Raw genomic sequence first — 115343 nt, forward strand, 5'->3', positions numbered from 1 at the left:
CTTTATTCTTAAAGCAGCCTCATTTTCATGGATTATGCCCTCTTTCTTTTCCCATACATATATATGATCCTTTCCCAACGCTAAAAGATTTGGTATATCTTCTTCTCTTATTACATGCCCCTTTTTAAAACCAATTCCTTTAAACTCTCCTGGAATTATCTTTGTAATATCATGACATAAAATTGAACCTACAGCCTCTTCAACTCTAATTTTTTTCATATTTATCCCTCTATTCATAAATATTGCTCTTCTTTAATAATCTATTTGATACTGCTATAAATATAAAACTTACACTTATTGTAATAAAAACTAATAAATTTCCGTTTTTCAAATCTCCACTTTCTACCGCGTAGTATATGGCCATGGGGATTGTTTGAGTTTTTCCTGGAATATTTCCTGCTACCATGAGAGTGGCCCCAAATTCCCCAAAGGCCCTTCCAAAAGAAAGTATAAGTCCACTTATGATTCCTCTTATGGACAGTGGCAAAGTGATATTTTTAAATATAGTCCATTCATCCGCTCCCATAACTCTAGCTGAATCTGCATAATCTGAACTTAAACTAGTAAAAGTAGCCTTTGCGCTTTGATACATTATTGGTAATGATACTATAAAGGCTGCTATAGCAGCTCCCATCCATGTAAATACAAGTCGTATCCCAAAAGTATTATATAGAGCACTTCCAATAATTCCATTTCTTCCAACGACTATTAACAATAAATAGCCTATTACTGATGGTGGCAAAAACATTGGGCAAAGTATGATAGTTTCAATAATTCCTTTAAACCTCCAATTACCCTTTATAATGGAGTGAGCTAATATTATACCAAAGATAAAACTAAAAAATGTAGCTACAGAAGCCACTTTTAAAGAAATTAAAATCGCATCTAATATCATATTTTAATTCAACACCTTAAATTTATACTTAATAAAAATTTCATCACTTTGGGAATTTGTAATATATTTAATAAACTCATTTACTTCTTCTTTTTTATTGCTACCCTTTATCTTGCCAATAGGATAAATTATTTCCTCATGGGTACTCTCAGGTATAGTCTGCACTATATAGCTATTCTTAAGATTTATAGCATCGCTTTTATATACTATTCCAGCCTGGGCTTCTCCCTTTTCCACATATTCTAGCACTTGCTTTACATCCTTTGCATATACTATTTTACTTTGCAACAAATTCCAAACTTCTAGTTTCTCTAAGCTCTGTTTCCCATAAATACCCGCAGGTACAGTTTTAGTTTCACCTAGAGCAAAAATTATGTTTTTATTTATTAAACCTGCTATAGAATCTATCTTTTCATTTGAGTTATGTGCTATTATTACCAGGGAGTTTCCTAGAAGATTCATTATAGAGTTTTCTTCTATGAGGCCTTTATTATCTAGTTTTTTCATGTTTTCATAGGCTGCAGATATAAATAAATCTACCTCTGCCCCTTCTTCAATTTGTTTTTGAAGTGTTCCTGAGCCACCCAAATTCAAATTAACTTTTATTCCTCTATCCTTTTCAAAGGTTTTTATTATTTCGTTTAATGGTTCCTTTAAACTAGCTGCTACACTAATAGTTATTTCTTTTTTAATCTCTGGGCTTTTTTTGCAGCCGCTAAGAGTAAGAACGAAAATAAGTATTATTAACAAAACAGTTGAAGTAATCACTCTTGCTCTATTCATACTTTAAAATCCTCTCCAATTCCTTATTTTTCAGAAATAATATAGCTTCCAATACTCCACCAGCTATAGCTCTAGCTTTGTCAGATATAGTGAAACAGTTGTCTAATTCGCTAAGCCTTGGATCTATATCTGCAATCTTTAATCCTTCCCATACATTAAATCCATCTCTTATAATGCCTCTTAAAACTCCGTCTATAGTCCCCCTTACTTCCTTATCTCCTACAAGGGCTATAACCTGATCCTTTGAAACTACCGAGCCTATGTCTTTTATAACCTTTATAGTCCCCTTTGATGGGCTGTATATGACTCTTTCCTTAGAAAAGCCTTTAATCTCCCCAGGAACCCCTGTGTTTTCCATAGCACAACCTTTATAAATAACTTTGCCAAGATTATGACCCCTCATAGTTTCAATAACTGCATGCACATCTTTCCCTGCCTCAAAGCCTGGCCCCAAGGCAACTGTAATGGATGCTTTATCTATAGTCATACCTAGATTTTTTTTTGCAAGTATACAATCTACCACCGCTAAGGGTTTAATTTTTTCTATATAGTCTCCTTTTGGATCTATAATTACAGGAACATTCTCCTCATTCCAAATCTCCTCAATATGCTCTAGGCTACTTGCTTTAATAGCTGTAATCCCCTCTATTGTAACCTGTCCTTCGTAAACAGCTTCCCCATAGCAGACCTTTCTTCTTATAGCCGTAGGCGCTGGCACCTCCAATACAAGAAGGTGAAATCCACATTTAGAAAGCTTATTAATAATTCCTGAAGCTATGTCTCCTCCACCTCTTACAACTATTTTATCTTTACTCATTAAACTCACCTACTAACCTTTCATATTCTTCTGGTGTGTCGATGTCCATAAGTATTTTACCATCCTCTATTTGCACAAAAATTATTTCTTCTAAATTTGATTTCATTATACTTCGCCCTCCTTCATCTCCTTGAAGGTTTAATAACGCTTCCCTATATATGGATGGGAATATTACAGGACTTCCTCTTTCACCTTTATACATGGGACATATAATTTTATCTTTATTTTCATAATGCTCCCCTAATAGTAGGTTAATGGTTCTATTATCTATAAAGGGCTGATCACCCGTGAAAAACATATAACCTTCTGAGTTTTTATTGGCGTTTTCTACTCCAAGCTTTATAGACTGGCTTTGACCCTTATAAGCCTCATGATTTTCCACTATACTAATTCCTTTATCAAAGCCCAGATCTAGTACCTCCTTGTCTCTTCCCACTAATATTATTTCATTAAAATCACATCTTTTTATGCTATTTATAACATGTTCTAAGACAGGCTTCCCTTTTAGTGGCATTAAAAGTTTGTTTTGTCCCATTCTTTTTCCATACCCCGATGCCATAATCACTGCACTTACCATAAATTTAAACTCCTTAATGTAAAACTTCGAACATACCGCTCTTCACGCTACCTGCCACTATCCTATGCAAGTAGTTAGGATTAATTTCTTTAATTCTTTTGTTTAATCTATGTGCTTGAAGTTTATCTTCATTACTTTCTACTTTATTAATAAACAGTATTTTCTCTCCTTTAGAATCCTTGAAAAGTCCCTCCTCATGAAGTATCAAATTTACTCCATGTTCTACGGTAATTTCCTCCTCAAGATCCCCTCCTGTTATATTCAAAAATTTATCCATTCTATGAATTAATTTATTCTCTATATAATTGCCTATTGTACTTATATCAAAAACTCCAATGGTTTTATCTGTGTCACTACATATTACAGGCTCCTGTTCTCCCCAACCCTTTAAAGGCTTCATCTTAGAGCCATCACTTTCAATTATGACATAATCAAAACTCTCTATAATTTTATTAAGCTCTTCCCCTTGAAAACCTATAATTTTATTTTCACTATTTATTTTCTTTCCATAAATATATATACCTTTGTGTTTAATATTCCTAGTGGAATATGCATCTTCACCTATAAACATAAAATCATATTGATTATTACGGGGTACGAATATTTTAGTTGTGGTAGTAATCATCACTCTAAATTCTTTTCTCAACTCTTCCCCTAGTGCAAACATAAGACTTGTCTTTCCACCAGCTCCTACAATGGATATAACATCTTTTTCACTTAAATTAAATATTCTCCTCATATATCACCTTAAACTTTTGGCGCTGTGCAAAAACACAGCGCCCTTTATTATTTTTCTTGCATTGCCATAAACACCTTTTCAGGGGTTATTGGCAAACTTCTTATATTAACTCCTACTGCATTATAAATAGCAGCTGCTATGGCAGGAGGTGGCGTATTTATAACTACCTCACCCACAGATTTTGCTCCAAAAGGTCCTGTAGGTTCATGACTTTCTTCAAAGTCTACTCTTACACTTTTTATATCTTTTCTACAAGGTATTTTATACTGCATAAAGGAATCTGTATCCATCTTTCCCCTATTATTATATCTTACCTCTTCATACATTGCCATTCCGATTCCTTGAACTATTCCACCTTCAACTTGAATTCTTGCTAAATTTGGATTTATAACAGTTCCGCAATCTACTACAGCAACATAATCTAGAAGATCAACCTTTCCAGTTTCCTTATCTACTTCCACCTCTGCAAAACCTGCAATAAAAGGTGGTGGTGAAGTATGACTTCCATAAGTTCCATTTCCCACTAATTGTTTATAATTTGGTCCAACTAAAACACTCTGGGCAATGCTTCTTATAGTAATCTCTCTCTTTTCATCATTACTTTTCAATACTTGTCCTTCAAATTCAATTTCATCCACTGAAACTTCAAGCATTTTTGCTCCAGTTTCTTTTATCTTTCCTAAAAGCTCTTCACAAGCTTTTACTACTGCCATTCCTGTAACATAGGTAGTGCTTGAAGCATAAGATCCTGGATCATAAGGAGATACATCGGTATCTGCCGCAATAACTGTTATATTTTCAAGTTCTGTATCTAATACTTCTGCAGCCATTTGTGAAAGTATAGTATCACTACCTGTCCCCATATCTGTAGAACCTATAAGTAAAGTATAGCTTCCATCATCATTTAGCCTTACTTCTGCAGAAGCTGTATCAATATTTGCTATTCCTGAACCCTGCATGGTTACTGCCATGCCCACTGCTCTTACCTTATTTGGAGCAACTTCTATGGAAGGAAATTTTTCCTTCCATCCTATCATATCTTTACCCTTTTCTATACATTTATCAAGGGTTGAGCTGTAGAAAGTTTTTCCACCAAAAGCTATTGAAGTTTCTCCTTCCTTCATAAGATTTTTCAACCTTATTTCTGTAGGATCCATATCAAGTTTATGAGCCAACTGATTCACAGCTGATTCAAGAGCAAAGGTTCCTTGTGTTGCTCCATAGCCTCTAAGAGCTCCAGCTGGCATCTTATTTGTATATACTACGTTTCCACCAAATCTTACCGCAGTAGTTTTATTATAAAGTGGCAATGTCTTTTCACCTACAACCCAGAAAGTAGTAGGCGCATGTTCTCCATAAGCTCCTGTGTCTGATAGACCCTCTATATCCACAACTTTAATAAAGCCTTCTTTATCCGCTCCCAGTCTTACCTTTAATCTCATAGCATGTCTACTACTAGTGCAACTAAAGGTTTCTTTTCTATCATAAATTATTTTTGATGGTTTACCAGTTTTCCATGTAACTAATGCTGTAAATATTTCAACAGCAGCAGTTTGCTTTCCACCAAAGCCTCCGCCTATTCTTGGCTTCACAACCCTTATCTTACTTGAAGGTATGCCTAACGCTCTTGATAAATGCCTTCTTACATGAAAAGGTATTTGAGTGGAGGACACTGTTACCAGTCTTCCTGTATGATCTATATAGCTAAAAGATCTATAGGTTTCCATCATTCCGTGGGCCTGTGCTTGAGAGTAGTAAGTCTCTTCTATCACTAAATCACATTTTTTTATTTCTTCTTCCACGTTACCAAACTCTACATTATGTTCTACAACTATATTTCTATCTTTATTCATGCCTAAATCTATATTAAGATGCATATCTTCTTCAGGATGCACTACAGATTTATGATCTATAGCCTTTTCAAAATCTAACACTGGCTCAAAAACTTCGTACTCCACCTTTATAAGCTTCATAGCTTTAAGTGCTGTTCTCTCATCTATTGCGGCTACTATTGCTACCTCATCTCCTACGTATCTTACAATAGGATCTAATATAAGTCTGTCATAAGGAGATGGCTCAGGATAAGATTGTCCAGCTAAGGTAAATCTATTATTAGGTGCATCTTTATAAGTTAAAACGCACTCAACCCCTTCAATCTTCTCCGCTCTTGACGTATCAATAGACTTTATTCTTGCAAAAGCATGAGGGCTTCTCAATATTTTAATTACAAGGGCTTCTTTCATAACAAGATCATCGGTATACACTGGTTTTCCAGTAGCAATAGTCATACCATCAATCTTTGCATAACCTTTTCCTACAACCTTCATTATACTTCTACCCCCAAATACTTTTTAATAGCTCTCATTTGTCCCATATATCCAGTACATCTACATAGGTTTCCAGCTAAATAATGTTTTATTTCTTCATCATTTAGATTATTAAGCTCTTTTTTCATGGCTATAACTGTAAGTACAAAGCCTGGACTACAAAAACCACACTGTTCTGCCCCTTCAGCGGTAAAAATCCTTGCAAACTCCTCTGCTTCCGTTTGTACACCTTCAATAGTTGTTATGGTTTTTCCATTTGCCTTTACTGAAAGAGTGGAACAAGAAAGAGTTGGCTTTCCATCTATCCAAACAGTACATAATCCACAGTTTGTAGTATCACAACCTCTTTTTACACTTAAATATCCAGCTTCTCTTAAAGTGTCTAGTAAAAACTCATCTGCATTAACATCTAAGCTATGCTTCTTTCCATTTATGATAAGCTCTATTTGCATGATACCACCTCCATTAATGTCCTTTTGATAAGAACCTTGCATATAGCCCTTCTATACTCAGCAGAACCTCTCATATTACTTCCAAAATTTAATTCTTCTACAGCCTTTTGAGCTACTTCTTCAATAAGAGCTTCATTTAGCTGTCCCTTTGAAATAAGCTCTGAAGCCTCAAGTGCTATCCTTGCAGTCGCTGGTCTTGCCCCTACTACAATCTTCCACTGATTCTCTAGTTTTGAAACAGTAAGATTTAATATAGGATAGTCCGTTGAAGAATTTCTAAAACAGTTATAAACTGCCTTTCTAGCATTCTTTTTTATAAATATCCTTGTTAAAATATCTCTTTCATATGGTCTTTGTAAAAATTCCTCCAAAGACATTCTACCACCTTTATAAAGCTCTACTTCTGTATCTAAAGCAAGTAGCGCTGTGATTACATCAGAAAAACCATATTTTGAAAACACAGTGGCTCCAATATTTACTACATTTCTAAATTGAATTCCAATGATATCTCCTACAGCTCTTACCAAGACACCACTGAAATAATTCTTTAAAAGAGAACTTGTCTCTATATCTCTAAGGGTGGTTGAAGCCCCCACTTCTATATAACCTTCAGTTTCTTTAATGTAGTTTAAATCTAATTTTGATAACTCAATAGCAGTTCCAATTCTTTTAGAACCCATCTTTAAAAATGCACATCCACCAAGAACCGTATTATTCTTCCTTGATACAAGAATATTATAGGCCTCCTCTAGAGTCTGTGGCTGAACTAAATCAATTACAGTAAACACTACATTTCCTCCTTTTATGCAGATAACTCTTCTAATTTATCTGCTACTACTTTTTTATCTTCTTCATCCGCTGGTAATACTATGTTTAAAAATATAGCTACTATAGTGGCTATAGCTACTCCTGAGCCTTCAAATATCATCTTAATTAAATGAGGGAAATTCTTTGAAGCTTCTGGCACCATACTAAATCCAACTCCTAAACCTAAGGAAACTGCAAGAATCATAGCGTTTCTACCTTTTAGTGGCGTTTCTGTAACCTGATTAATACCACTAACCACCATCATACTAAACATTACTACCGCCGCTCCTCCTAAAACACTTGGAGGCATTAATGCAATAATAGCCCCTACTTTAGGAAATAGCCCTGTTATTATTAGAAACATAGCTCCAGTAGCTACTGCAAATCTATTCACAATCTTTGTCATGGTTATAATACCAACATTTTGTCCAAAGGAAGTATTAGGTAGCACACCGAATAATGATGCAAAAGCTGTTCCTAATCCATCTGCTATAACTGCTCCTGAAACTTCTCTATCCGTCGCTTGTCTTCCAGCTCCCCCAGAAGTTATGCCACATGTATTACCTACAGTTTCCACTGTTGAAATAACAAACATTATCAACATAGATATTATAGCATCTAAATGAAACTCTATGCCAAACTTTAATGGCATAGGAAAGGAAAACCAACTAGCACTAGCTACAGAGGCAAAATTTATCTTGCCCATTGGAATTGCTACAAAATATCCAACAACTAAAGCTATAAGTACCGCCGACATGCTAGTTATGCCTTTAGTAAACTGTTTAAATGTTAATACAGTAATTAGAACTATAGAACCTAACATTAAATTTTGTAGTGATCCAAAGTCCTTTGCACCTACACCGCCCGCAAAGTACTTCATACCTGTTCCAACTAAAGATAATCCTATGGAAAGTAATACTATTCCTGTTATAAGCGGTGGAAAATATTTTCTTATATGCTTTAGAAAAAATCCTACAATTATTTGAAAAATACCACCTATCAATGCTGCTCCTAACACTCCTGGTAGACCATATTTTGCTGATATAGCAAGACATGAAGGTAAAAAGCCAAAGCTTGTACCCATAATAATTGGTAGCCTTGCTCCTACAGGCCCTATAGGGTAACATTGAATTAGAGATACAATCCCTGCAACAAGCATGGCACATTGAATTAAAAATGCCTTTTGTTCTACTGGTAACTTTAATGCATTGGAAATTATTATTATTGGCGTTACATTGCCTACGAACATTGCTAATACATGCTGTAATCCTAAAGGTATAGCTGTTCCTAATGGCGGAACTCCATCAAAACTATAAATAAGTTCTTTTTTATCTTCTTTCATTATTTATATTCCTCCAAATCTTTAAAATAATGTTGATTATTTTTTATAATTTCATATTAATTATATCATGCGATATGAAAAATGTCGAATCTTATTTTATAATAAGTTTTTAATGTTTGTACTGTAGCGAATATATGCAATTATTGTAAATGCAAATACGAAAACCGCATATCTATGATATGCGGTTATATTATCTAAAATATTTTTTATGCTGCTATTTTTAAGAACTCTTCCATAGTCATGGAATACTGCACTTCCTTTGGTAGCTCCTTATCCTTTGTAAATCCTATTTTTTTAAATACTCCTCTGGATCTTTCATTTTTAAAATTAATCTTTGCAATTACCTCATCTACTCTCCACTCAAAAAATGCTTGTTTTAACCCTTTAAGAATGGCATTAGTTCCTAATCCCTTGCCCCACTTTTCCCTATCACCAATTACCACTACCATTTCTGCCCCTTTTCCTTTAGGTACAAGTCTTAAAAAACCAACAGGTTCTCCCTGTTTTGTTGTTATCATAAAAAAACTTCCATCTTGATTAAACAAGTGAGTAAGGATAGGCATATTAACCCTATACATTACTTGTTTTATACTGTCGCTAACATTTTGTCTTTCATTTAGATACGCTGTAACTTGGTTATCTTCTAACCAATCTATGATTTTCCATGCATCTGAGGAGAAAATTTCTCGACGCAATTCTACATTACTATCCATAATCAGTACTAATCCCCCTTAAAATGATAAAAACCCTATCATGGGCGCTTTTGGCGTCGAATAATAGGTTTTAACGTACACTGATATGGTACCATCCCCACCCATTTACGTCAAATGCTGTAAATGGGTTTACATGGCGTTACTATAGTTTAAATAGATATATTGACTAAACGGAGAGTATTCCTCGCTTATTCTCCATAATCACTTCTATAAATAATTCAACAATATCTGGATCGAATTGAGTACCACTACATCTCCTTAACTCTTCAATAGCTTCATCGTAGCTTTTTCTTCTATTATACGGTCTGTTAGAAGTCATCGCATCAAAACTATCTACTACCGTTAATACTCTAGCTAGGAAAGGTATATCTTCTCCTTTAAGGTTATCTGGATATCCCTTGCCATCATATCTTTCATGATGATGCAATATTAAATCTGAAATTTTTTCAAGAGACTTAACGGGCTTTATTATTTCTACTCCATTTAGTGGGTGACCCTTAAGTATTTCCCATTCTTCATCCGTTAATGGCATTCTTTTATTCAGTATTTCTCTTGAAATATTTATTTTCCCAATATCATGTATATAAGCTCCATATATAAGGTCTTTTTTTTCTTCCTCACTTATCTGAAGCTTATCTGCTAATAATCTGCTATAAGCTACCACTCTTTCAATGTGTCCATATGTATATCTGTCTTTAGCGTTAATAACACTTATTAATGTTTTTATTGATGTAACTAAATCTATATGCTTTTCATCAATATCATTTTTTAAATCATCTAAAATAGATGAATATATTTCAACTCTATTCTTATTAAAAAACTTAGCTCTATAGAGAGCATCATCAGCGCTTTTAATAAGCTCTACATCATTTTTAGCTTTGTCAGGATACACAGATATTCCTATTGAAACCGTTAATTTGCCATTAGGTTGATTTTCCTCTCCCTCAAAATAAGTAGATTCTACTTTACTTCTTATATTTTCAGCTATTTTAACGGCATCTTTTTCAGAAGTATTTGGCAGTATTACTGCAAATTCTTCACCGCCATATCTAGCTACTATATCTTCTTTTCCAACATTACTCTTTAACATGCATCCTATAGTTCTAAGTACGTCATCTCCCTTTTGGTGTCCATAAAGATCGTTATAGTATTTAAAATAATCTATATCAATAAATATCATAGAAACAGGACTTTTTTCCTCTTCACATGATCGTATTTTCTCACTTAAAGCCTCATGAAAAAATCTATGGTTATACACACAGGTAAGGCCATCCTCATTAACTAAATTTTCCAGTTTTTTAATATGATTACTTTCTATCCTCACATAGAATCCTAAAGGCCATGCTGTAAGAAAGAAAATACCAGCTAATATTAAGTCATTTTCAAAATATTGGTTAATAGGTGTTTTAGGGGCACATAAGATATCCATGGCTAAAATAATAGCTGACGAAATGGTAGCTACTATCATGCCTTGCTTCATGCCCGATTGTATTGTGGCAGTTATAATAATAAACAAAAACAAAAATTTATATTCACTAGCGTGAGCACCAGATATGAGTATTACACCAAAAAATATCGAAATAAAAATAAAATTTTCAATTAATTGTATGAGTTTCATATGTTTTGAATTAAACTTTCTGGTTGTTGAAAATGCCCACAAGCCATATATTAAAGATAGAGTTAGAATAGCAATACTTATCATGTACATGCCAAACATATTATCTACTACTTTATCACCATTATTAAAAAAACGTTTAAATATGCATATTCCTGAAAATAGTAGTGAAGATAATTTTACTACCGATACTATATTATTTATTTGATTACGTTTATTATGTTCTATATTAGTCATATTTCATTACCTCATAATGTAATTTTCAAGGAATAAAGATCGGTTAAACCGACCTTTACCCTATTCTTCTCTTAGGCATCCCGGTTCTTCTGGTTGATAGTTTAACCAAAAACATGCTGATGAAGCCACTGTAGATGCTAAAAGAGTTGTCACTGTAGCAATTAACATTAATACTTTTTTGTTTAATTTTTTCATACCCTTTCACCCCTTATATTTGATATATACTTTAAAAAAGCATCTATTTTGTACAATATTAAGTGTCCCTTTTCTGTAAGAGTAAAAATCTGCCAAGCTGTACCTCCGTATATGGAAAGTATATAGATAAGCAAGCTTCTCTCTCCTATTTTTCTATATATCATTAAAATAAATAGAATAATAATTAAATAAACACTTAAAATTATAATAGACCCTTTCTTTAACCTAGTTCTTTTTTCTTTTTTCTTTATAGGCTTAGCAGCACTATCTACTGGAGCTAATTTGTAAATTATATAATATGACCATATAAAAACTAGTAACCCCAATAGTAAGACCATATTTAAACTTATATTGGGACTTATAATAAATTTAAACACTAATGCTTGTACAATACATATAACAGTTCCGATTAAGGCACATCTCCCTGGAGAACCTGCATGGGCACCTCCTGAATATTTTCTTAATATACTTCCTACGAAGGATATTATTAACGCCTCAACTCCCACTTGAAATATATATCCAAATATAGCTACAAGAGCTATAGAATAAATCATTTGTAATAAGGCAAAGGCTCCGTAAGCAATTACTTCTCTTTTATCCTTGTCAAAATTTAATTCGGATGCTATTTTAGTAGCAATATTATTAGATATACTGTCTATATTAAACATAATTTAATTCTTTCTTTTTTAATAATACAAAATAACAAAATCCAGCTATTACTCCAAATACTACCAGAGACGGTATACCATACAATGTTTTTAACATAGAATCATTGAATATGTGACTAATGTCTGCTTTAAATATATATTGTATAATAAAAACATTGATTCCTTCACATATAAATTGAAGAATTATTAAAATTATAGCTGCTTGAATTGACTTAATTACGTCTATTTTATTTATGTTAACACTTAAAAGGATTATAGAAATAATGCTTAATATAGTATGCACACCATAATGAATTGGAAGCTTTCTTATTGTAATACCTATAAATGACATTAATATACTAGAGATTAAATAGTCTCTTTTATTTATAGCAGTTTTTGAAAATGCATATGATGCAAAAATAAATAAAAAACCTTCTGGAATAGCTCGCCCAAAAAATTCTACTAATGATAATTCAAACATATTTTATTTCCCTTCTATGAACTTTGTAAGTATTTATGTAGTTTTTATAATTATATCATTAACACTATACAAATAAAATATTATTATACATAACATTTCCTAATCATACATATATTCTCTTCTATTCATGTGTTTTATAGTATTAAAAATAATAATAAAAACAAATACTCTTATAAATATATCTCCAATACTCAGAATGCTATAACCCACATCAATTATATCCGTTAAAAATTTTAATTTCGTTGAGGAATTTCCCAAAACATGTATGTCATCTACCTTAGAAAAAGCATCTGGGGTGGCATAACCTGTTAAATATGATAAAGTTGGAAATACAGGCATGGTACCTCCATTTGCCCCTATGGCAATTTTATTAAAAAAAGTACCAATAAATATAAATATTGATCCTATAATAGCGCTTATGTACTGTTCATATTTTAGAATTAAAAATAAATACGAGGAAAGGTATAGAGTTTCTAAAATATTCGCATACTTTAGAAAATTGTAATTCCCTCGAAAGATATTAATTTGTAAAATGAGATATATTGATTCAAATATTAGTACAGGATATATTTGCCAAGTCCTAAACAAGGATTTTAGCTTGTACCCTTTTATTTTCGCAACTATTAGTGCTAATATTACTGTTTCCCACATAAATTGTCCTCACATATTTTAAATTATAACTATAGATTTATTGTACTATCTTTTTCTACTTAATACCATAGTTTTCATCATTTACATAATAAAAGCCGATTGTATATTTCCATAACAATCGACTATTAATGAACATATAATTATTAATTATTATAGTAAAGACTTGATGAAGGATATTCTGCATCACAAGTTAAATCTATCCCAAGCTTTCCAAGTGTCTGTTCATCATTTCTGCTTAAAATAGTAGTGGAGTGAGCCTGACATCCCTTCAACATTGATAACTTTTCCATGACTGCTTGAGCCATAGGATTAGTAGCGGCACAAATGCTTAGTGCAATTAATATCTCCTCACAGTCTAAAGCTGTACATTTACTTCCTAGAGTTTTTGTTTTTAAATTTATAATAGGTTCTAGTATAACTGGTGAAATAAGATGAATTTCGTCGTTTATATTGGCAAGGTATTTAACAGCATTTAAAATTACAGCTGCCGTTGCATCCATTACATTAGAACCCTTTCCAGTAATTATGGTTCCATCTTGAAGTTCCAAAGCTAAGGCTGGGCAAGCTTCATTTTTATTAGACACTTGCTTTAATTTAGCAGATCTCTCTCTTGCAGGCATAACAACCTTTCTATCTTCTACTTTTAAATTTAGCCCTTCCATTATAAGTTTTATTCTTTGGAATACTTCTTTATCTATATAACCTTTTTTATATTCGCATCCAGTTTTAAAGTATCTTCTAATTATTTCTTGTTTAGAGGCTTCTTTTATAACTTCATCATCGATTATACCAAAGCCTACTCTGTTAACTCCCATATCTGTTGGAGATTTATAAACAGATTCTTGTCCTGTTATTTTTTCTATAATTCTTTTAAGTACAGGGAACATTTCAATGTCACGATTATAGTTTACCGCCATTTCATTATAAGCTTCTATATGAAAAGAATCTATCATATTAACATCCTTAAGGTCTACCGTAGCAGCTTCATATGCTATATTTAAAGGATGTTTTAAAGGAACATTCCACACAGGGAAGGTTTCAAATTTTGAATATCCTGCTGCTTTACCCCTTCTATATTCATGATAAAGCTGGCTAAGACAAGTAGATAGTTTTCCACTACCTGGTCCTGGAGCTGTTACAACAACGATAGGCTTTGTGGTTTCAATGTAAGGATTTTTTCCGTATCCTTCATCGCTTACAATTGTATCTACATCTGTAGGGTATCCCTTAGTGAATCTATGTTTATATACCTTAATTCCTCTACGTTCAAGTTTATTTATAAAAACATTTGTAGCAGGTTGTTCATCATATCTTGTTATTACAACGCTATTTACATCAAGTTCATAAGATCTTAAATCATCAATAAGTCTTAAAACATCCATATCATAGGTGATACCAAAATCTCCTCTTATTTTGTTTCTCTCAATATCACCAGCGTATACACAAATAACTACTTCAACCTTTTCTTTTAATTTATGTAGTAGCTTAATCTTTGCATTTTCATCAAACCCTGGTAAAACTCTCTTTGCGTGAAGGTCAAACAATAACTTACCTCCAAACTCCAAGTATAGTTTATCGTAATTATTAACTCTCTCCAGAATATATTTAGATTGCTCTTCAAGATATTTTTTGTGGTCAAATCCTATTTTCATTTTAATACCTCCCTACATAAAGTTATCTATATTTCTACGACTCTTTATTATTACACAATTCTCGTTCAATGTAAATGGAATAACTTTACATATCATTTGTAATACTCTATAATTGTGTCTTCATTTATCTTATAACATTGCTTCATAAAATAAGGCATGCTATTCCAATTGCTTACATTATATCCGTATGTAGTTGGCGAAGCTTTTTTCAACTTTAATATACTCTTATTCTCACTTTTGTGATATTCCTCAATAGCTTTTAAGTTAAAATTTTGAACATAAGAAGCTCCCTTGTATCCATTATAATTTTGATGAAACACCGTTAAAGACATACATAGTGGTAAAACAAATAATATTCCTAACCTATTACTAAAAAATTTAAGAAAGGAATATACAATAAATATGCTCATGAGCAAAAGTGAAGGAAACATTATCTTATAAGTTCCTGCAAATCTTGAATCTGCAGCGATGAGCATTATTTGCGCTCCTATAGAATTTATAGTGCAAAACATTAAAAATGGATAGTCTTCCTTTAATGCAACTAAAAAAGAAACATATAAAAGACTTATTAGATATAATAGAGCAAAACCAATAATATAAAATCTCAATCCATTTTCCACATTGTATTTTCTATATAATATAATATAAGCATAGCCAAAAACTCCTAAAGATAATAAAATTATTAAAGATATATTTATAAATTTATTGCTATCTAAAGCATAATGATGAAGCCACAATATACAACATAAGCATAAAATTATTACATAGATTGATATTGGTATGGAAAAAATATTGGTTTTTAATAATTTTACCACTGTGGCAGATATATTCATTTCATTGCCAACGCTTTTTTCAAATAACATTCTTTTTATTGAACCATAAAGTATAAAAGCATATCCAGTAAAAACCCCAAGATAATATGGAATAATACCCCTTTGAAGTTTCTCTTTTTTATAGATTTTAAAATACAAAGTAATCATTACAGTAAAACCTATTCCTATCATACCCGCTTGTTGCGTAGATGATCCCGATAAAAATGCAAGAAGTATAATGCTCCATTTTGATTTATATTTGCTACTATTTAATCTGTAATCTTCATAAAACATATACGCATACAATATTGTAATAGCAGTTGGATAAAGATAATTTAAAGAGCAAGCCGCATAGTAAATAGTAGTATGAGCTATCTCTATAGGCAAAGAAATAAAAAACACTCCGGCACAGCTTGTAGCAATTAAAATTTTTTTATCTGTAGAGCTTTTTCCCATAGCAACCCTACCTATTAAAAGCGCAGTAAGAGTAATTATAATGGGATTAATTATTCTAAACAAAAATATATCATATCTCAAAATACAAAATAGCAACACATGAACCCATACTCTTCCGTTAATATTTAATTGTTTCAAAGCAAACTCCTTTAAATAACCTAACCCTATATTAGCGTCTCTCCTATAATATAAATCATCTGCATAGAGAAATATATTTTTATGAATTAAAAGCATAAGTAATAATAATATCATAAGACCAATATATTTTTTTCCTTTAAGCCTTTTCTTCATTTCCATCTCCTCCTAAAAATATTAACTTCCTCCACTCTGAATACACCTTAGCTTTATTGTAAATAATTAAGCTAATATGATTTTATTTTCATAAGAACAAGGAGGATTATTTTGATTTCAATAATTACGCCCGTATATAATGAAGGGGAACAAATATACTCTAATGTGGTAAAAATAATGTCAATTTTGTTAAAAAATAATATAGAACATGACTTTATCATAGTGAATGACGGTTCTTCTGATAATTCTTGGCAAGAAATGCAAAGATTATGCAAGAACTACAATAATATATCAATTATAAATTTAAGTCGTAATTTTGGTAAAGAAGCTGCCTTGTGCGCAGCCTTAGAAAATACATATTCTGATGCTTGCATAATAATTGATTCTGATTTACAACATCCACCGGAATTAATTCCTAAAATGGTAGAGCTTTGGAAGGAAGAAGGATATGATGTTATAGAGGGGATTAAATTATCCAGAGGTAAAGAATCTTTATTTGAGAAAATTGCTGCCTTGACATTTTATGGACTATTTTATAAATCATCGGGAATAAACTTGAATAGCGCCTCAGACTTTAAATTATTGGATAAAAAAGTTATAGATGCTTGGAAGTCCATGAAGGAGTCTATAACATTTTTCCGTGGTATGTCAGCCTGGATAGGATATAGACGCATTCAAATCCCCTTTGAGGTTCAGGATAGGGCTCAGGGAGTATCAAAATGGTCCTTTAAAAGTCTAACTAAACTAGCCATTCAATCTATTACCTCTTATACATCTGCACCACTTTACATGATTATTTGGTTAGGCATATTTACACTATTCTTTGACTTTATTTTATTTATACAAACAATGTTTATGAAATTCTCTGGTAAAGCATTGACTGGCTTTACTACCGTTATAATCTTAATATTAGGAATAGGTAGCTGCATCATGATTAGTCTAGGAATCATCGGAATTTATATATCAAAAATTTATGATGAAGTTAAAAGAAGACCTAGGTATTTAATTTCTAGTAAAGAAGGAAAAGGATTTTCAAATGATTAATAAAAAGATACAAAAACAATTTATTAAATATTTATTTATTGGAGGAGCTACTGCCATTTTTGAACTTATATTATATACTTTCCTAAGAAAAATAGTTTATTTAAACCTATCCTTATCTAATGTTATTGCTGTGGTTATGGCTACTCTACTTAATTTTACCTTTAATAGAGGCCTAGCCTTTAAAGCAGCTTCTAGCTTTATTCGAAGTTTTATATTATATATAATTTTATTTGCACTAAACACAACTTTTAGTACCTATGCAATTTCTCTAATGGTTCAATGGGAAATTGGGGATGTAATCGCAAAACTCATCACTATGGGTATGATAACTCTATGGAATTTTCTACTTTATAGAAAGGTAATTTTTAAATAAGTTAAAGCCGTATACAATGTCTGCATACAGCTTTAACTTATTTATACCCTAAATCCCGAAGTAAGTTCTTTTAATTTATTTGCCATTTCCGATAACTGTTCTGTAGTATTCTCTATTTCAGTCATTGTTCTAAGTTGATTTTCTATACTTGAGCTTATATTTTCAGTACCTTCTGCTACTTCACTTGAAACAGAGGCCATGTTGCTCATAGCTTCTCCCATATCTTTAGTACTTTGGGCCTGCTTTTCATTGGCATCGTCGATTTGCTCTATTTGACTTACTATAATTTCAATATTATCAATAATATTTCCTATAGCTTTTCCTACTTCCGATGCTTTATCAACTCCAAGGGATACTTTCTCTTCAACTAAGTTAACAGAATTTACAGTGGAGGCTGATTTTAATTGATTTTCTTTAACTAAGCTAGAGATTTCCTTAGCTGCATTATTGCTTTCATCAGCAAGTTTTCTAATTTCATCAGCAACTACATTAAACCCTCTACCTGCTTCTCCCGCACGGGCAGCTTCAATAGCAGCATTTAAAGCTAATAGGTTTGTTTGCTCTGATATTGAAGTTATTATTTCAATGATATCTCCTATTTTTCTTGAAGATTCATCTAATTCCTTTATCATTGAAGACACTTCCTTTGATGAAGAAGCTATATCTGTTATGGAAGATACAACTTGAGATATTTTTTCTCTTCCATCTTCTGCCGCTTCCTTAGCTGTCTTGCTGTTAATAGCAGTATTTCTACTGGCACTTGAGGTAGCTTCAGAGAATTTTGCTATTTCTACAAGGGTTGAGTTAGTTTCCTGGGCCACCGCCGCTCCCTGGGAAGTATTTGAAGCTATGTGAATAATAGTACTGGATATCTCTTCTAAAGATTGAGTGGTTCCACTGGTTGCTGAACTTAACTGCAAACTTGAAGAAGCTATGGTTTCAGCTGAAATAGCCACTTCCTTAATAATTCCTTGAAGCTTGTCTACAAACAAATCGAAGCCGTTACTTAACTCTCCAATCTCGTCTTTGCTTTCATATCCAATCCTTTGTGTTAAATCTCCGCCCGAATTAGATATTTCTTTTAATCTTGATGTAACTGTTTTAATTGGGTTAGTAATTGATTTTATAATTACTATAGATAGCAATAATGTTACAATTGCACAAATTAGGACTAGTACACATATTTCTATAATTGTATTTTTATAAACAACCTTGCTCACATCATAGGTTTCCTTGGCATCTGCAACTTGCGCATTTATAATATCATCAAAAGACGAAATTACATCTCTTCTTGCATTATCATAATTCACAATATATGCATCTACTTGCGCTCGAGAAGCACTCGTAATTCCATCTGGAATTACTGCTGCATTACTTACTGCACCATTATTTTTAAAGAATTCATCCTTAGCTTCTATAAATTTATTATACTTTTCCATTAATATTTTGTATTCTTCTCTATCTTTATATTCCGATAGCTTTTCCATTGCTGAAACCGCTGTAGTTTCAATATTTTGCTCTATAATTTCCCTTATACTATCATCATGATTGGAATCAAATAATTGATTTGACTGAGAACGTATATATTCTATGTCAGATTTTATACTTTGAAGCTTCACAATAGGAAGCAATCTATCATCATTTAACTCCATAATCATAGAATTAACATTAGATATTTGCTTAATAGAAGAAACTCCTATTATTCCAAGAAAAACAAAAAAACTTAGTGACATTAATGCAATTTTAAATGAAAGTTTAATGTTTTTAAAAAAATTCATGCAATCCTCCCCTCCTTATGAAATATTTGTAAGTTAATTATATATTAACAAGGGGATATTTTAATGTCAATTCTTTAATTCCATTACTTCTTTCTCCGTAAGATAACGCCATCTACCAATATTTATATTATAAATCTTTATATTAACGATTCTAACACGTTCCAAACGTATTACCGTATACCCAAATGCTTTTGTCATTCTTCTAATTTGTTTATTAAGTCCCTGTGTGAGTATGATACGAAAAGTATCTTCGCTAACCCTCGTAACAATGCAAGGCCTAGTCTTAACTCCAAAGATTTCAACACCTTCAGCCATTCCCTGTAAAAAATTACTGTCAAAGGGCTTATGGACAGTTACTATATACTCTTTTTCATGCTGATTTTCCGACTCTAATATTTTATTTGCCAATTCACCATCATTAGTCAGTAATATTAACCCTTGAGATTCCTTGTCTAATCTACCTACTGGGAAAATATATTCTGGATAATTTATAAAGTCAATTATATTATTTTCTACTTCTTTTGCCGCAGTACAAGTAACTCCTACTGGCTTATTTAAAGCAATATAAATTTTGTCTTTTACGGGAATAGGTTTATTATCAATTAATATAAGGTCATCTTCTTCTACCCACTGACCAGGACTGCAAAGCTCTCCATTTACAGTTATTCTATTTTCCTCAATAAGTCTATTGGTTTCTCTTCTCGAGCAAAACCCTAGATTACTAAGAAGTTTATTTATCCTCATTATCTATAACTCACCATACTTTGATTCCCAGTCCTTCCTAATTAAATTAATAAGATATTATTCATTATATCTTATTCTGTCTAAGCTGACCACAACCCCCTTTAATATCGCTACCAAAATTATGGAATATTTCACAATCTATCTTATCTTTAAGTTTATTATAGAAATTCATCACATCATTTTTATCAGGAGCAGTTAGACCTTGTATGTTATTGTCATTATATGATGATATAATTAATTTCAGTGGTTTACCACTTAGCAAAGCTTCTAATCTCTCTACATCGGCGTCCGTATCATTTATTCCTTTAAATATCATATATCTTATTCTTGTTTTCACTTTGAATATTTCTGCATATTCAACCCCTACATCAACTATGGATTTTATGTCATATTTTGAATTGACTGGCATTATAGACATACGTGTTTTATTTGATGATGCATGCAGAGATAGGTTAAGTCTTATATTAATATTAGTATTCTTAAAATCCTTAATCAACTTATGAATTCCTGGTGTTAACCCTACTGTTGCAATTTCAAAATTACTTATTTTGTATTTATTATATACGCCTATTATACCATTTCTAACATTTTCATAATTCATAAAAGGTTCCCCCATTCCCGCAAAAACAACTGCATCTATTGGAGTTAGGTTCATCTCTTTACAATAGTCCATGCAAATGCCTACCTGCTCAATTATTTCAAGGTCAGTAAGATTTCTTACAAATCCTTGCTTTCCTGTGGCGCAGAAAAAGCATTTTTGGCTACAACCCACTTGAGAAGATACACATACTGTGCTATGGTAGGTAAGTTTTAGTTCACGGTCATGCATATATAAAGTCTCAACAGTATTACCATCCTTCATTTTTAATAAATATTTTACAGAATCATCTTCGCTTATAAGTTTTTCAATTATTTCCATAACTCTCACTCCATTTAATAAATTTTTTTACAAAAAACAAAAAATTCTTGAACACAAATAATTGTATTCAAGAATTTTACCATCATTCTTATTACAGCCTCTTAATCCTAAGACGCAATAATGAAAAAGGCAGGTCTCCTGGCTTACGGACTAGCGATACTTTTTCCTTCCCAGTGTTACCCAGTGGATTATAAAAGTTCTACCGTTTACAGTGGTGGGACCGCTGAGGCTTTTACCTCATTCCCTATTCTCCCTTTCGGGCACCTTTTCCCATATTTTAAATTAATACTTATACAAAATTGATTATACTATATAATTTTTTATTTTACAATTATCTAGATAAAGGTAAAAATTGCATTTTTCTCTTATCAGTTCTGATTTATACCTTCTTTAATAAAGCTTTTATTATAAAAAATACTAATACCTAATACAATTAATAATAATCCAGTGATAATCATAAGCCTCTCTATTTTAATAATATCAGCTAATGGTCCAAATACAATCATACCAAGGGGCATTAAGCCTGAGGACACAATTTGGACAAAACTAAATACTCTACCTTGCATATCAGTTTCTACTTTCTCTTGAAGCAGAACCATGCTTGGTGAATTAAAAAGTGGTATAGTCATACCTGTTAAAACCATAATAGCTATATAAACGTAGAATACTTTTGCAATTCCAACAGCAACGGTTAGAGCACCAAAGGCACAACAACCAACTGCAATAGTTATAACACGATTTTTAAAACCACCCCAGGTTGCCATAATAATTCCTCCAACCATTGAACCAGCGAAAAAGCTCATTTCATTAGCAGTAAGCCTCCAATACTCATTGCCAAATGTACGTGTTACCATTAGAACATTAAGGAAAGCGGCTGGTACAATTAAAATCGTAAATATAGCATAAAAAATGATTAAGTTTTTAATAAATGAATTATTTAAAGAATATTTAATTCCTTCTTTTAAATCATAAAAATAATCCGTATCTTGCTTTTCGGCGGCTTTTTTATGAACAGCAACTCTTAAAGTAAGTAATATTGAGATTGCTATTATAGCTGTAATAACATCAAGAAACAATATAGATTCAAGTTTACCATAAGTAAGTATTGTACCGCTAACAGCAGGTGACACAAGCAATATTAAAGATTGAATAGTTCCATTAATACCATTTACTCTCATAAGCTTCTCTTCAGGAACTATTTGGGGAATTAATGCATTTACAGCAGGAGTTTGTATCCCCGATCCAAATGAACGTATTCCCGAAACCAAAAATAATATCCACATATTGTTATAACCTGATAAAAGTATTATAGCTAAAATTAAAGTGGCAGTGGCAATTAATCCATCTGATAAAACTATTAGAAGTTTACGATTGTATCTATCCGCCCAAACCCCAGCAAATAATGATATAAACAATTGTGGTAAGAATGAGCATATAGTGGATATGGTTACCATCATACCTGAATCAGTAGCTCTAGCTATATACCAAATAATTGCAAATTGCACTAAAGACGATCCAAATAAAGATATTGTTTGACTAGATAAAAATAAAGTAGTTTGTACTTTCCAATTTGAAAATTTACTATTGCTTATGATGTATCCACCTCTTTCTTCTCAATAATACGAGTTATAATCATTAGCGCTATAATAATACCATATTCTTAAATTTACATCAATTGGAATAACAAACTCTTATTTAAAAGCAGAGTTCCTCACCCTGCTTTATTTACCCATATATTTTATTGTATATTTTTACCTTGCTTATAAAGTCCAGCTATCTTATATTAAAAATCGCGCTTCATCATCATAGAACAGTGAGGTTTCATAAAGTACCATGGATACTTTATCATATACCACTTTACCATCATTGGACATGGTCTCATAGGTTTCATCATTTGCCATGGCATCATTGGTTGATATTTCACCATAGGCTTCATCATTGGTTGTTGCATCATTATTGGTTGTATATTTAATTGCATTTTTGTTGGTTCCATTATAGGTTCTATTTTTAATTGTAACTTTATTGGTTCAGTTATTACCGTTCCCATTTTAGGTTCTATATTCAATTCCATATTACTTGGTTCCATTTTAGGCTGTATATCTAATTGCATTTTTGTTGGTTCCATCTTAGGTTGCAGATTTAATTCCATATTTTGAGGTTCTATTTTAGGTTGTATATTTAACTCCATTTTTGTTGGTTCTAATTTGGGCTGTATTTTTACTTCTTGTGTAGTTTGTGGTATATACTGTTGTATTGGCTGTGGCATAGGTTGTGGTTTAGGCTGCTGAATAGTCTGGGATTGCTGTGCAGGAATTTTCCTTCCTACCTCTGGTTCATCCATTCTATACATCATCATTTCATACATAGGGCATTGCCAAGGTGAAAATTCTGTCATTTTATAATTTTTGTTCATAAATATCCTCCAATTAATTATCACATCGTTTCATTATATGTACATTTTTTCCATTATGTTCATAACTATAATGCAAAAATCAAGTAGTAGGAGGGCTTTAAAATTATTAGAAAAGGCAAAAACCCTATACACATTTTGTGCATATTAAAAAGCAGAGCTTTCACTCTACTTTCTTTATCAATATATTTTATTGAATTATTGTCTCTCCCTTATTTTTTGTTTTTTGATAGGCTAATTCTAAATCTCCCTCCCACATTGCATTTTCCATACCAGGTAAATTTAAAATTTCATCAAGAAAACTTATGTCTTCAAGTTTAGGTGGTAACGTAACCTTAAACCTAATTTCCATCATACCATCTTCAATTTCTTCATTATTTTCTTCATTATTAACCTTAATATCCTTAATACTGATATTATTTTTCTCTAATACATGCCCTATGTCACTTATTAGCCCAATCCGCTCTTTACACTGGACTATTAATAATTTATTTGGGCTTGTATATTTCTTCTTTTGTAAAAAACCAAGATTTCTTAAGACAATCATAACTATTACAGTAGTTGCAAGTCCTCCTAGATAGTAACCGTTTCCTATAGCTAATCCTATGCACCCACAAACCCAAATACTTGCAGCAGTGGTTAAGCCTCGAATATTATTTCCTGTTCTCAAAATGGTTCCTGCTCCTAAAAATCCGATTCCACTAACCACTTGTGCTGCTAATCTAGCTGGATCCCCACCACTATTATTTGCACCGAGTCCCTGAAAACCATACATTGATATTAGCATAATAAGGGTAGATCCCAGCGTAACTAATATATGGGTTCTAAGTCCAGCTGGACGATGGCTGGCCTCTCTTTCCATGCCAACTATACCTCCTACTACAGCTGATAAAACCAATCTTATAACAACCTCCCAATCACTTATCAATAATCCCACCCTCCCATATATTGCTTGTTCCTAAAGAATTTCTCCTTGAACTAAATAGTCTTTAACTTACAGCCTAAAGGGCAAACGATACAAACCATATTTCTAACTTCCATGATCAATCCTCCTCTTTAACAACTTCTATATAAATTTCATCACTGACATCTATGGTAAATTTACTTAAGTCCAGTTTAATAGTTTCAATTTCTCCCTTATAAAATCTTAAAGCAAATATATTACTGACCACATAAAAAGAGCCGTGAATACAAAACCTATCATAAATAGATTTAATTACACGGCTCTCCTATTCTCAACCTTAAATATTTTTTTGTAATCAAATTATCATAAACAGGTTACTATAGTTCCCATAAATCTTTTTTACTGGTGGATGCTCCTACTGCTCCTGCCTTCAAAATCTCCATTATATCCTGTTTGCTGCTTATTAACCCTCCTGCTATAACGGGTATAGACAGTTGTCTGATAATACGATGTATTACCCTAGGCATAACCCCCGGCATAATTTCAATCATATCCGGTTTTATAGTTTTCACACTTTTTGCAGTCATTTCGTAGGATTTGTTATCAATCAAAAAGAATCTTTGAATTGTAAACATTCCCTTTTCCTTTGCAATCTTAATATGATTACTTTTTGTGCTAATTACACCATCTGGTTGAATAACCTGGATAATGTAATCAATCGCTTTAGCGTCTTTTCCTATTCCTTCGAGAAAATCAATGTGTATAAATGCACTTTTATCAGCATTTTTGATTTTATCAACTAGCGATTTAGCATTAAATATATCAGCACAAAGTATGAATATAGTTTTTACTTGGGAGTTGATTGCAATTTCCAAGTCTTCTACATTCTGAACAGCTGCAATAACTGGATTTAATTCAACTCTATCAATTATTACTTCTTTCATACTATCATTCCTTCATTTTTTTGTAATTTCACTTTTATATATAATCTATCATGTCTTTTACAGAATTAAACACATAATCTGCTCTAATTTCACTATCTCTATAATCTTCTTCTTTAGTTTCACCTGAATATACTAGCACAGAAACTATACCTGCATTTTCTCCAGTTTTAATATCTGTATATAATCGATCTCCTACCATCACCATATCTTCTTTGCTTAAACCATATTTTGAAGAAATACTTTCTACTACTTCCTTATTTGGTTTTCCTATTACCTTTGGAGTCTTTCGGGTAGAAGCTTCTATAAATGCAGCCATTGCACCTGTATCAGGCATAAATTTATCATTAGCCAAAGGACAGTTGAAGTCTGGATGTGTAGCTATATATTCTACCCCTTCAGATATATACTCACAGGCTGCCCATAATTTTTCATAGGTTAATGTGGTATCAAACCCTAATACTACATAATCTATGTCCTTATGTCTTTCCTTTTCTACTATAAAGCCTTCCCTTTCAAATTCTTCTTCTAAAGCCTTAGTTCCTAACAAATAAACTTTAGCCCCTGCTTTTTCCTTTTTCAAGTAAATAGTAGTAGCCTCTCCTGAAGTGAATACTTCCTCTTCTGAAGCTTGTATCCCTAAATTATTGAGCTTTTGTACATATGTTTTTTTATTCTTTGATGAATTATTTGTAAGGAAAATATATCTTTTTCCCCTCTTTTTTATAGCCTCCAGAAACTTTTTTGATCCATCAATCAATTCATCTCCAAGGTAGATAGTCCCATCCATATCTAACAAGTAAATATTCTTTTCTTTTAAATTATCCAATTTACTCCCCCCATTAACTTGCTAAACTTATCTAAATAAGTTTAGAGAAAATAGTGCGATACGTTCAGAATAAGTAATGATAAAAAGTACTACTACTAATGATACTATAAAAGGCCAAACTTCTTTTAAGAATTCTTCCAACTTTACATCTAATATAGAACATACTGTAAACATCATGGATCCAAATGGCGGAGTTAATCCTCCAATCATAATATTTACTATAAATATCATTCCAAAATGTACAGGATCTACACCAAGGGCCTTTACTGCTGGAACCAATAATGGAGCTAGTATTACTAGTGCTGCTCCCCCTTCAATAAACATTCCTACAATTAATAGCATTACGTTTATTACCATTAATAACACGAAAGGATTACTTGTCATATTCATAAGTGCTGTAGTTATCATTTGGGGAATTCTTTCTAATGTAAGATAAAAACCGAATACTTTGGCACTTGCAATTATAATTATTACTGCTCCTGTCCCCTTAACTGTGTCCATTAATATTATAGGTAAATGTTTTATTTCTAATTTTTTATATATGAAAAATCCTACTATTAAAGAAAATAATACTGCTATTCCTCCTGCTTCTGTAGGAGTGAATACACCAAATCTCATTCCAAGAATTATTGCAAAAGGAATTAATAATGCCCATATAGACTTTACAAACTCAACAAAAATTTCATAAAAAGATGCTCTTTTTTCTCTACTTGGTTTATAATCTCTTTTTCTTGAAATAATTGCAACAGTAATTGCCATAGCTATAGTCATTAATATACCTGGAGTATATGCAGCCAAGAACATTTCCCCTACCGTAACATTGGCAATTATTGCATATAGTATAAGGTTTGTTCCTGGTGGAATTACTGGACTTACTGTAGATGAAGCAGCAGTTACAGCCGCTGAAAACGGCTTTGAAAATCCTTTCTTTACCATTTCAGGTACTAATATTTTAGATTGCATAGCCGCATCTGCGTTTGCAGAACCTGAAATCCCTCCCATTAATGCACTTAGTAATACATTAACCTGGGCTAGACCTCCTCTAAGATGTCCAACTAAAACGTTTGCAAAGTTCATCAATGCTTCACTTATTCCCGAATAATTCATTACAGAACCCAACATAATAAAAAATGGTACTGCTAAATAAGGGAAGGATTCTACTGCGGTAACAAACTGCTGAATTACCATTTCCATAGGCATTGAAGTGTTAATGAATATAAAATAAAATAAAGAAGCACCTATTAGTGCAAATGCTATGGGTATATTTAGAAAGAATAAACCGAATAGAACTATAATTGGTAAGATAGTGAACATTTATTATCCCCCCCTAATTTTCAATATTTTCTTTTAAAAATATCTTCTTAAAGCTTTGTACAGAAAAATAACTTGAATATAAGGTAACAAGTGTAAAAGCCACTAATATAGATGTATATATATATTTGTAGGATATCTCTAATGCTGCAGTAATCTTGGTTGAACCTAATACATATTTACAGCTAAAGTAAAGCATAGCACTAGACAAAATAGTTACAATCAAGGAAGTGAAGAATTCCAACACAACTCTTCCCTTTTTAGGTAGCAGTTTTACTAAAAACTCTACACCTATTAAATCATTAGTTTTATAGGCACTGGCAAATCCTAAAAATATAGTCCATACAAAACAACTTACAGCAATTTCTTCTGACCAGTGAAAGGTAAACCTTAAAAAATACCTGGTGAACACGTTCATGATTACTATAACTGTAGTTAAGGATAAAAAAATACTCCCTATATAAAGCTCAAAATCTTTTCCAAATCCCTTTAAAAACTTTCTCATTTTTACCTCCCCTAAGATTAACACCTACAGGCCGTCGCCTGGGGTTGAGTTCTTTCTTTAAAACACTTTTATATGATTACTCTTGAAAATTTTTCTTCTTCTGCCCTGGTAAGAAGTAAAGGTTATATTGTGTAAAGTTGAAAGGAGACTGACTCCTTCCAACTTCTAAGTTACTTCTTCTTTATCTTGTCTAGCTCTTTCACTATTTCGTCATAGATACCTGGAGTCCATTTATCAAACTTAGTATATACTGGAGCAGCCGCTTTAAGGAAAGCGTCAGCATCTACTGTGTTGAAATTTACACCTAGTTCTTTTAACTTAGTTTCATAATCCTTTTCAAGCTTAATAGTTTCAGCTAAGTTGTCTTCCATACCCTTTTGGAACTCCTCTGTTAAAATAGTTTGTTGTTCTTTACTTAGCTTGTCCCAAACTTTAGGTGAAATTACAACAGCAGAAACTCCTAGTAAGTGGTTTGTTATAGAGTATTCCTTAACATTTTCGTATTGTTTAGTTCCATAATAAGTCATTATTGAACCTTCTACTCCATCTATAACACCTTGCTGAAGTGCTGCATAGGTATCTGGATAAGGCATAGCAATAGGGTTACCACCCATAGCTTCTATAGTATAGGTGTATAATTGGCTGGTTGGGACTCTTATATTTAATCCTTTCATATCAGCTGGAGACTTTATTGGCTTTTTAGTCATCATACTTCTAAAGCCAAATACCCAGTCCAGAGAAATTACTTTTATACCTTTTTCCTCTGCTTGTTTATTCAGATTTTGAACTAACGGAGTTTTCATCATAGCAAAATATTCATCAAATGTTTGATATAAAAATGGTCCAGTTACAGCATTATAGTCTGGCACATAATCTCCTAAGAAGTTTACACCATCTACTAGTATCCAATCAGAACCTTGTACAACTTGTTCCATACCGTCTTTACCTATTGGCAATATACCACCTGTAAATAATTGTAATTCTAGTGAGCCATTACTTCTTTTATTCACGGCTTCAACTACCTTTTTCAATGATATAGCTGTTTGCTCATCATCAACAAATTTTGTACTAACTTTAATGACTTTCTTTTCCACCTTAGCAGGCGCATCAGTACCAGTTGATTTACTACCGCATGCTACTATGGACAAAGTCATAACTAGCACTAGTAAAACTGATAAAAACTTTTTCATGAGACTTCCCCCTTTATTTTTACTATATATTTTAAATATCCACTAACATATTATAATCTGACTTTTCACTTAAAAATCCAAGCAAATTATTGATAGTGTCAATTTAAAAAACCTTTTAACTAGGGCTTTATACAGCCCAATAAATCCATTTAGAATCTCCTCATTATCTCTTTTAGACAATCCACAATAATCCATTAATCGTTTTAATGAAAAATGGTACAAAAAAACAACAATCAAACATCACATATTAAAAACGTGTTATTTGTTGTTGACACTCCAGTTCTCCTGTCACAACTATTATTTTTTTAATTTAACTACTCAAACTTCTAAATATTTTATGTTAATTGTATGTTAATTAATTTCCTCATTAATATATTACCATGTTTTACATATATTGTAAAGGATTTCTATGTACAATATTTAATATAGCAATCATTTTTGTTGTATTGTTCAACTGAAAAATTCCCATGATTTCAATGCTCATAACAGTTAAATCTCCCTGACCATTTTTTGTTGTAAAAATAGGCTCCTCATATCTTAAGCAGTAATAAATATACCCTTATCTTATATTAGAGGACAAAAAGAAAAGAGCTGAATTAATTATTAATGAGTATAAAAAAGTAACTCCTAGAAATGGTAGATACTCTAAAGAAATGTTAAAAGCTAAAAATGACTTTTACGAAAAGTTTATAAACATAAGGTAAAAGCCGCATGCAATTTCTTGCATACGGCTTTTTTCTTGGTGGAGGCGAGGGGAATCGAACCCCTGTCCGAAAGCAGCAACCCCTGAGCATCTCCGAGTGCAGTCCTTATTTTAACATTCCCTCTACCAGACGCCTAAGGACAGGCTTCTAGTTTCAGTAGCTTCATAATTTCCGTTCCTAGGTCAAAGCTTTGCTAGGCTCGGTACCCCACTGTCGACGCCAGACCCTAAGTCGTGGGACTCTTAGGCTGACGAGCTGCTAACTAGGCAGCTAATGCAAAATTATCGTTTGCGTTTACATTTAAATCCCAGTTTTTTAACGCGGGCCCAGGACCCCTCGACTCGCTTCCCAGAGGCAACTTACCCCCGTCGAAACCATGTACGCCCCCATGTTAAAAATTTTCTATAAACTTCGCATTACGTCGTTATAAAGCTCTCTGCGGTACTCATTTACCGTAGTAAACTCCGCTCCTCGTTCACTTTATGCCTAGTACTGCTCGTTTCTAGTAATTTTATTATAATATGAGATAAACTACAATTTGCATTTCTGTTATATTAAATTTACATCGTCTTGATGACAATATAATAATATATCAATTTAAACTATTTATCAATAGTAATTATTAGCTTACTTGCTAAACTTAAGGACTAATATCTACTTCTTTCCTTTAACTGTCTTTCAATATCACGCTTTGCTGCCTTTTCTAGCATATCATCTCTCTTATCATATAGCTTTTTACCTTTAGCTACTGCTAAGCTAACCTTTACTCTGCCGTTCTTAAGATAAAGAGATAAAGGAACTAAAGTATATCCTTGTTGGGCTGTAAAGCCTGCTAGTTTATATATTTCACTTTTATGAAGTAATAATCTTCTTTCTCTTAAAGGATCTTTATTAAAAATATTACCTTGCTCATAGGGACTTACATGCATATTACATATATATATTTCCCCATTTTTTATATCTGCATAACTATCCTTTAAGTTGGCTTTTCCACCTCTTATGGATTTTACTTCTGTGCCAACCAATTCTATACCAGCTTCATAAACTTCTTCTATGAAGTAGTCATGTCTTGCTTTTCTATTTTCAGCTAAAGTTTTATTTTTTGATTCCTTCCCCATAGAAACACCTGCTTTATCATATAATTAGTAGTATTTTATTATAACACATTATAATAAAAATTTCAAAGGTAGGAAGAAATTCCCCTAGAGGAATCCCCTCCTAAACTAATACGCTAAAAACTATTGTTCCGAGCTTCTATAACCTGATATAGGAATAGTTATTTCCATCTCTCCCTCTTCTAGGTTTCTTTCCTCAGAGGTTTTTTCTTCACTGTCTTCAACCTCTTCTTCTAAGAATTCGAAGTAAATTTCATGAGTATTTAAATCAACTTTATCAACTCTAATTTTCACTTCATCGCCAAGCCTATATATCTTTTTACTTTTTTCTCCAATAAGGCAAATATGCTTTTCATCATATATATAGTAATCATCTGACAATGCACTTATATGAACTAGCCCTTCTATGGTGTTAGGTAATTCTATGAATAATCCAAAAGAAGTTACTGAAGAAATTATACCATCATATACTTCTCCTATTCTTTCACTCATGTACTCAGCTTTCTTTAAATCATCAACTTCTCTTTCCACTTCGTCTGCAAGTCTTTCCATATCTGAAGATTGAAGAGATGCATACTCTACTTCCGAAACTAATTTTTGCATTCTCTTTTCATTCATTTTTCCATTTATAAATTCTTTTATTATTCTATGAATTATTAAGTCTGGATATCTTCTGATTGGGGATGTAAAGTGACAATAATATCTTGCTGCCAATCCAAAGTGCCCTACGCATTCTGGTGAATATCTAGCCTTTTGCAGTGAACGAAGTAGCAATGTATTAACTACAGTTTCTTCCTTTTTACCCCTAGCCTTTTCTACTATTTGTTGAAGAGATTTAGGATGAATTTCTTTAGTTAATTTAAGCACATATCCTAAGTTATGAACAAACTCGTTGAAATGGTTTAGTTTTTCTAAATCTGGCTCCTCATGAACTCTATATACAAAAGGTGCATTTGCCCAGAACATATGCTCAGCTACAGTTTCATTACAAACCAGCATGAACTCTTCAATTATTCTATTGGCAACAGCTCTTTCATAAGGTTTTATATCAACAGGTTTACCTAGCTCATTTAATATTATTTTACATTCTTCAAAATCAAAGTCTATGGCACCTCTATGTATTCTCTTTTTATAAAGAATTTCATATAGCTCTTCCATAGCCTTAAATTCACCTAAGAGATAATCATATCTTTTCATTAATTCTTCGTCCTTATCTCTTAGTATTTTAGTTACATCTGTATAGGTCATTCTCTCGCTAGTTTTTATTACGCTCTCCACAATCTCATAATCTACTACCTTACCATCGTGGTTTATTTCCATAAAACAAGTAAGGGTTAATCTATCCACTCTAGGATTTAAGCTACATATTCCGTTGGAAAGCTTTTTAGGAAGCATTGGGACAACTCTATCAATTAAATAAACTGAAGTCCCCCTCTTTAAGGCTTCCTTATCCAATGGGTTTTTCTCTTTAACATAATGAGATACGTCTGCTATATGCACACCTAGATAGTAGTTTCCATTAGCTAGCTTTTCTATAGATATTGCATCATCCAAATCCTTAGCATCTTCACCATCTATCGTTACTATTTTCAGATTTCTCAAATCCGTTCTTTTTTCGTATTCTTCTTCCTTAATTTCTTCAGGAATACCCTCTGCATAACTTTCAACCTTTGCTGGAAACTCTTCAGGTAGTTTATACTTCTTCATAATAGTTAAAATATCTAAACCTTTATCACCTTTGTTTCCTAGAACTTCAACAATTTTTCCTTCGGGGTTTCTTCTTCCATCTGGCCATTTTGTTATTTCTACAATAACTACTTGGCCTGATTTTACACCTTTTGCATCTCCCTTAGATACGAATACATCTTGATATATTCTTTTTTCTTCTGGAACTACAAATCCAAAATTTTTGCTATCCTCATAAATTCCTATTATAGTTTTATTAGCTCTATCTAATATTCTAATTATTTCCCCTTCACACTTTTTGCCTTCATTTTCTTCTCTCAATATTTTAACAACTACTCTATCGCCATGCATAGCTCCGTTCATATTAGATATAGGAATGAATATATCTGGTCTTTCTGTTTCCGCAATCAAAAATCCAAAACCCTTTTGATGTCCTTGGAGTTTACCTACTACAAGCCCCATTCTTTCTGGCACTCCATAGTGCTCAGTACGAGTTTTTATTATGATTCCATCCTTCTCCATAAAGTTTAACACCTTAAGGAAATCTTGAAATTCATCTGCCTTTATTTTAAAAGCTTTCGACAGTTCAGATGCATTCATTGGTTTATAAGCTTGTTCTTTCATAAATTCAATTATTTTATCTTGTATATTCATTTTTACACCTCCTATTTATATTTAGTTTAAGTTATATGTATGAAAATTATTCAACTTAGAAAATTAGGACTCATCATTACGATGAGTCCTATCAGTTAGTTTTATTTTATTTAAGTATATTTAATAATATTCCACCGTATTGAACAATAACTGGTGCGAATACAAGGGAAACAATAGTCATAAGCTTTATAAGGATGTTCATTGATGGTCCTGATGTATCCTTGAATGGGTCACCAACTGTATCACCAACTACTGCAGCTTTATGAGCATAGCTTCCTTTTCCACCGTGAGTACCACCTTCAATGTACTTCTTAGCGTTATCCCAAGCTCCACCAGCATTGGACATAAATATAGCAACTAAAACTCCAGTAACAACAGCCCCACCTATAAGTCCTCCAAGAGCTTCTTTACCTAAAAGTAACCCTATTAAAAGAGGCACTACTATAGCTAAAACCCCAGGAAGAACCATTTCCTTAATAGCTGCTGCTGTAGAAATATCTACACATTTCTTATAGTCAGGCTTTCCTGTTCCTTCCATAAGACCTGGTATTTCCTTAAACTGTCTTCTAACTTCTTCGATCATTTCATTTGCTGCCTTACCAACGGATTCCATAGTTAAAGCACCAAATAGGAATGGTAACATACCACCTATAAATACACCAACTAATGTAATTGGATTTAATATATCTATAGATTTCATATCAACTGCTTGTGCATAGGATGCAAATAATCCTAACGCAGTAAGTGCTGCTGAACCTATAGCGAAACCTTTACCAATAGCTGCTGTTGTATTTCCAACAGCGTCAAGTTTATCAGTAACCTGTCTTACTTCCTTTGGAAGTCCTGCCATTTCAGCAATACCACCAGCATTATCTGATATTGGTCCGTAAGCATCAACTGCAACTGTAATTCCTGTAGTTGAAAGCATACCTACTGCTGATAGAGCTATACCGTAAAGTCCCATAGAAACGTTAGAAGCTCCATCCATTACGAAGAAAGCAACAATTACACCAACACAAATTAAAACAATTGGCCATAATGTTGAATACATACCAACTGCAAGCCCTGAAATAACAGTTGTTGCAGGTCCTGTTTCAGATTGATTTGCAATCTTCTTAACTGAATCATATTCATCTGAAGTATACATTTCAGTAATTTTACCTATTGCCATACCAACTACTAATCCAGCTGCTATAGCAAAGAATGCTTTTAAATTTCCAAATATTACATTACTTAATATGGCAGCAGCAATAATAACAATAACTCCGCCCATATATGTACCAGAGTTTAAAGCTTTTTGTGGATTTTCTGATTTACTATTTCTTGCAAACATAACACCGATTATTGATGCAATTATTCCTATTGCTGAAAGTAAGAAAGGATACATAATTCCTTCTTTGTTTGCAAAAATAACAGATCCTAAAGTTAAAGCTGATATTATAGCTCCAACATAAGATTCAAAAAGGTCAGCTCCCATACCAGCAACGTCACCAACGTTATCACCAACGTTATCTGCTATAACTGCTGGATTTCTTGGGTCATCTTCTGGTATTCCTGCTTCTACCTTACCAACTAGGTCAGCTCCAACGTCCGCAGCTTTAGTATAAATACCTCCGCCTACACGTGCAAATAAAGCTATTGAGCTGGCTCCAAGTCCAAATCCTGTTATAAACTCAATATTTCCACCAAAAACGTAATAAGCAACTCCTAATCCAACGATACCTAAACCAACAACGGACAATCCCATAACTGCTCCACCTGAGAAAGCAATTTTTAATGCTTTGCTTTGACCGTGTTTTGCAGCCTCTGCTGTTCTTACGTTAGCCTTTGTAGCTACGTTCATTCCAAAGTATCCAGCAAGTATTGAGAATAATGCTCCAAATATAAAGCATACTGATGTTTGCCAGCTTACTAGGAATCCTAATACCGCAGCAACTACTGCAACGAATATTCCTAAATATTTATATTCAGTATTTAAGAAAGCCATAGCTCCGTCATGGATATGACCAGCTATTTCAGCCATCTTTCCATCTCCAGCGCTTTCTTTTGCGATAGAACTACTTAATACAAATGCAAATATAAGTGCTAATAGTCCTGCCAAAACAGTGTAAATTAAATAAGCGTTCATGTTGATCCCCCTACTATAAGATTTTATTATGTATATAAATTTTATATAAAAATATATAAAAATATATAAATATTAACTACTAGTTACACTAAATTAAGTGCTAAAGTTATTGCACCTAATAATAATGCACATACCACGGTTAATTTTGACATTGCAGACTCAAAAGTTCTGCTCTTATTCTTTGAATAAAAACTCTCGCTAGTCCCACCTGTCATTAAGTTAAAACCAGAAGTTTTAGCTGGTTGAGCAAGAATTGAACCAATTAAAACGAAACATACTATTATCTGCATAGATATTAAAAAAGTTTTCATTATCAAAACCTCCAAATTTATAATCCACCATATTAGTTTTTCAACACATTATATTTTAACACAAGTTTTCTTATAGAACAACGAATTTGTGAATTATATAGTAAAGTTTTTATTAAACCTAAGGAGAAGTGCATTTTTTGTATTATTGACACTTCTCCATAAATATATAACAGTTTATTTATTATTTTTTAATATTATAGAAAGTATTCATTCCTCTATACTCAGCTGCATCTCCTAATTCTTGCTCAATTCTTAATAATTGATTGTACTTAGCAACTCTTTCACTTCTAGCAGGTGCCCCTGTTTTTATTTGTCCTGCGTTAACTGCTACAACTAAATCAGCTATAGTTGTATCTTCAGTTTCTCCTGATCTATGAGAAACAACTGCAGTATATCCTGCTCTTTCTGCCATTTCTATAGCATTCAAAGTTTCTGTTAATGTTCCTATTTGATTTAATTTTATAAGTATTGAGTTAGCAACTTTTCTTTCAATACCCATTTTTAATCTATCAGTGTTAGTAACAAATAAGTCGTCTCCAACTATTTGAATTTTGCTTCCAAGTCTGTCAGTCATTAGCTTCCAGCCTTCCCAATCTTCTTCTGCCATACCATCTTCTATGGAGATTATTGGATACTTTTCTACTAAGTTAGCATAGTACTCTACCATCTCTGCAGGAGTTAGTACTTTTCCTTCTCCTTCTAAATGATATTTTCCATCTTTAAATATTTCTGATGATGCTGGGTCAAGAGCTATAAATATTTCTTTTCCTGGTGTGTAGCCAGCTTTTTCTATAGCTTCAACAATAACTTGAATAGCTTCTTCATTAGAGCTTAAGTTTGGTGCAAAACCGCCTTCATCACCTACGCCTGTGTCATAGCCTTTAGACTTTAGAAGAGATTTTAAAGTATGATATACTTCTGCGCTCATTCTTAAAGCTTCACTAAAACTTGGCGCTCCTACTGGCATAATCATAAATTCTTGAAGGTCTACGTTATTGTCTGCGTGTTTTCCTCCATTTATTATGTTCATCATTGGTAGTGGAAGAACCTTTGCATTTACTCCTCCTATGTATTGATATAGGCTTAATCCTAAAGCCTCAGCTGCTGCTCTTGCACATGCAAGGGATACTCCCAGCATAGCATTGGCCCCAAGTTTTCCTTTATTATCAGTTCCATCAAGAGCTATCATAGTTTTGTCTATTATAACTTGGTCAAAAACATTTAATCCTATTAACTCTGAAGCTATTAAAGTGTTAACATTATCAACAGCCTTTAATACACCCTTACCATTATATTTTGCTTTGTCCCCATCTCTTAATTCTACCGCTTCAAATATTCCAGTGGATGCCCCTGATGGTACCGCTGCTCTTCCTACTGTTCCATCTTCTAATACTACATCTACTTCAATTGTTGGAAAGCATCTTGAATCCAACACCTGTCTTCCTACAACATCAACAATTTCCAAATAATTTCTCATTATAAAATCCTCCTTTATTATTTGCCTATAAGGCTTTTTCCTGTCATTTCCTTTGGAACTTCTAGTCCCATTTCATTTAATATAGTTGGAGCAATATCTGCTAGTATTCCTCCGTATCTTAATCCCTTTTCTTTAGAGTGGTTACTAATATATATAAATGGCACCTCATTTGTAGTATGAGCAGTCATTGGCTGTCCTGTAGAGAAATCTATCATTTGCTCTGAGTTTCCATGGTCTGCAGTTAAGAAAACTGTACCATTCTTTTCTAGTATTTTATTCACTATTTTTCCCATACAAATATCTACCGTTTCTACAGCAGTTTTTGCCGCTTCAAAGACCCCTGTATGACCTACCATATCTGGGTTAGCAAAGTTTAATATAATTAAGCTGTATTCATCTTTGTCAATTCTTTTTAAAACTTCTTCTGTTACTTCGTAAGCACTCATCTCTGGCTTTAAATCATAAGTTGCCACCTTTGGAGAAGGTATTAATGCTCTATCTTCTCCTTCATTAGCCTTTTCTATTCCTCCGTTAAAGAAGAAGGTAACATGAGCATATTTTTCCGTTTCAGCTATTCTAAGCTGCTTGAGTCCTAAGCTACTTACATATTCCCCTAAGGTATTTGAATATGTCTCTGGCTCATAGGCAACCTTAACATTTTCTATGGTTACATCGTATTGTGTCATGGTAACAAAGTTTAAATTTAAACTTTCCCTTTTGAATCCATCAAAAACTCTGTCATTTATAGCTCTAGTTAATTGTCTTCCCCTATCCGGCCTAAAGTTAAAGAATATAACTGAATCTCCATTTTTTATAGTAGCAACAGGTCTTTCATCCCTTACAATCACCGTAGGTAAAACAAATTCATCCGTTTTATTGTCATTATAAGACAGGTCTACAGCTTCCACGGCGAAATTAGCTTTTTCTCCTTCTCCTAACACTATAGCATTATAAGCTAAGTTAGTTCTTTCCCATCTCTTATCTCTATCCATAGCATAATATCTACCGGATATTGTAGCTACTTCTCCAACACCTACTTCTTTCATAAAGTTTTCTATATCTAGTATATATTCCTTTGCAGAAGATGGCGGAACATCTCTTCCATCTAAAAACCCATGAAGGTATACCTTATTTAAGCCCTTTTTCTTAGCTAAGGTTAAAAGAGCTTTTACATGGTATATGTGTGAATGAACTCCACCGTCGGAAAGTAGTCCTAAAAGATGAAGAGCGCCATTACTTTCTAAGGCTTTATCCATGGCTTCATTTATAGCTTTATTTTCGTAAAAATCACCGTCATCTATAGCTTTAGTAATTCTAGTTAATTCTTGATATATAATCCTACCTGCTCCAATATTTAAGTGCCCTACTTCTGAGTTTCCCATTTGTCCCTCTGGAAGCCCCACACTCAAAGCACTTGCTTTTAAATGAGTATTAGGATAATTATTAACTATGCTATCGTAGTTTGGCTTGTTAGCAGCTAAAATAGCATTACCGTCTACCTTATTGCTTATACCAAATCCGTCTAAAATCATTAGCATTACTGGCTTAACCATATTTTACCCCCTGTTGTAGTTTACAATGGCTCCAAATTCTTCTGCCTTTAGACTTGCTCCTCCAACTAAAGCTCCATCAATATGAGGCATTGACATTTGCTCTTTAATAGTAGAAGGTTTAACTGAACCACCATACTGTATTCTTACTTTTTCACTAACTTCTTTTCCATATAAGCTTTCTATTATACTTCTAATGTAGCCTATAGTTTCATTTGCTTCTTCTGAAGTGGCAGTTTTACCAGTACCTATTGCCCAAATAGGCTCATAGGCAATAACTAAAGCTTCTACTTCTTTTTCTATTAAACCTAATAAAGCAAGCTTCATTTGACTTCCTATAACTTCCTTGGTTATTCCGCTTTCTTTTTCTTCTAAGCTTTCACCAACACAAAGAATTGGCATTATATCATGCTTTAAAGCTGCTTTTATTTTTTTATTTACAATTTCATCTGTTTCATTAAAATATTGTCTTCTTTCACTATGTCCAATAATAACATAATCTACCCCTAGGGACTTAAGCATACCTGGGGATATCTCTCCCGTGAAAGCTCCCTTTTCTTCAAAATATATATTTTGAGCGCCAAGTTTTATATTTGACCCTATTATAGTCTTTTTAACTTCTGAAAGACAAACAAAGGTTGGACAAACCACTACTTCACAATGGGCACCTTCCACTAAAGGCTTTAATTCCTCTACTAGTTTAACCGCTTCTTCAATAGTATTATGCATCTTCCAGTTACCTGCTATTATAGCTTTACGCAATTCAAAATCCCCCTCTTTACTTATCATTCAAAGCTGCAATTCCTGGCAATTCTATTCCTTCTAAGAACTCCAAGGAAGCTCCTCCGCCTGTGGATATATGAGTCATTTCCTCTCCAAATCCTAACTGATTAACAGCTGCAGCACTGTCTCCTCCACCTATAACTGTAGTAGCTTCTGATTCTGCCATTGCCTTTGCCACTTCAATTGTTCCACTAGCAAAATTATCAAATTCAAATACTCCCATTGGTCCATTCCAAATTACAGTTTTAGCTTTTTTAACTTCTTCAGCATAAATTGTAGCTGTTTTTGGTCCTATGTCTAATCCCATGTAGCCTTCTTTAATATTTTGGTTTTCTGTTATAATAGGATTAGCATCTGCTGCAAACTTATCAGCAACCACATTATCAATAGGTAAAAGTAATTTTACTCCCTTAGCTTTTGCTTTTTCTATCATTTCTTTAGCATACTCTACCTTATCTTCCTCAACTAATGAGTTTCCAATAGTAAAGCCCTGAGATTTTAAGAATGTGTAACTCATTCCCCCCCCAATAATTAATGTATCTACTTTTTCCAGCAAGTTATTTATAACATTAATCTTATCTGATACCTTTGCTCCTCCTAGTATTGCAACAAAAGGTCTTACTGGGTTTTCAACTGCTTCTCCTAAAAATTTTAATTCCTTTTGAATTAAATATCCACATACTGAAACAGGTAAAAACTCTGTAACCCCTACTGTAGAGCAATGTGCTCTGTGAGCAGTTCCAAAGGCGTCATTTACAAAGATATCTGCAAGAGATGCTAATTCTTTAGAAAAGTTTTCTTCATTTTTAGTTTCTTCTTTTCTAAACCTAGTATTCTCTAAAAGAAGTATGTCTCCATCCTTCATTTTTTCCACTGATGCCTTAGCCTTTTCTCCAACTACATTATCATCCGCCGCAAAAACTACTTCTTTTCCTAATAGTTCAGATAACCTTTTAGCTACAGGCGCTAAGGATAATTCAGGTTTTACTTCTCCCTTTGGTTTCCCCATGTGTGAACATAAAATTACTTTCGCACCTTTTCCCATTAAATATTTAATTGTAGGAATAGCTCCTATTAATCTATTTTCATCTGTTATTTTTCCATCCTTTAAAGGCACATTAAAATCGCATCTTACCAAAGCTTTCTTGCCCTTTAACTCTATATCTTCTATGGTATTTTTATTTAAACTCATAATATCACCCTTTCTTTATAATGAATAACGTAAGTAAAAGGGGCTTGCCTTATAGCCCTAACTACAAACAAAACCCCTTTTAGCTAATATTAATTATAAGCTATTATAATCTATCCGCAACGTATTTAGTTAAATCTGCTAATCTTTGTGAGTAACCCCATTCATTATCGTACCAGGAGATAACTTTAACCATTCTTTCTCCTATCTTCATAGTTGAAAGTCCGTCAACTATTGAAGATCTTTCATCTCCTCTGTAATCTATGGAAACTAGCGGTTCTTCACTATATCCTAATATTCCCTTCATATCTGTTTCTGATGCTTTTTTGAAAGCTGCATTTATTTCTTCTACAGAAGCATCCTTTCCTAATGTACAAACTAGGTCCGTTACTGAAACTGTTGGGGTTGGTACCCTTATAGCTAAACCATTTAATTTCCCTTTTAATTGTGGTAAAACTAAAGCCACTGCTTTAGCTGCACCAGTTGTTGTTGGAATCATAGCTTCTGCTGCTGCTCTTGCTCTTCTTAAATCTTTGTGTGGAGCATCTAAAATCTGTTGGTCATTTGTATAGGAGTGAATTGTTGTCATAAGTCCTTCTACTATACCAAATTCTCTATCTAAAACCTTAGCAAATGGTGCTAAGCAGTTAGTTGTACAAGATGCATTAGATATAATATTATGCTCTGCTGGATTGTATTTTTCTTCATTAACCCCTAAAACTATAGTGATATCTTCATCTTTAGCTGGTGCTGATATAATTACCTTTTTAACTCCTGCTTCAATATGTGCCTTAGCCTTATCTGCATTAGTAAATAATCCTGTACACTCTAATACTATATCAGCTCCTAATTCTCCCCATGGTATGTTTTTAGGATCTCTTTCTGCGTATATTCTAATTTCTTTTCCATTTACTATTATTGAATTTTCTGTAGCTTCTACCGTTCCATCAAATTTTCCATAAAGTGAGTCATATTTTAATAAATGCTTCAATGTAGATGGAACTGTTAAATCATTAATCCCAACTACTTCTAATTCTCCATTGTATTTTTTCACTAAAGCCTTAAATACATTTCTACCTATTCTTCCAAAACCATTAATACCAACTTTAATCATAAAAATACCCTCCTTAATATTGTAAAACTTATATTACCCTTATTAAATTTGGTAATATATTTAAATTTACTAATTTAATTTTCATTAAAAAGTCTTACCATTTTCCTTGCAGCACCTTCATCGGTTATCAAAATTCCATTTTTATTATTTAATTCAGTGGCAATTATAGCTTCAGCCTTGCTTTCTCCACCCGACACTGCAATTATATGTTCAACATTTCCTATATGTTCATTTTTTATTCCCATAGTAGGATTGGAATATACTATTTTTCCTTCTCTATCAAAATAATAACCAAAGGCTTCTCCTACAGCTTTCTTTAAGTTTAACATTTCCATTTCTTCTTCAGATAGCCCTCTTCGTCTAGCCATTTCATCAGCTCTTCCTATGCCATAAATTAATATATTAGCACTATATATTACATCTAAAATATCTTTAACAGACTTTTCTTTAACCATGGCATTTACTGCTTCACTACTTAAGTTATCAGGAACATGCAAAAGCTTGTAATTGCAGTTTAATTTATTAGCAAGATTTGATACTAGAGTGTTAGCTTGAGTTTCTAAATTTCTACCCATACCTCCCCTTGCAGGCACAACAATCATATTATTTAAATTATTAATTTTAGGCATGCTTTCCACTACATCTTTTACTGTAGTTCCTCCAGTTATAGCAATAATACTGCTATCGCTTAAAATACTCTTTAAATAATTTGCAGCAACTTTTCCCAACTCTTTCATTACATTTAAATCTTCATCTAAATTTCCTGGAACTATTATAACATCTCTAATTCCTAGCGCTTGCCGAATTATGTTTTCTAAATCATTTAATCCTTTAGTTTGGTGTATGTAATTCTTAAGCTTATCTATAACTTCTTCTCCCTGAGGCGTAATTACCATTCCTGGAAGAGTTATCTCTATAAAGTTTTGTTCTTTTAAAAAATTGATTTCTGTTCTAACAATTCTTTCACTTAACTCTAAGTTTCTAGAAAGCATTCTTCTTCCAATAGGTTGACTGTAATAAATATTTCTTAATATATTATACCTTTTTTCCATTAATTCTATCATCTCAGGTATAATTTTCTGCTGTATTTTTAATACTTCTTCCAATCGAAGCACCTCACTGGTCAATATTTGTCCCGCTAATTATTTTTTAGTCCCACTTATATTATAAACCAATTCTATAAATTTTCCAATAGAAAATATTAATTAAAAATAAAATTTAAATAGAGAAAGAGAGACAATTAATATCTCTTTCTCCCTTTAGAAGATTTTATTCCTAATTCTTCTCTGTATTTTGCCACAGTCCTTCTAGAAATATTCACGCCTTTTTCCTTTAGCATATCCGCTATAGCTTGGTCAGATAGGGGGCTTCTTTTATCTTCTTCATTAATCAATTTTTCTATTTTATTCTTAGCTTCTACTGTAGAAAAACAATCCTCTATTCCTTTAAACGAAAGACCTGTTGTGAATAAATCCTTTATCTTCAAAGTTCCTTTATCCGTGTAAATATATTTATCTCTAATGGCTCTACTAACTGTAGATTCATGTATTTCTAAACTATCTGCAATTTCTTTTAAAGTCATTGGCTTTAAATATTTTTCTCCATGTTCAAAATAGTCCTTTTGAATTTGAAGAATTTTTTCCAAAACTTTATATATAGTACTCTTTCTTTGTTCTATGCTTTTTATCAAAAAAGTAGCACTATCTAGTCTACTTTTTACATATTCAATAGCTTTCTTATCTTCATCTTTATTCAAAATGCCCTTATACAAGTTATTTATAGAAAGCCTCGGTGCTAATTCTTCGTTCATTACTATATGGTGTTCACCATCTATTTTTCTTATATAAGCATCAGGCATAATATATTTTACTTCTTCTCCTGTATAAAACCCACTAGAAGGCTTAGGTTGAAGGGTCTTTATAAAATCTCCATAACCTTGAGCCTTTTTTACATCTATATTTAATGTCTTAGCAATAACATTATATTTATTTTCTGCTATATCCTCTAAGTGACTATTGATGATTTCATGTAATATAGAATCATTTAACCCTTTTTTGTAACACTGTATTTGCAGACATTCTTTTAAATCCCTAGCTCCAATTCCATCTGGTTCTAAGCTTTGAATAACTTCTAAAGCATCTTCTGCAAGTTCTAATGATATTTTAAGAGTTTTTGCCACACTCTCTAAGCTTTCACCTAAATATCCTCTCTCATCAATGCCTTCTATAATGTATCCGCATACTAATTTAATGCAATCCTTTTCATTTAAATATCTAACCTGCTCTATTAAATGCTCTTTCAGTGATTTCTTCTCGCTAATGAACATAAAAGGAGAAACTTCTTCATCCTCACTTTTATAATTAACACGATTATCATAACTATCAAATTCTAAATGCTTTATAAATTTTTTATAATCTATTTCACTAGCCTTTTCACCATTATTGCTGTACTTAGCTTCCAAAAGAGGGTTTTCCTGAATTTCCTTTTCCACAAGCTTTTGTAGCTCATAAGAAGATAACTGTAATATCCTCACAGAAAGTTGCATTTGTGGTGTCATTATTAACTTTTGTTCTTGGGAAACTGTTAAATTAAAATCCATATTCATATAATCACCACCCCTTCATCAAAATATATTATAGCACCTTACTTTACTTTAGTACAGTAATGGTCAAAGTAAAATATATGAATAACGGCCTCCTGCGTAATATTTGCTGGCGGCCGTTTTTATTATTTAAAACTCTTCACTTACACACACTTATTAAGCATTACTTCAAGTATAACATTATCCGTGTTATTCATTCCTTCTACAGATACTTTACCAAGGTTTTTAATTGTTTCTTCTGCACTGTCTGTTAATATTCCATTATCTGATGGTATAAATAAATTATTCAATGCTAATTTTGCAGCTTCCATTGCCGATGCTACGGATATAGATAATTTGTAGGAGCACCCTATTTTGGCTCCATCACATATCATACCTGTTAATCCAGCTATCATATTTTTAATAGAACCTTTAATTTGTTCACGATTTCCTCCCATTAAATAAGTAAGACCTGCTGCACAACCTACTCCTGCGGCTACACCACAACCACAAACTGCCGATAATGCGCCTGTATGGACTTTTACATAGGCTGTTATTAAATGGCTTAAGGTCACTGCTCTCACTATGAGTTCTTTATCTAATCCCTTTTCATCTCCAAAAATTGAAATAGGCAATATTGTAACTAAACCATGGTTTCCAGAACCCGCACTACTCATTACCGGAAGTGGATATCCTGACATTCTAGCTTCTGACGCTGCAGCCGTTAAAGCCTTTGCAAGGGACTCTAAGTCTTTAGCTTCTTTTTTCAATAATCTTCCCATTCCTATGCCCAAATCTTCATTAGCACCTATGAAAGCCATTCTCATATTCATATCTATACCTTCATTGATAAATATGATATCTTCATAATCTACAGTATCTGCAAAATCTATTAATTGATTAATTGTAAATTCCTTTATTCTATGCTTTATCTCAATATTGTTATTTTTTACTTCCTGCGTATCCTTCCCCTTTATATTATCTGACTTAAGTTGCTTTCCATTCTTCTCTTCACTAATTATATTTAAATGATTATCCTTAATTACTACAGTAGCTTCTCCTTCTTCTCCTTTAGCAATAATTTTTATATATAACCCACTTATACTCTCTTCTAAATTTATTTTTATGATTTTTTTATCTACTAGCTTATAAGCTTCTTCTATATCTTTATCGGATGAATCCTTTAGCACTTCTAATTTATAATCTGATTTTCCACATATTAAAGCTAGAGCCGCTGCAAATATAATGCCCTTCTCCTTGGTTCCAGGAATACCCACATCCATTCCATTCTTTAAAATATTTCTATCTACCCATATATTTAATTCTTTTACTTCTCCATTTAAAATTTCTTTTGCCCTAGCCACTCCATAAGCTACTGCTCCGGGTTCTGTACATCCTAATGCAGGTGCTACTCCAGCTTTCAAAATTTCTATAATAAGATTATTATCCATATTTCTTTTCCCCCTTAAACTGCTTTTTATTATATAAAGCAAATGTTGTGCCAACGGGTACTCTGTAGTAATTATCATAATTGCCAAATTATAATTTATCATTATTGATAATTATATAGAGAAGCAAACAAAATTAAGTACTATACTTATAGAATTATCAAATTTATTAATAATAAAAATAAATTATCAAATTTGATAATTTAATGGTATCATAAATATAGAATCTTTTGAAATAACACGGGGAGGTTACTTTTATGAATAATATAATAAATGAGCTTCAAAATATAGCTGAAACTATAAAAGCTATAACTAATATTGACGTAACCATAGTTGATAATAATCTTAAGAGAATTGCGGGTACTGGTGTATTTAAAGATAAAATAGGCTATTACGTACCCAAAAATTCAGCTTTTGAAAAATCTCTAACTTCTGGGAGACAATACTTAATAACGGATCCTTCTACTGACGAATTATGTATAGATTGTCATGGACGAGATATTTGCAAAGAAAAATTAGAACTATGCATCCCCATGAAAATTAATAATAAGATTATAGGCATATTAGGTATGTGTATTTTTGACGATAAGACAAAAGAAGAATTTATCAATAAACAGGAGGACTTTAAAACTTTTGAGAGCAGATTAAGTAGCTTAATCTCCACAAGAATAAATGAAGAAAAACTAGGAATCATCGTTGAATATCGTTCTTCTGAGCTCATGACTTTAATTAATTCCTTAAACGAAGGCATAATAATACTTAATAATAACAAAATTATATTATCCATTAATAAATATATGAAAGATAGATTAAATATTTCCAATATAACTCAGCACTCTTCAATTTCTGAGATCTTGCCTTCAAAAATAGTAGATACTTTAATTGAAAAAGATTTCAATGGAGAGATAGGCCCACTTAATATAGAAAAGTATAAATTTATAATTAATGCTTCCCCTATTATCGTAAAAAATCGTAAGCAAGGCACCGTATTAGTATTTTCAGATTTTGATAAAATGCAAGAATCTGTATTCAAAGCCCACAAAGTATCGGGAATAGTAACTTTCGATGATATTATTGGGGAAAGTGAAATACTTAAGAGGGTAAAAAGTGAAGCTATACAAATAGCTGAAAGAGATATATCCGTACTTTTACTAGGTGAGAGTGGTACGGGCAAAGAAGTTTTTGCTAAAGCAATTCACTTCTCTAGTCGTAGAAAAAATGAAATTTTTATGCCTATTAATTGTGGTGCTATACCAGAAAATCTTATTGAAAGTGAACTATTTGGATATGAAAAAGGCTCTTTTACAGGAGCAAATATTTCAGGTAAGATAGGTAAGTTTGAAATGGCTAAAGATGGAACTATATTTTTAGATGAAATCGGTGACTTACCACTACACATGCAAGTTAAATTATTAAGGGTACTAGAAGAAAAGGAACTTATGAGGGTAGGAGGTCATGACGCTATTAAAGTTAATCCAAGAATTATCTCTGCAACTCATAAAGACTTACCCAATATGGTGTCAGACAAGAAATTTAGGGAAGATTTATTTTACAGACTTAATGTTGTACCTATAATTATTCCCCCTTTACGCGAAAGAGGATATGATGTTATTCTATTAGCTAAATATTTCTTAGAAAAATACAATGAACTCTATAGTAAAAACATTAAGGGATTCACATTAAATTGCGAAAGAGCCTTGCTCAACTTCTCCTTTCCAGGGAATATTAGGCAGCTAAAAAATCTAATTGAATATGCTGTTAACTTTGAAACTAGCAATTATATTGATACTGAAACTATAAACAAAAAATGGAATAACACTTCTGTTTCTAAAATAGACTTAACACTTCCCGAAATGACTAAGTCCTACGAAAAAAAAGTAATAGCAGACTATATCAACAAATACGGAAATGACTTAGACGGAAAAAAACTTATAGCTCAAAAACTTGGTATAAGCATAGCTACTCTGTATAGAAAAATGGATGAAAGCTAAAAACCTAGAGAAAGCCCTGCAAAATGCCTAACAGCAAATATTGCAGGGCTTTTAAATTAATTTATGCTTTTACACTTTTATGACTTCCTATGTTCTTCTTTTCACATATACCCATAAGCATTAACGCTATAGCTCCATCTCCTGTTACATTGCATGCTGTACCAAAGCTATCTTGTAGTGCAAAAACTGTTAATACTAATGCAACTGCTGAATCACTAAATCCTAATATACCAGTTATTAATCCTAGGGAAGCCATAACTGTTCCACCTGGCACTCCAGGGGCCCCTATAGCAAATATACCTAATAGTATGATAAATTGAATTATTTTTCCTAAAGGCGGCAATGTTCCATATACTACCTGAGAAACTGTCAATACAAAAAATACTTCTGTTAAAACAGATCCGCAAAGATGTATTGTAGAGCATAATGGAATTGCAAAATCTACTATATCGTCACTTAAAACCGATGATTTATGAGCACATTTTAGGGCTACTGGTAAAGTAGCTGCACTGGACATTGTTCCAACAGCTGTTAAATATGCAGGGCCATAGTGTTTTATTACTTCTAGAGGATTTTTCTTTGAAATTGCTCCCCCAATAAAATATAATAATGCAAGCCATATTAAGTGTCCTATTATTACCAATAGAATCACTATCAAAAATACTGGTAACTGTTTTGTTATACTTCCTTCATAAGCTAATCCTGCAAAAGTGGTTGACACGAAAAATGGAAGTATCGGTATTATAACTTTACTAACAATTGATAACATTATTTCTCCAAATTGATCTAAAAGCTTTTCAACTAAATCTGAATTAGTCCAAGCAGTAGCAAGCCCAATCAAAATAGCTGTAACCAATGCAGTCATAACTGACATCACAGGCGGAATATCTAATTTAAATATTATTTTAGGCAATTCCCTCAAGTTATCTACATTACTAGCTATAGATAGCTTAGGGATTATTGCATAACCTGAAATAGCTGAGAAACTTGCGGCTCCTATTGATGAAACATATGCAATTAGAACTGTTATTCCTAACATTTTACTTGCATTTGATCTCATTTTAACTATGGATGGTGCAATAAATCCTATTATTACAAGTGGTATACAATAAAAGATTACTTGTCCTAAAATGTACTTTATGGTTACAATAATACTCATTATAGTTTCTGTAGAAGCTAACCCTACTAATGCTCCTATCACCACTGCCAGTAGTAATTTCACAATTAAATTGTCTTTTAACTTACTCATAACTTCTCCCCCTATTTTAATGATATATTTTATAATTAATAAAATAGCAATTTTCATGCCAATTTATGTAAGTTGATGAACCCTCTAATGTCAATAATTACAATTATTATTGAATGATTTAATTCTCAATAATAATAAAGTTATATTTAACTTTGCACGCTTTTATTCATTTATTCTACAATCATTAACTAATATGATGATTTTTCATTATCAAGAACTATTTATCAAATATGATAACAATAAATAATAAAAAGAGATGCGATTAACGCATCTCTTGTATTATTATCTCTGACCTTTTTCGTATGGCACTCCGTCTGCAGCAGGCGCTTGAGTTTTCCCAACAAAACCTGCAAGAACAAACATAGTCATGATATAAGGGAATGCAGCATAGAATTCCCCTGGAATAGTCCATCCAAATCCCTTAGCAAATAATTGGAATGTCTCTGCAAAAGCGAACAGTATAGATGCCCACATTGCATTAACAGGTTTCCAGTTACCAAATATCATAGCTGCTAAAGCAATAAAACCTCTGCCACTAACCATATTTTCTCTATACAAATTCATTATACCAATGGATAAAGTAGCTCCTCCAAGACCTCCTAAAACTCCAGATAAAATAACACATAAGTATCTTATGCCATATACATTAATTCCCAAAGTGTCAGCAGCCTTAGGATGCTCACCTACTGATCTTATTCTTAAGCCTAATGGTGTTTTATATATTACATAGTGAGAAACGAACACCAAAGCAAAGGCTAAAAATACAAACCAGTTTAATTCTTTCAGAATTGGTCCGAGTACTGGTATTTTCCCCATAAACTCAATAGGATAAGGTACTGAAGCAACAACACTTGTTTGTGAATTTGTTTTGAAAAATTTAACTATTAAATATCCAGTCAATGCAGATGAAAATACATTTATTCCAACCCCGGATATAATCTGATCAGCCTTTAAATTTATGCTTAGATAAGCGTGTAATGCAGCCATAACAGCACCCGCCACCATAGCAAATAATACTCCTATCCAAGGATTCCCTGTAATGAAGGATCCATATACTCCAAAGAAAGCACCTGCAGTCATAATACCTTCTAGGGCTATATTTACAACTCCTGATTTTTCCGAAAAAACTCCACCTAATGTCGCAAATATAAGTGGTGTAGCAAGTCTTAAGGTGGCAGCAATAATTCCAATTAAAGCAATTACCAATGAATTATCCATTTACTAATGCCCCCTTTTTTCTTCTTTCTCCTATAAGTTTAAATACATATTCACCAGCAATGAATAGTACTATTATACCTTGTATTAAATAAACAATTGTCTTTGGTATACCGTAAAGCATTAATGTACCTGAACTGTAATTTAATGCTCCAAATAATATAGCTGAGAATAGTATTCCAAATGGATTACTCTTTGCAACTAAAGCTACCGCTATTCCATCCATACCAAAGTTTGTAAAGCCAAATAATTGAATAGATTGATGCTGAACTCCCATTGTGTGTATAGCTCCACCTATTCCAGCTATAGCACCTGATATTACCATAGCTAATATAATATTTTTCTTTATACTTACTCCACCGTATTCTGCGGAAGTTGGACTAAATCCTACAGCTCTTATTTCATAACCTATAGTTGTTTTCCAAAGAAGGAAATATACTAATCCTGAAAAAGCTATTCCAATGAATATACCAACGCTTAATCTATTATGCTCTCCTAAAAACCTATATAATTCCGCTGATTTTTGTATTAAATGTGTACTAGCGGAACTTGGCTTATGAAAAGGACCCATAACTAAATAGTTAGTAAAATGCTGAGCTACAAAGTTCATCATTATAGTATTAACAACTTCATTAGTTCCAATCTTAGCTTTTAAATATCCTGGTATAAATGCCCAAAACATTCCTGCTAAGGCTCCTGCAATCATAGTTAAAGGTATGTGTATTATAGCTGGTATTCCTGGTATTAAACCAACTAATGTTGCCGCCGTCATACCCATTATAAACTGACCTTCTACCCCAATGTTAAATAAACCAGTTTTAAATGCAACTGCATGAGCCAGACCAGTAAAAATAAGTGGGGTAGCAAATACAAGTGACTCTATTAAATTTATTTTTGTTCCAAAACTTCCCTTCCATATGGAGGTAAATAATAATTCAGAAGCTGCAATAAAGCCAAAACTTTTTGCCCACATAACGAAGAATACCGAAATAAATAAAGCTATAATTATAGATATTATAGATATAGAAAAGCTTTTTATTAAATCCTTATTCATTCTTCTTACCTCCCTTTTCCAAAGTTCCCCCTGCCATTAATATTCCAAGTTTTTGTTCTGTAGCATCTTTAACGTCTAATATATCTACAATTTCACCATCATATATTACAGCTATTCTATCTGACAAAGCCATAACTTCATCTAACTCTAGTGAAACCAAAAGAACTCCTCTTCCCTTATCTCTTTCCTGAATTAATCTTTTATGTATATATTCAATAGCACCTACGTCTAGTCCTCTTGTTGGCTGAGCTGCTATTAACATTTGAGGATCTTTTTCAATTTCTCTTGCTACAATTAATTTTTGTTGATTACCTCCCGATAAAGCAGAAGCTGCTACATCTTCATTTGGAGTTCTAACGTCAAAGTTTTTAATTAACTTTTTAACGTGTTCTCTTATATTTTTATAGTTCATTATAATTCCTTTAGAATAAGGTTCTTTGTAGTGTATTCCCAGTACTGAGTTTTCAAGTAAAGAATATTTAAGTACAAGACCTCTCTTATGTCTATCTTCTGGTATGTGTCCAATGCCCGCTTCTATAATTTCTCTTGTGGTTTTTTCTGTAATATCTTCACCCTTTAAATATACTTTTCCCTCAGTAACTTTTCTTAATCCTACTATGGATTCTATAAGTTCTTTTTGACCGTTTCCATCTACCCCAGCTATTCCTAGGATTTCTCCAGATTTTAATTCTAAACTTATTCCTCTTAAAGCTGGTAATTCTCTATGGTCTAACGCCTTTAAGTTTTCTAATTTTAAAATAACATCTCCTACTTTAGGCTCATTTTTTTCAACTATTAAATTAACTTTTCTTCCAACCATCATTTCAGCTAATTGGTCTATATTAGTTTCCTTTGTATTAACGTTATCTATATACTTTCCTCTTCTTATTATGGTTACTCTATCACTCATACTCATAACTTCTTTTAATTTATGAGTTATTAAAATAATAGATTTTCCTTCTCTAACTAAATTCTTTAGTATGACTCCTAATTCCTGTATCTCCTGTGGTGTTAATACTGCTGTAGGTTCATCTAAAATTAAAATTTCTGCACCTCTATAAAGCGCCTTTAAAATTTCAACCTTTTGCTGTTGACCTACTGTAATATCTTCTATAATTGCCTCTGGATCAATATTAAAACCATATTTGTCTGCTAACTCCTTAGTGTCCTTTTTCGCTCTATCCATATCTATTGAAGTAGAGCTCTTTTTAGGTTCTTTACCTAAGACCATATTTTCTGCTACAGTAAAATTATGAACCAACATGAAATGTTGATGAACCATTCCTATTCCTAATTTTATAGCATCCTTAGGATTTTTTATGTCTGCCTTACTTCCATTGATAAAAATTTCTCCTGATTCTTGTTGGTAAAGTCCGTATAATATATTCATCAATGTGGTCTTTCCTGCACCATTTTCACCTAGAAGAACATGTATTTCTCCTTTGTTTAAATCAAAATCCACATTATCATTAGCTATAGTTCCCGGAAATACCTTGGTTATATTTTTCATTTCTACAACCTTTGTCATTGTAATCCTCCTTTCTGCACACTTTGACATTTATTATTGGTATAAAAAGGCTAGATGCATAAGCATCTAGCCTTGCAATATTAGATCTGTGGTACTTTAAATGCTTTAAGCTCTTCTCTAGTTGCTGGAACCTTAAACTTTCCATCTTTTATTGCTGCTTTATATTTATCTGATAATTCAAGTGCATCTTTCTTAACTTCTTTGTGGATTGTTGGTGCTAATCCAACTCTATCTTCTTTTATTCCAACTACTTTGTGTTCTCCACCCTTGAAAGTTCCATCTTGAACAGCCTTTATTGTATCATAAACAACTGCGCCAACTTTCTTTTCCATTGAAACAAGTATTATGTCTTTGTAATCTGGTAAAGCTGCTGCTTGATCGGAGTCAACTCCTATAGCCCATTTATTCATTTCTTTAGCAGCCTTGAATACTCCAAGACCAACTCCACCTGCTGCATGGAATACTATATCAGCACCAGCATTGTAAAGCATTTTTGCAGCTTCTACACCTTTTTGCTGATCTGTAAAGGAGTCAACGTATCTAACCATGTTTCCTGGTGTCTTAGCATCTTTAGGCATTAATAATTTTCCTGCCTCTGGGTTAACTGACATAACTCCAGCGATGAAACCACTTTCAAATCTTTGGATAACGTCTCCTTCTTTTCCCCCTATGAATCCAATTTTATTGCTCTTAGTCATTTTTCCTGCAATAACTCCTGCAAGGAAAGAACCTTCTTCTTCTTTAAATGTTATTGATGATACATTTGGAGATCCAACTACAGCGTCAACTATTAAGAACTTCTTATCTCCTAATTGTTTTGAAACATTAGTCATAGCCTGTTCCATCATAAATCCGCATCCTACTACTAGGTCTGCAGCTCCAGCCATAGTCTTTAGGTTTGGCTCATATTGTTCTTGCTGTTTTGATTCTATAGCATTGATATGCTCGATTCCCAGTTCCTTAACAGCTTTTTCAATTCCTTCGTAAGCAGATTGGTTAAATGATCCATCATTTACTCCACCTTCGTCAGTAACAAGACCAACTTTTACCTTTGTTTCCTGTTTCACTGGTTCCTTACCAGCTTCTGGTTTCTTTTCTCCTCCGCCACAACCTGCGAATAATGCAACTGACATTATTGATGCTGTAACTAAGGACACTAATCTTTTTTTATTCATCTTAAATACCCCTCCTAAAAAAATATATATTAAAATTTTGAATAGCATAGTATAGATTCTACATCGTTTACAATTTTCCTTCTCAAATAAGAAAATAAGCTTTTTATTTTCTTATCTTCTTATTTAAACTTACTAATAATTTTCTATAAAGACTACCCCGCAGGCTCCTTTTCCTGAATGCACTCCTACAACGCAACCTACTTCGCACTCAATGAAATCATCAATTTTATCTTTTAAATTTTCTCTTAAATTTTCTAAAATATCTTTATTGTCAACATGAAGAAGTACCGCAGTTTCTTCTTTATTAACTCCAATTTCATCGATATAATCTAATATGTATCTTATGGCCTTTTTGCTTCCTCTTACTCTATCAATTACGGCCATTTCACCATTGACAATACTAAGTATAGGCTTTATGCCTAATATAGTTCCTATTACTCCAGCAGTCTTAGATAATCTTCCACCCTTAACTAAATTATCTAGAGAATCAAAGGCAAATGCACATTTAACATGAGGAATTGCCTTTTTCACTTCATCATAAATTTCATCCGCTTTAAGGCCAGCTTCCTTTAATCTTGCAGCCTTAATAACCAATAGTCCAAAACTCATAGTTACATTTTGCGAATCTATTACATATATAGAATCACTCTCTAACATGTCTCTTGCAATACACGCTGATTGGTAAGTTCCACTCATTTTTGAAGAAAGATGTAAAGATACAATAGTATATCCTTCGTTTAGATATTTTCTATAGGCTTCCATAAACCTTTGTGGATTTACCTGCGCAGTAGTTGGAAACACATCGGAATTATCCATTTTATTTAATAATTCGTGAAGATTTATATCAACTCCATCTGAGTAGGTTTTTCCTTCAAAACCAACATATAAAGGCAAAACCTCTATGTCGTATTTATCTACTATGTGCTTCGGCAAATCTGCTGTGCTATCTGTTATTATCTTTATCTTATTCAATTGCTAAACCCCTCCTACTTCATACCCGGAAAATTCAATTGTCTTAATCCCTCATAAGCTACAATAGCTACTGTATTAGATAGATTTAAAGATCTTGTAGTGGTTTCTATCATAGGAACTCTAATACAATTTCCCTCTTGGCTATCTCTTATGTAGTTTGGTAACCCTGCAGATTCCTTTCCAAATATGATAAAGTCACCTTCTTTATAATTCACCTGGGTATATAATTTACTCCCATGAGTTGTTGAGAAATAAAAATTTGCTTCTTTATACTTATTTCTTAAATCCTCATAAGATTTATGAATCTCTAGATCTAAAAAGTCCCAATAGTCTAGACCCGCTCTCTTTAAATGCTTTTCATCCAAGCTAAAACCTAAAGGTTCTATTAAGTGAAGCTTACAATTTGTAAGCACGCAAGTTCTCGCAATATTTCCTGTATTTTGTGGAATTTCTGGTTCAAACAATACTATATTTAAAAACAACTATACTCCCCCTTATGTAAAAAACATGGTAAATATATATCATAATATTACTCTATAATCAGTAAATAGTAAAGAAGTCTAGATAATGTAATTTATATTATCCTCTCCAAATAAGTATAGTATCTTATTTTTAAAAAACTCTTTCATGTCCGTTAACTCTTCATCTTTGTAAATATATTTACCATATCCAAACTGACCATATTTAAATTTTCTTAAATCTTCTTCCATAGGAAGGGTGGTGCTTGGATATATACTAAGTATGTTTTCCTTGGCCCTTTTTGTAAACCTATGAGAAATAACTTCAAATTTTAAATCTATTCCTTTAAAGTCCTTATGAATTTTGTCAAAAAGCTCTCCATATTCATCTTTCCAATTTTCATACAAGAAAACTGGAGCTATTATAAAACCTAAAGGATAACCGCTTTCTTTAATTTTTTTGGCTGCTAATAATCTTTCCTCTAAAAGAGGAGTTTTATGTTCATATTTTTTTATCATGCTATTGGTATTTAAACTAAATCTAATAGTGGTTTTGTTATTGTGTTTTAAGTTTAACAAAGAGTCCACTTCTGCATATTTTGTGACAAACCTAAATAATCCATTTTCATTTTCTCCAAAATACTCTATAGCTTTTTTCAATGCGCCGCTATATTTTTCAACAGGTATAGGGTCCGAGGTTGCCGCTCCCTCAAAAATAGTAATATCAGGTTTTCTTTCCTCTATATATTTTCCAGCCTTACTTAATATTTCATCTATATTAACATGAATTTTTATATAAGGTCTCTTACCCATTTGAGTATTCAAATAACAATATTCACACATACCTGAACAACCGCTAACAATGGGTAGTTGATAATGAGCTGAAGGTTTACAGGATTCAAATTTTAGCCCTTTCCTTACTCCTACTACTAGTGTATTTTTACCTTCACCATACATTTCTCCTGGACTTTTACCAGGAATTCCTGTTATTCTCCCATTCTTTGAATATAATATATCCACATTTTCCTTCTCAAATCTTTTCAAAAGCTCTTCTCCTAAGGAATATTCTAAAGCCTTTTCCTCAAATATAACCCTTCTAGGTTTAAACATAAAATCACCTCTTAAGGGTTAGTATGCTACCTTTTCAGATTTTTAGTTAATAGTTTTTTAGATAAATAGTTAATGAAGAAATTCCTCTAGAAATTTCTACCATAACTAAAACACTAAAAATCTAAAATACTAAAAAATAAACTTCTCAATAACCTTACCTACTCCATCTTCGTCATTAGTATCTGTTATGTAATCTGCAACATCCTTTACTAGTTTATCACCATTACCCATAGCTACTCCAAGCCCCGCTGCCTTAATCATAGAAAGGTCATTTTCGCTATCACCAATACAAATTACTTCTTTCATGTCTATGTTGTAATAGTTTGCAAGGATTTCTACAGCTCTTCCCTTGGAAATTCCTTTTCTCATTACCTCTACGTTGTTTTTAAAGGAACTAACTACCTCTAACTCTTCTATCTTCTTTAGTTCTTCCTTTACCTCAGCTAACTTTTCCATATCTTTATCTACTATTATGCATTTCAAAATTTCATCTTCATTTTCTGTAAATATATTATTCCAGTTTGAAGTTATTACTATATTTATCTTTCTACCCTCTGGAAGGCTCTCGTTAGCCTTTGAATAATACTTTGAAGAATATATGAGCTTTTCTGTGTAAATAGTATTATAGGTGTTAAAATGTGGGTATAAGTTATATTTATTTATTACCTCCATTATTCTTTGGCAATTTTCTAATCCTAAAAGCCCTTTATAAATTATTTTATCTCCTAACTTTTCTCTTATATAAGCTCCATTAGATGCAATTATAGGTGTAGTTACCCCTATAATATCCGCATAATAGTACGCTGATGCAAAAACTCTACCTGTGGTTACAGCTACTTGAACTCCCTTTTCTGTAGCTTTTTTTATAGCTTCTAAATTTCTTTTACTTATTTCATGATTAGTACTTAATAAAGTACCATCCATATCAATACAAATTAACTTATAAGACAAATCAAACATTCCTTTCTAGCATATTAATTTTTAAGAGTAACATACTTTAGTATGCCCTTTCCAATACTTTCTCCTGTAGTTTTTAGTATATTTTCATTTGTTAATCTTTCTCTATCTTTTTCATTGGTCATGAAACCTATTTCTAATAAAGCACAGGGATAATTACTATATCTTAATACAGCTATGTTTTGTTCTTTTATCTCTCTATCAAACCATAATCCACTATTACTTACTTCTTCTTGGATTATCTGTGCTAATTCTATTCTTTCTTCCTTTTGAAATCCACCTTCAGAATAATAAAAAGCAGAAAACCCGTCATAAGAAGGCTCTTTAAAGGAGTTTACGTGAATAGAAATAAAAGCATGGGGTTTTATATCATTTACAAAATCACCAATCTCTCTGAGAGATAGTAAAATATCCTCTTCTCTTGTCATATATACTTTTACACCTTTATCTTCTAAATATTCCTTAAGATAAAGCCCTATTTTTAAGTTTATATCTTTTTCATATAAATCTTGATAGCTTGTCCCTTTATCAATTCCACCGTGGCCTGGATCTATTACTATAGAATAAGTAGCATCGCTTTTTTCCGTAAATAAAGGCAAAACTTCTTTTCTATAAAGATAAAGATTATTATTAATATCATAATTTACAAATAGCGCTAGAAGTAACATTATAAAAATATAAACTCTCAATTTCATATTATAACTATCCTTTGCATGTAATTTATTTATGTGGGCTATACATGATATACCCACATAAATAAATTATACCATAATTTGTAAATTATTTATTAAAAATTCTATATATATAATACTTCCAAATTCCTCTCTTTTCTTTTATATATCTCTCTATAAAATAATAATAATCCTTTTTATTTTCTATCTTCTTATCTAATTTTGTAGGACTATAATATTCTTCAAAAACCTGGCTTACCATTTCTCTCATCTTCAACTTTAGTATTTCATCTTCAATATTATTAACAAACTCCATTTCTCCCTCATGAGGCTGTATTCTTATATTTATATCCTTAAGTCTTTTTAATGTATAAATATACAATGGAATTAATTTTTTACACTTAATTAGTTTATTTTTTCTAAAGATTATATATAATACTCTAAGAATAAAAACTAACACTAAAAGAACAAAGCTATATTTATAATTAAATCTTAGAACGCTTTTATGGTTTGTTTCAATAACTCCTCCCCCATCCTCTAATTCCTGTCTATTATCTTTATTACTTTCAATGCTATCATCTTCTTTATTTCTTTCAACTTCTTCTCTTTCTATCCTCTCAATTTCCTCAAAAGCTGATGGAGTAGCATCCAATATAGCCCATGCATCTAAATCTTCATCTATTAATATTTCACTCCAAGCATGGGCATTTTTATTAGAAACTATATAAAGCCCATTAACATCCTTATCATAGCTCATATTAAAGCCTTCCACATACCTTGAAGGTACATTAATCATTCTTAACATTATAGTGGCTGCTGTGGCAAAATAGGTACAATACCCCTTTTTTTCAGTAAATAAAAAGTGATCTAAAAATTCCACTCCTTCTGGCATTTCACTAACATCTAGAGAGTATTTAAAAGTAGTATTTAGGTAATTATATATATCTTTTATTTTATCCTTTCGGTCTATAGAGCCTTTAGTAATTTCTTCTACTAGATCATAAACCCTTTTAGGAATATTAGGTGGTAACTGAAGATAGTTATCATATTTTCCGCTTTCAGTATGATTAATATAATCAATGCTACTATACAAAGAGTCATAAAACTCAACTCGATATTCATTCTTCATAACTTTAGAGGATAAAAAGACCTTGTCTTTATTGAAGTATAATCCTCCAGACTTTTTATAAATATTCATTGTATTTAGAGGTGAAAATAGGGTGGATGTATTTATTTTAGTAGGATATATTGTAATGTAGGTCTTTTGACTTTCATTTACTACATTTGGCACTGGAATTGGATTTTTATTAGTAACTCTTTTAAAAGAATCCTCACTTATCTTCCATGAAAAGCCATCATAATAATCCTTAGCAACCCCTCTTAAATAATAGGGTTTATCCGAGGCAACCTTTAAAGCCTCTTTGCTATCTAATTGAACAGGTCCTCCTAGCTTTTTATCTGTAGGATTGTATCCTGAGCTAGATAAATTATAAGAATCTTCCTGGTCAATATTACTTTTGCTAATTTTATTTATAATTCCATCTTCACTATAATATTTTCCCTCTATGTCTTTAGGCAAAAAACTTTGCACCGCTGACAGAACAATTGAAAATAATAATATATATACTATTGGCCTTAGTGTACTAATACCCTTTTTAAGATTATCTATATAGCTATGTATAGAATAAGTACAAGTATTTATTAATACAAAATAAAAGGTATATCCTTTTACTATTTCCACATAGCCATAGTACCAATAAAATAGCATAATTGCTAAATTAAAAGCTATTATAAAATCACTAAATAATTCATTTCCTATTTTTAAAATTAATAAAGAACTTAGGGGGATAACTATAGTTATTATAAATTTATATTGGTAGAAAAATGTGATTTTCCCATTAAATATGCTATCGTTTAGCGTTAAAATGTATTGTATATTTAAAGCAATAAGTTTAGCTACATATTGTTTATTGTAATAAATAATTAAAGATGCTATAAAAATTAAGATTAAACCAAGAAGTATTTTATATATCTTTTTCCAAGGCAAATACGCAAAGAGATAATATATTAATGCACCTACCCCAAAGCATATGCTAAAATAAATATACGAAAAGTTTTTAATCTTAAAACACTTTTCTGTAACTCTCATTATAAATAACATATTTACATAGGTTACTAGTAAACTTATATAATTTTTAAAACTATTCATAAACATCCTTCCTTAAAATGGAATTAATAACTTCTATACTATTGGTTTTTAAATAATGAGTATTTTCTATAGTATCTTTACTATTACTTTGACAAAAGACCTTAACCTTATATCCTGATTTGCTTATAGATAGCAATGTTTCTCTTATTTCTTCATTAACTTTAGGCGTGAAAACTATAACTGTACTATTCCCTCTAACTTTTTTAAAATTGTCTATTAAGAAGCTTGAAAACTTTTCATCTCCTTCGCTTTCATGAAGTAGAAAATACTCCATAAGGCTTGAAAAATCTTCTTTAGTATTTATATACATGCTCATATTTTCTTTATTGTGAATATGTATTCCACTTTTAATATTGTTTGTTAAAACATAATTAATAATAGAAATACATCCTTCTATAAGTTCCTCTTCCTTTTCTTTCCCACCTTCGGTAAAATAATCTTCCTTGTTCATATTTAAAAATATATTATATTCTTCTCCTTGAAGAGCATCGAATTTTTTTACATATAGTTCACCATACTTTGCACTGAGTTTCCAATGAATTTTTTTCAGACTGTCTCCTATTATATACTTTCTTATATCTCCTACAGAGTAATCTTCCTGCATTAACCCTTTACTGTTTAAAATATTCTTCACAAATTCCTCTGCTGGAAAACTCAACTGGCAAATATCTTGTACTCTAGGATATACCCTTACTTTAAAATTTTTTTTCATTTTTTTACTTAAGGTAACTATATATAAATAATCCTTAAAGGTTAAAGTTATATCACCGAAATCATAGATCCCTCTATACGAAAATTTGATAACTCTATTTATTCTTTTGTTTTCATCTATTTTCATATTAAAGAATTCTCCATTATAAAGAGGCTCTAGGCTATATAGAATTTTATTCTTTAGCTCCACACAGGAAATGGGTAGGATATTATAGTTTTTAATTATCTGAGTTAGTTTTACTTCTTCTTTTCTGCTTATTATATCCTTATCAAATTTTATGTCCACATTGATATTCCTACATTGCATTGCTAAAATTATGAAAGATAATACAAAGGGTACAAAAAAGCTATAAAAGACTACGTAAGGAAGATACCCTCCCTCAAAGTAAGCAAAAGCAAAGCTTAAAACAATGAAAATAACAGTTTTTTTATTTACTTTTATCATACTTCTCATCCTTTACTCTAGGAACTGGTATGAGTTTCATAATATCTTTTAGCACCTCTTCAGATGTGAGATTATTTACTCTTCCATAAGAAGATAAAATGATTCTATGACTTAACACTGATATTATATTTTCCTTTACGTCTTCAGGTATTACGTAGCTTCTTCCACTTATAAAAGCCCAGGCTTGAGCTATTCTAAGTAGGGCTAAAGAAGCTCTAGGACTTACCCCTAAAGTTATGTTTTTATTGTTCCTTGTAGCTTCTGCAATATTTACAATATAGGAGTTTATTTCTTCAGATACATAAATCTTTCTTACTGAATTTTGAATCTTTAATATATCCTCTCCACTGGCCACACTTTTAATTTTATCCAAAGGTTCATCCTTACTATATATATTTAGCATTTCTTTTTCAAATTTTTTTTCAGGATACCCTATTTTAACCTTAATCATAAATCTATCTAACTGCGCTTCAGGAAGAACAAAAGTACCTTCATAATCTATTGGATTTTGAGTGGCCATAACAATAAAAGGTTCCTCTAATCTGTAGGTATCATTTCCTTCTGTTATTTGCCTCTCTTCCATAACTTCTAATAGAGAAGATTGAGTTTTCGGAGAAGTTCTATTTATTTCATCTGCGAGTATTATATTAGAAAATATTGGTCCTTTCTTAAATTCAAACTCCATAGACTTTTGATTATATATAGAAATACCTAAAATATCTGATGGCAGAAGATCTGGAGTAAATTGAATTCTTTTATAAGAAAGATTTAATGATTTAGCTAAAGCTTTTACCAAAGTAGTTTTTCCCACTCCTGGCACATCTTCAATTAAAATATGTCCATTAGCTATAATTCCCTTGATTATATTGTAAATCTCAAATTCCTTACCTATTATAACCTTTGAAACATTATATACGATTTCCTTTATAACTTCGTTTCCCATCATGATTTAATCACCCCATAAGTTTAGTTAGATATATTATATATATAAAAAAATTGCGATGCAATTTTTTTAAAAATAAAATTGCATCACAATTTTTTATTGTTTAACAGCCTTTTTAGGTCCTACTTTTATAAGTCCTTCCACTGGTCTATAGAAATCATTGGATATTAATTCTTGATTTACTAAGGCTCCATTTTCATAAATATTTCTGTATACCTTAACTTTATATCCTGTATATTGGTTTTGCACTACTTCCTTAGCTCCTTCTGGAAGCTTGGGATCCTCAACAGTCTTTGTAGTACTATCTAGCTTTTGATATACATCTGTAGATATATCATAACGTCTTTTAGCTAGGGATTTATTGGAGTATATGTTGAAGGTCAGGTTACCACCACTGGTAATCCCTTGAATATATACTGGGTACGTTAAGGTATTTTTAAATTTATAGTCTATATTTCCCCAATCCACCGTTGCATCTCTTCCTAAAGGCACATAGCTAGAAGGTAAAGTATGGTGAACTCTTTCTACTGATTTCATATTTGCCATGAGCACAGCATTATAAAGAGTAGATGAAGTTTGACATATTCCTCCTCCAAGTCCTGATTCTACTTTGTTTCCTATAATAACTGGGGCTGCTTGATATCCTCTATCCCAAGTTCTTTCTCCTACTATTTCATTGAAACTAAACACATCTCCTGGCATAAGTACAATTCCATTTATACTTTTTGTTGAAACTACAATATTATTTGCCCTCTGTGGAGAAGAAATTGTTCCATAATGGGTTGGAAAAGATGCTATTAAGCTATCAATGCTTGCCAAGGCTTCCTTAGCTATTTTAGGCTTAATGTCTTGTATTACTGCAGTTACAATTATATCCTGTCTTGTTCCATCTTCGAGATTAGCATATATATCTTCAGAAAGCTTGTCCTTATTTAGCTTTTTCCCTACGACTTCCGGAGTAATTTTAAACCCGTTTCCTTCTCTATTTATTTTTGCATCTTGTGGATTTTTATTTACTGCTTTTTCTATATTATCTACAAATTTTTGAAGAAGAGCTTTATCATAACTAAAATCTAAATTAATTACTTTTTCTTCAGATTTTTTTATTAGCTTGTACTTTTTAAATAAACTCATGTTTTTGCCATATACAATAGCTTCATTTATAGCTTTATCTATATTATAATCGGGCTTTATTTCACTAAAACCTAAATCATAGTTTTTATCATTAGTTTTTACAGTAATCTTTTTTGAAGCTACCTTATTACTAAAGTTATCCTGTAAAACTTTTTTTCCTTCTTCTAAGTTTTTCCCTGATAAATCAATACCTTCTACCTTAACACCAGGGTAAATTAACTTATTATAGTACTTTACATAGCTATAGGAATAGCTAATAGCTGCTGAAACAAAACCTAATATTGATAAAATAAATATAGATGATATTACTATAATTGCTTTCTTTTGAGCTCTTGCTCTTTTCTTTTTCCTGCTCATTTGCATCACCTCACTGATTACAATTTAATTATACTATATAATACTATATATACAATAATAGTACGGTTTTTATATGCTAAAAGTCAATTAGAAACGAAAAATAATAAGCAGAAAAGTTATAGTAACTTTTCCGCTTTCTTACATAATCACTACCAATCTCCTGAGGATCCTCCTCCACCTGATGAACCTCCTCCAAAGCCTCCAAAGCCACCACCTGATGAGCCTCCACCGAAGCCTCCAAAGCCGCCACCGCCTCGTCCGCCTCGACCACCTCTATTATTCCAAAAGGAACTCCAAATTATCAGATTTAATATTTCTCTTGTTACCCTTCCCCTATTTAAAATAGTATCTAAGGCAATAAGAAATAATATTATTCCAACAATTCCTCCTCCAGAACGAGAAGTGGTACGCCTACTATTATTAGGGATAGTAACCCTTTCATTTTTATTTAACTGTACCCCATATTCCTTACCTATGACATCTGCAAAAGCAGAATAGGAATCTTTTATTCCCTTATCGTAGTCTCCCTTTTGAAAGGCTGGCTTAAATATACCTTCCATTACATTATCTGTGTACAGGTCAGGTACGGCCCCTTCTAAGCCATACCCTACCTCTACTCTTCTTTTTCTTTCTTTCATAGATACTAATATTAAAAGACCATTATTTTTTTCCTTTTGACCAATGCCCCAGTTTCTAAATAAGCTATTAGCATAGGTTTCAATATCGTAATCTCCAAGAGAATCTATGATGACTACCACAGATTGAGCCCCTGTTTTGTCTTCTAATTCTTTTCCAAGGGATACTATATATTCCTTTGTACTAGAGCTTAATACACCAGCATAATCATTTACATACTTTAACTCTGTAGGTTTGGGTATATTAACCTCTGCACTAGCAGTACTTATACAAAAGGTTAATACCAGTAGAAGAATACCTAAAAACCTTTTTATCTTTTTCATAACTACTTACCTGTATTAAAGTCAACTTTAGGTACTTCCTTAGCCCCTTCACTTGCCTTGTAATAAGGTTTTTCTCCAAATCTAAAAACAGAAGCTACTAAGGAATTAGGAAATTTCTTAATTGTAGTATTGTATTCGCTTACTGCAGTATTATAATCTTTTCTAGCAATATTAATTCTATTTTCTGTTCCTTCTAATTGAACCATTAAACTTCTAAAGTTTTCATTAGACTTAAGCTCTGGATAATTTTCTACCACTACAAGTAGTCTTGAAAGTGCGCCAGATAATTCATTATCTGCATTAGCTCTTTCATTTACATTCCCTGCTCCTCCAAGTTTTGCTCTAGCATTTGCTATGTCTGTAAATATTTTTTCTTCTTGTTTTGCGAAGCCTTTAACGGTTTCCACTAGGTTTGGAATTAAATCAGACCTTCTTTGTAGGTCACTTTCTATATTACCTTGCGCTATATTCACCTTTTGCTCTAGACTAATCATTTTATTGTATCCACTTATAACTGGAGATACAAGCAATATTAATATTCCTATTACTATTAGTATATTTCTAAGAGTTTTATTCATTTTTATACCTCCTTTGGTATTCATAACTTATTATAATATATTCTACTTTAAAAAATACCTTAACTTCAACAATATAATATTTATTTAATAATAATTTAATGTTATGTTTATATTATGTTAAGGAGGGATTATTATGATAGCAGAAATAATTTCTATAGGAACAGAATTATTACTTGGAGATATTTTAAATACTAATGCTCAATATTTATCTAGAAGGCTAGCAGACTTAGGTATAGATCTTTATCACCAATCTGTAGTTGGAGATAATGGAGAAAGATTAAAAGAAGAGTTAGAGAGAGCCTATAGTCGATCAAACTTAATAATAGCTACTGGCGGCTTAGGTCCTACAAAGGATGATCTAACTAAGGAAATTGGTGCGGAATATTTTAATAAGCCTATGGAATTACATGAAGAGTCCTACAAGATTTTAAGTGAGCATTTTCAAAGATTAAATAGAGAACTAACTGAAAATAATGTAAAACAGGTTTATTTTCCCGTAGGTTCAATTATACTACCTAATCCTTTTGGAACCGCCCCAGGGTGCATAATTGAAGATGATGGTAAAATTCTAATTTTACTTCCTGGTCCGCCAAAAGAAAATATACCCATGTTTGAAAATCATGTTGTTCCTTATCTCAATAAATTAACTACCCATACTTTTATATCAAAAACTTTAAGAATTTGTGGCATTGGAGAATCCATGGTGGCTACAAAAATAAACCACATAATAGATGAGCAATCTAATCCCACAGTAGCTCCCTATGCAAAAGATAGTGAAGTTACTTTAAGAATAACTGCAAAGGCTAAAAATAAAGAAGAGGGTTACAACCTTATAGCACCAATGGAAAAAGCTATACAGAAAATATTAGGAGACAATATATATGGTACAGATGAAGATACCTTAGAGGGCGTAGTAGGAAAATTACTTATAGATAATAAATTAACCCTAGCGGTGGCCGAATCTTGTACTGGTGGATTGCTTTCTGGAAGACTAGTTAACTATCCTGGTATTTCAAATGCTGTAATTGACGGATGCGTAACTTATAGTAATGATGCAAAAGTTAAAAGGCTTGGAGTTAAAGAGGCTACTCTAGAAAAGTATGGAGCAGTTAGCGAGGAAATCGCAAAAGAAATGGCAGAAGGGGTTGCTAAAACCTCTGGAGCTGCCGTAGGCATTTCCACCACAGGTATTGCTGGTCCTGGGGGAGGAAGCGAAGAGAAACCTGTAGGCCTAGTATATGTTGGCATACACATAAAGGGTAAAACCTTTGTTAAAAAACTTCAACTCTCTGGTAGTAGGCAAACTATAAGGGAAAGAACAGTGACCTTTACACTGGATTGGCTTAGAAGGAAGCTACTTTCCCTATATATTTAGTTTTTTAGTTGTTTAGTTAACTAGTTTTGGAGGAAATTCCTTTATGGAATTTCTTCATTAACTAAAAATCTAAAAAACTATTAACTAAAAAATCAAGAACATGCGCCATTAGACGCATGTTCTAAAATACTGGCACCACGGTGCTATAGGACACCTCTCACATTCTGGTTTTCTCGCTTTACAAGTATATCTGCCATGCCATATTAATAAATGGTGTGCATGACTCCACAATTCTTTAGGAATGTTATTCATAAGTTCATTTTCCACTGCTTCTGGAGTTTTTCCTTTAGCTATGCCTATTCTGTTAGAAACTCTAAAAACGTGCGTATCTACAGCTATAGCAGGTACTCCAAAGGCATTTGATAAAACTACATTTGCAGTCTTTCTTCCTACTCCTGGAAGTCTAATTAAATCTTCCATATTCCCTGGTACTTCACTGTTATAATCCCTTATTAGCACTTTAGAAGTCTCCATTATATTTTTACCTTTAGTCTTATATAATCCACAGGTCTTTATCCTCTCTCCTAATTCATCTTCCGTTAAAGAAACTATTTTTTCAGGAGTATTATATTCCTTAAAAAGCTCGCTAGTTACAATATTTACCCTTACATCTGTACATTGAGCTGATAGTATGGTAGCCACCAGCAACTCATAAGGAGAACTAAAATTAAGTTCACATTCTGCACTAGGATAGGTTTTCATTAACTCTTGTAGTATTTTGTCTATTGTTTCTTCATTCATTAAATCACCCCTTGTAAACGCCTCTATATTCCTCCGGTAAAAGCTCTGCTATGCTATACATGAAATGGTTTAATATTTTCTCTTCGTATTCGTGCCTATCTTCTCCTTCTTCTTTTGAAGGTATGTCTAAAGGCCTTCCTATAGTAAGCTTTACTTTAGCATGATGAAATTTTTCTGAACCCATATCCTTTTCATTTATAGGAAGAAGCTTTTCTGTTCCACATAAGGACATTGGAATAACTGTAGCTTTAGATAGCTTTTGTATTAATACTATACCCTTTTTAGCCTCAATCATACTTCCTGTTCTGCTTCTTGTTCCTTCGGGAAATATAAGTACATTATTACCACCTTTTAAGCACTTCACTATAGAAGATATAGATTCTTTATCTGCAGTATTTGGCTTTATAGGTATGGTTTTTGTTATTTTTATTCCTAAATTAGTAAGGGGGTTATCAGAAAGCTTTACTCCCGCTACAAAAGTTAAATCTTGATCTTTTAAAACCTCTCTAATAACCAGACCATCTGAATTACTTAAATGGTTGCATATAAATAAAAGTGGTTTCTTTAATCCCTTTATATTTTCTAATCCCTCTACCTCTATATCTGCATATTTATTTAAATATCTTGTTAACATTTTATTAGCAATAAATAAGATTAAACCTTCTGGAAGGTATGAAATAAATTTTGCTGTTTTTGGAGAAATCATTCTCACCCCACCCTTTCATAAACAGATTGTATAAATAAATTATAGTTTCTAACGATTAAAAAGTCTATTATAATAATCCTTTAAATAAGGCGAGGTAAAATCTTTAATCATATTTTTATTGAGTTTTCCCTTTATAAAAGCATTTATCATGGCATTCCTAATAAGTAAGTTTTTCCCTCTCCAACTACAGGAGGTTAGACCATACTTTTCTTTAAAGCTCTTATTATCTAAATTTATTAATTCTTCTATTTGAGGATTTTCCATAAACTCAAAGGGTAGAAAATCATTAATATTTGATTTTTTTATATATTTATTATAAGGGCATACTGTTTGACAAGTATCACATCCAAAAATTCTTCCATTTAATACTGGAAACCATTTGTCATCTATATCCTTCTTTTGAGTTATATAAGATAAACAAACATTAGGGTTATCTCCTTCTTCTTTTATGGACTTAGTAGGGCAAGCTTCTAGGCAAAGATTACATTCTCCGCACTTAGAAGAGATCCTTTCGTCCTCCTCTAACTCTAAATCTGTAATTATTTCTCCTAAAAATACAAAGGAGCCGTATTTTTCTGTTATTATCATATTATTTTTACCTATAAAACCTATTCCACAAAAACTTGCAATATATCTCTCTGGAAGTGCATTGCTATCCACAAAATATATACTTCTTCCACCTAAATTTGTAATATACTCACATATCTCCTTCAAGTACTTAGAAATCACCTTGTGATAGTCTCTTCCAAAGGTGTATTTTGAAAAGTACACCTCTCCATCCTTTGAATTATCTTTAAAAAGATATGGAAAAGCTATTGAAATAATGCTTTTCCCACCTTCTAAATATTGTCCTGGATTAATTCTTTTTTCTATATCTTTTTCTTCAAATTCATTTTCTACACCCATATTTTTTCTATTAATTAAATATTCATCTAGTTCTTCTAATTTTCTGCAGGAAGTAACTCCTATGGTATCTAATCCTAGATCTTTACAAAATTTAATTATTTTCTCTTTATTATTCATTATTCTTACTCTCTTTACATCCTACTAATTTTGCAGGTATTCCAACAGCTGTACAGTTTTCAGGGACATCCTTCAATACCACGGCGTTAGCCCCAACTCTCGCTCCGCTTCCTATAGTAATTGGTCCAAGTATCTTTGCTCCACTTCCTACTATAACATTGCTTCCCAAGGTAGGATGTCTTTTCCCCTTATTTTTCCCAGTTCCACCCAAGGTAACACCATGATACAATATTACGTGATCTCCTATCTCAGCTGTTTCACCTATTACCACACCCATACCATGATCTATAAATAGCCCTCGTCCAATTTTAGCTCCTGGATGTATTTCTATTCCTGTAAATTGTCTAGATAATTGTGATACCATTCTAGCTAAAAAAAACATCCTACGTTTAAAAAAGTAATTTGATATCCTATGCCCTATAACTGCGTGTATAGAAGGATATAATAAAAAAACTTCTAATCTATTTCTTGCTGCTGGATCATTTTCCATAATAAAATCTATATCATGCTTAATATTTTTAAACATAAAACCCTCCATATAATAATTATATAATTTTTTATAAATAAAAAGACTCCGCCTCTAAATAGAGACGAAGTGCTTCGTTTATTCCACCCTAACAATTAATAAAATGTAAATCCCTTCAAGCACTTAACCAAATGCTCTATTGCTATAACGGGCAAACCCGATGCAGCCTACTAACTTCGGTGCACTACTCCAAAGGGCACTTCATACATACTTTCCATAGAAATTCTCTCAGCAAACTAAATTTCCTCTCTGTATATTCCATATATATTACTTTCCTTTTTCAATGTATTTCCGACTATTTTACTACGATTTATATAATCATTATATTAAAATTCTCTAATTTGTCAACCCTTTTATCCGATTAATATCTGGATAACGATCTCTAAGAATTAGATGTCGACGAGCTCCATCTAATTCAAGAACTCTGTTTATCTACAAAATCTATGTTTTCCAATAACTTTAATTAATGGCCTAGACCATATCCAAGCACTAGTTGCCGTTGATGGATTGAAATAATATACAGCTCCACCTGAAGGGTCCCATCCATTTAAAGCATCTTGAGCTGCTCTAATACTATTTTGCTCCATAGCAGCATGTATTTGTCCGTCCGCAATGGCAGTAAATGCTCCTGGTTGATATATAATTCCTGCTATGGTATTTGGGAACCTTGGATCTCTTAATCTGTTTAGTATTACCGCTCCAACAGCTACCTGACCCTCATAAGGTTCTCCCCTAGCTTCTCCATTTATTACTCTGGCTAGCAACTGTAAGTCTTGATTTGAGCTGTTATATTTAGGCTTAGTAGTTTGAGTATTTGCAGTACTACCTCCACTGGTCTTAATCCCCATAGCGTTCAAGGTTTTATTTCCAGCTACTCCATCTACAGCTAAACCATTTTTAGCCTGAAAGGATTTTACTGCAGTAAATGTTTTGTAGCCATAAATACCGTCAATGCCTCCCTTATAATATCCCCAATTCTTGAGTTTTTTTTGTATTTCATATACAGTACCACCTCTAGAACCATAATAATAAGCTACAACTGCCACAGCTTTATTATAAGGGGCTAAATATATAAATACGCTAAAGTAGGTCATAAGAGCTATCATCATGTATAGCACTATCTTTTTAAAGGAAAAATATTTCTTCATGTTAATGCACTCCTCGGTAATGTTAATTTTTCTTACCTTATTTTTTACCTAAGAGTGCAAAATAATACATCTATTTTTTAAATTTTCTCTTCCAACTTGGCGCTATTACTTCTTCAATTATATCGTTCATAACTACTATGCCACATAATTTATTGTCATTATCCACCACTGGTATAGAATACAAGTGGTATTTGAGAGCCATTTCCACTGCTTCATCAATACTTTGAGAGTCTTTTATCTTAATTAAATCGTCTTTAACTAGGTTCTTGAGTTTATCTTCTGGTGAAGATAGAATTAAATCTCTTAAGGATATTGCTCCTATAAGCTTTTCTTCTTCATCTGTCATGTAAACATAATACATCACTTCTTCATCTGGTTTCATATCCCTTAGTAATTCAATAGTTTCACTTACAGATATATTAATATTAAGGGCTATAAAGTCTGTATTCATTAAACTTCCTACTACTTCTTCCTCATACTTCATAAGATGCATTATTTCCTCTGCATCTTCCTTTTCCATATTTAAAAGTATTTTTTCTACAGTTTCCTCATCTGCTTCATCTAAGATATCTGCAATCTCATCATTTGGTAAGTTGTCTAATATTTCTTTTCGTTTAAAATGGCTAATATTCTCTAAGATGTCCACTTGCATCTCTGGTTCTATCTCTTCTAATATGTTTGCAGCTAAATCTTCATCTAAATTTTCGAATATCATAGTTCTATATCTTGTATCCATTCTTTCAAGAATATCAGCTAAATCTGCTGGATGAAGCTTCGATAGCTTTTGGTAAGAAACTGAAAGCTTTAGATTGTGATTTATCATTTCTAAAGATTCTACATCCTCCCACATTATTAAAGTATCTTCATATTTCTTATTTATAAACTGGCATAATTTTATTATTAAGCCTTCTAAGCCCATCCTTCTTCCCACGGCTGATATTCCTGTATCTACGGCAATAACCTTTAGTTCTCCTGCAATTTCTGCTATTCTTAAATCTTTTACCTTAACTAATTTCTTTCCGTTTATATCTACAATTTGTTTGTTCATTAAGTTTTCACGCAATAAATAGGTATAAGTTCTCGGTATTATTTCTCTTGCTCCTTTTACCCTTAAATATACCTTACCTTTTTCATCCTCATAGAAGCATATGGTTTTAAACTCATAATTTAAAACCTCTCTACCTCTTTTTATCTTATATCCAATAACTCTTGGTAGTCCATCTTCTGTAGTTACATAAACATCCCACAAAACTCCAATGACATCACCAAATTCATCCTCAACCTTTTTAAACAATACGTTGTTTAGAAAAAAGCTTCCTATAATTCTCATAAGGTCCCCCCTTTTTCAGCAGGGGAGCTTGCTTAAATAGTAAAGTTCCCCTGCTATATATATTATTTTGTTAATGCTATTTTGACCACTACAAGGGCCACTTTCCATTTAATCTCACCACCTAAATTTTTAATTGCTTATCTTATTATTATATTACTCTCAGAGCAAAAATCAACTATAAAGATTTAAATTTTATTAAATTTCTCCATTATTCAACTTTACAATAGTATTAGTTCAGAATACTCCATATATTTCATTGTATTGACTTATTGCTCCCAATGATGAAAAATTACTTAGTACTTTTTCAGAGAATAGATGTTAAATAACAAAGAACAAATACGACTAAAATTCTATAAAAATTTTATCCATATTTGTTCTCTATTCTTTCTTATTTGCTATTTGATTAGTTGTCTCACTGTGCCATCAATTCTTACTCTAACAAATTGAAGTTCTCCATTTATATAATAAATCCAACCACCAGCAATATTTATTAAAGTTGAAGATTCGTTAACTAACTTAATATCTTCACTTCCATCTAGGTTCATTTTATATAACTTCCCAGCGTCATTTCCATTAGAGTAATAAATATTACTTCCTTGAATATTGAACCCATACATTGGGTTATTACTTAAAACTTTACTATCATTTCCGTCTAATCCTATTTTATTTAAAATTCCTTCATCATTTAAATAATAAATTGAATCTCCTTCTAATATCATAAAAGAAACTGCACCTTCAGATATCTTAGTAGCATTTCCTTTATTATTTACATTAAGCTTATATATTCCTCCATTTAAATCGTCACTATAATAAGCCCAATCACCTTTTATGGCTACATTTAAAGAATTAACATCTCCTATAAATTCATTATTATTGCCTTCTAAGTCTGCTCTATTCAACTTTTCTCCTTGTTCGGAAGTTGTTAAATAGTAAATATAATTTCCCTCTATCTCAATATAATCTCCCTTTAATCCATTAACTGATTGTCTATCCTTACCGTCAATACTTACCTTATATATATTTCCTTCCATATCAGTGTAATATATCCACTGTCCTACTACATTTAAAAAATATGAATCCTCGGAGTTTATTTGAGTAATTTTACTTCCATCACTACTAGATTTAAAAATATATCCATTTATATTATCTTTATGATATATCCATTCTCCTGATTTAAGGGCTACCCCTAAGTTTTGAGCATTTCCTTTACTATTTCCAGCTACATTCGAAAAATTTAAATCCTGTAAAATCCCCTCAGAAGTTATAGCTTTTCCACCAATGATGTTAATATTTACTATAGACTCCATCTTAGAGTTTATAAATTTTTCTCCTTCAAAAGACATTACTTTGTTTGATAATACTATTGGTGCAGAATTTTTAGCTGCTAAAGCTGACCCCGATAAAGCGTCTGGGAAATCCTGTCCACTTGCAATATAAATATTTTCAAAATTAATATCTTTATCAAACTTAGCTAGAATAGCTGCATTGGTTTCATATCTTGAAGGCCCATATAATCTTTCTTTATTTGAAAATCCCTTTTCAATATTTTCACTAACTAAGGTAGGCCCTCCTATTATATATGCCTTGACCTTTGAAGAATCTCCTGATAACTTTTCATTTAGAAAGCTTGAAACAGATTTATCCAAGGTATCTTTTGAAGTTAAAAGTATTGGCATGCCTTTTTTAGCTGCAATAGGTGCCATAGATAAAGCATCGGCAAAACCCATACCATTTGCTATTACAACTTCTTCAAAATCCCCCAAATTTTTAGCTACTGCTACAGCTGTTTCATATCTATTATTTCCCCAATATCTTTCGACTTTTATGTCCATATTAGTTATACTGTTTTCAATATTTTTCGAAACGGCACCAGTACCCCCAACAATAAAAGCTTCTTTAATTTCTAATCTAGCGAGCTCGTCCCTTATTTCTGTAGTTAACTCTTTACCATTAACTAAAATAATTGGGGCATTATATTTTGCAGCAAGTGGTGATGCAGATAGAGCATCTGGAAAGTCCATACCATTTGCTATTATTGCATAATCAGATTTTTGCCATCCTTCTTTTGATATAGCAATTGATGTTTTAAATCTATCTTTTCCTTCTATACGATTAGTAACTTTTGCATAAACATTATTTTGCATAGTTATTAGTGTTCCAACCGTAATGGATACTGCTAGTAAATAACTTTTTAACTTATAATTCATTAGTTTTCCTCCTAAAAATAAATATATATTAAATTATATAGATTTTAAAATAATAATCCATATTTTTTACCATAAACTGTATAGTTAATTTTTACCCTATATATAATACGATTTCATATTTTACTTAGTTTGTGTTAATATTATTAAATAAAAAGATTTTTAGTATGGAGAAGAAATATATGAAATTAGAAAATAAATTTTTACCTATAAATAAAAAAGATTTAAAAGAAAGAGGCATTGAACAACTAGACTTTATTATAATTACTGGAGATGCTTATGTAGATCATCCCTCTTTTGGAACTGCAATAATAGGAAGAGTGTTAGAAAATTTAGGTTTTACTGTAGGAATTATAGCGCAACCAGATTGGAAGGATATTAATAGCTTCAAGATTTTAGGAAAACCTAAATACGCCTTTTTAGTAAATTCAGGTAACATCGATTCAATGGTAAATCATTATAGTTCCTCAAAACGAAAAAGACGTGAGGATTTGTATTCTCCAGGAGGAAGATTTGGTCATAGGCCTGATAGAGCTGTTATTGTTTATTCTAATAAAGTAAAAGAAGCCTATAAAGATATTCCTATAGTAATTGGTGGAATTGAGAGTAGCTTAAGAAGGTTTGCCCACTACGATTATTGGGATGACAAAATAAGAAGAAGTATACTTCTTGATGCGAAGGCAGACTTACTTCTATACGGTATGGGTGAGAAAACTATAACCCAATTAGGAGAACTTCTTAGATATGGTATGAGTTTTGAAAAAATAAAGGATTTAAGAGGAGCTGTGTATTATAGAAAATCTATTGAAGATTTAAAAAACTTTGGAGAAGTACCTTCTTATGAGGACTGCTGTAACAGCAAAGAAGCTTATGGAGAGAGCTTTAAACTTCAATACTACGAGCAAGATCCTATTAGAGGTAAAACAGTAGTACAAAAACATGGTGATGGATATATAGTTCAAAATCCTCCTCAGCTTCCTTTAACTCAAGAGGAAATGGATAGAGTTTATGATTTACCTTTTACTAGAACCTATCATCCTATATACGAGAAGGATGGCGGCATTCCTGCTATATCCGAAGTGAAATTTTCAATTACTAGCCACAGAGGATGCTTTGGTTCTTGCTCCTTTTGCGCTTTAACCTTCCATCAAGGAAGAATAATGCAAAATAGAAGTGAAGATTCTATAGTAAATGAGGCAAAGCTGTTAACTACTTTAAAAGATTTTAAAGGATATATACATGATGTAGGAGGACCTACTGCAAATTTTAGAAATAAAGCTTGCAAAATACAGGAAGAAAAAGGCGCCTGTAGGGATAAACAATGCCTATTCCCAAAACCTTGTAAAAACTTAATAGTTGATCATAGTGAATATTTATCTATACTTAGAAAAATTCGAAAGCTTCCTGGAATTAAAAAAGTATTTATACGTTCTGGTATAAGATTTGACTATTTGATGCTGGATAAAAATGATGCATTTTTTAAAGAATTATGTGAACATCATATAAGTGGTCAGTTAAAGGTAGCTCCTGAGCACATTAATGATAAGGTATTAAATTTAATGGGCAAACCAGACAATAAGGTTTATGAAAGATTTTCTCAAAAATATACCCTTATTAATAATAAGCTTAAGAAAAAACAATATTTAGTACCATACTTAATGTCCAGTCATGCTGGCTCTAACTTAAAATCCGCTATAGATTTAGCTATGTATATAAAGAAGATGGGCTATACCCCTGAGCAGGTACAAGACTTTTATCCTACCCCTGGAAGTCTTTCTACAGTAATGTATTATACAGGAGTTAACCCTTTGACTAAGGAGAAGGTTTATATACCTAAAGTACAAAAGGAAAAGGATATGCAAAGAGCTCTTATGCAATTTTCTCTTCCTCAAAACTATAATCTTGTAAAAGAAGCTCTAGAAAAAGCAGGAAGAGAAGATTTAATTGGTAGCGGTAAAGAATGTTTAATTCCTAGAAAGAAAAAAAATCACTAAGGATTTCTTAGTGATTTCATACTGTAGACAAAAAGGTATTGTTCAATATACTAGCTTTACCTATTTGTATGCGTATATCCTTATATGCCTTTTAAGCATTATTTGAAGGCCATCTTTAAAGCTATCGCATTAAAGATGGCCTTCTTTCTTTTCTCAAAATCTATCGAGGATAACGATTATAGCAGATTTTGGACAATTAATACCGTCTATTGCTGATCAAACAAGCCCGTCTGTAACACTTTACTTTCGGTTTTGTGTTTTTTAGTATACCTTAAAACAACAAATGACAATATAGCGGCTAAAATACCTGTTATAGCTAAGAATATAAAAATCATATTGTACCCTGCACTTTGATACTTATCCATCCAGTTTCCAAACATCATGGAATATATTGCGTCCGGCATATATCCAACTATGGAAATAATACCAATTGCTGTACCAGTCATAGCCTTCGGAATTCCTACTTCTGCCACGATAGAAGAAATAACTCCGTATGTCATCATTGCCACGGCCCCAGGAATCAATGTATAAATACTAACCAATGTTGGATTAATATCTGGTGGTAAAATCAGCACCATCCCAAATAAACCGGCTAGAATAAGGAATGCTATACAAAGCCATTTACTCGTAGATTTAAAGCATTTATCTGCAATTAATCCTCCAACTGGAGCTAATAATAAAAGAAGATATGTTCTTACTGCTGAAAGAAATCCAGAGTCAATAATAGAAATTCCAAATACTTCCGTTAAATATGGATTAAAATAAGATGTACTCATATAATAGCCATATCCACAAAACATGATTATAGATATAACCCATACTATTGGAGTTTTTAATAATTTGGTTAAATCACTAACACGAAACTTGGGTTCATTGTCATCCACTGATTTATTACAATCTTCCTCCTTTAGTAAAATCATTAGTATAACTGCCACTATAATAGGTACTAATCCACCAAAAATGCATGCACGAAAATATCCTGTTCTCATATCTCCACCTGTCTGATAAACTAATACTGCAATTGCATTTACAACTGCCGCTGCAATTCCATTACAAGCATAATAAAGACCATATAAGAACCCCTGTTCTTTTTCCGTTCCAATAATTCTTACCGTTTTTAACAATGCAGACCATACAACAAAGCCCGTACTAAATGCAAGACACATCCAAATAAGTATTGATATCGTAAAATTCTTCATAGTAAATGCATATAAAAACACCAATGCAGAAGTTCCCAGCGATGAATATACAAGCGATTTTCTAGGAGAAACCTTATCTGCCAAAATTCCTCCTGGAATATATAAAATCATGTTGCCAATTGTATATATAGTCATTAAAAATCCTGACTGAGTGTTATTAATATTCATACAGGCTATATGTGCATCGTAAAAAACATATTTTATATATGGTAAGAAATAAATAGATCCCCCTGCTAAACCAAGTGCTATTATAATAATATATTTTTTGAATTTTGTATTCATAATAGTCTCCTTTCCTACCTCTTATATTTGATTACTTTTTTCATTAATATTCTGCAAAACTTTATCTATCAAAGCATACACTTTATTTACAGATTCTATATCTAGTGTTTCAAATATAGTATGTGCATTTAAAATAGTAGGGCCTATTGATATAGCATCCTTTACCGAAGGACAATTTCTCATGATAATGCCACATTCCACCCCGGCATGAACATTCTCACATTCAGCTTCTTCACCATATAGTTCGTAATAGGTATCTAAAAATATTTTTATAAGCTCTGAATCTTTTTTATACATCCAAGCAGGATATTCATCCTTGTGTTCTGAATCTCCACCAAAGTGCTCAATTAACCTCGTAATCTTTTTTACTTCATCCCTATACCATGATTCATAAGAAGAACGCAAAGTGAGTTCTATTGTAATATACTTTTCGATTTCTCTAACAATAGCTAAATTTACTGAAGAACATACAAAATCTTCAGTTCTACTATAGACACCATGGGGAAGATTTTCTAAAAGCAAAAGTAATCTTTCTTTGAACTGATCCTCATATACAACGCAACTGTATTCTGTCTGCTTTATTGATATTGATAGATTTTTTTCCTCATTACACCATTCACTTTGACAATTTTTCATAAAATCTATTATTTGTTTTTCTAATATTTCTATAGCATCCGTATTAACAACTGCAGTTGCCCATTCTGGAATAGCATTAGAGCGACTACCCCCTTCAAGAGATTTCAGTTCAAATGAATCCTTAGATAAAGTTCTTAGAAAGCGTACCAATATTTTAATTGCATTTTCATGTTTTCTGTTAATCTCTAAACCCGAATGTCCTCCAATGCAACCTGTTACCATTATTTTAACTGTTTTATCCTTTATAGAATCCTTAATCTGCACTGGCAACTTGCAGAATGAAGAAATTCCACCAGCTGCTCCTATTGTAAAAACTCCTTCTTTCTCACTATCTAGATTAATCATATATTCACCAGTTACATTTTCTTTCCTAATAGCAAGGGCTCCACCCATGGTTTCCTCTTCATTTGCAGTGAATATTGCCTCTAAAGCAGGATATTCTTTTTTATTATTTTCTAGAAGGGTCAGCATCAAAGCAACGCCAATCCCATCATCTGCTCCAAGAGTTGTTCCATTGGTGCACATTCTTCCATTCTTCACATGAATATTGCATGGTATTTTTTCTAAAGTTTCCTCTAGATTTTCTGATTGCCATACCATATCTGTATGTGCCTGTAAAACAACAACAGGGCTATCTATTCTATTTCCTGCTTTTTTTATGATTACATTATTCTCTTTGTCCCTAATAACTTCAAGGCCCATTCTTTCCCCTTGTTCCACTAGATAATCAGCTATTTTCTTTTCTTCAAAAGACACTCTTGATATTTTAGATATTTCATTAAAATAATAAAATACTCTTTCTACACTCATATAGCCTCCCTATATATCCTTATTTTTTTATAGTTTTTAAACTTTATTAAAGCAACGTAAAACACAATAGCTACAGCAATACAAATAACAGGAACTGGAATGACATTACCAAAATTGACAAACCATCCAAAACCAATAGGTTTTGTAGTCATGGTAAGACCCACAAAAGAAGAAATTATCCATGCTATTATTGCATCCCACTTGATACCGCAATGAACTGTAGACCAATCTTCATCATAGCTCTCTCTGTTGCAAATATAAAAATCTGCAATTAAAATACCTGCAATAGGTGTAATAAATACACCTAGTATTGATAAAAAATTTACAAAATATTTATATACTCCAAATGCTGCAATTGCTGTACTTATAGCACCTAAAATAAATGTTAACTTCATTCGTGGTATCTTTGAAACGCCATCTAGGGTATTCATTAATCCCAGCACACTTCCATAGAGATTATTATCATTTGTAGTCCACTGACCAATAACAAGAACAAGTGCACCAGATATTCCAAGCCCCAGTGTAAGTACCATAACTTCGACTACATTCCAATTTTTAAATGCATATGTAAAAAAAGCACCACATATCATAACTGGAATATATCCCCAAAAATATCCTAAACTAATACCAAGTGCACAATCTTTACGTGTTTTACAAAAGCGGCTAAAATCACCCATCATTGCAATGCCTACTGCAAAAGAGCTTACAACTACTGTTATTCCTGAGGAGATACTAATTGGTGAACCAATGGGGCCAGAGCTAACTATATCTACTATAGGAACTATAGTACCTGTTTTTATAACAGCAGTAATGCAAAGAACAAATAGTAGCGGTACTCCAATTTCACTCAGTATTTTAATTGCTTTAAACCCAAATACCGCCGTCATAGACATTGCCAAACCACCAATAACAGTAAAAATTACTGGGGAAATTGTACTGCCACTTAATTGTTCCACTACGAATGATATTGTGTTTCCAAACAAGTCAGCTTGAAATGCATACCAACCAAAATTACAGATACAAAATATAACACCTATAATCTTGGCACCTATAGTTCCAAAGGATCTACGGCAATTAAAAGATGTTGGAAGATGTGTATAAGTACTTACAAGAGCACATATTGTAGCCAGTAAAAAAACAATGAAAGCCCCTATAACACTTGCAATACACATATCTTTAAAAGATAAACCATTTGCCAACACACCACCCACTGCAAGACCGCTTAAACCAAAGCCTTCCCCTAGCCAAATCATACCTTGCTCAATCCATGTTTTCCTAGCATGTTCTGGAACTGGTGTTTTTTCGTAATCATTATATTTTTCTTCAAATGATCTCTTTTCTTTTAAAGTTCTTTCCATTCTTTTATCCCCCTACTAGTCTTCTAAGAAGATGCAATCTTCATCAAATCCAAAAAATCTTGGATTTAAAATTTCTAGAGCTTTTTCAGTTTTCCACAAATCATGGCAGTGGAATCCTAGTACACAAAGCTCCATTCCTTCTTTACAATTTGGATTTGTAATCGGTGTTCCAGTAACACTATCTACTACACAAATCAAATCTGGACAAGTTAAACGCAATTTATCATCCACCCACATCATCATGTTTTCATTCTTATACCAAACCCTTGCATTTTGGTTTTCATTTTCTTTTATTCCTTCTAAATATATATTACCAAGTGTAAAACCATCTTTATTTTCCCAGTTAGTTTCTGCCGTAGCACGTCCTGTAAATAATAATTTACCATTTGCGGCTTTTAAAATTGCATGAATTGGATCCTCTCCTGCCTCTTCTGCCTGTCTTCTTGCCTGTCCTACTCTTTGTGCATGTGAAAGAGCTCCTGGAATAACTGATTTCTTTAGATTTTTTCCTTGAATTGGATGATCCGTCATCCCTACTGCTCCCTTTGTTGCAACTGCCATAAACCTTGCAAGTGCTTCCGCTCTTGAATCATCTTTTACAGTTGGAATGATTGCTACATCTCCATAGATTGTTCCAACTGCTAACGGAGTAATAGGTTGTCCAGTCACGTAATAAGTTGAAAACTGTAGTTCCGGAACAGCCCTTCCTGCAGCATCTGCATCTACGATATATTTACCAGTCTTTGCAGCAATGGCCATAACCTCTCCTGTATTTCCTGCACCATATTCAATTGATACAAGTCCATGGAAATTAGTTTGCATATATTTTTCTAATGCTTCTACAGACAAGGCAATATCTGTTCCATCAAAAATCTCTTCTTCTGCTTCCTCTTCTTCTGACACCATGCATCCACAATAATATGGGCTTGCATAGTATGATTCATCTTCAATTTCATCAAAATCAAGCATTTTAAATTCTTTCCCAGCATTCCATTCCTTTTCAACAACGGATAACCCCTCTGCTATCGAACCACCACCGCCAGTTCCTAAAATTGCACATCCCATCATAATATCTTTTAATTCTTGTAAATCAAGTTTTTTCATACTTATCTCCCCTTCTCATCTAATTTATATATCTTTATTGTAAACGTATTCCAATCGCAATTCATTATAGATTTACACAATGAAAAAAATTTTATATTGTATAATCCTACAATGACACTTATTGACATTCTTAGTTTATTACCTCATAATAAATGTATATTTACTTAAAATTTGCATCTTGAAAGGAGTTAATATGAGTATTACGGTAAAAGATATCCTCCAACTTGATGTTTTGAAAAATGCAGAACTAGTATCTGGCAAGAATGGACTCAATAGAGAAATTTTAAGAGTTAATTTTACAGATTGTCCTTTAGATCCATGCGACCCTGGGTACACTTTAGTTTCAAAAGGAGACTTATATATACATAGTTTTTATACAACCCAAAATAATGAAGACCTTGTATTTAACATAATTGATTTTTATATACAAACACAAAGCTCCTGCTGTATTGGTTTAAAATGCTATCTTAATCAAATGCCAGAAAGAGTCCTTCACTTAGCAAATAGAAATAATTATCCTATTATTATGATTGATGCTGATGTGCCATATGGACAACTTATCAAAGACATTTCTGAACTAATTCTAACAGAGCAATTGGCTCTAAGCTCTGAAAATAAAATAAACAAGCTTCTGTATGACAAATTAAATAGTCAAGAACGTAATAATATCATACAATACCTAACTCCAGATTTGCCGTTAAAATATCTGTGTATTTATATTTCATATCCGGAGCTTCCGTCTTTACGTTTTAATTTTTTGAAAAATGATTTATCTTCACAATTTCAGCTACATTTTCTTAGATATCATAAAGGGGGATTTTTAATTCTTGATCTGATTACACATTTAGATTTCTCACGTACAATAAATTCTCTAACACACCTTTTATCCTACTACGGAAAAACATTTTATATTGGTGTTAGTAGCAAATGTGAAGAATCTCGTGATTTTGTTCGCAGTTTCAACGAAGCTTATTCCGCACATAAAATTGCTCAGTTAACAGGAAATAGAGTAACTTATTATAATGATTTATCAATATACAGTCTGCTACTTCCTTTACGCAATCATGAAATTTTAAATGAGTTTTGTAAAAAAATACTTGGACCTCTGAAGGAATACGAAAATCGATATTCCACGAATCTCCTAGAAACTATTCGAATTTATTTAAAAAATAACGGCGACTACAAAAAAACAGCTTATTTTCTCGACACTCACGAAAATACCATACGTTTTCGAATTGGTAAAGCCAAGAGTCTACTTGGATTGGAAGATAGTCCTTATGCCTTCATAGAATATGTTTCTATTGCATTAAAGGCAGAACAATTATTATAATATCAAAAAAATTTATCATGTAATTTTGCAGGCCTTTTTCAGTTCTGCATTTTCTTGACGTAGTTTTTGATTTCATACTGATAAAAATAGAGTGCAGTTCCATGTCCTGGTAACGCACTCTCTCCGTATTCTTCATATTCACTTATCCAACGGTATAAAGAATTTAATGGATATTTAATGTTTTTTGCATGCAATAAATCATAAAATCATTTAGAGGCAGCCCTTTTTATATCTATCTTACCTTTTGCAAGTACTCTACTTTTATTTTTAGGTGGAGTTTTCGTTTTTAATACCCCTAGCATCTTTACTCCTCCCCTTATACATTCTATAGTTAAAGGAAAGTCAGGCCCTCTTTCTCCATCTATATCCGTTAATATATCTTCATCGCATTCTATATGTAGTTTATCAGTTTTAAAATATAATAAATTAGTTACCTCTTCTAAATGGTCTCCCCTTAACATGCTTATAAATAACGGAATTAAATCCCTTAGCATCCCTGCTTGAATTATTATAACATCTAACATACCATCATCAACTTCTGCTTTATAAGCAAGGTTTAAATTTCCTGCGGTCTGCCCATTGAAAACTAATATTAAATACATGTCTCCAGTATAATCTACTTCCTTAGAGGTTACTTTAACTTTAATGTTTCTAAAGTTAGGGATTTGTTCTATACCTTTAACATAATAAGCGAGTTTTCCTAGGTTATTTTTAAGAGTTGTATCCGTCCTTTGAGATATATCTGTAAATAATCCTGCACTAGCTACGTTTATAAAATATTTATCATTAACCTTTCCTACATCTACACTCAAAGGTTCACTTTCTAGTATTTGCTTGCAAGCCTCCTCTATATCCATTGGCATTCCTATGAATTTAGCAAAATCATTAGCTGTACCTACAGGTATTATTCCTAGAGGAAGATTAATATTTCTTTCTTTAATATAATTAACTACACTATCTACAGTTCCATCCCCGCCTGCAATTAATATATATTTATAATCATTTTCAATATCCTCAAAGGCAATATCTAAAGTATATTCACTACTTATTCTATAAGGTACTACTGTATACCCATACTGCTGATGAATACTTATGATTTTATCTAATTCTGATATTATTAAATTTTCTCCTGAATATGGATTATAGACAAATTTTACCTTATTCATATTATGACCTCTCTTTTTAAATACTAACCATACTTTATTATAGCATTTTACAATATTTATGTCATCAAACTATAAAGAATAAACGCAAACAGCTTTTAGTTAGCCATTTACGTTTATTTAAAATAAAGTTCTTAACTATATATGTGGAGTACTAGGTTCCGATATTTCAGTTAAAGTTTCTCCTGCTTTATTGGAAAGGTTAGGTTCTACAGACAAATCTCCTAAAGAAAGTATTCCTACTAAGGAATTATCTTCTACCACAGGTAATCTTCTTATTTGTCTTTCGCTCATTATTCTAGCAGCTTCTCTTGCTTCTATTTCTGGACTTACTATTACAGGATTAGAACTCATTATATCCCTAACAGTTTGCCTTTGAGAATTTTCCCCTTCAGCTGTAGATCTTAAAGTAATATCTCTATCTGTAATTATTCCAATTACTTTATCTCCATCACAAACTGGAAGAGATCCTATATTATGCTCTCTCATAAGCTGAGCTGCACGTTCTACAGTATCTTCTGGGGTTAAGGTAGCTAAACTTTTAGTCATAACATCTTTTACTTTCATCAAAAATCCACCTCCTAAAATATTTTACCCACTATAGGGAAATAATATTTAGGAAAATTTTAATAAACTATATTATATATTTCTTATAATATAGTATAATTATATATAACGTTAATTTAGGAGTGATTATTTAATGCAAAAAAACGCTGTACCCAATTTGTTTACCTTTGGTAATCTATGCTTTGGTATTTTATCCTTAATGATGACTTTTCAAGGCGAATATAAAAATGCCTGTTTATTCATATTATTAGCTGGATTAATGGACAGATACGACGGAAGAGTTGCTAGGTACTTACAGGTTAGTAGTGAGATTGGTAAGGAGTTAGATTCCCTTGCAGATTTAGTATCCTTTGGAGTAGCTCCATCTATATTAGTGTTTAATATGCATAATTTTTACGATTATGGATTAATAGGTTACTTTTTATTATTAGTTTTTCCCGTAGCAGGAGCTTATCGTCTAGCAAGATTTAATGCCTCCTCCTTTGATGGTGCCTTTACTGGTGTACCAATTACAGCAGCAGGTATGTTTATGGCTCTTTATTCTTTGCTTACCCTAAATAGAATTATGCATCCTATGCTTGCCATAATTTTATTAGTTTCTTTTTCTTATCTTATGGTTAGTAAATTTAAATTTAAAAAAATATAGCTTTAAAATATTTAAGAATAACCCTATATATATTCTCTATATTAGGGTTATTCTTTTAATTTTAATTCCTCATCTATTTCTGTCAATATATACTTAGCATGAATTTTGGTTTTTAATATTTCACCTTTGATTCTGCAATAATTGCTATATTCGCAGGAACATTGGTCTAAAGCATCGATTAATTCATCAATAATATCTCCTAGCTCATTTGCTCTATCAATGGCATCTTTTACATCTTTTTTTCTAGCCAAAGCAATAGTATTTAATTCACCAGCTCCTCCGATTAATAATCTATATGAATTAATTAATTTAGATAGAAGATCTGTTAAATTATTTACATCACCGTAATAGCCTTGCACTACCTTTCTATGATTCATACTATTCACCACATATCAATTTAATTATATTTATCTATATGGATTGAATAGAAATTTTATTACCTTTACATAGTAAAATTAATGAAACCAGCTACCTCCTACGAATTCTCTTAATATAGAATTATCAGGTACATGTTTCATATCTAAATCCTTAAAGAAATTTAAAAAGCTAATTAGCCTTAACCCTTCGTGATAAACAGGACTAGATGGAGTTATCTTATTTAACTCCTTTAACGCATATTGTCTTAATACGCACAGTTCGTATACTAAAGTAGAGTTAAACATTACATGGGCATTTTCCTGAAATACAAATATATTTTTTTCTTCTCCACGCCTAATGGAAGGCCACATGTTCAATGTATCTTCTGCGCTATATCCCCTAAATAAAGAGTCTCTTACTATTCTCCTTATGATTCTCACATCTGTGGTAGCTATCCTATTATGGGAGTCTAAATTAAGCTGCGTTAAAGCACTTATATATATTTTAAACTTATTTTCTGGAGCTATAGAAGAGGTAAGGATTTCATTTAGCCCATGTATTCCTTCTACTATGAGAATACCATTTGCAGGAAGCTTTACCTTATGTCCTCTCCACTCTCTTTTTCCTGTTATAAAATTATAGCTAGGTATTTCTACCTCTTCACCCTTTAATATATCTTGCAAGTGCTTATTAAATAATTCTAAATCTAAGGCATATATGGATTCAAAATCATACTCACCAAATTCATCTTTAGGAGTATCTTCTCTGTTAATAAAATAATCATCTAGTCCTATAGGAATAGGAATCATTCCATTAACTCTAAGCTGTATTCCTAATCTTCTAGCAAAAGTAGTTTTTCCCGAAGAAGATGGTCCTGCAATTAGTACTAATTTAACATCCTTTTTTTCATTAATCATATCTGCTATATACGCAGTTTTCTTTTCATGTAGGGCTTCAGCTACTCTGATTATATTATAAATATCTCCACTCTCTACCTTGTTGTTTAGTGAGCCCACGTCTCCAACCTCTAAAATTCTGCCCCACTCTTCAGTTTCTTTAAATATCTTTGCCAATTTTTTATGCTCTATAAATTCTGGTATTTCCCTTGGATTGTTTTCTGTAGGAAATCTTAATATAAGGCCTGGCTCATAATACATTAAATCAAAAACCTTCCCTACTCCTGTAGAGTATGCCATGGCACCATAAAAATAGTCATATCTTCCCTCTAATTCATATAGCTTTACTTCATCGGTTTTTACGTGATTCAACAACCTAACTTTATCTTCCATTTTATAATCTTTAAAGATCTTAATTGCCTCTTCCTTTTTAACTGAAACTTTATTTATTGTAGAATTTCTTTCTACTAATTCCTTCATATTTTCTTTAATTTTTACTACATCTTCTTTACTTAAAGGCTTTTCCTTATGTATTTCACAATAAAGGCCCTTGCTTAGAGAATGTTCTATAGAAATTGTGGCTTCTGGAAATACATTTAAGACAGATTTTATTAAGATAAATTGTAAAGTTCTAACATAAGTTCTCATACCTATATTAGTTGAAATATCTATAGGTTGTATTTTTGCATTTAAATCAACGATATTTGTTAATTCACAAACATCATTATTTACTTTAGCTAACACTACGGGTACATCATTTTCTAAAGAATACTTATTTATTATTTGTCCTAGCTTATTTTTATCCATTCTATTATCCCCCATTCCTTGTAAGTATAATATCATTATATCTCATTATACTCAAAACTTTCAAAATTAGCTCACTTCCAGTAATATTTTTTGGGTTTTTTCAAATACTATATGCTATGAGGTGATGTTAGTGTTTACTGTTTTAATTAGAACTATAATCTTATATGCAGTAGTAATTGGAGCTATGAGGTTAATGGGTAAGAAACAAATTGGCCAATTAGAACCCTTTGAGCTTGCCATAACAATAATGATTTCTGAACTTGCTGCTCTTCCTATGCAAGATACAAGAATACCTCTATTGCACGGTATAATTCCAATTATTACTTTATTAACTCTACAGACTATCTTAGCTATACTACAGTTAAAAAGCGAAACATTTAGGAAAATTATCAATGGAAGTCCTAGTATTTTGATAGAAAATGGTAAGATTGATATTCAAGAGTTAAAATATCAGAGGTTTAATATCAATGATTTAATGGAAGAACTAAGATTACAAGGATATTACAATATTTCTGATGTAGAATATGCTATTTTAGAAACTAGCGGTCAATTGTCTATAATTCCAAAAACAGAGCTAACCCCTGCAACAAAACAGGATTTACATCTATTAACTAAAGTAAATGTAAATATAACTCAGGATAAATTGCCAGTAACCCTAATATTAGATGGAAAGGTTAACTTTGAAAATCTTAAGCTAATAAAAAAAGATGTTAGTTGGCTAAAGAAAAATTTAAAACGTAATGACATAGAAGAATTTAAAGATGTATTCATAGCTTTAATTGACTCTCATGGCAAATTATATTTTCAAAATTATTTAGGAAAGACTAAGGGGGATTAATATGAAAAATATACTTATATCTTTCTTTTTATTTTTTATAATGATTTTTGGTATATTATTTTCTTTAAATGCAATGGATAAAGTTTATAGTGAATTGGAAACCTTAAACAGGAGGTTAGAGCAATCTATACAGGAAGATAATTGGGAAAAATCTATACTAGTTATTAATGAAATATCAGATAAGTGGCAAAAACATTCCAATCAGCTGTCCATATTTTTAAACCATGCAGAGTTAGATAATATCAATAGTGAATTAGCTAAATTATCTCAATATGTTATTCATAAGAATAAAGAAGAATCTATGTCTAGCCTCCATGTAATCAAATTTTTCTTTAAACATACCTTAGATATTGAGAAAATTAGTTTAGGAAACATATTCTAGAAAATCTTAGCATAATGATTTATAATAGATTTATATAAATAAAAATAACGAGTAGAGGGTGAAATATTATGGCTTTAGTAACTACTAAAGAAATGTTTGAAAAGGCTTTTAAAGGCCAATATGCTATAGGAGCCTTTAACATTAACAATATGGAAATAATCCAAGCAGTAGTAAATGCTGCAAAAGAAGAAAAATCTCCAGTAATATTACAGGTTTCCGCTGGCGCTCTTAAATATGCAGGACCAAAATATTTAAAACATATGGTAGATGCCGCTATAGAAGATACAGGAATTGACATAGCACTTCATTTAGACCATGGTGCAAACATGGATCAGGTTAAATTAGCTATAGAATCAGGATTCACTTCAGTAATGTTTGATGGTTCTCACTATGACTTTGAAGAAAATATTAAATTGACTAAAGAAGTTGTAGAGTACGCTCACAGCAAAGGTGTTGTGGTAGAAGCAGAACTTGGAAAACTTGCTGGAGTAGAAGATGATGTGAAAGTTTCCAGTGCAGACGCTACTTATACAGATCCAGATCAAGCTGCAGAGTTTGTAAAAAGAACAGGAGTAGATTCCTTAGCAATAGCCATAGGAACAAGTCACGGTGCTTATAAGTTTAAAGGAGAGGCTAAATTAGATTTCGATAGACTTCAATCTATCACAGAAAAATTAGAAGCCATTGGAATTAAGAACTTTCCAATAGTACTTCACGGTGCCTCCTCCGTTGAGCCAAAATTCGTAGAAATGTGTAATGAATTTGGTGGAGAAATTGGTGGAGCTAAAGGTGTTCCAAATGAAATGCTTAGAAAAGCTTCTTCCATGTCTGTATGCAAAATAAACATGGATACAGATTTAAGACTTGCTTTAACAGCTTCTATTAGAAAAGTATTATCTGAAAATCCAAAGGAAATAGACCCAAGAAAATATATAGGCGCTGGAAGAGATGCAATACAGGCCTTAGTTAAAGAGAAAATTAAAAATGTTTTAGGGTCATCAAATACTCTATAATGAGAGTGTAAAAAAGTTCCACCAGGAAATACTCTGGTGGAACTTTTTTAGTTTTTTAGATATTTAGTTGTTTAGATTCCTAGTTACTGATAAAACTCCTTTACGAGTTTTTATATTTTTTTATTTTAGAAATCCCCCAGGAATTTCATCCATAACTAAAACACTAAAAAACTAACCAACTAAATATCTTGAAAATTATTTCTCAATATAATTAATAATATTTTTAATAACTATATTTATAGTTCCATCTCCATTTCTTTGCACTTGAAACTTATTTACATCATTATAGGCCTCTTCATTGATGTATAAATCTATTTCCTTATCAATTTTAAGTCTAGTTCTTTTGTATTTCTTTTCCACCCAGTCTTTATCTACCTCTATTTTTTCTTTTACTCCCTCTGAATAAACATAGTCCATGTAGTTAGCTATAACTTCTTTATTGTCTCCAAATATTTCTTCTGAAACCTTATGTAGATCTATATTTTCTTCTTCTTTTAAAGTTTTCCTTACACTACTTCTAATTTTTTCTGCTTCTTCTGCATTTTCTTTTATATTGTTTCTTGTCCATTTTTCTGTAGCTGTGAAAAACTTTTTAGTTAAATCTCTTTTATTATCTATGATAGTGCACCCTAAAAACTTATTAATAAAATAGTTTGCTCCATATTCTTCCTCATCTTTTTTCTTTTGTTTATCAATTACATATAGATGAAAATCTTCTTCTTCTGAAAGTAATTTTATAAAAGCACATTTTTGTATCCTTTGAGAGCTAGAGGGAAGTCCTGTTAATTCTGGAACAATATCAATATCAACTTTATTTTCTACAAAGTTCACACTATGAGTGTAATTTTTAATATAATCCATCTTCAGTATTCCTAAAAGAGGACCTATTTCTGTGGATAAGGATACTACTATCAAATCTCCAGAAGGTATATTTACATTAGATTTCATTAGTACAAAAAGTTGTCTCCCTATCTCCTTTGAAGCTTCAATCATATCCATTTGACCACTTAAATAATCTCTACTTATTTCCTTTACTATGTTTCTTTCCTCATTAAATAAAGCATATTTTAAATCTTCATCCTTTAAGCATTTTTCTATATGCTTTAACAAAAAAGTATATATTTCCTCGCTTAAATTTAATTTATATTCATTTAATATTGGCTCCTCAGCATTATTATCTAATATGTGTATAACTGCTTCATTTATGTTTACTTCATTTATATATTGCAACTCTTCACATTCCTTTCTTTAGCATAATACTTTATCCTATGACTACCCACTATTATATCTATAATACCTTACAATTGTTATTATTTTCAAGTTATTAAATAAAAAGAGGGAATTTTGATTATTCAAAATTCCCTCTTTTTATTATATTATTATTTTAATTCTTGTTGCATTTGAGTTGATTCTGATTTTACCTTTTGAACTTCATTATCTGGTGCATCTTTTGTTTGATACCATCCCTTTTGTTTCATAGCATCAAATACTTTATATTGAATATCTTCAGTCTTTTTAAAATTATTTACTAAAACTGTTCTAAGGTTCTCACAAGATGTTTCTGTTATTCCTGTACTATATGCTGAAATAACCTGTTTTTCAGTAGTTAGTAAGTCTTGCATCAAGTCTTTTTCAGTTAAATTTGGTGTATTATGCATAAATGGTCCCTCCTAATATTTAATATAATTTACTGATGTGAATCAAGATAGCTCTTTAAATCATTAAAGTTTTGTTTATGAGTACTTGCTGCTTGAGTACATAGATTTTTTAAACTTTCATCAGTACAATACTGAGCATATAAATTGAATTTCTTATTCATTAAGGATTCATGAGCTAATTGATCTGATATAACTTTTAGGTTATTACTTTCTATTTGCTTATTTCCTATATTCATTTTATTACCTCCTGAATTTTAGTTTTATGATTACGCTAATTATTTTGCCCTTTATATTTGTAATTATTTATTTTTTTATTTTGTAATTTATTCTTATATGCTATAATCTCAATTAAATAGGAGTGATTTGTTTGAAAGAACTTGAAGTTAAAATACTAACCATTGATTTAGAAGATATTAGACAAAAAATAAAGGATTTAAATTGTGCAAAGGTAAAGGAAGAAAATCAAATAAATAACCTTTATGATTTTAAAGATAAGTCCCTTTTAAAAGAGCATGGTTATGCTAGAATTAGAATAGTTGAAGATTTATTACATTATGAAACTAAATATTATATGACAGTAAAAAAACTACTTAATAGTGATAAATTTAAAGTTATGGAAGAAAACGAAGTTTTAATATCCAATCCTGATGAAGGGGATAAGATTTTCAAAGCTTTAGGTTTAGAACTTACTCAATGTATAAAAAAATATAGGGAAAGCTATAAGTATAATAATTCACTTATTGAAATAGATATAAATGATAAGTCCTTTTGCCCTTTTCCTTATATTGAAATAGAATCTCCAAATGAAGAAGAGTTAGAAGAAGTAGTTTTAAAACTTGGATATACTATGGACGACACTACTTCAAAGAGCATATATGAGTTAATTAAACTCTTTAAAAGTAAGGAACAATAGCTATGTTTGGATATGTAACGCCCTGCAAAATGGAATTAAAATTAAAGGATTATGAAAAATTTAAATCTTATTATTGTGGTCTTTGCAAAGCTATTAAAAATAATTTTGGCAATATACCAAGATTCGTTTTAAATTATGACATGACCTTTCTAGCTATACTTTTAGATTCCATTGAGGATAGCTGTCCAAAGTATGAAACCCAACGATGCATGGTTCATCCAATAAAGAAAAAAATAGTACTTGAGGAAAACAAGCCCTTAAAGTATGCTGCCTTTTGCAATGTTTCTTTAACTTATTTTAAATTAATCGATAATATAAAAGATGAACAATCTTTAAAAAGCAAAATACTTAAAAGAATTTTAAGTAGCTATATTAACAAAAATCATACTTTATATGAAGAGAGCTTTAACAATATAGATAAAATTTTAAAGGATTTATATGCCCTAGAGGAAAACAATATTTCTTCCTCCATAGATGAATTAAGCCATCCCTTCGCCTACTTAACGGGATATATTTTATCCTCTTATATTAGCGAGGATAATGAAGTTTCAAATAACCTTTACAATTTAGGTTATAATCTTGGTAAATGGATTTATATATTAGATGCTTGGGACGATTTAGAAAGGGATATGAAAGAAAACAAGTTCAATGGAATTAATTCTGTTTTTAATAAGGATAATAAATCCTATGAAGCATTAATCTTAAATACAAAGGATAGAATAAACCTTATTTTAACTTTTTGTGCAAGGCAATGCCTTCATTTTATGAATAAACTTCCTTTAAAGAAAAATGAAGAGCTTTTATATAATATACTTCAATTTGGTCTTATGGAAAAAATAGATACAGTTTTTAAAAGGAGTGAAAAGTGTAATGGGAAATCCATATGAAATACTTGAAATTAAAGAAGGAGCTTCAAAAGAAGAGGTTAAGAGAGCATATAGAGAACTGGCTAAAAAATACCATCCAGATCAATATGGAAATAATCCGTTAAGAGATTTAGCTGAAGAAAAAATGAGAGAAATAAATGAAGCTTATGATTATCTTATGAGAAATACCAATGATTATAGCAATAGTAGTAGTAATAGCTATAATAGCAATAATGATTATGCAGACTATAGTTCTATTCGAATGGATATACAATTAGGCCATTTTTCAGAGGCCGAAGGAAAACTTTCAAGAATTTCTTTAAGAAATGCAGAGTGGAATTACTTAATGGGTGTAATAAACCTTAAAAAGGGTTGGTATGATTCTGCAATTAATTATCTAAGGACAGCAACGGCTATGGACCCTTCCAATATGGAGTATAGAGATACTCTAAGTAGAATAAATAATATGAACAATACTTATAGACAGCCCTATCAAAATAGTAGATACGGCAGAGACTCTGATTTTTGTGATATTTGTACAACTCTTTATTGTTTAGACTGTTTTTGTGAATGTTGTGGTGGAGATTTAATAAGTTGCTGTTAAAGCATCTGAATCAATATGGAGGTATTATTAATGAAAACTTCTTATTTGACTAAAGGTGGAATTCTCTCAGCCCTGGGGGTAATTTTTATATATCTTAGTACCATTGCTCCTACTAATAAATTGTTTTTACTAGTAATATCTTCTGCTCTAATACCCTTAGGAGTAATAGGGACTAATATCAAAGTCGCATTAGGCATATATACAAGTACTAGTTTGCTCGGCCTATTTATAATAGGTTTTAAAGGTTCCGTTTTCTTGTATATAATATTTTTTGGAATTTACGGAATAATAAAATTGTATATAGAAAAAATAGGAACTTTACATTTAGAACTGATAGCTAAATTTGTTTTTTTCAACCTATGCCTTTATATAGCTTATTTAGCTATTTACTTAGTTCTTCCAAACTTTGACTTGAATAAGCTTCCTTTACCATTGCCAATAATACTAATATTATTAGAAGTATCCTTCTTCCTATACGACTATGCCTTGACCTTATTTATCCACAAGGCAGCTAAGTTTTTCAGGAAAAACAGTTGACAGTAAATTATATTTTGATATAATGATAATGTCGCTATTGGCAAAAAAGTTGATGCCCATTAGCCAAATGGTAAGGCACCTGCCTCTGGAGCAGGCATTTTGTTGGTTCGAGTCCAGCATGGGCAGCCAGAACTCTTGAGGAATCAAGAGTTTTTATTTTAATAGTATAGTTTAATATTTAAAAACTGTGAACAGGAGTAGTAATTTTCAATTCCCTTTAAGAGAACTATTGGTTGGTGAAAAATAGTAGTGATAGAAAATGAACTCGCCTGGGAGTTTATTTGCTCTATAGGCAAGTACGGTAATTCCGTTAAAGTTTTAAGTGAAAGTCTAAATTAGACTTTAATTAGAGTGGTACCGCGAAGCATACTTTCGTCTCTTTGGAGATGGAGGTTTTTTTGTTTTTTAGGATATTATATTAAAAACAGGAGGGATAAATATGAGTAATTACGGAACTCACATTGATGAAAAATGGCAACAAAAATGGGAAGACACCAATCTTTATAAATTTGATAAAGATAAAGAAGGAGAAAAGCTATATGTATTAGAAATGTTCTCCTACCCATCAGGTAGCAATCTTCACGCAGGACATTGGTTTAACTATGGTCCTGTAGATTCTTGGGCTAGATTTAAGAGGATGAAAGGCTTTAATGTATTTCAGCCAATGGGCTTTGATGCTTTTGGACTTCCAGCAGAAAACTTTGCAATAAAAACAGGAATACATCCAAAGGACTCTACCATGAAAAACATAGCTACTATGGAAAAACAGCTAAAAGCTATGGGAGCCATGTTTAACTGGGAAAACGAAGTAATAACCTGTAATGAGGATTACTATAAATGGACTCAATGGTTATTCTTAAAGCTTTATGAAAAAGGATTAGCTTATAGAAAAAATGCACCTGTCAACTGGTGCCCAAGTTGTAATACAGTACTTGCTAATGAACAGGTTCTTGATGGCGAATGTGAGAGATGCTCCAGCGAAGTTACTAAGAAAGATTTAACTCAATGGTTCTTTAAAATTACAGATTACTCAGAAGAATTACTTCAAAAGCTTGAAGAATTAGATTGGCCAGAAAAAACTAAGGCTATGCAAAAACATTGGATAGGAAAGTCTATTGGGGCTGAAGCTACCTTTAAAATGTCCGATTCAGAGCTTTCTTTCAATGTATTCACCACTAGAGCAGATACTTTATTTGGAGTTACTTATGTGGTGTTAGCTCCTGAAAATCCGTTGGTAGATGAAATTACAACAGAATACTATAGAGCTGACGTAGAAGCTTATAAAGAAGAGACGAAAAAGCAATCAGATATTGAAAGGCAATCAATAACAAGAGAAAAAACTGGAGTGTTCACAGGCTCCTATGCAATAAACCCTATTAACGGAAGAAAGGTTCCTGTTTGGGTTGCAGATTATGTATTAGCTACTTACGGAACTGGTGCTGTTATGGCAGTTCCAGCTCACGATGAAAGAGATTTCGCTTTTGCAACAAAATATGAACTTCCAATAGAAAGAGTTATAAAGGGTGGAGAAGGTCTTCCTTACGTAGATCCAGGCATCATGGTAAATAGCGGTGAATTTGATGGCATGAACTCTGAAGAAGGCAGAATTGCTATTATTGACAAGTTAGAAGCTGAAGGCAAAGGAAGCAAGAAAGTTAATTATAGATTAAGAGACTGGTTAGTATCAAGACAAAGATATTGGGGAGCACCTATTCCAGTTGTATATTGTGATAAATGCGGTATTGTACCGGTACCTGAAAATGAACTTCCAGTAAAACTTCCATATAACGTGGAGTTTGCTCCAGATGGAAAATCTCCTTTAGCGAAATCTGAAGAGTTTATAAATACAACTTGCCCACATTGTGGTGGAGCTGCTAAAAGAGAAGCTGACACTCTAGATACTTTTGTTTGTTCATCTTTCTATTACTTAAGATATGCAGATAACAAAAATGAAAAGGAAGCTTTCAATAAGGATATAGTGAACAAAATTCTTCCTGTTGATAAATACGTAGGCGGACCAGAACATGCTTGCATGCACCTTCTTTACGCAAGATTTATCAATAAGGCTTTAAGAGACATGGGGTATTTAGATTTTGATGAGCCTTTTACTTCTTTAACACATCAAGGCTTAATACTTGGACCAGATGGACAAAAGATGAGTAAATCAAAGGGAAATACTATCTCTCCAGATGATTACATTAAAGAATTCGGTTCTGACGTATTTAGAATGTATTTAATGTTTGGATTTGACTACACAGAAGGTGGAGCTTGGAGCGATGATGGAATAAAATCCATAGGTAAGTTTGTTGATAGGGTGGAAAGAATCATAGACTCCTCTAGAAGCTATATTAATAACCCTGTTAATTCTAAAGATTCTATGGATAAAGTAGAAAAGGAATTAAACTTTATAAGACATTACACCATAAAATCAGTAACAGAAGATATGGATAAAATGCAGTTTAATACTTGTATCGCAAGGCTTATGGAGTTTACAAATGCATTATCTAAATATATTAGCGAAGAAGTTAAAAATCCTGTGTTCTTAAAAGAATGCTTAGTAGACTATGTAAAATTATTTGCACCTTTTGCTCCTCACTTTAGTGAAGAACAATGGTCCCTTTTAGAAATGCCATTTTCTATATTCAATGAGAAATGGCCAGAATTCAATGCAAATGCCTTAGTAAAGGACGAAATTGAAATAGCAATACAAATAAACGGAAAAGTTAAAGGAAGAATTAATATACCTTCAGGTCTTTCTGATGATGATATTAAATTAGCTGCCTTAGCTTCCCCAGATACTCAAAAGCATATTGAGGGTAAATCCGTAGTTAAGGTAATTGTTATAAAAGGAAGCTTAGTTAATATAGTAGTGAAATAAGGCTATTTAATTAAAAATTAATACTTAAAAAATAAATGGGGATTTTGCCAAATCAAAATCCCTTCATTATTTGTTATTTATTCATTGTCATCTGTTCTCTGAATAAAAGCCTCCGCGCTTTTACTCTTACTCCGTCTTAATCGCTTCTAAAGCACTTAGCTTAGTAGCCCTTTTAGCAGGATAGAAACCTGATATTACTCCAACTAATGTTGTAAAGGCTAAAGCTGCAAATACTAACCACATAGGAATAATGGATAGTTTAGTATTTCCACTTCCAGGACCTCCAAGCATATTCACATTACGTCCTAAAAAGTTTATTATAAATGAAAGTCCATAGCTTAGGGCTATACCCAAAAATCCTCCTGAAAGGCCAATGGTACCTGCTTCAAAAAGAAATATTCTTTTTATATCTCTTAGTTGTGCCCCTATAACCTTCATGACACCTATTTCTCTAGTTCTTTCATAAATAGACATTATCATAGTATTGGTTATACCTAATGCTGCTACAAGGAGAGATACTGCACCTATTCCTCCTAGCACTGCTTGAATTGTACCTGCAGTTTTCTTAAGGGAATCTAAAAAATCATTTAAGCTGAATGCATTATATCCTAAATCTTTAATTTGCTTTTGTATATCTGCTACTTCATTCATATCTTTAACTTTTACTAATATTTGCTGATACTTGTTCTTGTTTGTATTTTGTCTCCCTTTGCTACCCTCTAGTTTCTGTTGTTCCTTCTTAAGCTTTTCTATCTCACTAATGCTCATGTAAACATAGCTATCCTTCTCATAGTCACCTTCTTTAAGAACTCCCACTACATTTATTTTCATAGGTTTTCCGCCCTTAGGTTGTCCCTTGTCGTCATAAACATTAAAGCTCATAGTGAACTTATCCTTTAGAGGTTTTATATTTGGTTCTTTATATGGCCCTCTAATTCTTTTTTCATCATAAAAAAATCTTTTTACTGCTCCTCCAAAAACCATGTTATAAGAATCGCCAGTTTTTAAAAGTCTTCCTTCTTCTATTTTATAATCAAAGGCTTCCATCGATTTTGGATCAACACCTCTTAAATTTATATGTGCAGTGTACTTTCCTGTATTTAGTTTCATATTCATATCCATTACAGGCGTTACCGCTTCCACTCCTTTTATATCCTTTAAGGTCTTTAAAGCATCATCATCTAAATATACTTTCTTTTGACTTATAGCCCCTCCTCTATTCCCCATATCATAATTTTCCATAACAGTAATAGTATTTAGACTTCCCATCTCACTTATACTTTGTTTAAAGCTATAGCTCATACCAAACCCCAAGGAAAGCATGGTAATTATAGAACTTGTTCCTATAACTACCCCTAGTATGGTAAGAAAAGTTCTCAGCTTTCTACGCCATAGATTCTTCAAACCCATCCTAATAATGTCTAAACTATTCATCTAAGGTCATACCTTTCTTTTTCTTATTTTTCTTCCAAATAATAAATCCTGCTACTGTTACTAAGAATAGGCTTGAGCTTATTATTAATTTCTTTTTGCTTGTCGCTGGTTTCATGTCAGGTGGCATATTATCCATCCCTGGTTCCATAGCTGGCATTTCCATTACATTTATATTAAAATCCTTCTTTACTTCTACATGTTCCCCTGCAGTATTATCATAAGAAAATACTAAAGTTCCTTTAAGAGGCCCTGGAGCATTAGGAATGACACTTCCATCATAGCTCTCTGAGTTTCCTGCTTCAAAATTTCCTAAAAAGTACTGACCATTTTCTGTAGAAAAATCTCCTTTTAATTCTATCATTACATTACTTAAAGTAACTTTTCCCTTATTGTAGAACTGAACATTAATTGGAATTGGCTGACCTATAAAACCTTCTGGTGGAAGCTCTATATTTCCAATTTCAAGTTTAGTCTGCTGTACTACAGGCACTCCTATAAGTTCAGTAGCTTTAAGCTCTTTTCCATCTTCATCTTCATATTCAAAGTTAGCTGTAAGGGTATAGGTTTTTGCCTTAGCATCTGGAACAGTAAACATTGTAATATTCTTTTCCACCCTTCCCTTTGGTGGAATTTCATCTATATAGAAGGTATTACTTGTATTTACAGGACTAAATACACTTCCGCTTCCCTCTGTTTTTTCATCTACTGTTAATGTAATTTTTATATTTTTTACTGATTTATTAGCATTTGTGTTAAAAAAAGATAGGTTCATATCAAAATTTTGTCCAGCCCTTACTAATTTAGGTTGAAAACTATATCTATCAATTATAAGTTTTGGATTTAAGTTAGCTCCTCCTCCACCTACATTTACAAAAAATTTATAGGTTTCTTCTGGTATATCTTTACCGCTTAATTTTAAATCTATTGCTTGTCCACCCTTCTCAATATTGTCTGCAGCTTGCAATTCTAGTTTAATGTTTTTAGCTTCTTCCCCTGCAATGGTCCCCAAATATTGGCTATTAGAATTGTTTACAATAACAAAGTTTTTTCCAATGCCATCTACAACAACTTTAACATCCTTAGCTTCAATAGTTCCCTTATTTTTAACTACAAAGTCTACCATTACCTTTTCCCCTGGCTTTATGTCAGTTGGAGTTGTAGTTATTTTTTCTAGTTGCAATTTTGGCATTACACTATCATTTACAATCTTTACATTTATAGTTTCTACCATTGTAACCGCCTTATCTCCGAAAACATTGCTATATTTAAAGTTTAACTTTAGAGGATACATTCCTTCTGCTACATTGTTTTTTATTCTAAGTTTAAACTCTATATTGGCTGTTTCTTTTGAGTTAATAGTTTCTATAGCTTTACTTAAAGTTCCATATTCAAGCGTAAAAGGACACTCTTTATCTGTTAAATCTGGCGTAATAATTAAATTTTTAGCAGCATGACTCCCAATATTTTTAATGGCTACAGGAACTTTTATTAAATCTCCTGCAGAAAACTTGAGCATGTCTCCCTCTACTATTGTTAGAGTTGCCATGTAAGTTGAAGTATCTATTGGAGTTATAGGCATATCTACCGATGCAATATCCTTGCTTTTAGATATTGCATCACCGTTACTTGCTTTAACTCTTGTTAAATTAAAACTTATTCCCGACAAAAGCAACATTAAACTCAATAAAAAACTAAACAATCTTTTCATTCTAAGCCTCTCCCTTTTTCTCTATTATCTTTTTATTTTCATTAGTTACTATTTTTTCTATGTTTCCATCCCTTATGTATACAATTCTATCTGCGTAAGTGGAAATTTCTACGTCATGAGTTACTATTATTAATGTTTGATTATGTTCCTTTGCCATAGATATAATTAATGCCATTATTTCCTCAGTGGTCTTTGTATCTAGGTTCCCAGTAGGCTCGTCCGCAAATACAATATTAGGACTATTTACAAAGGCTCTTGCTATACTTACCCTTTGTTGCTGTCCTCCACTCATTTGAGAGGGCTTGTGAGTAAGTCTTTGTCCAAGTCCTACAGCCTTTAACATTTCTTTTGCTTTTTTATCCCTTTGACCCTTAGATACATTTCTAAATATTAAAGGTAAACTCACATTTTCCAGCGCCGAAAATGTAGATAATAGGTTATAGGACTGGAAAACGAAACCTATGTATTTTTGCCTAAAAAGTGCTAATTGGTCTTCACTCATTTTTTCTATATGTTTATCTTTTATTATTATTTCTCCCTTAGTGGGTTTCTCCAGGCCTGCCATCATATTAAGAAGAGTACTTTTGCCTGACCCTGAGGTACCCAGCAAACATAATATTTCTCCCATGCCAACCTTTAAACTTATATCATCGAGGGCAACTATTTTCTCTTCTCCCATTCTATATACTTTTCTAACGTTATTTAACTCAATTATATTCTCCAAGAAGTAACCTCCTCTCCATACATATACTCATATTTTATATTAATAATACGTTAAAATATATACAAATTGTTTACATTATCCAACTTTTAAGAATATTTTAAGAAACAAAAAGTATATCCCCTTAGTCACCAATCTATTCGCCTACAACTTCAAAGATGAAGTTGTATCGACTCACTACTCACTCTATGTGACATCAGTGATATACTCTTTTACTGGATACAAACGGGAAAGCTGATTTCAATTTTCCTATTTATAAATATCTAAAGTTTTTTCCGTCGCTCTTAGGAGTTTATTAAACTCAAATACCTCTCCCTCTTCAATTAGTTTATTTAACTGACTTTGGTATCTCAAGGATTCAGCTGATTTTCCTATGGAAGATAGAGTGAGTATATTATCCATTATAGTAGATACTATGTTTGATTTAATTTCAAAAAGCTTTTGTGCATCCTTTATTTCATCCTTAATTTCTAACATCAAATTGTCCAAATTAAAGGCTGCATCTGCTGCGCTTTTCAATTTATATTTTATTTCTTTAGGTATGTCATGTTTATACTTATAATTTAATGAGTGTTCAATAGTGGCCCAAAAGTTCATGGCTAGGGTTCTAATTTGAAACTCTGCCAATATTTCTTTAGTGCCTTCAGTCATATTTACAGGGTATCTTATTATTACATGGTAACTTCTATATCCACTTGATTTAACGTTAGTAACGTAATCCTTCTCATAGATTATCTGCATGTCATTTCTTTGTCTCATAAGGCTTACTACTCTTTCCACATCATCAACAAATTGACACATGACTCTTATACCAGCTATATCTTCAATTTCATATTCTATTCTATCTAAAGAAATATCAAATTTATTAGCTTTCTCCAAAATACTTGATATTTCTTTTACTCTTCCTGTAACAAATTCTACAGGGGAATACTCATTTTTTCTTCTACATTCTGTTCTTATACTTCTAAATTTTACCTTTAATTCTTCCACTGCTTGCTCATAGGGTATTAAAAAAGTCTTCCATTCTCTCATTGCAATAACCCCCTTTAGGTTCCTACAAATATTATAATACATTAAAGGGTAATTAATAATACATTTTACCTATTTTTTTGATATAATATATATATTATATCAAAATAACAGGTTAGAGGTTGATTTATATGGACAAAAACATTTTTTCTGGTTTAGATAAGTTTGGATTTAAAGATATAGAAGATATAAAAATTTATAGCAGTGATGATGAGGAAAAGGAAGAAGTAAAATCCTCCGTTCATTCCCCTTTATATGACAAGGCAATTATATGTCCTGTTTGCAGAAACGCATTTAAGACAAAGGCTGTAAAATCCTCTTACTATAGAATAGGGAAAAAAGATTCGGACTTTCTAGTAAGATATCTTACAATAAATCCTTATTTTTATGATGTATGGTTATGTAATAATTGTGGGTATAGCGCCTTAAAAGTGGATTTTGAAAAATTAAGAGAAGGGGAAATAGAAAAAGTAAAAAAAATTATTAGGCCTCGCTGGAAGTCTAGAGAATACGGTTCTGATTATGATGAAAATATAGCTATTGAGAGGTATAAATTAGCTCTATTAAATTATGCTGTAATAGAAGCTAAAGCCAGTAAAAAAGCAATAACCTGCTTAAAGATAGCATGGATGTATAGACTTTTAGAAGATGGAGAAAATGAACTAATTTTTCTAAAACAAGCCCTTGAAGGTTTTAACCAAGCTTTTTTCAATGAAATGTTCCCAATTTACGGCATGGATAAATTTACTGTAATGTATCTTATAGGAGAACTTCATAGAAGAGTTGGAGAATATGAAAATGCCCTTCTTTGGTATAGCCAAGTTATAACCACTCCTGCAGTTTCTCCAAAGCTAAAAGAGCTAGCTAGAGATGGGAAAGATTTAATAAAAGAATATCAACAGTACCATGAGAAAGAACATGAAAATGAGAATGTGGAAGAAGATGGTGTAAAGGGTATTTTTTCTAAGTTTTTTGGAAAATAAGCTCTTTTAGAATTAACAATTAAAATTTAACAATTGACAATTTAAGATAGAATTTTTTATAAAAAATTCTTTTAATATACTAAAATAAAAAGCTTTTGACCTGGTCAAAAGCTTTTTGTAATTGTTCATTATTAATCATTAATTTTTAATTATATAAACAGGTTAACATTAGAATCTTCCGCTTCTCCTAAATAGTATCCAACTCCCCCTATTTCCACTCCCTCTATTAATTCTTCTTTTTTTAGTCCCATAACGTCTAAAGACATTTGGCAAGCTACTATATTTATTCCGCTATCCATTGCTGATTTAATTAATTCCTCTAAAGATGTTATGTTCTTATTTTTCATTACCATTCTTATCATCTTAGGACCCATGCCCATCATATTCATATTGGAAAGTTTTAACTTTTTACTTCCTCTTGGCATCATAACTCCGAACATTTTATCCATAAAGCCTTTAGTTACACTCACCTTTTCTGGCTTTCTAAGCACATTTAATCCCCAAAAGGTGAAAAACATTGTAACTTTTTTACCCATGGATGCTGCTCCATTAGCTATTATGAACGAAGCAATTGCCTTGTCTAAGTCTCCGCTAAATACTACAATGGTTTTATTATCATTTACACCATTATTAGTTTTTTCAGAGGTAACTGCCTGTTCTCCCTGACCTTTTCTAATTGTAGCCTCAATTATTCCTTTTTCTTTTTTTATACCCATTAATTCATTATTAGTTCTTTCACACCAAGCCTTTATATCTCCAAAAAATCCTGGATCTGAAGCTCTAGCTTTTAATACTTCTCCATCTTCCATGAATCCTAAAGTTTTGCTTACCTGCATTAATGGCCCTGGGCAACTCAATCCACAGATATCTAACTCTTTATCAACATTGTTCATAGATTTCTCCTCTCCCTTTTGTGAATTATTTTCATTTTTCTCATCTAAATCCTTAGGAGCAAATTTGCTCATGATATAGGTCTTATATCCACCATTTAAGTTTTTAGCCCTAAAACCATTGGCCTTTAATATTCTATAGGTAATGTATCCTCTTAATCCTATTTGACAGTATATAATTATTTCTTTATCCTTATCTAACTCATTTAATCTGCTTCTTATCTCTTGTAGTGGAATATTAACAGAACCCTCAATCTTTCCACCGGAATACTCTAATTCAGTTCTAACATCTAAAAGTACAGTATTTTCCTTGTCTCTATTATCTAATTCCTCTGGTGAAATCATCTCTACCATATTTCTTAATATATTTTCTCCTAGAAATCCAGCCATGTTTACTGGATCCTTAGCGGAAGAATATGGTGGTGCATAGGAAAGTTCCAATTCTTCTAAATCATAAATAGTTCCACCTAATCTAATAGCAGTGGCAATTACATCTATTCTTTTATCAACCCCATCATATCCACAACCCTGAGCCCCTAGTACCTTTCCCTCTTTATCAAAAAGTACTTTAATGGCCATTGGAATTGCGCCTGGATAATACGATGCATGGGATTGTGGATGAATATGAAGTACTTTATAATCAATATTTGAAGCTTTTAACCCTCTTTCATTATTTCCAGTACTAGCAGCTGTCAAATCAAAGATTTTAATTATTGCCGTTCCTTGAGTTCCCTTATATTTTGAATCAATACCACATATATTATCAGCTGCTATTCTACCTTGTTTATTTGCTGGTCCTGCAAGGGGTATAGCCGTATTTTTCTTACTTATAAAATCTATAACCTCTATAGCATCTCCAACAGCATATATATTTGGTATATTTGTTTCCATATTATCCTTTACTAAAATGTGACCCCTATTTCCCAATTCTATGCCACTATCTTTTATAAAATCCGTATCTGGTTTTACTCCTATAGCTAAAATAACTATTTCAGCATCTATAGTTTTTCCGCTATTTAAAAGGACTGATAAGCCTTTATCCTTATCTTTAAAGCTCTTGACACCATCATTTAATATTAAAGTTACTCCATTATCCTCAAGTTCCTTTTCTGCGTAGGTAACCATGTCAGAGTCAAAAGGTGCTAAAATATGAGGTGCTGCTTCTACTAACGATACCTTAACCCCTCTGTGAACTAGATTTTCTGCCATTTCTACTCCAATATATCCTCCACCTATAACCACTGCTTTTTTTATCTCTTCATCATCTATATAGGTTTTTATTTTATCCATATCTGGTATGTTTCTTAGAATAAATATTTTTTTGCTATTTATACCTTCAATGGCTGGTCTTAAAGACTTCCCTCCAGGGGATAAAATTAAATAATCATAGGTTTCCTCATAAATCCCCTTATCCTTACTCCTCACCTTTACTTTATTTAATTTTGCATCTACTTCTATTACTTCACTTTCTACTCTAATGTCTATGTTAAATTTCTTTCCCATTTCTTCTGGAGTTTGAAGTATAAGACTTTCCCTTTCTTTTATAGTTTCTCCTATGTGGTAAGGAAGGCCACAATTAGCAAAGGATATATATTCTCCTTTTTCAAACATAATAATTTCTATATTCTCATCTAATCTTCTAAGTCTAGCTGCAGCAGAAGCTCCTCCTGCTACACCTCCTACTATTAAAACTTTTTTACTCATATTTTCTCCTCCATAATCTTATTCCTCAAATAAGGATTGAATTAGTTTTATTATTCCCTTATCGCAAATACTATAATTAATTTCTAGCCCATTTCTTTCTCCCTCAATTATCCCTGCTGTCCTTAGTTTCTGAAGATGTTGAGATATTGTAGATTGAGGCATGTTAAGGCAATTTTGCATATGGCTTACATTACACTTACCTTTTTCTATTAATCCTTTTACTATGCAAAGCCTTACAGGGTGGGCTAACACTTTTAAAAGTTCAGCTCTATCATTAAAATCTTTTATATTGTAATTATTCATAATATCATTACCTCCATCATTATATTTATATATTACGTTTTTACGATATATTTGTCAATAATTTATCATATAAAATAAGGCATGAAAAATAAAATAATTAATTGTTTTATTTTTCATACCTTATAATATTTTTATAGGAATAAAATCTAAATAATCACAGGAAGTTAAGTAATATTCTATTCCTCCTATGTTTCCCTCTAATACTTTTTCTTTAGAAACACTATGCAAATGCCCATAGATTACCTTCTCCACATTATATTCTTTGAGAATATCTATGAAACCCGACTCTTCTTTTTTATCATGGCTAGGAGGATAATGAAGCATAACTATAAATTTGCTAAATCCTTCTTTAACTGCTGACTCCAAAGAAAGTCTTAATCTTATCAGTTCTCTTTTATATATTTTATTATCGTTTTCTGTAAACTTTTCTCCCCCTGGACATATCCACCCTCTTGTTCCACAAATTGCATGTTCACCATGGGAAAAATGGTTATTTTGTATAAATTTCATATCTTCATATAAGTTGTTTAATTTGCTAATACTTTGCCACCAATAATCATGATTACCTTTAACAAAAATCTTTCTTCCAGGAAGATTATGAATCCATTCTAAATCCATCATGCTTTCATCTATTTTCATAGACCAAGATATATCTCCTGGAATAAGTATAGTATCCTCTTCATTTATAATATGTAGCCAATTATTTTTTATTTTTTCCTCATGCTTAAGCCACTTTTCTCCAAAGACATCCATAGGCTTTTCCGTAGTAAAAGCCAAATGAAAATCTGATATTGCATAAATTGCCATATATTCACCTTCTGTCTATTGTTTCATCTATATCTATTACATATGCTATTACCTTAGCTACCACATCATAGAGCTCAAAGGGAATAGACTCTCCTACATCTACATTGGTTAATAAATTAGCCAACTCTTCATCATAAACTATTGGAACTTTTTCTTCCCCAGCCTTTTCTATTATTCTATCTGCAACATATCCCATTCCAGTAGCAGTAACTACTGGAGCGCTATATCCGCCTTCATATTTTAAAGCTGCAGCTTTTTTTCTTTTCATAGATAATCCTCCTAATTTAAAGAGAATTAAACTTTAACATTGATACTGCCAAGGTTGTTATCCACAAAAAACTCTCTGCAGTTTGCAATATTAAACTCTTCTTCTTTTTGCTCTACCTTGACTAAGATATTATATCCCATAGTGGATAACTCCTGCAACACTTTACTCTTTCCATTATCCAACGCTTTTATCCATTTTTTATCACACTTCATGTCTATATTTAGATTATTATTATTTATAGAAATAAAAGCATCTATGATTCCCATATTAACTGTTTTTATAGAGGTTGCAATTTTTACATTTTTACTATCTATTTTCTTGCCTTTTTTTCTTTCATCTTTAATAATTAATTTACATTCATAATCTTCCCTGTTCAGTTTTAGTGGTATATCCATATAGTAATATTCATTAGATATAGTATTATAAATCTTAATACTGTCTATATTATTTTTTATAAAGTCTACTACTTTATCATAAACTTCACCTTTAATTTTCCCCTTTTCATCTAATGTATATTTTATTATTTCTTTTATTTCTTCTAGCTTAGAATTTATCTCTACCTTAACATCCTTCCATAAATCCTTTTTTATTATAGTATTACCCTTTTCTATATTATTAACATCTTCCTTTTTTAAAAGTGAAATAAATTCTTTTTCCACTACTTCTTCTTTTACAACATCTTTTTTAATTGCATATTTTTCTACGTTCTCCTCAATATCCTTTTCCGCAATCTTAAATTCATTCTTATTATTGTCCTTAATTTCTTTTTCTAATACCTTGCCCATATGCTCAACAATTTTATGTATAGATTCTTCTTTAAATATCTTATTAAAGCCTTTAATGTTTTCTTTTGTAAACTCTATATCATTTTCAAAAAATGTTAGGACTTCCTTTTCTGTTAATCCCTTTAACTCTTTAAAAAAATCCTTTAAAATCCCCTTAACTTTCTCTTCTCTTAATGAACCTTCCTCTATATCTCTTCCATCTAAGTATTTTTTTATAAACACTTCTTCTTCTGCAGGATTCTCATCTACTCTTTTTATAAAATTAACTACAGTACTTATTTTAGATATATTGTCCTTTGTTAATGGTATATTGTGCTTAACCATTTTTTCGAGTAATGGATACTCTTCCTTATCTATGGCAATATTTTGTTCAGTTAATATATCTTCTATGGAATCCTTTTTTAATTGCTCCTCATTTTTCTTAGGAACTACTATAGAAAGCTTAACTTTTCCATCTTCATATCCTTCTACTTTAAACTTTAAAAGACCTTCTGGGGGAAATTGAAGTGGTTTATTCAAAGTAGCAGGAAACTGCCATCCATCTAAAAGTCTTAGAAGAACTTCATTTTTAAGCTCGTCTGCGGTAATTACTCTACCAATTAATATTTCTCCAATTTGAAAAGATATCTTGTCTTTAATTTGTTTCGTATTTAAGTCATATACTCCATTTACATTCCATATTCCTGCCATGAGCGTCTCCCCCCCTTAGTTTTATTATCGTGTAATAGAGCTGTTTTCTTAATACCTCCGAGGTCGCTACATTTTATTCCATATTATTAAAAATAAAAGAGCCTACATATTTTGATGTAAGCTCAAATTCTTATTTAACTAGCTCATTTTCCATGCCTTCTTTATGAAGCATTGGAGATACACTTTTATATATTCCTAAAGTTACTACTGAAACAAATATTCCCTTTATTAAATTGAAAGGAACTATTGACCATAGTATAAATGTCCAAAGATCTTTTACCATTGGATTTACCTTTGAGGCCATTCCTACGAACGCCTGTAGTGGTACATTTAAAACCTTTTGATATAATGGTAAAAATAAATAATAATTAAATATTCCTGCAGCTATAGCCATAACTACTGAACCTACTACAAGTCCCATAAAAGCTGATTTTTTGCTTTTATTATTTTTGTAAATAGTTCCCGCTGTAATTACAATTACTGCTCCAACTAAAAAGTTAGCTAATTCTCCTACAAAAGCTGTTTTTGTAGCGAAAACTCCATGAAGTATGTTCTTAACTAACTGAATAATAACCCCTTCTATAGGTCCAAAGGCAAAAGCTCCAATTAATGCTGGTATATCACTGATATCTATTTTAAGAAACTCTGGAAAGAAAGGTATTGGTAATTCTATATACATTATTAAATACGCTATAACACTTAATAATGTTATTTTGATTGATTTGTTTAATTTTTTATTTCTCATATTAAATTCCTCCTAAAATATTTTTAAAATAAAAAAGCCCCAACAAAAAATGTCAGGGCATCATTAACAACACTGTTTTAAAACACCTTCTCTCATCCAGACTATACTGTCGGCTTCGGAATCTAACCGAATCATGCCTTACGGCTCGCGGGCTATACCGCCGGTGGGGACTTACACCCCGCCCTGAAGATAAATTATTCTATTTTCACTATAATTATAGACCAAGGCTTGGAAAAATTCAATACAATTTTTAAATTTCTTTCATGGTTAAAGATATTCTCTTTCTCTTTAAATCTACTTCCATTACTTTTACGTTAACAATATCCCCAACCTTTACAATATCTAAAGGATGCTTAACAAATTTATCAGCTAGCTGACTTATATGTACTAAGCCATCTTGATGCACCCCTATATCTACAAAAGCCCCAAAATCTGCTACATTTCTAACGGTTCCTGTAAGAGCCATGCCTGGCTTTAGCTGATTTATATCTATTACTCCAGTTTTAAATATAGGCTTTGGAAGCTCTTCCCTAGGGTCTCTTCCTGGTTTCACTAACTCTTTTATTATATCTTTAAGGGTAGGGATTCCTATTTCTAATTCTTCACTTAATTTTTCTATACCTATACCTCTTACTCTTTCTTCTATATCCCCTAGTTTTTTATTTTTTAAATCTTCTACAGTATATTTTAAAATCCCTATTAGTTTTTTAGTAGCCTCATAGGATTCAGGATGGACAGAAGTATTATCTAAGGGTTCCTTGCTTTCCATAACTCTTAAGAATCCTGCACATTGTTGGTAGGCTTTATCTCCTAATCTTTTAACCTTTAAAAGTTCTTTTCTACTTTTAAATTTCCCAACTTCTTCTCTATACAATACAATGTTTTGTGCAATAGAAGCGTTAACTCCTGATATGTATGAAAGCAGTGATGGTGTCGCTATGTTTAAATCCACCCCTACGGTATTTACGCAGTCTTCTACTACTCCCTTTAAGGATTCATCTAATTTTTTAGGAGTTACATCATGTTGATATTGCCCTACTCCTATGGATTTAGGGTCTATTTTAACTAGCTCTGCCAAAGGGTCTTGCAGTCTTCTCCCAATAGATATAGCTCCTCTTATGGATACGTCAATATCTGGATATTCCTTTGCTGCAAGTTCGGATGCTGAGTATACTGAGGCACCTGCTTCAGAAACTATAACGTAAAATAACTCTTTGCCCTTTTCTTCCTTCACTTCTTTTATAAGTTTTTCTATGACCTCTTCAGATTCTCTACTTGCTGTTCCATTTCCTAAAGATATAACATCTACATTGTGTTTATAAATTAGCTCTTTTAATGCCTTTATAGACCCTTCTACATCTCTTCTAGGCTCTGTAGGATAAATGGTTGCCGTATCTACAAACTTTCCTGTATCGTCTAGTACAGCTATTTTACAGCCAGTTCTAAAGCCTGGATCATATCCTAATACCACTTTTCCTTTTATGGGTGCCTGCATTAAAAGGGCATTTAAGTTAGCTTTAAAAATATCTATAGCTCCTTCTTCTCCAATTTCGGTAAGTTCTGTTCTTATTTCTCTTTCTATGGAAGGATAGATAAGCCTTTTTAGAGAATCTACAATACTCTTTTCTATATATTCATCAGTTATAGGATTATTTTTAAGTATTCTTCCCTTTAGATAGTTAATTATTTTATCCATATCTACAGATATTTTAACTGAAAGAATTTTTTCCTTTTCTCCTCTATTTATTGCTAGAATTCTGTGGGCAGGAATTGATCTTACAGCTTCCGTGTAATTATAATACATTTCATATGGGGTAGGTTCTTTGCTTTCACCCTTAGTTTCTATTAATCCTTCCTTAGCTACATAATTTCTAATCCATTTTCTATATTCTGCCTCATCAGATATTATTTCACTTATTACATCCATAGCTCCGTTTAAAGCTTCTTCCTCTGAGTTCACAGCTCTTTCTTCATCTATATATTTAGACGTCTCTTCTTTAATGTCTCCTTTAAAACTTCCGTCTAATATAATTTCAGCTAAAGGCTTTAATCCTTTTTCTATGGCAATAGTAGCTCTAGTTCTTTTCTTAGGTCTAAATGGCCTATATAAATCCTCTACCTCTGTCAATGTGGCACTGTTAACTATGGATTTCTTTAGATCTTCTGTAAGCTTTCCTTGCTCATCAATTATCCTTAATACATCCTCTTTTTTCCCCTGAAGATTTCTTAAGTAGCTCAGTCTCTCGCCAAATTCCCTCAAGGTAACATCCGTTAATCCACCAGTGACCTCTTTTCTATACCTAGCGATAAAGGGAATAGTATTTCCTTCATCTAAAAGCTCTATAACGCTATTTACTATACTTATGCTTATATTTAATTCTTGTGATAATTGTTCAACGATACTTTTCATATTTACCTCCAACTAAACTATTTCAAAATTATTTTACAACAGTTATATAAACTTTTCCAATGTAATATATTTTATATGATACTATTTTTATAAGGAGTTTCCCATGAATAGAAAAATTTATAGATATTTTGCTACTCTCTTTTTAATTATCTTCTTCTTTTCTTTTGGAACTTTTAAAGGAGCTAAAAACTTCAAGCCCGATAATGTTAAAAAGGACATTGTATATCTTGCTTCGCCTGAACTAAAAGGAAGACTAGCAGGAACTCTAGAAAATATTCAGGCAGCAAACTATATAAAAGAAAAATTTATAAGTAACAAGTTAAAGTCCTTCGATAATACTTATTATCATAACTTTAATACTTTTTATCCAGAGAAATTAAAAGACTCTCCATACTTAAAAGTTCTAGGGCCTAATAACGAATCCATAAAAGAATTTGAGTACGGTAAGGACTATAAAGAAGATATGATAAATTTTAAATCAAATAATATCACCTTTGATAAAAACAGCAAGCTATCCTTTAACAAAGAATTTATAGGGGTTGGTACCGATAAAGGCACTCTTATATTGTATTTAGCAGAAAACGACAATATGGAATTTAGAAGTTCTTTTATTTATGATTCTCCCATGAACTTATATTTGATGATTACAAATGATACGAAAGCACAAATTGAGTCCTCTTTAAAAGATGGCTACAAAATTGATTGCTACATACCCTACACGGTTAAAGAAACCACAGTAAGCAATGTAATGGGGTTAATTGAAGGAAAAGACTCTACCGCTTCCCCAATAATTATATCTGCTCACTTTGATCACTTAGGCACAGATTTAAATAAAAACATATATGGTGGGGCTTTAGATAATGCTTCTGGTATAGCTTTTGTCATGGAACTGAGTAGATATATATCTTCCCTTGGGAAACCAGATAGAAACATATTATTTATAGGTTTCAATGCCGAAGAATTTGGATGCTTAGGAGCTAGGGAGTTTGTTAAAGACTACAAAGATTTATTAAAAGATAGTAAAGTCTTTAATTTTGACATGATTGGAACAGATAATGCTTCTCCCCTTTGCATAATGGGCGGCGAAAAAGACTCTATTAATTCTCCACTTGTTAAATCTGCAGCTTCAGTATGTACTAAAGAAAAAATATATTTTAACTATTTATTTCAAGATTCTAGCGACCATGAAGCCTTTAGGAATGCAAACATTGATGCTATAACTTTCATCGATAACGATCTAAGTAGAATTCATACCCCTAATGATAAGGCTGAATTTATAAGCAGTAAATCCATAGAAAGGTGTTTTAGTGTAGCTTCTAAAGAAATAAAAAAACATGCTTTTACTAATAATCCATTCGTACTATATAATAAAATTCTTATACTACTTTCCCTGCCTTTAATAATCTTGTTGTTTACTTTGTCAAAAATAAGAGTTTAAAAAAATCCCCATGAATAGTGGGGATTTTTATTATTTCACTTTTAAATATTCATTTATAAAGAGGTCTATATCTCCATCCATAACTGCTCCTAAGTTACCCGTTTCTGCTCCAGTTCTATGGTCTTTAACTAAATTATATGGATGAAATACATAAGAACGAATTTGGCTTCCCCAGCCCATATCCTTGAGCTCTCCTGTTAAGTCCTCTATTTTTTCTTTATGAGCTTCTTCTTTTAACTGAACTAGTTTTGCTTTAAGCATTTTTAGCGCAGTTTCTCTATTGGAATGCTGACTTCTTTCATTTTGGCACTGAACGATTATACCTGTAGGCAAGTGAGTTATTCTCACGGCAGATTCTGTTTTATTAACATGCTGCCCACCAGCTCCTCCTGCCCTATAAGTATCCATCTTTAAATCTTCAGGTCTTATTTCTATGTCTTGGCTTTCAGTAAGTTCTGGTAATACTTCTAAGGAAGCAAAGGAAGTTTGTCTTTTGCCATTTGCATTAAAAGGCGATATTCTTACAAGTCTATGAATCCCTTTTTCAGCTTTTAAATATCCATAAGCAAAATCTCCACTTATTTTTAGGGTTGCTCCTTTTATACCTGCCTCATCTCCCGAAATCAAATCCAAGGTTTCTATAGTGTAGCCTTTTTTGTCAGCCCACCTACTATACATTCTCAGAAGCATCTCTGTCCAGTCTTGTGCATCGGTACCACCAACTCCTGAATGGAGAGTTAATATAGCATTGTTTCTATCATACTCTCCACTGAGTAGAACTTCTATTCTAAAATTGTCCACATCTTCTTTTAAGCTTTTCACTTCTTTTAACAGTTCATCTAGAGAAGAAGCATCCTCTTCTTCTCTAGTTAAATCACATAATATTTTTCCATCCTCAATTCTCGATTGAAATCCATAAAACTTACTCAATCTCTCCTTTAGGAATTTCTCTTCTTGGGTAACCTCTTGTGCCCTTTTTAAGTCATTCCAAAAATCAGATTCTCCCATTTTATTTTGCAATTCTTCTATTTTTAGTTTTATTTTATCGATGTCAAAGTGAATCCCCAATTTCTTTAAGGATTAATTCTAAAGAATTTAATTCACCAATGGTTAAATCCAATTCTATAAACATTTTTACTCAACTCCTATTAAGCTTCTCTTCCGCAGCAGTTTTTATATTTTCTGCCACTTCCACATGAACAAGGATCATTTCTTCCTATTTTGTTTTCTTTTCTTACAGGTTCTTTTTTAAGTGAATCATCACTATGGTTTGTCGCTGTTTCCTTTGCTACTCTTTCTCTTTCTGGCGCACTTTGTATCTGAACTCTGAAAAGATATTTTATAGTATCTACTTTAATATTATAAATCATCTCTTCAAACATCTGACTTCCTTCGAACTGATAAGCTTGAACTGGGTCTTGTTGTTTGTAAGCTCTAAGTCCAATACCTTGCTTTAAATGATCCATATTATCTATGTGATCCATCCACTTAGTATCAACAACTCTTAAAAGTATAACTCTTTCTATTTCTCTCATTTGCTCAGTTCCAAAGTCTTCTTCTTTATCTATATACATATTCTGAGCTATAGTAAGTAATTTTTCTTTTATTTCTTCATTTGTTAATTTAGAAAGTTGTTCTACCGTT

The 115343-nt window shown here is 31.9% G+C and carries 106 protein-coding genes, 1 tRNA gene, 1 other RNA gene, 2 riboswitches and 1 other annotated feature (2 of these 111 cut by a window edge); of the genes, 18 read left to right on the forward strand and 90 right to left on the reverse strand.

Features of this window, described 5'->3' with window-relative positions; genetic code table 11:
- From ABDZ69_RS12960 to ABDZ69_RS13045, 18 genes are all read right to left on the reverse strand, one after another.
- Nucleotides 1–219 carry the start of a molybdopterin-binding protein gene (locus ABDZ69_RS12960; protein WP_343770257.1) on the reverse strand. The gene continues 801 nt to the left of window position 1, outside the view, so only the first 219 of its 1020 coding nucleotides appear in the window; the start codon lies at nt 217–219; its stop codon lies off the left edge, out of view.
- A gap of 10 nt (nt 220–229) precedes the next feature.
- Nucleotides 230–895: a molybdate ABC transporter permease subunit gene (gene modB / locus ABDZ69_RS12965; protein WP_343770259.1), complete on the reverse strand. Its 666-nt coding sequence runs from the start codon at nt 893–895 to the stop codon at nt 230–232.
- Between the two features lie 3 nt (nt 896–898).
- Entirely contained in the window at nt 899–1678 is a 780-nt protein-coding gene (gene modA, locus ABDZ69_RS12970) for a molybdate ABC transporter substrate-binding protein (protein WP_343770261.1), read from the reverse strand.
- Nucleotides 1671–2495 (reverse strand): selenium-dependent molybdenum cofactor biosynthesis protein YqeB, encoded by an 825-nt coding sequence (yqeB, locus tag ABDZ69_RS12975; protein WP_343770263.1) that lies wholly within the window; start codon nt 2493–2495, stop codon nt 1671–1673. Before yqeB ends, modA begins: the two co-directional genes overlap by 8 nt.
- On the reverse strand, nt 2488–3072 hold the full coding sequence (mocA, locus tag ABDZ69_RS12980) for a molybdenum cofactor cytidylyltransferase (RefSeq protein WP_343770265.1): 585 nt from the start codon (nt 3070–3072) through the stop codon (nt 2488–2490). Before mocA ends, yqeB begins: the two co-directional genes overlap by 8 nt.
- Nucleotides 3073–3085: 13 nt before the next feature.
- On the reverse strand, nt 3086–3811 hold the full coding sequence (gene yqeC / locus ABDZ69_RS12985; protein ID WP_343770267.1) for a selenium cofactor biosynthesis protein YqeC: 726 nt from the start codon (nt 3809–3811) through the stop codon (nt 3086–3088).
- A 47-nt stretch (nt 3812–3858) separates the two neighbouring features.
- The gene (locus ABDZ69_RS12990) at nt 3859–6138 is read right to left on the reverse strand and encodes a xanthine dehydrogenase family protein molybdopterin-binding subunit (protein ID WP_343770269.1); all 2280 of its coding nucleotides are present in this window, start codon (nt 6136–6138) and stop codon (nt 3859–3861) included.
- Nucleotides 6138–6590, reverse strand: a complete 453-nt coding sequence (locus ABDZ69_RS12995) for a (2Fe-2S)-binding protein (protein ID WP_343770271.1) — start codon at nt 6588–6590, stop codon at nt 6138–6140. Before ABDZ69_RS12995 ends, ABDZ69_RS12990 begins: the two co-directional genes overlap by 1 nt.
- Nucleotides 6581–7378 carry an FAD binding domain-containing protein gene (locus tag ABDZ69_RS13000; RefSeq protein WP_343770274.1) on the reverse strand — a complete coding sequence of 266 codons (798 nt, stop codon included), beginning with the start codon at nt 7376–7378 and terminating at the stop codon, nt 6581–6583. Before ABDZ69_RS13000 ends, ABDZ69_RS12995 begins: the two co-directional genes overlap by 10 nt.
- 14 nt (nt 7379–7392) lie before the next feature.
- Nucleotides 7393–8739 (reverse strand): uracil-xanthine permease family protein, encoded by a 1347-nt coding sequence (locus ABDZ69_RS13005; RefSeq protein ID WP_343770275.1) that lies wholly within the window; start codon nt 8737–8739, stop codon nt 7393–7395.
- Between the two features lie 206 nt (nt 8740–8945).
- The gene (locus tag ABDZ69_RS13010) at nt 8946–9455 is read right to left on the reverse strand and encodes a GNAT family N-acetyltransferase (protein WP_343770671.1); all 510 of its coding nucleotides are present in this window, start codon (nt 9453–9455) and stop codon (nt 8946–8948) included.
- Between the two features lie 163 nt (nt 9456–9618).
- On the reverse strand, nt 9619–11304 hold the full coding sequence (locus ABDZ69_RS13015) for a bifunctional diguanylate cyclase/phosphohydrolase (protein ID WP_343770277.1): 1686 nt from the start codon (nt 11302–11304) through the stop codon (nt 9619–9621).
- A gap of 60 nt (nt 11305–11364) precedes the next feature.
- Nucleotides 11365–11499, reverse strand: coding sequence for a cyclic lactone autoinducer peptide (locus ABDZ69_RS13020; RefSeq protein ID WP_343770279.1), 135 nt, complete (start codon nt 11497–11499; stop codon nt 11365–11367).
- Nucleotides 11496–12167 (reverse strand): accessory gene regulator ArgB-like protein, encoded by a 672-nt coding sequence (locus ABDZ69_RS13025; RefSeq protein WP_343770280.1) that lies wholly within the window; start codon nt 12165–12167, stop codon nt 11496–11498. The genes ABDZ69_RS13020 and ABDZ69_RS13025 overlap by 4 nt, the downstream gene beginning before the upstream one ends.
- Nucleotides 12160–12627, reverse strand: a complete 468-nt coding sequence (locus ABDZ69_RS13030; RefSeq protein ID WP_343770282.1) for a hypothetical protein — start codon at nt 12625–12627, stop codon at nt 12160–12162. The genes ABDZ69_RS13025 and ABDZ69_RS13030 overlap by 8 nt, the downstream gene beginning before the upstream one ends.
- A gap of 99 nt (nt 12628–12726) precedes the next feature.
- On the reverse strand, nt 12727–13278 hold the full coding sequence (locus ABDZ69_RS13035; RefSeq protein ID WP_343770283.1) for a DUF5317 family protein: 552 nt from the start codon (nt 13276–13278) through the stop codon (nt 12727–12729).
- Between the two features lie 143 nt (nt 13279–13421).
- Entirely contained in the window at nt 13422–14930 is a 1509-nt protein-coding gene (locus tag ABDZ69_RS13040; protein WP_343770284.1) for a DUF1846 domain-containing protein, read from the reverse strand.
- A gap of 92 nt (nt 14931–15022) precedes the next feature.
- Nucleotides 15023–16489, reverse strand: a complete 1467-nt coding sequence (locus ABDZ69_RS13045; RefSeq protein ID WP_343770285.1) for a DUF6056 family protein — start codon at nt 16487–16489, stop codon at nt 15023–15025.
- A 111-nt stretch (nt 16490–16600) separates the two neighbouring features.
- Here ABDZ69_RS13045 and ABDZ69_RS13050 point away from each other — a divergent pair, with 111 nt between their 5' ends.
- The gene (locus ABDZ69_RS13050; RefSeq protein WP_343770286.1) at nt 16601–17533 is read left to right on the forward strand and encodes a glycosyltransferase family 2 protein; all 933 of its coding nucleotides are present in this window, start codon (nt 16601–16603) and stop codon (nt 17531–17533) included.
- Nucleotides 17526–17906 (forward strand): GtrA family protein, encoded by a 381-nt coding sequence (locus ABDZ69_RS13055; RefSeq protein WP_343770287.1) that lies wholly within the window; start codon nt 17526–17528, stop codon nt 17904–17906. Before ABDZ69_RS13050 ends, ABDZ69_RS13055 begins: the two co-directional genes overlap by 8 nt.
- Before the next feature lie 41 nt (nt 17907–17947).
- Here the strand turns inward: ABDZ69_RS13055 and ABDZ69_RS13060 are convergent, their stop codons facing one another.
- The 25 genes from ABDZ69_RS13060 to ABDZ69_RS13180 all read right to left on the reverse strand — a co-directional run bounded on the left by ABDZ69_RS13060 (nt 17948) and on the right by ABDZ69_RS13180 (nt 46180).
- On the reverse strand, nt 17948–19684 hold the full coding sequence (locus ABDZ69_RS13060) for a methyl-accepting chemotaxis protein (protein WP_343770288.1): 1737 nt from the start codon (nt 19682–19684) through the stop codon (nt 17948–17950).
- Between the two features lie 66 nt (nt 19685–19750).
- A complete protein-coding gene (locus ABDZ69_RS13065; protein ID WP_343770289.1) occupies nt 19751–20428 on the reverse strand; it encodes a pseudouridine synthase in 678 nt (225 codons plus the stop codon).
- A 64-nt stretch (nt 20429–20492) separates the two neighbouring features.
- Nucleotides 20493–21347, reverse strand: coding sequence for a radical SAM protein (locus ABDZ69_RS13070; protein WP_343770291.1), 855 nt, complete (start codon nt 21345–21347; stop codon nt 20493–20495).
- Nucleotides 21348–21458: 111 nt separating this feature from the next.
- Nucleotides 21459–21630, reverse strand: a riboswitch (cobalamin riboswitch).
- A gap of 85 nt (nt 21631–21715) precedes the next feature.
- A complete protein-coding gene (locus ABDZ69_RS13075; protein ID WP_343770673.1) occupies nt 21716–22942 on the reverse strand; it encodes an MFS transporter in 1227 nt (408 codons plus the stop codon).
- A 188-nt stretch (nt 22943–23130) separates the two neighbouring features.
- Nucleotides 23131–23760 (reverse strand): hypothetical protein, encoded by a 630-nt coding sequence (locus ABDZ69_RS13080; RefSeq protein ID WP_343770293.1) that lies wholly within the window; start codon nt 23758–23760, stop codon nt 23131–23133.
- A gap of 187 nt (nt 23761–23947) precedes the next feature.
- The gene (locus ABDZ69_RS13085; protein WP_425544652.1) at nt 23948–24685 is read right to left on the reverse strand and encodes an MgtC/SapB family protein; all 738 of its coding nucleotides are present in this window, start codon (nt 24683–24685) and stop codon (nt 23948–23950) included.
- A 115-nt stretch (nt 24686–24800) separates the two neighbouring features.
- Nucleotides 24801–24929, reverse strand: a complete 129-nt coding sequence (locus ABDZ69_RS13090; protein ID WP_343770296.1) for a hypothetical protein — start codon at nt 24927–24929, stop codon at nt 24801–24803.
- Between the two features lie 109 nt (nt 24930–25038).
- Nucleotides 25039–25605, reverse strand: a complete 567-nt coding sequence (locus ABDZ69_RS13095) for a glycerol-3-phosphate responsive antiterminator (protein ID WP_343770297.1) — start codon at nt 25603–25605, stop codon at nt 25039–25041.
- 34 nt (nt 25606–25639) lie between these two features.
- On the reverse strand, nt 25640–26431 hold the full coding sequence (locus ABDZ69_RS13100) for an HAD-IIA family hydrolase (protein WP_343770298.1): 792 nt from the start codon (nt 26429–26431) through the stop codon (nt 25640–25642).
- 27 nt (nt 26432–26458) lie between these two features.
- On the reverse strand, nt 26459–27745 hold the full coding sequence (locus ABDZ69_RS13105; protein WP_343770300.1) for a TRAP transporter large permease: 1287 nt from the start codon (nt 27743–27745) through the stop codon (nt 26459–26461).
- A 13-nt stretch (nt 27746–27758) separates the two neighbouring features.
- The gene (locus ABDZ69_RS13110; RefSeq protein ID WP_343770302.1) at nt 27759–28247 is read right to left on the reverse strand and encodes a TRAP transporter small permease; all 489 of its coding nucleotides are present in this window, start codon (nt 28245–28247) and stop codon (nt 27759–27761) included.
- Nucleotides 28248–28417: 170 nt separating this feature from the next.
- On the reverse strand, nt 28418–29437 hold the full coding sequence (locus ABDZ69_RS13115) for a C4-dicarboxylate TRAP transporter substrate-binding protein (protein ID WP_343770304.1): 1020 nt from the start codon (nt 29435–29437) through the stop codon (nt 28418–28420).
- A gap of 740 nt (nt 29438–30177) precedes the next feature.
- Nucleotides 30178–30529: a transfer-messenger RNA gene (gene ssrA / locus ABDZ69_RS13120) on the reverse strand.
- Between the two features lie 259 nt (nt 30530–30788).
- On the reverse strand, nt 30789–31259 hold the full coding sequence (smpB, locus tag ABDZ69_RS13125; RefSeq protein ID WP_343770306.1) for an SsrA-binding protein SmpB: 471 nt from the start codon (nt 31257–31259) through the stop codon (nt 30789–30791).
- Nucleotides 31260–31379: 120 nt separating this feature from the next.
- A complete protein-coding gene (gene rnr, locus ABDZ69_RS13130; RefSeq protein ID WP_343770308.1) occupies nt 31380–33596 on the reverse strand; it encodes a ribonuclease R in 2217 nt (738 codons plus the stop codon).
- A gap of 106 nt (nt 33597–33702) precedes the next feature.
- Nucleotides 33703–35724: a sodium-translocating pyrophosphatase gene (locus ABDZ69_RS13135; RefSeq protein ID WP_343770310.1), complete on the reverse strand. Its 2022-nt coding sequence runs from the start codon at nt 35722–35724 to the stop codon at nt 33703–33705.
- Between the two features lie 83 nt (nt 35725–35807).
- Nucleotides 35808–36035 (reverse strand): preprotein translocase subunit SecG, encoded by a 228-nt coding sequence (gene secG, locus ABDZ69_RS13140; protein WP_343770312.1) that lies wholly within the window; start codon nt 36033–36035, stop codon nt 35808–35810.
- A gap of 181 nt (nt 36036–36216) precedes the next feature.
- A complete protein-coding gene (eno, locus tag ABDZ69_RS13145) occupies nt 36217–37512 on the reverse strand; it encodes a phosphopyruvate hydratase (protein WP_343770314.1) in 1296 nt (431 codons plus the stop codon).
- A 17-nt stretch (nt 37513–37529) separates the two neighbouring features.
- Nucleotides 37530–39065, reverse strand: a complete 1536-nt coding sequence (gene gpmI / locus ABDZ69_RS13150; RefSeq protein ID WP_343770316.1) for a 2,3-bisphosphoglycerate-independent phosphoglycerate mutase — start codon at nt 39063–39065, stop codon at nt 37530–37532.
- A gap of 3 nt (nt 39066–39068) precedes the next feature.
- Nucleotides 39069–39824, reverse strand: a complete 756-nt coding sequence (gene tpiA / locus ABDZ69_RS13155; RefSeq protein WP_343770675.1) for a triose-phosphate isomerase — start codon at nt 39822–39824, stop codon at nt 39069–39071.
- Nucleotides 39825–39840: 16 nt separating this feature from the next.
- Nucleotides 39841–41037, reverse strand: a complete 1197-nt coding sequence (locus ABDZ69_RS13160) for a phosphoglycerate kinase (RefSeq protein ID WP_343770318.1) — start codon at nt 41035–41037, stop codon at nt 39841–39843.
- A 103-nt stretch (nt 41038–41140) separates the two neighbouring features.
- Nucleotides 41141–42148 carry a type I glyceraldehyde-3-phosphate dehydrogenase gene (gap, locus tag ABDZ69_RS13165; RefSeq protein ID WP_343770320.1) on the reverse strand — a complete coding sequence of 336 codons (1008 nt, stop codon included), beginning with the start codon at nt 42146–42148 and terminating at the stop codon, nt 41141–41143.
- 74 nt (nt 42149–42222) lie between these two features.
- Nucleotides 42223–43254: a sugar-binding transcriptional regulator gene (locus ABDZ69_RS13170; RefSeq protein WP_343770322.1), complete on the reverse strand. Its 1032-nt coding sequence runs from the start codon at nt 43252–43254 to the stop codon at nt 42223–42225.
- A 134-nt stretch (nt 43255–43388) separates the two neighbouring features.
- Nucleotides 43389–44747: an RNA polymerase factor sigma-54 gene (gene rpoN / locus ABDZ69_RS13175; RefSeq protein WP_343770677.1), complete on the reverse strand. Its 1359-nt coding sequence runs from the start codon at nt 44745–44747 to the stop codon at nt 43389–43391.
- 146 nt (nt 44748–44893) lie between these two features.
- Nucleotides 44894–46180, reverse strand: coding sequence for an L-cysteine desulfidase family protein (locus ABDZ69_RS13180; protein ID WP_343770324.1), 1287 nt, complete (start codon nt 46178–46180; stop codon nt 44894–44896).
- Nucleotides 46181–46434: 254 nt separating this feature from the next.
- Here ABDZ69_RS13180 and ABDZ69_RS13185 point away from each other — a divergent pair, with 254 nt between their 5' ends.
- Nucleotides 46435–48168, forward strand: a complete 1734-nt coding sequence (locus ABDZ69_RS13185; protein ID WP_343770326.1) for a sigma-54-dependent Fis family transcriptional regulator — start codon at nt 46435–46437, stop codon at nt 48166–48168.
- Between the two features lie 61 nt (nt 48169–48229).
- Here ABDZ69_RS13185 and ABDZ69_RS13190 read toward each other — a convergent pair whose 3' ends face one another.
- The 16 genes from ABDZ69_RS13190 to ABDZ69_RS13265 all read right to left on the reverse strand — a co-directional run bounded on the left by ABDZ69_RS13190 (nt 48230) and on the right by ABDZ69_RS13265 (nt 65893).
- A complete protein-coding gene (locus tag ABDZ69_RS13190; RefSeq protein WP_343770328.1) occupies nt 48230–49417 on the reverse strand; it encodes a dicarboxylate/amino acid:cation symporter in 1188 nt (395 codons plus the stop codon).
- 282 nt (nt 49418–49699) lie between these two features.
- Nucleotides 49700–50635 carry an ABC transporter permease gene (locus ABDZ69_RS13195; RefSeq protein ID WP_343770330.1) on the reverse strand — a complete coding sequence of 312 codons (936 nt, stop codon included), beginning with the start codon at nt 50633–50635 and terminating at the stop codon, nt 49700–49702.
- Complete coding sequence (locus ABDZ69_RS13200; protein ID WP_343770331.1) at nt 50628–51686, reverse strand: ABC transporter permease; 1059 nt, start codon at nt 51684–51686, stop codon at nt 50628–50630. Before ABDZ69_RS13200 ends, ABDZ69_RS13195 begins: the two co-directional genes overlap by 8 nt.
- Nucleotides 51679–53214, reverse strand: a complete 1536-nt coding sequence (locus tag ABDZ69_RS13205) for an ABC transporter ATP-binding protein (protein WP_343770332.1) — start codon at nt 53212–53214, stop codon at nt 51679–51681. Before ABDZ69_RS13205 ends, ABDZ69_RS13200 begins: the two co-directional genes overlap by 8 nt.
- Before the next feature lie 80 nt (nt 53215–53294).
- Nucleotides 53295–54389, reverse strand: a complete 1095-nt coding sequence (locus ABDZ69_RS13210) for a BMP family lipoprotein (protein WP_343770333.1) — start codon at nt 54387–54389, stop codon at nt 53295–53297.
- 132 nt (nt 54390–54521) lie between these two features.
- Nucleotides 54522–55361, reverse strand: a complete 840-nt coding sequence (locus ABDZ69_RS13215) for a DegV family protein (RefSeq protein ID WP_343770335.1) — start codon at nt 55359–55361, stop codon at nt 54522–54524.
- A gap of 14 nt (nt 55362–55375) precedes the next feature.
- Nucleotides 55376–55843: a tRNA (uridine(34)/cytosine(34)/5-carboxymethylaminomethyluridine(34)-2'-O)-methyltransferase TrmL gene (trmL, locus tag ABDZ69_RS13220; RefSeq protein WP_343770337.1), complete on the reverse strand. Its 468-nt coding sequence runs from the start codon at nt 55841–55843 to the stop codon at nt 55376–55378.
- Nucleotides 55844–55921: 78 nt separating this feature from the next.
- Nucleotides 55922–56929 (reverse strand): spore photoproduct lyase, encoded by a 1008-nt coding sequence (splB, locus tag ABDZ69_RS13225; protein WP_343770339.1) that lies wholly within the window; start codon nt 56927–56929, stop codon nt 55922–55924.
- A gap of 129 nt (nt 56930–57058) precedes the next feature.
- The gene (locus ABDZ69_RS13230) at nt 57059–57880 is read right to left on the reverse strand and encodes a Cof-type HAD-IIB family hydrolase (RefSeq protein WP_343770341.1); all 822 of its coding nucleotides are present in this window, start codon (nt 57878–57880) and stop codon (nt 57059–57061) included.
- 23 nt (nt 57881–57903) lie between these two features.
- A complete protein-coding gene (locus ABDZ69_RS13235) occupies nt 57904–58581 on the reverse strand; it encodes an N-acetylmuramoyl-L-alanine amidase family protein (protein WP_343770342.1) in 678 nt (225 codons plus the stop codon).
- A gap of 85 nt (nt 58582–58666) precedes the next feature.
- On the reverse strand, nt 58667–60766 hold the full coding sequence (locus tag ABDZ69_RS13240; protein ID WP_343770344.1) for a transglutaminase-like domain-containing protein: 2100 nt from the start codon (nt 60764–60766) through the stop codon (nt 58667–58669).
- Nucleotides 60759–61922: a DUF58 domain-containing protein gene (locus tag ABDZ69_RS13245; protein WP_343770345.1), complete on the reverse strand. Its 1164-nt coding sequence runs from the start codon at nt 61920–61922 to the stop codon at nt 60759–60761. Before ABDZ69_RS13245 ends, ABDZ69_RS13240 begins: the two co-directional genes overlap by 8 nt.
- The gene (locus ABDZ69_RS13250) at nt 61906–62868 is read right to left on the reverse strand and encodes an AAA family ATPase (RefSeq protein WP_425544653.1); all 963 of its coding nucleotides are present in this window, start codon (nt 62866–62868) and stop codon (nt 61906–61908) included. Before ABDZ69_RS13250 ends, ABDZ69_RS13245 begins: the two co-directional genes overlap by 17 nt.
- Before the next feature lie 93 nt (nt 62869–62961).
- The gene (locus ABDZ69_RS13255) at nt 62962–64356 is read right to left on the reverse strand and encodes a VanW family protein (protein ID WP_343770346.1); all 1395 of its coding nucleotides are present in this window, start codon (nt 64354–64356) and stop codon (nt 62962–62964) included.
- A 149-nt stretch (nt 64357–64505) separates the two neighbouring features.
- Nucleotides 64506–65315, reverse strand: a complete 810-nt coding sequence (locus ABDZ69_RS13260) for a TPM domain-containing protein (RefSeq protein WP_343770348.1) — start codon at nt 65313–65315, stop codon at nt 64506–64508.
- 2 nt (nt 65316–65317) lie between these two features.
- Nucleotides 65318–65893, reverse strand: coding sequence for a LemA family protein (locus ABDZ69_RS13265; protein ID WP_343770349.1), 576 nt, complete (start codon nt 65891–65893; stop codon nt 65318–65320).
- Between the two features lie 133 nt (nt 65894–66026).
- Between ABDZ69_RS13265 and ABDZ69_RS13270 the strand changes: the two genes are divergently transcribed.
- Nucleotides 66027–67268, forward strand: a complete 1242-nt coding sequence (locus ABDZ69_RS13270; protein WP_343770351.1) for a competence/damage-inducible protein A — start codon at nt 66027–66029, stop codon at nt 67266–67268.
- A 108-nt stretch (nt 67269–67376) separates the two neighbouring features.
- Here the strand turns inward: ABDZ69_RS13270 and nth are convergent, their stop codons facing one another.
- The 7 genes from nth to ABDZ69_RS13305 form a co-directional block, all read right to left on the reverse strand.
- The gene (gene nth, locus ABDZ69_RS13275; RefSeq protein ID WP_343770352.1) at nt 67377–68009 is read right to left on the reverse strand and encodes an endonuclease III; all 633 of its coding nucleotides are present in this window, start codon (nt 68007–68009) and stop codon (nt 67377–67379) included.
- A gap of 4 nt (nt 68010–68013) precedes the next feature.
- Nucleotides 68014–68715 (reverse strand): lysophospholipid acyltransferase family protein, encoded by a 702-nt coding sequence (locus ABDZ69_RS13280; protein ID WP_343770354.1) that lies wholly within the window; start codon nt 68713–68715, stop codon nt 68014–68016.
- A gap of 48 nt (nt 68716–68763) precedes the next feature.
- The gene (gene queG / locus ABDZ69_RS13285) at nt 68764–69738 is read right to left on the reverse strand and encodes a tRNA epoxyqueuosine(34) reductase QueG (RefSeq protein ID WP_343770356.1); all 975 of its coding nucleotides are present in this window, start codon (nt 69736–69738) and stop codon (nt 68764–68766) included.
- Nucleotides 69731–70264 carry a serine O-acetyltransferase EpsC gene (gene epsC, locus ABDZ69_RS13290; RefSeq protein ID WP_343770358.1) on the reverse strand — a complete coding sequence of 178 codons (534 nt, stop codon included), beginning with the start codon at nt 70262–70264 and terminating at the stop codon, nt 69731–69733. The genes queG and epsC overlap by 8 nt, the downstream gene beginning before the upstream one ends.
- Nucleotides 70265–70692: 428 nt before the next feature.
- Nucleotides 70693–71412 carry a spore cortex-lytic enzyme gene (gene sleB, locus ABDZ69_RS13295; protein ID WP_343770359.1) on the reverse strand — a complete coding sequence of 240 codons (720 nt, stop codon included), beginning with the start codon at nt 71410–71412 and terminating at the stop codon, nt 70693–70695.
- 70 nt (nt 71413–71482) lie between these two features.
- Nucleotides 71483–72742 carry a magnesium transporter gene (locus tag ABDZ69_RS13300; RefSeq protein WP_343770361.1) on the reverse strand — a complete coding sequence of 420 codons (1260 nt, stop codon included), beginning with the start codon at nt 72740–72742 and terminating at the stop codon, nt 71483–71485.
- A 395-nt stretch (nt 72743–73137) separates the two neighbouring features.
- Entirely contained in the window at nt 73138–74949 is a 1812-nt protein-coding gene (locus tag ABDZ69_RS13305; RefSeq protein WP_343770363.1) for a cell wall-binding repeat-containing protein, read from the reverse strand.
- Between the two features lie 179 nt (nt 74950–75128).
- On the opposite strand from ABDZ69_RS13305, the gene ABDZ69_RS13310 reads away from it, so the two are divergent.
- Nucleotides 75129–76940, forward strand: a complete 1812-nt coding sequence (locus tag ABDZ69_RS13310; RefSeq protein ID WP_343770364.1) for a YgiQ family radical SAM protein — start codon at nt 75129–75131, stop codon at nt 76938–76940.
- 206 nt (nt 76941–77146) lie between these two features.
- Here the strand turns inward: ABDZ69_RS13310 and ABDZ69_RS13315 are convergent, their stop codons facing one another.
- Genes ABDZ69_RS13315 through ABDZ69_RS13330 form a run of 4 tightly spaced genes read right to left on the reverse strand, consistent with a single transcriptional unit; the run spans nt 77147 to nt 82329 of the window.
- A complete protein-coding gene (locus tag ABDZ69_RS13315) occupies nt 77147–78421 on the reverse strand; it encodes an MFS transporter (protein ID WP_343770365.1) in 1275 nt (424 codons plus the stop codon).
- A 21-nt stretch (nt 78422–78442) separates the two neighbouring features.
- Complete coding sequence (gene pepD / locus ABDZ69_RS13320; protein WP_343770366.1) at nt 78443–79867, reverse strand: beta-Ala-His dipeptidase; 1425 nt, start codon at nt 79865–79867, stop codon at nt 78443–78445.
- Nucleotides 79864–81225, reverse strand: coding sequence for a purine-cytosine permease family protein (locus tag ABDZ69_RS13325; RefSeq protein WP_343770368.1), 1362 nt, complete (start codon nt 81223–81225; stop codon nt 79864–79866). Before ABDZ69_RS13325 ends, pepD begins: the two co-directional genes overlap by 4 nt.
- Before the next feature lie 15 nt (nt 81226–81240).
- Nucleotides 81241–82329 (reverse strand): S-methyl thiohydantoin desulfurase family protein, encoded by a 1089-nt coding sequence (locus ABDZ69_RS13330; protein ID WP_343770369.1) that lies wholly within the window; start codon nt 82327–82329, stop codon nt 81241–81243.
- Nucleotides 82330–82522: 193 nt separating this feature from the next.
- On the opposite strand from ABDZ69_RS13330, the gene ABDZ69_RS13335 reads away from it, so the two are divergent.
- Nucleotides 82523–83659: a PucR family transcriptional regulator gene (locus ABDZ69_RS13335; RefSeq protein ID WP_343770370.1), complete on the forward strand. Its 1137-nt coding sequence runs from the start codon at nt 82523–82525 to the stop codon at nt 83657–83659.
- Nucleotides 83660–83865: 206 nt separating this feature from the next.
- Here the strand turns inward: ABDZ69_RS13335 and ABDZ69_RS13340 are convergent, their stop codons facing one another.
- Nucleotides 83866–84825 carry a YegS/Rv2252/BmrU family lipid kinase gene (locus tag ABDZ69_RS13340; protein WP_343770371.1) on the reverse strand — a complete coding sequence of 320 codons (960 nt, stop codon included), beginning with the start codon at nt 84823–84825 and terminating at the stop codon, nt 83866–83868.
- A 135-nt stretch (nt 84826–84960) separates the two neighbouring features.
- Complete coding sequence (locus tag ABDZ69_RS13345; protein WP_343770681.1) at nt 84961–85389, reverse strand: CBS domain-containing protein; 429 nt, start codon at nt 85387–85389, stop codon at nt 84961–84963.
- A gap of 133 nt (nt 85390–85522) precedes the next feature.
- Between ABDZ69_RS13345 and pssA the strand changes: the two genes are divergently transcribed.
- Complete coding sequence (pssA, locus tag ABDZ69_RS13350; RefSeq protein WP_343770372.1) at nt 85523–86035, forward strand: CDP-diacylglycerol--serine O-phosphatidyltransferase; 513 nt, start codon at nt 85523–85525, stop codon at nt 86033–86035.
- Nucleotides 86036–86082: 47 nt separating this feature from the next.
- Here the strand turns inward: pssA and ABDZ69_RS13355 are convergent, their stop codons facing one another.
- Nucleotides 86083–86412, reverse strand: coding sequence for a hypothetical protein (locus ABDZ69_RS13355; protein ID WP_343770374.1), 330 nt, complete (start codon nt 86410–86412; stop codon nt 86083–86085).
- Nucleotides 86413–86490: 78 nt separating this feature from the next.
- Nucleotides 86491–88095, reverse strand: coding sequence for a nucleoside kinase (locus ABDZ69_RS13360; RefSeq protein WP_343770376.1), 1605 nt, complete (start codon nt 88093–88095; stop codon nt 86491–86493).
- A 130-nt stretch (nt 88096–88225) separates the two neighbouring features.
- Here ABDZ69_RS13360 and ABDZ69_RS13365 point away from each other — a divergent pair, with 130 nt between their 5' ends.
- From ABDZ69_RS13365 to fba, 3 genes are all read left to right on the forward strand, one after another.
- Nucleotides 88226–88933: a DUF421 domain-containing protein gene (locus ABDZ69_RS13365; RefSeq protein WP_343770378.1), complete on the forward strand. Its 708-nt coding sequence runs from the start codon at nt 88226–88228 to the stop codon at nt 88931–88933.
- Nucleotide 88934: 1 nt separating this feature from the next.
- Nucleotides 88935–89315 carry a DUF4363 family protein gene (locus ABDZ69_RS13370; RefSeq protein WP_343770379.1) on the forward strand — a complete coding sequence of 127 codons (381 nt, stop codon included), beginning with the start codon at nt 88935–88937 and terminating at the stop codon, nt 89313–89315.
- A 68-nt stretch (nt 89316–89383) separates the two neighbouring features.
- Nucleotides 89384–90328: a class II fructose-1,6-bisphosphate aldolase gene (fba, locus tag ABDZ69_RS13375; protein WP_343770380.1), complete on the forward strand. Its 945-nt coding sequence runs from the start codon at nt 89384–89386 to the stop codon at nt 90326–90328.
- A 195-nt stretch (nt 90329–90523) separates the two neighbouring features.
- Here fba and ABDZ69_RS13380 read toward each other — a convergent pair whose 3' ends face one another.
- The 3 genes from ABDZ69_RS13380 to ABDZ69_RS13390 form a co-directional block, all read right to left on the reverse strand.
- Nucleotides 90524–91558 (reverse strand): nucleoid-associated protein, encoded by a 1035-nt coding sequence (locus ABDZ69_RS13380; protein WP_343770382.1) that lies wholly within the window; start codon nt 91556–91558, stop codon nt 90524–90526.
- Between the two features lie 149 nt (nt 91559–91707).
- Nucleotides 91708–91986 carry a spore coat protein gene (locus tag ABDZ69_RS13385; protein WP_343770384.1) on the reverse strand — a complete coding sequence of 93 codons (279 nt, stop codon included), beginning with the start codon at nt 91984–91986 and terminating at the stop codon, nt 91708–91710.
- A 29-nt stretch (nt 91987–92015) separates the two neighbouring features.
- Complete coding sequence (locus tag ABDZ69_RS13390; RefSeq protein ID WP_343770386.1) at nt 92016–92222, reverse strand: hypothetical protein; 207 nt, start codon at nt 92220–92222, stop codon at nt 92016–92018.
- Between the two features lie 131 nt (nt 92223–92353).
- Between ABDZ69_RS13390 and ABDZ69_RS13395 the strand changes: the two genes are divergently transcribed.
- The 6 genes from ABDZ69_RS13395 (at nt 92354) to leuS (ending at nt 97784) form a co-directional block, all read left to right on the forward strand.
- Nucleotides 92354–92899, forward strand: coding sequence for a class IV adenylate cyclase (locus ABDZ69_RS13395; protein WP_343770388.1), 546 nt, complete (start codon nt 92354–92356; stop codon nt 92897–92899).
- A gap of 2 nt (nt 92900–92901) precedes the next feature.
- A complete protein-coding gene (locus ABDZ69_RS13400; protein WP_343770390.1) occupies nt 92902–93786 on the forward strand; it encodes a DUF5685 family protein in 885 nt (294 codons plus the stop codon).
- Nucleotides 93770–94369: a J domain-containing protein gene (locus tag ABDZ69_RS13405; protein ID WP_343770392.1), complete on the forward strand. Its 600-nt coding sequence runs from the start codon at nt 93770–93772 to the stop codon at nt 94367–94369. Before ABDZ69_RS13400 ends, ABDZ69_RS13405 begins: the two co-directional genes overlap by 17 nt.
- A 30-nt stretch (nt 94370–94399) precedes the next feature.
- Nucleotides 94400–94906 carry a hypothetical protein gene (locus ABDZ69_RS13410; RefSeq protein ID WP_343770394.1) on the forward strand — a complete coding sequence of 169 codons (507 nt, stop codon included), beginning with the start codon at nt 94400–94402 and terminating at the stop codon, nt 94904–94906.
- Between the two features lie 53 nt (nt 94907–94959).
- A tRNA-Gln gene (locus ABDZ69_RS13415) sits at nt 94960–95035 on the forward strand.
- Between the two features lie 49 nt (nt 95036–95084).
- Nucleotides 95085–95289: a binding site (T-box leader), on the forward strand.
- Nucleotides 95290–95345: 56 nt separating this feature from the next.
- Nucleotides 95346–97784 carry a leucine--tRNA ligase gene (leuS, locus tag ABDZ69_RS13420; RefSeq protein ID WP_343770395.1) on the forward strand — a complete coding sequence of 813 codons (2439 nt, stop codon included), beginning with the start codon at nt 95346–95348 and terminating at the stop codon, nt 97782–97784.
- A 126-nt stretch (nt 97785–97910) separates the two neighbouring features.
- Here the strand turns inward: leuS and ABDZ69_RS13425 are convergent, their stop codons facing one another.
- The 4 genes from ABDZ69_RS13425 to yjbM all read right to left on the reverse strand — a co-directional run bounded on the left by ABDZ69_RS13425 (nt 97911) and on the right by yjbM (nt 102685).
- Complete coding sequence (locus ABDZ69_RS13425) at nt 97911–99218, reverse strand: ABC transporter permease (protein WP_343770396.1); 1308 nt, start codon at nt 99216–99218, stop codon at nt 97911–97913.
- The gene (locus tag ABDZ69_RS13430) at nt 99211–100926 is read right to left on the reverse strand and encodes a COG1361 S-layer family protein (RefSeq protein WP_343770398.1); all 1716 of its coding nucleotides are present in this window, start codon (nt 100924–100926) and stop codon (nt 99211–99213) included. The genes ABDZ69_RS13425 and ABDZ69_RS13430 overlap by 8 nt, the downstream gene beginning before the upstream one ends.
- Nucleotide 100927: 1 nt before the next feature.
- Complete coding sequence (locus tag ABDZ69_RS13435) at nt 100928–101650, reverse strand: ABC transporter ATP-binding protein (protein ID WP_343770399.1); 723 nt, start codon at nt 101648–101650, stop codon at nt 100928–100930.
- A gap of 246 nt (nt 101651–101896) precedes the next feature.
- Nucleotides 101897–102685, reverse strand: a complete 789-nt coding sequence (gene yjbM / locus ABDZ69_RS13440) for a GTP diphosphokinase (protein WP_343770683.1) — start codon at nt 102683–102685, stop codon at nt 101897–101899.
- A gap of 122 nt (nt 102686–102807) precedes the next feature.
- Between yjbM and ABDZ69_RS13445 the strand changes: the two genes are divergently transcribed.
- A complete protein-coding gene (locus tag ABDZ69_RS13445) occupies nt 102808–103659 on the forward strand; it encodes a DUF2225 domain-containing protein (protein ID WP_343770400.1) in 852 nt (283 codons plus the stop codon).
- A gap of 149 nt (nt 103660–103808) precedes the next feature.
- Here ABDZ69_RS13445 and ABDZ69_RS13450 read toward each other — a convergent pair whose 3' ends face one another.
- From ABDZ69_RS13450 to ABDZ69_RS13480, 7 genes are all read right to left on the reverse strand, one after another.
- Nucleotides 103809–106253, reverse strand: coding sequence for a CoA-disulfide reductase (locus ABDZ69_RS13450; protein WP_343770401.1), 2445 nt, complete (start codon nt 106251–106253; stop codon nt 103809–103811).
- 18 nt (nt 106254–106271) lie between these two features.
- Nucleotides 106272–106556: an ArsR/SmtB family transcription factor gene (locus ABDZ69_RS13455; RefSeq protein WP_343770402.1), complete on the reverse strand. Its 285-nt coding sequence runs from the start codon at nt 106554–106556 to the stop codon at nt 106272–106274.
- Between the two features lie 120 nt (nt 106557–106676).
- Complete coding sequence (locus ABDZ69_RS13460; protein WP_343770403.1) at nt 106677–107363, reverse strand: metallophosphoesterase; 687 nt, start codon at nt 107361–107363, stop codon at nt 106677–106679.
- A gap of 4 nt (nt 107364–107367) precedes the next feature.
- Nucleotides 107368–107631 carry an EscU/YscU/HrcU family type III secretion system export apparatus switch protein gene (locus tag ABDZ69_RS13465; protein WP_343770405.1) on the reverse strand — a complete coding sequence of 88 codons (264 nt, stop codon included), beginning with the start codon at nt 107629–107631 and terminating at the stop codon, nt 107368–107370.
- A gap of 26 nt (nt 107632–107657) precedes the next feature.
- Entirely contained in the window at nt 107658–109106 is a 1449-nt protein-coding gene (locus ABDZ69_RS13470) for a hypothetical protein (protein WP_343770406.1), read from the reverse strand.
- 130 nt (nt 109107–109236) lie between these two features.
- Entirely contained in the window at nt 109237–109851 is a 615-nt protein-coding gene (locus ABDZ69_RS13475; RefSeq protein ID WP_343770407.1) for an ECF transporter S component, read from the reverse strand.
- An 80-nt stretch (nt 109852–109931) separates the two neighbouring features.
- Nucleotides 109932–110046: riboswitch (FMN riboswitch) on the reverse strand.
- A gap of 55 nt (nt 110047–110101) precedes the next feature.
- The gene (locus tag ABDZ69_RS13480) at nt 110102–112261 is read right to left on the reverse strand and encodes a Tex family protein (RefSeq protein ID WP_343770408.1); all 2160 of its coding nucleotides are present in this window, start codon (nt 112259–112261) and stop codon (nt 110102–110104) included.
- A 103-nt stretch (nt 112262–112364) separates the two neighbouring features.
- Between ABDZ69_RS13480 and ABDZ69_RS13485 the strand changes: the two genes are divergently transcribed.
- Nucleotides 112365–113699, forward strand: a complete 1335-nt coding sequence (locus ABDZ69_RS13485; RefSeq protein ID WP_343770409.1) for a M28 family metallopeptidase — start codon at nt 112365–112367, stop codon at nt 113697–113699.
- 30 nt (nt 113700–113729) lie between these two features.
- Here ABDZ69_RS13485 and prfB read toward each other — a convergent pair.
- Together prfB and secA are read right to left on the reverse strand one after the other, a co-directional pair.
- Nucleotides 113730–114831 (reverse strand): peptide chain release factor 2 gene (gene prfB, locus ABDZ69_RS13490; RefSeq protein WP_343770411.1). Its coding sequence is split into 2 segments (ribosomal slippage): nt 113730–114752 and nt 114754–114831, totalling 1101 coding nucleotides; the frame shifts between segments, so codons are not numbered across the junction.
- Between the two features lie 16 nt (nt 114832–114847).
- On the reverse strand, nt 114848–115343 hold the 3' end of the coding sequence (gene secA / locus ABDZ69_RS13495; RefSeq protein WP_343770412.1) for a preprotein translocase subunit SecA. Its footprint extends 2012 nt past the window's final position; the window shows 496 of its 2508 coding nt (coding positions 2013–2508); its start codon lies off the right edge, out of view; its stop codon occupies nt 114848–114850.

Source organism: Clostridium malenominatum (assembly GCF_039521365.1).
Classification (GTDB): Bacteria; Bacillota; Clostridia; order Clostridiales; family Clostridiaceae; genus Clostridium_AW; species Clostridium_AW malenominatum.

Bases quoted from the DNA above. Each gene is read 5' to 3' on its own strand.
- ABDZ69_RS13355 (WP_343770374.1), bottom strand. From the start codon at position 86,412: ATGAATCATAGAAAGGTAGTGCAAGGCTATTACGGTGATGTAAATAAT.
- ABDZ69_RS13315 (WP_343770365.1), bottom strand. From the start codon at position 78,421: ATGAATACAAAATTCAAAAAATATATTATTATAATAGCACTTGGTTTA.
- ABDZ69_RS13370 (WP_343770379.1), top strand. From the start codon at position 88,935: ATGAAAAATATACTTATATCTTTCTTTTTATTTTTTATAATGATTTTT.
- ABDZ69_RS13305 (WP_343770363.1), bottom strand. From the start codon at position 74,949: ATGAATTATAAGTTAAAAAGTTATTTACTAGCAGTATCCATTACGGTT.
- ABDZ69_RS13300 (WP_343770361.1), bottom strand. From the start codon at position 72,742: ATGAGAATTATAGGAAGCTTTTTTCTAAACAACGTATTGTTTAAAAAG.
- ABDZ69_RS13475 (WP_343770407.1), bottom strand. From the start codon at position 109,851: ATGAGAAATAAAAAATTAAACAAATCAATCAAAATAACATTATTAAGT.
- pepD (WP_343770366.1), bottom strand. From the start codon at position 79,867: ATGAGTGTAGAAAGAGTATTTTATTATTTTAATGAAATATCTAAAATA.
- ABDZ69_RS13200 (WP_343770331.1), bottom strand. From the start codon at position 51,686: ATGAATAAGGATTTAATAAAAAGCTTTTCTATATCTATAATATCTATA.
- ABDZ69_RS13055 (WP_343770287.1), top strand. From the start codon at position 17,526: ATGATTAATAAAAAGATACAAAAACAATTTATTAAATATTTATTTATT.
- ABDZ69_RS13425 (WP_343770396.1), bottom strand. From the start codon at position 99,218: ATGAATAGTTTAGACATTATTAGGATGGGTTTGAAGAATCTATGGCGT.
- ABDZ69_RS13210 (WP_343770333.1), bottom strand. From the start codon at position 54,389: ATGAATAAAAAAAGATTAGTGTCCTTAGTTACAGCATCAATAATGTCA.
- yqeB (WP_343770263.1), bottom strand. From the start codon at position 2,495: ATGAGTAAAGATAAAATAGTTGTAAGAGGTGGAGGAGACATAGCTTCA.
- ABDZ69_RS13190 (WP_343770328.1), bottom strand. From the start codon at position 49,417: ATGAGTAAGTTAAAAGACAATTTAATTGTGAAATTACTACTGGCAGTG.
- ABDZ69_RS13325 (WP_343770368.1), bottom strand. From the start codon at position 81,225: ATGGAAAGAACTTTAAAAGAAAAGAGATCATTTGAAGAAAAATATAAT.
- ABDZ69_RS13030 (WP_343770282.1), bottom strand. From the start codon at position 12,627: ATGTTTGAATTATCATTAGTAGAATTTTTTGGGCGAGCTATTCCAGAA.
- ABDZ69_RS13180 (WP_343770324.1), bottom strand. From the start codon at position 46,180: ATGGATAATAATCTTATTATAGAAATTTTGAAAGCTGGAGTAGCACCT.
- ABDZ69_RS13460 (WP_343770403.1), bottom strand. From the start codon at position 107,363: ATGGCAATTTATGCAATATCAGATTTTCATTTGGCTTTTACTACGGAA.
- ABDZ69_RS13005 (WP_343770275.1), bottom strand. From the start codon at position 8,739: ATGAAAGAAGATAAAAAAGAACTTATTTATAGTTTTGATGGAGTTCCG.
- leuS (WP_343770395.1), top strand. From the start codon at position 95,346: ATGAGTAATTACGGAACTCACATTGATGAAAAATGGCAACAAAAATGG.
- ABDZ69_RS13485 (WP_343770409.1), top strand. From the start codon at position 112,365: ATGAATAGAAAAATTTATAGATATTTTGCTACTCTCTTTTTAATTATC.
- queG (WP_343770356.1), bottom strand. From the start codon at position 69,738: ATGAATAATAAAGAGAAAATAATTAAATTTTGTAAAGATCTAGGATTA.
- smpB (WP_343770306.1), bottom strand. From the start codon at position 31,259: ATGGGGAAGGAATCAAAAAATAAAACTTTAGCTGAAAATAGAAAAGCA.
- ABDZ69_RS13105 (WP_343770300.1), bottom strand. From the start codon at position 27,745: ATGTTCACTATCTTACCAATTATAGTTCTATTCGGTTTATTCTTTCTA.
- ABDZ69_RS13480 (WP_343770408.1), bottom strand. From the start codon at position 112,261: ATGAAAAGTATCGTTGAACAATTATCACAAGAATTAAATATAAGCATA.
- ABDZ69_RS13340 (WP_343770371.1), bottom strand. From the start codon at position 84,825: ATGAATAAGGTAAAATTTGTCTATAATCCATATTCAGGAGAAAATTTA.
- ABDZ69_RS13095 (WP_343770297.1), bottom strand. From the start codon at position 25,605: ATGAAAGAAGTAATAATTGATAGAGTTGAATTAAATCCAGTTATTGCA.
- ABDZ69_RS13235 (WP_343770342.1), bottom strand. From the start codon at position 58,581: ATGAAATTGAGAGTTTATATTTTTATAATGTTACTTCTAGCGCTATTT.
- splB (WP_343770339.1), bottom strand. From the start codon at position 56,929: ATGTTTAAACCTAGAAGGGTTATATTTGAGGAAAAGGCTTTAGAATAT.
- ABDZ69_RS13280 (WP_343770354.1), bottom strand. From the start codon at position 68,715: ATGATTTCTCCAAAAACAGCAAAATTTATTTCATACCTTCCAGAAGGT.
- ABDZ69_RS13335 (WP_343770370.1), top strand. From the start codon at position 82,523: ATGAGTATTACGGTAAAAGATATCCTCCAACTTGATGTTTTGAAAAAT.
- ABDZ69_RS13265 (WP_343770349.1), bottom strand. From the start codon at position 65,893: ATGAATAAAACTCTTAGAAATATACTAATAGTAATAGGAATATTAATA.
- ABDZ69_RS13185 (WP_343770326.1), top strand. From the start codon at position 46,435: ATGAATAATATAATAAATGAGCTTCAAAATATAGCTGAAACTATAAAA.
- secG (WP_343770312.1), bottom strand. From the start codon at position 36,035: ATGAAAACTTTTTTAATATCTATGCAGATAATAGTATGTTTCGTTTTA.
- ABDZ69_RS13390 (WP_343770386.1), bottom strand. From the start codon at position 92,222: ATGAATATAGGAAATAAGCAAATAGAAAGTAATAACCTAAAAGTTATA.
- modB (WP_343770259.1), bottom strand. From the start codon at position 895: ATGATATTAGATGCGATTTTAATTTCTTTAAAAGTGGCTTCTGTAGCT.
- ABDZ69_RS13135 (WP_343770310.1), bottom strand. From the start codon at position 35,724: ATGAACGCTTATTTAATTTACACTGTTTTGGCAGGACTATTAGCACTT.
- ABDZ69_RS13045 (WP_343770285.1), bottom strand. From the start codon at position 16,489: ATGAAGAAAAGGCTTAAAGGAAAAAAATATATTGGTCTTATGATATTA.
- ABDZ69_RS13040 (WP_343770284.1), bottom strand. From the start codon at position 14,930: ATGAAAATAGGATTTGACCACAAAAAATATCTTGAAGAGCAATCTAAA.
- ABDZ69_RS13035 (WP_343770283.1), bottom strand. From the start codon at position 13,278: ATGTGGGAAACAGTAATATTAGCACTAATAGTTGCGAAAATAAAAGGG.
- pssA (WP_343770372.1), top strand. From the start codon at position 85,523: ATGCAAAAAAACGCTGTACCCAATTTGTTTACCTTTGGTAATCTATGC.
- ABDZ69_RS13270 (WP_343770351.1), top strand. From the start codon at position 66,027: ATGATAGCAGAAATAATTTCTATAGGAACAGAATTATTACTTGGAGAT.
- ABDZ69_RS13310 (WP_343770364.1), top strand. From the start codon at position 75,129: ATGAAATTAGAAAATAAATTTTTACCTATAAATAAAAAAGATTTAAAA.
- ABDZ69_RS13470 (WP_343770406.1), bottom strand. From the start codon at position 109,106: ATGGCAGGAATATGGAATGTAAATGGAGTATATGACTTAAATACGAAA.
- ABDZ69_RS13260 (WP_343770348.1), bottom strand. From the start codon at position 65,315: ATGAAAAAGATAAAAAGGTTTTTAGGTATTCTTCTACTGGTATTAACC.
- ABDZ69_RS13205 (WP_343770332.1), bottom strand. From the start codon at position 53,214: ATGACAAAGGTTGTAGAAATGAAAAATATAACCAAGGTATTTCCGGGA.
- mocA (WP_343770265.1), bottom strand. From the start codon at position 3,072: ATGGTAAGTGCAGTGATTATGGCATCGGGGTATGGAAAAAGAATGGGA.
- ABDZ69_RS13385 (WP_343770384.1), bottom strand. From the start codon at position 91,986: ATGCATAATACACCAAATTTAACTGAAAAAGACTTGATGCAAGACTTA.
- ABDZ69_RS13250 (WP_425544653.1), bottom strand. From the start codon at position 62,868: ATGATGGGAAACGAAGTTATAAAGGAAATCGTATATAATGTTTCAAAG.
- gpmI (WP_343770316.1), bottom strand. From the start codon at position 39,065: ATGGTTAAGCCAGTAATGCTAATGATTTTAGACGGATTTGGTATAAGC.
- ABDZ69_RS13455 (WP_343770402.1), bottom strand. From the start codon at position 106,556: ATGAATAATTACAATATAAAAGATTTTAATGATAGAGCTGAACTTTTA.
- fba (WP_343770380.1), top strand. From the start codon at position 89,384: ATGGCTTTAGTAACTACTAAAGAAATGTTTGAAAAGGCTTTTAAAGGC.
- ABDZ69_RS13115 (WP_343770304.1), bottom strand. From the start codon at position 29,437: ATGAAAAAGTTTTTATCAGTTTTACTAGTGCTAGTTATGACTTTGTCC.
- rnr (WP_343770308.1), bottom strand. From the start codon at position 33,596: ATGAATATACAAGATAAAATAATTGAATTTATGAAAGAACAAGCTTAT.
- ABDZ69_RS13400 (WP_343770390.1), top strand. From the start codon at position 92,902: ATGTTTGGATATGTAACGCCCTGCAAAATGGAATTAAAATTAAAGGAT.
- ABDZ69_RS12990 (WP_343770269.1), bottom strand. From the start codon at position 6,138: ATGAAGGTTGTAGGAAAAGGTTATGCAAAGATTGATGGTATGACTATT.
- sleB (WP_343770359.1), bottom strand. From the start codon at position 71,412: ATGAAGAAATATTTTTCCTTTAAAAAGATAGTGCTATACATGATGATA.
- ABDZ69_RS13255 (WP_343770346.1), bottom strand. From the start codon at position 64,356: ATGAGCAGGAAAAAGAAAAGAGCAAGAGCTCAAAAGAAAGCAATTATA.
- ABDZ69_RS13110 (WP_343770302.1), bottom strand. From the start codon at position 28,247: ATGAGAAAGTTTTTAAAGGGATTTGGAAAAGATTTTGAGCTTTATATA.
- ABDZ69_RS13445 (WP_343770400.1), top strand. From the start codon at position 102,808: ATGGACAAAAACATTTTTTCTGGTTTAGATAAGTTTGGATTTAAAGAT.
- rpoN (WP_343770677.1), bottom strand. From the start codon at position 44,747: ATGGATTTTAATTTAACAGTTTCCCAAGAACAAAAGTTAATAATGACA.
- epsC (WP_343770358.1), bottom strand. From the start codon at position 70,264: ATGTTTAAAAATATTAAGCATGATATAGATTTTATTATGGAAAATGAT.
- ABDZ69_RS12995 (WP_343770271.1), bottom strand. From the start codon at position 6,590: ATGCAAATAGAGCTTATCATAAATGGAAAGAAGCATAGCTTAGATGTT.
- ABDZ69_RS13240 (WP_343770344.1), bottom strand. From the start codon at position 60,766: ATGAATAGTTTTAAAAATTATATAAGTTTACTAGTAACCTATGTAAAT.
- ABDZ69_RS13330 (WP_343770369.1), bottom strand. From the start codon at position 82,329: ATGAAAAAACTTGATTTACAAGAATTAAAAGATATTATGATGGGATGT.
- ABDZ69_RS13160 (WP_343770318.1), bottom strand. From the start codon at position 41,037: ATGAGTTTAAATAAAAATACCATAGAAGATATAGAGTTAAAGGGCAAG.
- ABDZ69_RS13065 (WP_343770289.1), bottom strand. From the start codon at position 20,428: ATGAGGATAAATAAACTTCTTAGTAATCTAGGGTTTTGCTCGAGAAGA.
- ABDZ69_RS13430 (WP_343770398.1), bottom strand. From the start codon at position 100,926: ATGAAAAGATTGTTTAGTTTTTTATTGAGTTTAATGTTGCTTTTGTCG.
- ABDZ69_RS13060 (WP_343770288.1), bottom strand. From the start codon at position 19,684: ATGAATTTTTTTAAAAACATTAAACTTTCATTTAAAATTGCATTAATG.
- ABDZ69_RS13345 (WP_343770681.1), bottom strand. From the start codon at position 85,389: ATGAAAGTAAAAGATGTTATGACTAAAAGTTTAGCTACCTTAACCCCA.
- modA (WP_343770261.1), bottom strand. From the start codon at position 1,678: ATGAATAGAGCAAGAGTGATTACTTCAACTGTTTTGTTAATAATACTT.
- ABDZ69_RS13025 (WP_343770280.1), bottom strand. From the start codon at position 12,167: ATGTTTAATATAGACAGTATATCTAATAATATTGCTACTAAAATAGCA.
- ABDZ69_RS13195 (WP_343770330.1), bottom strand. From the start codon at position 50,635: ATGGATAATTCATTGGTAATTGCTTTAATTGGAATTATTGCTGCCACC.
- ABDZ69_RS13015 (WP_343770277.1), bottom strand. From the start codon at position 11,304: ATGACTAATATAGAACATAATAAACGTAATCAAATAAATAATATAGTA.
- eno (WP_343770314.1), bottom strand. From the start codon at position 37,512: ATGAGAAATTATTTGGAAATTGTTGATGTTGTAGGAAGACAGGTGTTG.
- ABDZ69_RS13410 (WP_343770394.1), top strand. From the start codon at position 94,400: ATGAAAACTTCTTATTTGACTAAAGGTGGAATTCTCTCAGCCCTGGGG.
- ABDZ69_RS13450 (WP_343770401.1), bottom strand. From the start codon at position 106,253: ATGAGTAAAAAAGTTTTAATAGTAGGAGGTGTAGCAGGAGGAGCTTCT.
- nth (WP_343770352.1), bottom strand. From the start codon at position 68,009: ATGAATGAAGAAACAATAGACAAAATACTACAAGAGTTAATGAAAACC.
- ABDZ69_RS13465 (WP_343770405.1), bottom strand. From the start codon at position 107,631: ATGAAAAGAAAAAAAGCTGCAGCTTTAAAATATGAAGGCGGATATAGC.
- gap (WP_343770320.1), bottom strand. From the start codon at position 42,148: ATGATTAAAGTTGGTATTAATGGTTTTGGAAGAATAGGTAGAAATGTA.
- ABDZ69_RS13080 (WP_343770293.1), bottom strand. From the start codon at position 23,760: ATGAACAAAAATTATAAAATGACAGAATTTTCACCTTGGCAATGCCCT.
- yqeC (WP_343770267.1), bottom strand. From the start codon at position 3,811: ATGAGGAGAATATTTAATTTAAGTGAAAAAGATGTTATATCCATTGTA.
- ABDZ69_RS13020 (WP_343770279.1), bottom strand. From the start codon at position 11,499: ATGAAAAAATTAAACAAAAAAGTATTAATGTTAATTGCTACAGTGACA.
- ABDZ69_RS13245 (WP_343770345.1), bottom strand. From the start codon at position 61,922: ATGATAAAAGTAAATAAAAAAACTGTTATTTTCATTGTTTTAAGCTTT.
- ABDZ69_RS13360 (WP_343770376.1), bottom strand. From the start codon at position 88,095: ATGGATAAAAATAAGCTAGGACAAATAATAAATAAGTATTCTTTAGAA.
- ABDZ69_RS13405 (WP_343770392.1), top strand. From the start codon at position 93,770: ATGGGAAATCCATATGAAATACTTGAAATTAAAGAAGGAGCTTCAAAA.
- ABDZ69_RS13070 (WP_343770291.1), bottom strand. From the start codon at position 21,347: ATGGAAATAATTGAAAAACTTATAAGCGAAGATGATTCTGTAAAATAT.